The organism is Mesorhizobium sp. B3-1-6, assembly GCF_006439555.1.
In the GTDB taxonomy this organism is placed as follows: Bacteria; Pseudomonadota; Alphaproteobacteria; order Rhizobiales; family Rhizobiaceae; genus Mesorhizobium.
Genome location: NZ_VFTM01000031.1, coordinates 1 through 81,178, shown reverse-complemented (window position 1 = coordinate 81,178; position 81,178 = coordinate 1). Strand labels below are relative to the sequence as shown.

The following is an 81,178-nucleotide window of genomic DNA, read 5'->3' as shown; positions in this document are numbered from 1 at the left end:
CGGATGCCGACGATCTCCAGTTCCTCGCCGACCTTGACGATGCCGCGCTCGACGCGGCCGGTCACCACCGTGCCGCGGCCCGAGATCGAGAACACGTCCTCGATCGGCATCAGGAACGGCTTGTCAAGCGGACGAACCGGTGTCGGGATGTAGGCGTCGACCTGGGCCATCAGCTCGCGGATGGCGTCCTCGCCGATGGTCTTGTTGGAGTCTTCCAACGCAGCCAGCGCCGAGCCCTTGACGATCGGAATGTCGTCGCCGGGGAACTCGTTCTTCGACAGAAGCTCGCGAACCTCGAGCTCGACCAATTCCAGAAGCTCGGCGTCGTCGACCTGGTCGACCTTGTTCAGGAACACCACGATCGAGGGAACGCCGACCTGGCGGGCAAGCAGGATGTGCTCGCGGGTCTGCGGCATCGGGCCGTCGGCCGCCGACACGACCAGGATCGCGCCGTCCATCTGCGCGGCACCGGTGATCATGTTCTTCACATAGTCGGCGTGGCCGGGGCAGTCGACATGGGCATAGTGACGGTTGGCCGTCTCATACTCGACATGCGCCGTCGAAATCGTGATGCCGCGCGCCTTCTCTTCCGGGGCCGCGTCGATCTGGTCATAGCGCTTGTATTCGCCAAAATACTTCGTGATCGCCGCCGTCAGCGACGTCTTGCCATGATCGACGTGGCCGATCGTGCCAATGTTCACATGCGGCTTGGTGCGCTCGAATTTACCTTTTGCCATGTGATCTCTCCATTCCTGCCTGCCCGTGCGGGCCTTGAATTAAGGTCTCGTGCAACCCGCTCGAGTTACGCGTATTTCTTCTGAACTTCCTGGGCGACCGCGGTCGGAACCGGCTCGTAGTGGTCGAACTGCATCGTGTACTGGGCGCGGCCCTGCGACATCGAACGCAGATTGTCGACGTACTTGAACATGTTCGCGAGCGGCACCATCGCGTTGATGACGACGGCAACGCCGCGCGCTTCCTGACCCTGGATCTGACCACGACGGCCGTTGAGATCGCCGATGACGCCGCCGACGTAATCTTCCGGCGTCACGACCTCGACCTTCATGATCGGCTCGAGCAACTGCACGCCGAGGCGCGGAGCGGCTTCCTTGAAGCAGGCGCGGGAGGCGATTTCGAACGCCAGCACCGAGGAGTCGACGTCGTGGAAGGCGCCGTCGATCAGCGTGGCCTTGACACCGATCATCGGGAAGCCGGCGAACGGGCCGGAACCCATGACGCTGTTGATGCCCTTCTCGACGCCCGGGATGTATTCTTTCGGAACCGCGCCGCCGACGATCTTGGACTCGAACACGAACTCTTCGCTCTCGGTGTTCGGCTCGAATATGATCTTGACGCGAGCGAACTGGCCGGTACCGCCGGTCTGCTTCTTGTGCGTGTAGTCCTGTTCGTGGGTGCGGGTGATCGTCTCGCGATAAGCCACCTGCGGCGCGCCGACATTGGCTTCGACCTTGAACTCGCGGCGCATGCGGTCGACGATGATGTCAAGATGCAGCTCGCCCATGCCGGCGATGATGGTCTGGCCGCTTTCCTCGTCGGTCTTGACGCGGAAGGACGGATCCTCGGCCGCCAGACGATGCAGCGCGAGGCCCATCTTTTCCTGGTCGTTCTTGGTCTTCGGCTCGATAGCGATCTGGATGACCGGATCGGGGAATTCCATGCGCTCGAGGATGACCGGGTGCAGCGGATCGCAGAGCGTGTCGCCGGTGGTCGTGTCCTTGAGGCCAGCCAGGGCGACGATGTCGCCTGCGTAAGCTTCTTCGACGTCGGCGCGCGAATTCGCATGCATCTGCAGCATGCGGCCGATGCGCTCCTTCTTGCCCTTCACGGTGTTGTCGACCGAGGTGCCCTTGGCGAGCTTGCCCGAATAGATGCGGGCAAAGGTCAGCGAACCGACAAACGGGTCGTTCATGATCTTGAACGCCAGCATCGACAGCGGCTCGTTGTCATCGGCATGACGCTCGATCTCGGCGTCGGTCTTGGCGTCGACACCCTTGATGGCCGGCACGTCGATCGGCGACGGCAGGTATTCGACAACGGCGTCGAGCAGCGGCTGCACACCCTTGTTCTTGAAGGCCGAGCCACAGAACATCGGGTAGAACTTGACCGCGATGGTGCCCTTGCGAATCAGCGCGCGGATCTCGTCGTTCGACGGCATCTTGCCTTCGAGGTAATTCTCGAGCGCGGTCTCGTCCATCTCGACGGCGGCTTCGATCATCTTCTCGCGGTACTGCTCGGCCTTTTCCTTGAGATCGGCCGGGATCTCGACGACGTCCCAGGCAGCGCCAAGGGTCTCGTCGCGCCAGACGAGCGCGTTCATCTCGACGAGGTCGACAACGCCCTTGAACTCGGTCTCGGCACCGATCGGCAGCTGCATGACGACAGCCTGCGCGCCGAGGCGCGAGGCGATCATTTCCTCGGAGCGGTAGAAGTCGGCGCCGATCTTGTCCATCTTGTTGCAGAAGATCATGCGCGGCACGTGGTACTTATCAGCCTGGCGCCAGACGGTCTCGGTCTGCGGCTCCACGCCGGCGTTGGCGTCGAGCAGCGCGATGGCGCCGTCGAGCACGCGCAGCGAACGCTCGACTTCGATGGTGAAGTCGACGTGTCCGGGGGTGTCGATGATGTTGAAGCGGCGCATCTTGCCGTCACGACCCTTCCAGAAGGTCGTGGTCGCGGCAGAGGTGATGGTGATGCCGCGTTCCTGCTCCTGCTCCATCCAGTCCATGGTGGCAGCGCCGTCATGGACTTCGCCGATCTTGTGCGACTTGCCCGTGTAGTAGAGGACGCGCTCGGTCGTCGTCGTCTTGCCGGCGTCGATATGCGCCATGATACCGAAATTGCGGTAGTCTTCGATTTTGTATTCGCGGGCCATGGGAGGTGCCTCTCAGTCTCTTTCGCGTTACCAGCGGTAATGCGCGAAGGCGCGGTTGGCTTCCGCCATCTTGTGGGTGTCTTCACGCTTCTTGACGGCCGTGCCGCGGTTGTTGGCCGCGTCCATCAGCTCGCCCGAGAGGCGGTCGACCATGGTGGTCTCGTTGCGGTTGCGCGCCGCGGCGATCAGCCAGCGGATGGCCAGCGCCTGACGGCGCTCGGGGCGCACGTCGACCGGAACCTGGTAGGTGGCGCCGCCGACGCGACGCGAGCGCACTTCCACATGCGGCGCGACATTGTCGAGCGCCTGATGGAAGACGGTGACCGGCTCCTGCTTGGTCTTGGCCTGGACCTGGTCCAGCGCGCCATAGACGATGGTCTCGGCAACCGACTTCTTGCCGTCATACATGACGGCGTTCATGAACTTGGTGACAATCAGATCGCCGAACTTGGGGTCCGGATTGATCTCACGCTTTTCTGCACTGTGACGACGGGACATGGGAAACCCTTACTTCGGACGCTTGGCGCCGTATTTCGAACGACGCTGCTTGCGGTTCTTCACACCCTGCGTGTCGAGCACGCCGCGGATGATGTGGTAGCGGACGCCCGGCAGATCCTTGACGCGACCGCCGCGGATCATGACCACCGAGTGCTCCTGAAGGTTGTGGCCTTCGCCGGGGATGTAGCCGATCACTTCAAAGCCGTTGGTCAGGCGAATCTTGGCCACCTTGCGCAGCGCCGAGTTCGGCTTCTTCGGCGTCGTGGTGTAGACGCGCGTGCAGACGCCCCGCTTCTGCGGGTTCTGCTGCATGGCCGGGACCTTGTTACGCTTCACCGGCGCCAGGCGCGGCTTGCGGATCAGCTGGTTGACGGTAGGCATTAAACCCTCTTGTCTCTCAATTCCGTGTCTGCCCTGTCAGGGCCGCTCAAAGCGTCATTCCCATACGCAAATTCGGGCAACACACCGCGCCTCGCGGTCCTGCCCGAACAAATTGCAGAGGAAGCGGAAGCCGCTTCATGCGCGCCGGAAATGTCTTTTCGCTCGTAAAACGAACCCTGTTTGAGGCAAACTCCAAAGCGTGTCGCTTCGGACAGGAGAGCCTCACATCGGTTCTGACGTCGCGGCTTCTACTCGCAACCCCAGGGTCCGTCAACCCCGGCGCGGCAAATATTGCGTCCAACCCAAAGCTGAGCAGCCATGCGAAAAACGCATGTAATTTTCTTGCGTCTTTTTTCAAGAGCGAGGAAGAAAGTGACCGGCTTTGCGCTGTCCTGTGCCCTTGCTTCGTGCCAAAAGGCGGCTTGCACCGGACAATCTCCGGGAAAACGAGGAATCAGCCGTGAACGACAATGAAGAACGGCCGGTCACGATCATCACCGGGCGGGTCTGGAAGAAGAAAGGCGGCAAGCCGGAGGGCGTGCATGTGATGCTGGTGGCGCCCGACGATGATTCTGCCGTGCGCCGCGCGCTCGAATCGCTCGCCGCGGAAGGTTACGCCGAGGCCGAGCTCGACCAGATCGGTGACATGGAGGGCGAGCCCGACGAGGAGCCGCATCTGTCGGCCTATCAGGGCGCACTGGAGGGCGAAGTTTCGATCGTCACCTTTGAAGAGCCGATCTGAAAAGCGCGGCCAGCCGTCATATTTCCCAGAACCCGCCGGACAAACCTGCCCCGCCTAGGCACCCTTTCATTCCTTGGAGTTTCCATGACCAGCAGTCCCATCAAGCTCGGCATCGTCGGTGTGGGCAAGATCGTGCGCGACCAGCATTTGCCGGCGGTCGCCAAGGATGGGGACTTTCAGCTCGCCGCCGCGGCCAGCCGCCACGGCAAAGTCGACGGGATCCCGAACTATCCAACGATCGAAGCCATGCTTGCGGCCGAACCCGGCCTCGAGGCGGTCTCGCTCTGCATGCCGCCGCAGTTCCGTTACGACGCCGCGCGCACCGCACTGGAGGCGAAAAAGCATGTGTTCCTCGAGAAGCCGCCGGGCGCCACGGTCAGCGAAGTCGAACACCTCAAGGCGCTTGCCGAAGAGAACGGCGTTTCACTCTTCGCCAGTTGGCATTCGCGCTATGCGCCGGCGGTGGAGGCCGCGCGCGCATTCCTTGCCTCGGCCAGACTGACTTCGGCCGCCATCAATTGGAAGGAAGACGTGCGCCGCTGGCACCCGAACCAGGAATGGATCTGGGAACCCGGCGGCTTCGGCGTGTTCGATCCGGGCATCAACGCGCTGTCGATCGCCACCCACATCCTGCCTGCTATGTTCATCACCTCGGCCGTGCTCGATTTTCCGGAGAACCGCGCGGCACCGGTCGCGGCCCATGTCGCCTTCCGCACGTCGACCGGCTTGCCGGTGACGATGGAGCTCGACTGGCTTCAGACCGGCCCGCAGAGCTGGGACATCGTCGCCGAGACCGACAAGGGCAAGATGGTGCTGTCGGGCGGCGGCGCTAAGCTCGCCGTCGACGGCAAGGTCGTCCACGACGAGCCCGAGGCCGAATATCCGATGCTTTACAAGCGCTTCGCCGAGATCGTTCGCGCCGGCACTTCGGATGTCGACCTCGCGCCGCTGCAGCACGTCGCCGACGCCTTCATGCTCGGCAAGCGCAACGTGGTCGAGGTGTTCTTCGACTGAGGCGGCGGCAAAGCGCCGAGGCCAACGGCAACCTCACTCGACGATCGCAATGGCGAAGCCATCATAGCCCTTGGCGCCTACGGTCTGGATAGCGGTGCCGTCCAGCCGCTTCTCGCCGCCGATGAACGAAAACGCGGCGCGAGCGCCTTCGACATTGGCGTCGCCGCTGTTCTTTTTCACGACCGCGCCGTCGCGGATGACGTTGTCGCAGACGATGACGGTGCCTGGGCGCGACAGCTTCATGGCCCGGGTCAGATAGTTCGGGTTGTTCGGCTTGTCGGCATCGATGAAGATGAGGTCGAACGGTCCGGCACCTTCGTCCGCCAGCTTGCCAAGCGACTGCAGCGCAGGCCCCACGCGCAGGTCGACACTGTCGGAAACCCCTGCCCGCTCGAAATTCGAGCGCGCGACCTTGGCGTGGTGCGGATCGAGCTCCAGCGTCACGACCTTGCCGTCCGCCGGCAATCCCCTCGCCATCCAGATGGTCGAGTAGCCGCCGAGCGTGCCTATTTCCAGCACCTTCTTCGCGCCGCGGATGCGCACCAGCAGCGACAGCAGTTTGCCCTGCGCGGCCGACACGTCGATCGCGGGCAGGCCCTGATCGCGGTTGGCCTCAAGCACCGCATCCAGGATGGGATCCGCTTCGAAAAGAGAGGAAACGATGTAGTCGTCGACAGCCGTCCAAGTCTTGCTGCTCATAGTTCTTCCTCGTTCGTGAAGCCAGATCAGGATGACGGCTAATAGAACCGTCATACTGATCTGGTCTCTTTATTCGATTATGATCTCTTCCGAAAACCGGTGTCCACGCTCTTGAAATACAAGAAGGGGCCACGTGGGCCCCTTCTCATCGTTTCTCATGTCAAGCCGCTCACTGCGCGGCGTTGACCATGTCGGTCAGCATCGGGTCGGCGACCTCGACACCGGAGGCCTTGCGGCGCTCGTCGATGATGAGCTCGTCGCGCGAAGTTGCGATGCGCCGGATTTGGCTCATCGTACCGCCCGTTCCGGCCGGGATCAGGCGGCCGACGATGACGTTTTCCTTGAGGCCCTGCAGCATGTCGGTCTTGCCGGCAACCGCGGCCTCGGTGAGCACCCTGGTCGTCTCCTGGAAGGAAGCGGCCGAGATGAAGGACGGCGTCTGCAGCGAGGCCTTGGTGATGCCGAGCAGCACCGGCTGACCTTCGGCCGGCTTCTTGCCGTCCTCGATCAGGCGCTCGTTGACCTCTTCCAGTTCGATCACGTCGACGTGGTCGCCCGGAATGTAGGTCGAGTCGCCCTGCGTGGTGATCTCGACCTTCTGCAGCATCTGGCGAACGATCACCTCGATGTGCTTGTCGTTGATCGACACGCCCTGCAGACGGTAGACCTCCTGGATCTCGTTGACGAGGTAGGAGGCAAGCGCCTCCACGCCCTTGATCGCCAGGATGTCGTGCGGCGCCGGGTTGCCGTCGAGGATGTAGTCGCCCTTCTCGATGACGTCGCCGTCCTGGAGATGGAACGGCTTGCCCTTCGGGATCAGGTACTCCACCGGCTCGAGCGTCGAGTCATGCGGCTCGATGATGATGCGGCGCTTGTTCTTGTAGTCGCGGCCGAAGCGGATCGTGCCATCGATCTCGGCGATGATGGCGTGATCCTTCGGACGGCGGGCCTCGAACAATTCCGCAACACGCGGCAGACCGCCGGTGATGTCCTTGGTCTTGGCGCTTTCCATCGGGATACGCGCAAGCACGTCGCCCGGACGGACATGCGCGCCCGGCTCGACCGAGAGGATGGCCTCGACCGAGAGCAGGAAGCGTGCATCGCCGCCCTTCGACAGCTTGCCGACCTTGCCCTTGGCGTCCTGGATGACGATCGCGGGCTTCAGGTCGCTGCCGCGCGGCGTCGAACGCCAGTCGATGACCTCACGCTTGGTGATGCCGGTCGACTCGTCGGCCGTTTCCTGCACGGAGATGCCGTCGACCAGGTCCTCGAACGCCACCCTGCCCTCGATTTCGGTGAGGATCGGGCGGGTATAGGGATCCCACTCGGCGATACGCTGGCCGCGCTTCACCTTGTCGCCATCGTCCACGAAGATACGCGAACCATAGGCGACGCGGTGCGTGGCGCGCTCCTTGCCGGTCTCATCGAGGATGAGCACCGCCATGTTGCGGCCCATGACCATCTGCTGGCCTTCCGAGTTGCGCACCACGTTGCGGTTGCGGATCTGCACCTTGCCCTCATAGGAGGCTTCAAGGAACGAGCTATCCACCACCTGCGCCGTACCGCCCATGTGGAAGGTACGCATGGTGAGCTGGGTGCCCGGCTCGCCGATCGACTGCGCCGCGATGACGCCGACGGCCTCGCCCTGGTTGACAGGGGTACCGCGGGCAAGGTCGCGACCGTAGCAGACAGCGCACACGCCGGTCCTGACCTCGCAGGTCAGCGCCGAACGGATGCGGATCGACTGCACGCCGGCCTTTTCGATCTGCTCGACATCGCGCTCATCCATTAGCGTTCCGGCCTTGACCAGCAATTCGCCGGAGACCGGATGGTTGATGTCGTCGAGCGCGGTGCGGCCCAGCACGCGCTGGCCGACCGAAGCGACGACCTGACCGGCATCGACGATCGGCTGCATGGTGAGGCCCTTGTCGGTACCGCAATCCACGGAGTTGACGATGCAGTCCTGCGCCACGTCGACGAGACGGCGGGTGAGATAACCCGAATTCGCCGTCTTCAAGGCGGTGTCGGCCAGACCCTTGCGGGCGCCGTGGGTCGAGTTGAAATACTCGAGCACGGTAAGGCCTTCCTTGAAGTTCGAGATGATCGGCGTCTCGATGATTTCACCCGAGGGCTTGGCCATCAGGCCACGCATGCCGGCGAGCTGACGCATCTGGGTGGGCGAACCGCGCGCACCCGAATGCGACATCATGTAGATCGAGTTCATCGGCTTCTGACGGCCATTGTCCTCGAACTCCACCGCCTTGATGCGGGCCATCATCTCGTCGGCGACCTTTTCCGAGCACTTGGCCCAGGCGTCGACGACCTTGTTGTACTTCTCGCCCTGGGTGATCAGGCCGTCATTGTACTGTTGCTCGTATTCCTTGGCCAAAGCCTCGGTCTCGGAGACCAGCTTGATCTTGGAATCCGGGATCAGCATGTCGTCCTTGCCGAACGAGATGCCGGCGCGGCAGGCATGCGCGAAGCCGAGCGCCATGATGCGATCGCAGAAAATGACCGTCTCCTTCTGACCGCAGTGGCGGTAGACGGTGTCGATCATCTTGGAGATGTTCTTCTTGGTCATCTCCTGGTTGGCGGTCTCATACGGCACGTTGACGTTCTTCGGCAGCAGTTCGCCGATGATCATGCGGCCAGGCGTGGTGTCGTAGATCTTCGACACCGTCTTGCCTTCGGCGTCGACGGTGCGGAAGCGACCCTTGATCTTGGCGTGCAGCGTCACGGCCTTGGTCTCCAGCGCATGCTGGAGCTCGCCCATGTCGGCAAACACCATGCCTTCGCCCGGCTCGTTCTGGTTGACGATCGAGAGATAGTAGAGACCGAGAACCATGTCCTGCGACGGCACGATGATCGGCGCGCCAGAGGCCGGGTGCAGGATGTTGTTGGTCGACATCATCAGCACGCGGGCTTCCAACTGCGCTTCCAAGGACAGCGGCACGTGGACCGCCATCTGGTCGCCGTCGAAGTCGGCGTTGAAGGCGGTGCAGACCAGCGGATGCAGCTGGATCGCCTTGCCTTCAATCAGGATCGGCTCGAACGCCTGGATGCCGAGGCGGTGCAGCGTCGGCGCGCGGTTCAACAGCACCGGATGCTCGCGGATGACCTCGTCGAGGATATCCCAGACCTCCGGACGTTCCTTCTCGACCAGCTTCTTCGCCTGCTTGACGGTCGAGGAGAAACCCTTGGCGTCGAGACGGGCGTAGATGAAGGGCTTGAAGAGCTCGAGCGCCATCTTCTTCGGCAGGCCGCACTGATGCAGCTTCAGCTCCGGACCGGTCACGATGACCGAGCGGCCGGAATAGTCGACGCGCTTGCCGAGCAGGTTCTGACGGAACCGGCCCTGCTTGCCTTTGAGCATATCGGACAGCGACTTCAGCGGACGCTTGTTGGCGCCAGTGATGACGCGGCCGCGACGGCCGTTGTCGAACAACGCGTCGACGGCTTCCTGCAGCATGCGCTTTTCATTGCGCACGATGATGCCGGGCGCGCGCAACTCGATCAGCCGCTTCAGGCGGTTGTTGCGGTTGATGACGCGGCGATAGAGATCGTTGAGGTCGGACGTGGCGAAGCGACCGCCGTCCAGCGGGACGAGCGGACGCAGGTCCGGCGGGATCACCGGAACAACCTTCATGATCATCCATTCCGGACGGTTGCCGGATTCCATGAAGTTTTCCACAACCTTGAGCCGCTTCAGATACTTCTTCTGCTTGAGCTCGGAGGTGGTCGACGCCAGCTCCGAACGCAGGTCGCCGGCGATCTTCTCCAGGTCCATGCCGGCCAGAAGGTCATGGATGGCCTCGGCGCCGATCATGGCGGTGAAAGAGTCCTCGCCATACTCGTCGACGGCAAGCATGTACTCTTCCTCGCTGAGGAGCTGATTCTCCTTCAGCGCGGTGAGGCCGGGCTCGGTGACGATGTAGTTCTCGAAGTAGAGCACGCGCTCGATATCCTTGAGCGTCATGTCGAGCAGCGTGCCGATGCGCGAGGGCAGCGACTTCAGGAACCAGATATGGGCGACGGGCGCGGCGAGCTCGATATGGCCCATCCGCTCGCGGCGAACACGCGACAACGTGACTTCGACGCCGCACTTTTCGCAGATGACGCCCTTGTACTTCATGCGCTTGTACTTGCCGCACAGGCACTCATAGTCCTTGATCGGGCCAAAAATGCGCGCGCAGAACAGGCCGTCACGCTCCGGCTTGAAGGTGCGGTAGTTGATGGTCTCCGGCTTCTTGATCTCGCCGAACGACCAGGACAGAATCTTCTCTGGGCTGGCAAGCGAGATCCGGATGGAATCGAACACCTGCGCAGGCGCCTGCGGGTTGAAGAGATTCATGACCTCTTGGTTCATGCCGTTCTCCTTTTCAGGGTCCTCGATAACCCCTTGCATCGATCGCGGACGAAATGTCCGCAGACTGGCCGGTTGCCCGACCGAAAAATTTGAAGGGCGCGCCGCATCCTAAAGCGGCGCGCCGTAGGCTTTACTCGGCTGCGTCGGGCAGACGCGTCGGGGTCTCTTCGACCTGGGTGTTCTCCAGCTCGACATTGAGGCCCAGCGAGCGCATTTCCTTGACGAGAACGTTGAAGCTCTCCGGAATGCCCGCCTCGAACGTGTCGTCGCCGCGCACGATCGCCTCGTAGACCTTGGTGCGGCCGGCGACGTCGTCCGACTTCACCGTCAGCATTTCCTGCAGCGTGTAGGCGGCGCCGTAGGCTTCGAGCGCCCAGACCTCCATTTCGCCGAAGCGCTGGCCGCCGAACTGCGCCTTGCCGCCCAGCGGCTGCTGGGTGACGAGCGAGTACGGACCGATCGAACGCGCGTGGATCTTGTCGTCCACCAGGTGATGCAGCTTGAGCATATAGATATAGCCCATCGTCACCTTGCGATCGAACGGCTCGCCGGTGCGGCCGTCATAGAGCTGCGACTGACCGCTGGTGTGCAGGCCTGCCTGCTCCAGCATGGTGTTGATGTCGGCCTCATGCGCGCCGTCGAACACCGGTGTCGCGATGGAGACGCCGCGGCGCATCTGCTCGCTCAGGCGAACGATGCTCTCGTCGTCATACTCGCGGATCGGCTCGTTGCGGTCGTTGGCCGGCATGAAGCTTTCCAGCGTCTTGCGCAGCGGCTTGATATCGCCGCCACCCTTATACGCGTCGATCAGCTCGCCGATCTTCCTGCCCATGCCTGCGCAAGCCCAGCCCAGATGCGTTTCCAGGATCTGGCCGACATTCATGCGGCTCGGCACACCCAGCGGGTTGAGCACGATATCGGCATGCGTGCCGTCCTCGAGGAAAGGCATGTCCTCGACCGGAACGATGCGCGACACGACACCCTTATTGCCGTGACGGCCGGCCATCTTGTCGCCCGGCTGCATCTTGCGCTTCACCGCCACGAAGACCTTGACCATCTTCATGACGCCCGGAGGCATTTCGTCGCCGCGTTGCACCTTCTCGACCTTGTCCATGAAACGCTGCTCGAGCGCCTTCTTGGACTCGTCATACTGGCCGCGCAGAGCCTCGAGTTCGCCCTGGAGCTTCTCGTTCTCCACTGCGAACTGCCACCACTGCGAACGCGGATACTCGTCGAGCGTGTCCTTCGACAGCTTCGAGCCCTTCTTGAAGCCCTTCGGTCCGGCGATCGCTTCCTTCCCGACCAGCACGTCGGAAAGACGCGCATAGACGTTGCGGTCGAGGATCGCCTGTTCGTCGTCGCGGTCCTTGGCCAGACGCTCGATCTCCTCGCGCTCGATCGCCATCGCGCGCTCGTCCTTCTCCACGCCGTGGCGGTTGAAGACGCGCACTTCGACGACCGTGCCGAAGGTGCCCGGAGGCATGCGCATGGAGGTGTCGCGGACGTCCGAGGCCTTTTCGCCGAAGATGGCGCGGAGCAACTTTTCTTCCGGCGTCATCGGGCTTTCGCCCTTCGGCGTGATCTTGCCGACCAGGATGTCGCCCGGCTGCACCTCGGCACCGATATAGACGATGCCGGCCTCGTCGAGGTTCTTCAGCGCCTCTTCCGAAACGTTCGGAATGTCGCGCGTGATTTCCTCCGGCCCGAGCTTGGTGTCGCGCGCCATGACCTCGAACTCCTCGATGTGGATCGAGGTGAAGACGTCGTCGGCCACGATGCGCTCGGAGAGCAGGATCGAGTCCTCGTAGTTGTAGCCGTTCCACGGCATGAACGCGACCAGCACGTTGCGGCCGAGCGCCAGATCGCCGAGCTCCGTCGAGGGACCGTCGGCAATGATGTCGCCCTTGTTGACGCGGTCGCCCATGCGCACCAGCGGACGCTGGTTGATGCAGGTGTTCTGGTTCGAACGCTGGAACTTCATCAGCCGGTAGATGTCGACGCCGGACTTGCCGGGATCGAGGTCTTCCGTGGCGCGGATGACGATACGGGTCGCGTCGACCTGGTCGACCACGCCGCCGCGGCGGGCGCCGATGGCCGCGCCCGAATCCCGGGCGACGACCGGCTCCATGCCGGTGCCGACGAACGGCGCCTCGGCGCGCACCAGCGGCACGGCCTGACGCTGCATGTTCGAGCCCATCAGCGCGCGGTTGGCGTCGTCGTTCTCGAGGAACGGGATGAGCGCTGCCGCGACCGACACCATCTGCTTCGGCGAGACGTCCATCAGGTCGACGTTTTCGCGCGGCGCCATCATCACTTCGCCGGCGTTACGGCAAATGACGAACTCGTCGACGAAGCTGCCGCTCTTGTCGAGCTCGGCATTGGCCTGCGCGACATAGTGCTTGGCCTCTTCCATCGCCGACAGATAGACAACCTCGTTGGTCAGCTTGCCGCCCACGATCTTGCGGTACGGGCTTTCGATGAAGCCGTACTTGTTGACGCGCGCGAAGGTGGCCAGCGAGTTGATCAGACCGATATTCGGGCCTTCCGGCGTTTCGATCGGGCAGATGCGGCCGTAATGCGTCGGGTGCACGTCGCGCACCTCGAAGCCGGCGCGCTCGCGGGTCAGACCGCCCGGTCCAAGCGCCGACAGGCGGCGCTTGTGGGTGATCTCCGACAGCGGGTTGGTCTGGTCCATGAACTGCGACAGCTGCGAGGAACCGAAGAACTCGCGCACGGCGGCGGCCGCCGGCTTGGCGTTGATTAGGTCCTGCGGCATGACCGTGTCGATCTCGATCGAGGACATGCGCTCCTTGATCGCGCGCTCCATGCGCAGCAGGCCGACGCGGTACTGGTTCTCCATCAACTCGCCGACCGAACGCACGCGGCGGTTGCCGAGATTGTCGATGTCGTCGATCTCGCCCTTACCGTCGCGGAGTTCGACCAGCGTCTTGACCACGGCCAGGATATCGTCCTTGCGCAGCACGCGCACGGTGTCCTCGGCCTTGAGCTCGAGGCGCATGTTCATCTTGACGCGGCCGACGGCCGACAGGTCGTAGCGCTCGCTGTCGAAGAACAGCGAGTTGAACATGGCTTCGGCGGTCTCGAGCGTCGGCGGCTCGCCCGGGCGCATGACGCGGTAGATGTCGAACAGCGCGTCCTGGCGGCTCTCGTTCTTGTCGACGTTGAGCGTGTTGCGGATGTAGGCGCCGACGTTGACGTGGTCGATGTCCAGTATCTGGATCTCGTCCTCGCCGGTGCCGAGCAGCACCTTCAGCGTCTTGTCGTCGATCTCGTCGCCGGCTTCGAGGAAGATCTCGCCGGTGGCGTAGTTGACGATGTCCTCGGCAAGGTAGTTGCCGAGCAGGTCCTCGTCGGTCGCCTTGATGGCTTTGAGACCCTTCTCGCCGAGCTGGCGAGCCTGGCGGGCGGTGATCTTCTTGCCTTGTTCGACCACGATCTCGCCGGTGTCGGCGTCGACCAGGTCGCCGACGGCCTTGAGGCCGCGGAAACGCTCGACGTTGAACGGAATGCGCCAGTGGTCGCCGGCACGCTTGTAGGTGATCTTGTTGTAGAAGGTCGACAGGATCTCCTCGCCGTCCATGCCGAGCGCCATCAAGAGCGACGTCACCGGAATCTTGCGGCGGCGGTCGATGCGGGCGTGCACGACGTCCTTGCTATCGAACTCGATGTCGAGCCACGAACCGCGATAGGGAATGACGCGCGCGGCAAACAGAAGCTTGCCCGACGAGTGCGACTTGCCCTTGTCATGGTCGAAGAAGACGCCCGGCGAACGGTGCATCTGCGAGACGATGACGCGCTCGGTGCCGTTGACGATGAAGGTGCCGTTCGACGTCATGAGCGGCATGTCGCCCATGTAGACGTCCTGCTCCTTGATGTCCTTGATCGACTTGGCGCCGGTATCCTCGTCGATATCGAACACGATGAGGCGCAGCGTCACCTTCAGCGGGGCAGCATAGGTCAGGTCGCGCTGACGGCACTCGTCAACGTCGAATTTCGGTGCCTCGAACTCGTACTTCACGAACTCCAGCATCGAGGAGCCGGAAAAGTCGGAGATCGGGAAGACCGACTTGAAAACGGCCTGCAGCCCTTCGTCCGGACGGCCGCCCTTGGGCTCGTCCACCATCAGGAACTGGTCATAGGATGCCTTCTGAACCTCGATGAGGTTCGGCATCTCCGCAACTTCCGGGATCTTTCCGAAGAACTTGCGTACGCGTCTGCGGCCATTGAAAGTCTGGGTCTGGGCCATCGTCGCTCCTTAGCTATAAACTCGGGACGAACCTCGCCGCGGCTCGCCTTGCACCAACGGGCGGCCTTGGCGGCTGCCCCTATCTGTTTTTCCGGCCGCCCTGCCGATGGTTTGGCGGCTACCGGCTAAAACGGGAGAAAACCCGTTTCCGGAAGGCCGCTTTTCGGCCCTCAGGAAAGAGGTTTTCAAACGCCTCGCGCAACAGAACCCTCCCTTCGTCAAGGGAGGGGGCGGACGGCGCGAGACCGCCCGCCCTCGCCTAACAGGCTTACTTCAGCTCGACCTTGGCGCCAGCTGCTTCCAGCTGAGCCTTGAACTTGTCGGCGTCGGCCTTGGAAACGCCTTCCTTGACCGGCTTCGGAGCCGCTTCGACCAGGTCCTTGGCTTCCTTGAGGCCAAGGCCCGTGATGGCGCGGACTTCCTTGATGACGTTGATCTTCTGGGCGCCGGCATCGGCGAGAACGACGTCGAATTCCGTCTTCTCTTCAGCCGGAGCAGCGGCAGCGGCACCAGCGCCGCCAGCAGCGGCAACCGCCACCGGAGCGGCAGCCGAAACGCCCCACTTCTCTTCCAGGAGCTTCGACAGCTCGGCCGCCTCGAGGACGGTCAGCTTCGAAAGGTCGTCTACGATCTTTGCGAGATCAGCCATTTTTGTATTCCTTCACTAGGTTCGAACGTGTGTTGTTGACAGCGAGGAACGGCCTCATGCCGCCTCGTCCTTCCGGGCGTAAGCGCCGATGACACGCGCGACCGAAGCCGCGGGCGCATTGACGATCTGGGCGATCCGGGTAGCCGGCGTGGCGATCATGCCAACCAGCCTGGCGCGCAGCTCGTCGAGCGACGGTAGTGTGGCGAGTGCCTTCACACCGTCGGCATCGAGCGAGGTCGTACCCATCGCGCCACCGAGAATGATCAACTTGTCATTCCCCTTGGCGAAATCGGACGCGACCTTCGGCGCCGCAATCGGATCCTCCGAATAAGCGACCAGCGTCTGTCCCTTGAACAGATCGATGATCGATGCGGAGTCCGTGCCCTGAAGAGCGATCTTGGCGAGACGGTTCTTCGCGACTTTGACGGTGCCACCGGCGGCGCGCATCTTCGACCGAAGGTCGTTCATTTGCGCGACGGTGATACCGGCGTAGTGGGCCACGACGACTGAACCAGCGCTTGAAAACGCATCATTCAGGCCCGTGACGAGTTCGCGTTTTTCCGCTCTGTCCACTGCCTATCTCCAGTTGACCCCTGCCCCATTAACGAGGTCAGGCGTCGGGTTGCCTTTTGCCGGCCGGGCCATCCAGTACGGATCTCCCGAACGACGCTCGAGGATCCTGCCCCCTTTCGCCACACCAGCCGGCACGCCGGATAGTGCGCAGACAAAAGGCAAACACGGTTCGAACCTTTCATTGGAGCTTGGCTCCTTTGTCGGGTCTTCACCCGTCTCATGCAGGCCCAAGTGAATTAAGGCTTTTGGGCCGCCTGCAATCTCGGACAGGATATCCGGAAACCTTTCGGCTTCCGGGGTACCGGGCCGCCGACGGATCGGCGGTCCGGGATTCTTTTGCGATCGGCCTAGCCGATCAGATGACACTTACGACGCGGCGAGCGTCGCGATGTCGAGCTTGAGGCCGGGGCCCATCGTCGAGGTGACCGACACCTTCTTGACGTAGTTGCCCTTGGCGCCCGCGGGCTTGGCCCTGGTCACCGCATCGGCGAAGGCGCGGACATTTTCTTCCAGCGCCTTGACGTCGAACGAGACCTTGCCGACGCCGGCCTGGACGATGCCGGCCTTCTCGACGCGGAACTCGACGGCGCCGCCCTTCGAAGCCTTGACGGCCGCGGCCACATCGGTGGTCACGGTGCCGACCTTCGGGTTCGGCATCATGCCGCGCGGGCCGAGAACCTTGCCCAGACGACCGACCAGCGGCATCATGTCCGGCGTGGCGATGCAGCGATCGAAATCGATCGTGCCCTTCTGGACGATGTCGACAAGATCCTCGGCGCCAACGATATCGGCGCCGGCGGCCTTGGCTTCCTCGGCCTTGTCGCCACGGGCAAACACCGCGACGCGCACCGAGCGGCCGGTGCCGTTCGGCAGGTTGACCACGCCGCGGACCATCTGGTCGGCATGGCGCGGATCGACGCCGAGGTTCATCGATATCTCGACGGTCTCGTCGAACTTCACCTTGGACCGGTCCTTGAGCAGCTGCAGCGCCTCGGAGAGGGCGTAAGCCTTGTTCGGATCGATGCCTTCGCGGCTCTTGGCAATACGCTTTGCAATCTTTGCCATGATCTTAGCCCACCACTTCCAGGCCCATCGAGCGGGCGGAACCCTCGACCATGCGCATGGCCGCCTCGACGTCGTTTGCGTTCAGGTCCTTCATCTTCTGCTCTGCGATCGCGCGCACCTTGTCGCGGCTGATCGTGCCGGCCTTGACCTTGCCCGGCTCCTTGGAGCCCGACTTCAGGTTGGCTGCCTTCTTCAGGAAGTAGCTCACCGGCGGCGTCTTCATGACGAAGGTGAACGACTTGTCCTGGTAGTAGGTGATGACGACCGGGATCGGCGATCCCTTCTCGAGCTCCTGGGTCTGCGCGTTGAACGCCTTGCAGAATTCCATGATGTTGATGCCGCGCTGACCAAGCGCCGGGCCGATCGGGGGCGACGGCGTGGCCGAGCCCGCGGCAACCTGGAGCTTGAGCTGGCCTGCAACTTTCTTAGCCATCTCTATTCCTGCCTTTTCTCATGCCGGCCCCGTTACCAGGGAAACGCCGGCGGTTGCAGTCTGGTGGTGCGGTTCCGACGGCCGGCTGTGCCGCCTTCGCCTCCCACCCGTTCATGCGGCGTCTACCGCCGCTCCCGACGCCTCGCGGCGCGGGTGTACCAACGCCTTCCGGCGCGGGTGTACGGATCAGCCCTTTTCGACCTGTCCGAATTCCAGATCGACGGGCACGGCGCGCCCGAAGATCGAAACTTCCACCTTGAGGCGGGCACGCTCCTCGTCCACTTCCTGGACGACGCCGTTGAACGACGCGAACGGACCGTCCGAAACGCGGATCGCCTCGCCGATCTCGAAGGTGACCGAAGGCTTCGGCCGCTCGACGCCCTCCTGAACCTGGTTCAGGATGCGCTGCGCCTCGGTCTCGGTGATCGGCACGGGCTTGGAGTCGCCCAGGAAACCGGTGACCTTCGGCGTGTTCTTGACCAGCGAGAACACGGCATCGGTCAGATTGGCCTTCAACAGCACATAGCCCGGGAAGAACTTGCGCTCGGCATCGACCTTGCGGCCACGGCGGATCTCGACGACCTTCTCGGTCGGCACGACGATCTGCTCGATATCGCCGGACAGGCCCTTCTGCTTGGCCTTGTTCTCGATATCCTCGGCGACCTTCTTCTCGAAGTTCGAATAGGCGTGGACGATATACCACCGTGCAGTCATTTCACGACCTCTCCGTAAACCGCCGAATTAATGCCCGAGACCCAGGATCCACTCGATCGCATAGCCCATCAGAATATCGGCAGCGAAGAAGAACAGCATCGCGATCACCGCGAACACCAGGACCATCACGGTCGAGATCATGGTTTCGCGCCGCGAAGGCCATGTCACCTTGGCCGTCTCCGCGCGAACCTGCTGGAGAAAGGTGAAGGGATTAGTGGTTTTCGAAGCCATGTGCCGCCTGTTTCAAGACCCGTTGGCCGGGCCTCCTGGATGATCCCGCTGACCGGGACGTGCCGCCTGGGCTCTATACGGCGCGAATCAGCGCCGCTATTTCACCCACGCAAATCAGACGCGTAAAGCCGGCTTCCCAGCTCCACGCGTCGCGTGTCTGTCTTGTCTACATAAAACCGATTCTTAATCCACGCAAGTGGCAAGGGTCCGCTTTATGTCCTAACGCCGCCTCGGAACCATCCAGTCGTCCCGTCCCGGCTATACGGGGCTTATGCCCCAATTCCTGCCATATGGCAAGCCGTCCGCCGATTTTCAACCGCGGAGCGGCCGCTCATCGGCTTGCGACCCAGGAAAATGACACGGGCAGCAGGGCTCGAACCTACGACCTACGGTTTTCCGCTGCTTTCGCGCAGAAATGAGGTGAGTATCAGGCTGTGTTCACTAATGCAGCGTTTCCATGGTGTGGGGCTTTGCCTTTTTCCTCGCAGTGGCGGTAGACTTCCTGTGTGATAGACCGAAATTGCCCCTCTCAGGCTGAAGCTCTGGCGATTGCCGAACTGCATTTCGCACGCGCTACGAGGGGGCATCCTTCGCGTACGCCGCAGGATCGATCATGCGCGGCAAAGGCACTTACTTTTCTGATATTGATCTTGTCGTGATCTACGACCACCTCGAAGCAGCCCGTCGGGAGTCCTTCGTCGTCGAGGGAATTCCGATCGAAGTGTTCGTTCACGACCGGGAGACGTTGGCTTGGTTCATAGATGAAGATGTGTCGCGAGGTCGCCCCAGCATCCTAAACATGATTGGTGAGGGCGTGATCATCGGCGCGGAGCAGGGCCAGGCCGAAGCGCTGCGCAGTGCGATATCAACTCTTCTGCAGAAGGGGCCACCTCCACTGTCGCCAACTGCTTTGAACGCACTGCGCTACGAAATTACAGATGCGATTGATGACCTATGCGGCGATCGACCTTTTGAAGAGGTGATGGCGATCGGCGCCATCCTCTATTCGAAACTCGTGGATATTGCCCTGCTAGGACGAGCGCATTGGACCGGCGCCGGAAAGTGGGCCCCACGCCTCCTCCGCGAAGTCGATGCCCACTTGGCGGACAGATTCGACAGCGCCTTTCGAACGCTGCTCAGTACTGGCGATACTGGCCCCGTGATTGCGGTAGCCGAAGCTGAGTTGGCCCCCCACGGCGGTAGGCTCTTTGACGGGGATTGCCGCGTCGCGCCTGCGTCATGGCGCGTGCGTTAATAGCTACCTGGGACGGCATCTCCCCGAGCGATGGATTCCCTCAGACGGAAGTGAAACACCTGTTAGTCATGTCGTCTGCGATCTTGGGCAGAGACCGAAAAAAAGGTTCAAACTCGAAGCCAGTTTCCCACCAGCAGAGCGATGACTAGCAAGGCCACCAGTCGCACAAGGCTTACAAACTGGCAACTGCGTCTCAGCGCCTCGGAAATGTCTTTCAGGTCCGCTTGCATGGGATCCGAGGGATAGTTCATCCCCTGCGACCCAAACCAATAATGACACAGGAAGATGAGGCGGTAGGGCTTATAGAGTGGCCGGTGCAGCACGAACTCAAGGATCTTGGCCCCGTAGCTCAAGCTTGGATATGCAAAGCGGATGTAGTGGGTCTCGAAGACTTCGAACGCCGAAGGCTGCTTGTGCAACTCTCGAACGCTGACGATGTAGCGGCGAGACTGTTCGAAAACGTTCATCGTCAAGCTGCGTTGGGAGACATACAGGTATCTCTCCGAAACAAGCCCATGCATGATGTCCGCTGCCGCGAACTCAAAATAGACCAGCGCTTCCCGGATATCCTTTTGCAAAGCCTGCTGGGCTGGGTCTGCCTGAAGCTCGCCATAGGTCGGAAATGGCGTCCGGCTCTGCAAGTAGGGATTTGAGAGCCTTCTCAGGATCGGATAGACCGGATGGGAATCGGCAAGCAGGTACTTGTTGGCCTTTTCCCGGCGAAACGCGTTGGTGGCTTGACGGGCCGAGATGTACCAGCCGAGGATCACTAGAATGCCGGTCAGGAGGACGGCATATCCATCCGGAATGTCGATGATCGATTTGTGCGGCCCAAGTCCAATCAGATGGCCGAGAAACTCGCCCATAACAAAAAGCCCCCAGGAAAAACCCCGGGGGCCTTTTAACGCGTTTGCACGCAGAATTAAATAATGATGATGTCTCTCATGTGGAGAATCCTCCGAACACGTCCTTGGTTACCTATGTAAGGTATCATATGCGCGCGGACCAGTGAACAAAAAATGAACAACATCTAAATTCGCATCCCGACAAGGCGTTCTTACCGTTGCCGCCATCTTTCGCAGCCACGGGCTCGTGATGGGCATGAACTGCACAGGTCTGCCAGATCGGGCTGCCGTTGCGCCGATAGACGTGAATTTTGCCTTCCAGAATCGTGTGTTTTTCCGCCACCGCCAGACACTCCCTGCGTGCGTGCAAGTTTGTGTAAGAGATGTGTAAGGCTAGTTTCGGCTTCTTCACGCCGCAAGGGCGATTTTTAAGTGCTTGATTTTCTTAGATGAAATGGCACGGGCAGCAGGGCTCGAACCTACGACCTGCGGTTTTGGAGACCGCCGCTCTACCAACTGAGCTATGCCCGTGCATGCGCTTGTTCGGCGCAGGCGCTTCCTAAAAGCTTCCGTGCGCTCTGTAAAGAGCACTCTGCAGTGGTTTTGAAACCCTTTGCCGGAAATCTGGATTCCATTACCGCCGGCGACCGATCGCGTTCGCCAAACAACCCCCGCGCCTACGACTTGCCGGCCGGCGGCTTGTAAGGTCCGCCCGGCACGCCCCAGCCCCAGGCCGGCATCGGCTCGGTCTCGGGATCGCAGGTTTCACCCAGATTCGAGTTCATCTTCGCCAGCCGCGATCCCCATTCGACATAGCCCATGAAGGCGGAGCGGAATTCGGGGTCGTCCGGCAGGCCGACCTCGTCCGCCGCGTCGGCAAGGAGATTGATCCAGCGGCGGCGCTGTTCCTCGGTCAGGTGCTTGCCAAGGTGATGCATCACCATTTCGCGATGGCCGCCATGCTTCTCGCTGTAGGTCTTCGGCCCGCCAAAGACTTCGCCGATGAAGACGGCGACATGCGCCGGGTGATCCGGCGACATGTGCCTGAATACCGGCCCGACGACCGGGTCCGCAGCCACCTTGTCATAAAAGGTCCGGGTCAGCCGGCTCAGCGCCTCGCCGCCACCGGCCCACGCATATAAAGTCGGGATGTCCTCGCTCATCGCCGCTCCTCCACTGTGTATAAAAGCACGAGCAGGATAGTGGCAGCGCCCTGCCCCGCTCAACCTGCCTCGATGGCCAGTACGCGCTATCTCCATTGTTTACGCAATTCCGGACGCAAAACCGTAAACACTTTTCCTGGAATTGCTCTACAGCTTCGCCGGCGCCTTCGCCTCGGCATCGGCAGCCGGAAGAACGCGGCAATTGTCCGGCCTGGGCGCGGATCTGCAAATGGTGGCGCCCGTCAGCGCGTCGACCGACTGCGGCCCGGTTATCAGCCCGAATGTCTTCAGTTCGTCCCGGCTGAGTTCCCTGTGCTTCGCATATTCGGCCGACTGCATGGCGACGAAAAAGCCCGAGCCGACCGCCATCTCGTCGAGGTAGGCCCTGACCTTGTCTTCCATGCCCATGGAATGCACAAGGAAATGCGCACCGGCGCCAACCAGGCGCCGGACGCCGCCGGCGATCATCACCGCGCAAGCCGAGTCGCATTCGGCGCCGGCGTCGATGGTGAGGCCGGCATGGAGATCGTCGGTTGCGACGCACCCCACTGCGCCCGGATCGCAATCGAGAAAATCCGTTCGGGCGACTGCGACATCCAACCCGCGCTCGCGGATCAGCCGGCCCGCGGCAAGCGCAGCCTGCACATCTCCACCCGGTGAATCGACAATGATGGGCAACCGGCGCTCCCGGATCGTATCGAGCAGTTGGCGGAGCTTGTCGGCGGTGCCTGCCCCGATCGTGCCTTCCGCCGAAATCCATTCCGGACAATCGGGATTGCAAAGTGGATTGCTGCCGCGAACAAGAACGAAGCGCATCTCCTGTTCGCGGGCCTGCGGCGCCGGCGCGGGAACCGGCGCAATGGGTGAAGGCCCGGCTTCGACGGCCGCGACCGCGGCGGGCACGCCGTTCGCGGGAACCTCGCGACAATTCGCCGGCGCCGGATTGCGCTGGCAGATGGTTCTCTCGGTCAGCAGGTCGAGCGAATCGAGACTGGTGACGAGTTTCATCTCCAGCATGTCTTCGGGCTCGATTTGCCTGATGTCGCTGGCAGGCGTCGCCTTCATCACGCCCAGCACGCCCTGCTCGACGCCCATTTCCTTCAGATAAGCCGACAGCCGCTTCTCGACCGTCCTGCTCATCTCGTAGGTCTTGTAGCTGCCGGCGTTCTTGCGGCTGACGATCCTGGTGCTGACGATCTTCTTCTTGCCGTTCACGATCCGATAGGTCGTGCGGTAGAGCAGCTTCTCGCGCTGGTAGGTGGTGGTGATCTGATGCACACCGAGATAGGCCCATTCGCCGACCACGCGGCGGATGCCGCCGGCAAACATCAGCGGACAGGCCGAATTGCACATCGCGCCGCTGTCATAGGCGACGCCGGAATAGGGCTGGCCCTTGCCGCCATTGTCCAGGCAGTTCTTCATCCCCGGCGAGCAGCCGGAAAACTCCGTGATGCCGACCGCGATATCGAGCTTGTTCTTGCGGACCATACGGCCAAGCTGCAGCGCGGCATCGACATTGCCGCCGGGAGAATTGACGACGATCGGCAGTGGCCTTCCGCCGAGCGTCTTCAGCAGGCGTCTCAGCTGCGCCGGCGTGCCGGCCTCGATCGTGCCTTCGGCGGAAATCCATTCCGGGCAGTTCGGCTCGCAGCCCGGCGCGCTGCTGCGCACGACGACGAAGCGCATCGCCGGACCGTAGTCCGCGGGCGTTTCCTTTGCGGCGGCGCCGAGCGCGGCCAGCCCTGCGGCAGCGGCCAATCCCAGCCGAAGCAGCCCGCGCCAACACCGCATGGTCTTTGAACGGAATGTTGAAACCACGTCTGGCAAGCCCCTCGGGTACAACCCATACTAGTTGCGGGGACGGTGCTTGCAACAGAATTGAAAAGGGCCGCGCGATGCCACTCCAAAACAAAGGGCGGCCCGAAGACCGCCCTTTCTTTGTCGAACCGGCAAGTGCCGGATCGATTATTCCTTGATGGTGACGACGATGCCGGCACCGACGGTGCGGCCGCCTTCACGGATGGCGAAGCGCAGCTTCTCTTCCATGGCGATCGGCACGATCAGCTCGACGTCGACGGTGATGTTGTCGCCGGGCATCACCATCTCGGTGCCCGCCGGCAGCGTCACGATGCCCGTCACGTCCGTCGTGCGGAAGTAGAACTGCGGACGGTAGTTGGTGAAGAACGGCGTGTGACGGCCGCCCTCGTCCTTGGTCAGGATGTAGGCTTCGGCAACGAACTTCTTGTGCGGCTTCACCGTGCCGGGCTTGGCCAGAACCTGGCCGCGCTCCACACCTTCACGGTCGACGCCGCGCAAGAGCGCGCCGATGTTGTCGCCGGCCTGGCCCTGGTCGAGCAGCTTGCGGAACATTTCCACGCCCGTGCAGGTCGTCTTGGTGGTCGGGCGGATGCCGACGATCTCCAGTTCCTCGCCGACCTTGACGATGCCGCGCTCGACGCGGCCGGTCACCACCGTGCCGCGGCCCGAGATCGAGAACACGTCCTCGATCGGCATCAGGAACGGCTTGTCCAGCGGACGCACCGGCGTCGGGATGTAGGCGTCGACCTGGGCCATCAGCTCGCGGATGGCGTCCTCGCCGATGGTCTTGTTGGAATCTTCCAACGCAGCCAGCGCCGAGCCCTTGACGATCGGAATGTCGTCGCCGGGGAACTCGTTCTTCGACAGAAGCTCGCGAACCTCGAGCTCGACCAGTTCCAGAAGCTCGGCGTCATCGACCTGGTCGACCTTGTTCAGGAACACAACGATCGAGGGAACGCCGACCTGGCGGGCAAGCAGGATGTGCTCGCGGGTCTGCGGCATCGGGCCGTCGGCGGCCGAAACGACCAGGATCGCGCCGTCCATCTGCGCCGCACCGGTGATCATGTTCTTCACATAGTCGGCGTGGCCGGGGCAGTCGACATGGGCATAGTGACGGTTGGCTGTCTCATACTCGACATGCGCCGTCGAGATCGTGATGCCGCGCGCCTTCTCTTCCGGCGCCGCGTCGATCTGGTCATAGCGCTTGTATTCGCCAAAATACTTCGTGATCGCCGCCGTCAGCGACGTCTTGCCATGATCGACGTGGCCGATCGTGCCAATGTTCACATGCGGCTTGGTGCGCTCGAATTTACCTTTTGCCATAGTCTCTTTCCTTGGACGGCCTTGACCTTCAGTTCAGTCGAATGCGGGGCGATTAGCGACAACGGCCGAAAAACACAAGTGCCTTGTGGCTGAGCGGATTCCCGCTCGACCCGAACCAACGGTCGATTTCAGTGGGATATGGCGCGGATATAGGGGCGCCACGCGTAAAATCAAAGGCTCCGGGCTGGCCCATTGCCGCCGCCGCGCCGCTCTGATCTTCTTCGCCGGATGCAGTTCATTCCATCCAATATCCGCGGTCCGCTGTTCATGACCGTCTCGACGGGGTCCTACCTCGTCAACGACACGATGATGAAGCTCGCGACCGCCGGACTGCCGCCCTATGAAGTGCTCCTTCTGCGTGGCGCGGCCGCCACGCTGTGGGGCGTGCCGCTGCTTCTGATGCTTGGCTACGCAAGGCAGATCCCGCTGCTCTTCGAGCGCAAGGTGCTGCGCCGCAACCTGTTCGAGCTTCTGGCGATCCTGTGCTATGTCGTCGCCTTGGCCAACATGCAGATCGCGGATTCCACCGCGCTCGGGCAGGTCACGCCGCTCATCGTGCTAGTCGGCTCCTCGATGCTATTCGGCGAAAAGATCGGCGCCACGCGCATGGCGCTGATCGGCCTTGGCTTTGTCGGAGCGCTCATGGTGGCGCAGCCGACCATGCAGGGCATTTCGGTCTATGCGCTGCTCGCGCTCGGCAACGCCGCCTTCGCGGCGGTGCGCGACCTTGCCGGGCGCAAGGTGGGCGCCGAGGTGCCGGGCATGATCGTCGCCATCTCGGCTGTCGTGGTGGTGCTGGTCGGCTCAGGCGCGGCGCATGTCGTCTCCGAGCAATGGGTGATGCCGGAAGGACATCATCTGCTGCTGATCGCCGGCGCCGGCCTGTTCCTGATCTTCGGCCATTTCTTCATCTTCATGGCCTACCGGGTCGGACCGACAAGCGCGGTCGCACCCTTCTATTACTGCTTTACCGTCTGGGCGGTTATTTCGGGACTGCTGGTGTTCGGCCAGTTTCCCAACGCGCTCGCCGTCTGCGGCATCCTGCTGGTGATGGCCAGCGGCCTCGCCATCGTCTCGCTCGACGAAAGAAAACGCCGGCTGGCGATGGTCGCCTGACGACACGAGTCCAACCAAGGTCGACCCGGAATGGGTCGACCTTCAGCAGCCGATCAAATGCGGCTTTGCTTGCCTCTACAGCGTGCGCTTGCCGGAAATCTGGTGATAGGCCCACAGCACGACGACCGAGCCGATCACGGCCACGATCAGGCTCCAGATGTTGAGGCCGGTGACGCCCGACGCGCCGAACGCGCTGAAGATAACGCCGCCGACAATGGCGCCGACGATGCCGAGCACGATATCCATGATCATGCCCTGACCGGTCTTGTTGACGATCTTGCTGCCGATGAAGCCGGCAACGATGCCCAGAATGATCCAGCTGATAATGCCCATAATTTCCCTCCAAATTTCCCCGCCGCGCCATCATGGTCATATGATTGTCAAAAGCTCAAGACAGCTTGAAATTCCGTCCGTTTGCGCCATTGTGGGGCCGGGCGGACTTGGCTGGACAAGGAGATCCACTATGGGCCTTTTCGACAACGCCGTTCCGGGCGGCAATATCACCAAACCCCTGATGATCGCGCTCGGCGCGCTTTTGGTCGGCAAGATGCTGAGCGGCAGAAGCGAAGAGGCGGCCACGCCGCAAGCGCCGGCGCCGACGCCCGCGGGAACCGACGCGTCCGCCGATGGCGGCCTGCTCGGCGGTCTCGGCGGCCTGCTCGACAAGCTGAAGAATGCCGGCCATGGCAACGTCGCCGACTCGTGGGTCGGCACCGGCCAGAACCAGTCGATCAACCCGGGCGATCTCGGCTCGGCGCTCGGCCCGGCGGTGATCCGCGAAATCGCGCAGCGCACCGGTATGAACGAGCAGGAACTGCTGCAGCAGCTCTCAACGGCGCTGCCCGGCATCGTCGACAAGCTGACGCCGAACGGCCAGGTGCCGCAGAACCATCAGGTCGCCTCGGCCTTCAACAGCTAAACGGCTGGATAAGATGGAAACGCTGCGTGCCATGGCGCGCGGCGTTTTCTTTGGGGGATGCGAGGAGGAAATCTGGAGCGGGTAGCGGGAATCGAACCCGCATATTCAGCTTGGAAGGCTGCTGCTCTACCACTGAGCTATACCCGCGCCCTGCACTGAGGTACCGGATTCACCCGAAAAGCGCCATGCACTTTCGGTCCGAGACTTTTCGTTTCAGGGCTTCCGGGCCGGCAGTGGTGGAGAGGGTTGGATTCGAACCAACGTAGGCTAAGCCAACGGATTTACAGTCCGTCCCCTTTAACCACTCGGGCACCTCTCCAGTCTGCCGCCGGAGCCATGCAACGACGCATTTTCGCCGATCCGAAGCCCGAGTAAGATCTTCTCCGAAATCAGCGAAGCGCCTTATGGCGGCAAGGCCGGTGGGTGTCAACCGGCGCGGCGAGGGTTTTTCGAGGATGTCGGGCATTCATGTCTTCAGCCCATATCCTTAGCCGGACGGGACGGCTATAGAAGCCGCCATGAGCGACGATAAAAGCAACAAGCCCGGCACGCGCAAGGACACCCACTACGCCAAGCTGAGGCGCGCGCACCGCGACCAGAAAGCGGGCGGGCCGCCGGCATTCCGGCCGCGCCAGCCGATGCAGCCGGGCGACGCGCCCGCCGACGGACTGGTGCGGCTTTACGGCCTGCACACGGTGCGGGCCGCGCTCGACAATCCGCGCCGCAGGATCAGCAAGATGCTGGTGACCCGCAACGCAGCCGAGCGGCTTTCGATCGGCGACCTTGCCGTCCTGCCCTTCAAGGCCGAACTGGTCGAACCGAAGGACATCGACAGGATCACCGGGTCGGACGCCGTGCACCAGGGCGTGCTGATCGAGGCGGAGCCGCTCAAGGCCAAGCGCCTCGACGCCCTCGGCGACACAAAGCTTGTGCTGGTGCTGGACCAGGTGACGGACCCGCACAATGTCGGCGCGATCCTGCGCTCCGCCGTCGCCTTCGGCGCCGGCGCGCTGATCACAACCGCCCGCCATAGCCCGCAGGAATCCGGCGTGCTGGCCAAATCCGCCTCCGGCGCGCTGGATCATATCGACCAGATCGAGGTGAAGAACCTCGCCGATGCGCTGGGTCAGTTGCACGAGGCCGGCTTCCAGACCATCGGACTCGATTCCGAGGGGCCGGCAGAGCTCGAGAAGACCTTCGACGGCGAGAAAATCGCGTTGGTGCTGGGCGCCGAAGGCAAGGGCCTGCGCCAGAAGACCCGCGAGACGGTCGCCGCGCTCGCTCGCCTCGACATGCCGGGCGCCATCCATTCGCTCAACGTATCGAACGCGGCGGCGATCAGCCTCTACGCGGCGAACGCATTCCTGAGGCGCTGAACCCGGATCGGTTCCCTGGCATCGAAGCGAAAACGGGTCCCAACGACGACGCAGGAACCCGTTCTCTGACAGGAAAAGAGCAGGCGGCGTGGGAACGTTGAGCCGCCCGCTCCTGACCTAAGCCGCCTTGCCCTTGGCTTGCGTTGCTTCCGCGCCAACCTCATGCGCCGCCATCCGCTCCAGCGCCCTGACCAGCGCCGAGTGATCTTCGCTGGACCCGCCATTGGCGGCGCAGGAATTGAACAGCTGCTGTGTCGTTGAAGTGTTGGGCAGCGACACGCCCAGCGCCTTGGCGCCTTCCAACGCCAGATTGAGGTCCTTCTGGTGCAGTTCGATGCGGAAGCCGGGCGCGAAGGTGCGCTTGATCATGCGCTCGCCATGCACTTCGAGGATGCGCGAAGCGGCGAGCCCGCCCATCAGCGCCTGCCTGACCTTGGCCGGATCGGCGCCGGCTTTGGAGGCGAAGACAAGAGCCTCGCCGACGGCTTCGATGGTGAGCGCCACGACGATCTGGTTGGCGACCTTGGTGGTCTGGCCGACACCGTTCGGGCCGACCAGCGTGATGTTCTTGCCCATCCTCTCGAAGATCGGCCTGGCGCGTTCGAATGACTTTTCCTCGCCGCCGACCATGATGGTCAGCGACGCCGCCTTGGCGCCGACCTCGCCGCCAGATACCGGCGCGTCGAGGTAATCGCAGCCGAGCTGGTTGATCTTTTTCGCGAATTCCTTGGTCGCGATCGGCGAGATCGAGCTCATGTCGATGACGAGCTTGCCCTTCGACAGACCGGAGGCAACGCCGTTCTCGCTAAACAGCACGTCCGCGACCTGCGGGGTGTCAGGCACCATGGTAACGATGATGTCGGCGGCCTTGGCCACCGCATTGTGGCCGGAAACGGTCTTCAGGCCCTTGGCCAAGAGATCGGCCGGCGGCTTGGAGCGGTGATCGCTGGCAATGACCCTGTAGCCGGCGTCGAGAAGATGTCCCGCCATCGGCGCGCCCATGATGCCGAGACCGATGAAACCGATGGTTTCCATGAAAGTTCTCCGTCGTGTTTGTCAAGGTCGCGTTCCTTCGCGCCCCTCTCTGGCCTGCCGGCCACCTCCCCCACGAGGGGGGAGATCAGCTGTTTCATCGCCGGCTCTTAAGCCGCGGCGCTTCCCTGCCCGGCGAATTCGCGGAACCAGCCGAGCCCGGCTTCCGTGCCGGCCTTCGGCTTGTACTCGGCGCCGATCCAGCCGGAATAGCCGAGGCGGTCGATGTGGTCGTAGAGGAAAGGATAGTTGATCTCGCCCGTCCCCGGCTCGTGACGGCCGGGATTGTCCGCAAGCTGGATATGCGCGATGCGACCGAGGTTCGCCTCGATGGTACGGGCGAGATCCCCCTCCATGATCTGCATGTGATAGATGTCGTATTGCAGGAAGATATTCGTCGAGCCGATGCGGTCGATCAGCGCCAGCGCCTGATCGCTGAAGTTGAGGAAGAAGCCCGGTATGTCGCGGGTGTTGATCGGCTCGATCAGCAGCCTGATCCCGGCCTGCTCCAGCTTCTCGGCCGCGAAGGCGAGATTGTCGGCAAAGACATTCTCCAACACCGTGCGGTCAGCCCCCTGCGGCGCGATGCCGGCCAGGCAGTTGATCTGCTCGCAGCCCAGCGCATGGGCGTAGCTGATCGCCTTGGCGACGCCCTGGCGGAATTCCGGCACGCGGTCCGGCAGCACGGCAATGCCGCGCTCGCCCTTCGCCCAGTCGCCGGCCGGTAGGTTGAAGAGAACCTGGCTGAGGCCGTTCTTCTTCAGGCGAGCCGCGACGACGTCCGGCGCATGATCATAGGGGCCGATATATTCGACGCCCTTGAAGCCGGCGCGGGCCGCGGCGTCGAAGCGATCGAGGAACTCATGCTCGCCGAAGAGCATCGAAAGATTGGCTGAAAAACGCGGCATGCTTTTTCTCCTTCGCCCGCCTGAACTCAATCCAACATCATGATGGCCGTCGGCGCATCCTCGTTGCGTTCGGCAAGTTCCTCGAATTCGGTGATCTTGTCGATTTCCGTGCCCATGGAAATGTTGGTGACGCGCTCGAGGATGAATTCGAGGACGACCGGAACCTGGTGCTCCTTGATCAGCCGCTGCGCTTCCTTGAAGGCGCCGGCGAATTCCTCGGGCTTCTTCACGCGGACCGCCTTGCAGCCCATCGCCTCGGCGACCGCGACATGGTCGACGCCGTAGCCCGCCTCCGGATCGCCTGCACGGTTGACGTTCTCGAAGGCGAGGCTCACCTCGTAATCCATCGAAAAACCCCGCTGCGCCTGGCGGATCAGGCCGAGATAGGCGTTGTTCACGACGACATGGATGTAGGGCAGCTTGTGCTGCGCGCCGACGGCCAACTCCTCGATCATGAACTGGAAGTCGTAGTCGCCGGAGAGCGCGACGATATCTCGGTCCGGATCGGCGGCGCGCACGCCAAGCGCCGCCGGCAGCGTCCAGCCGAGCGGGCCGGCCTGGCCGCAATTGATCCAGTTGCGCGGCTTGTAGACGTGCAGGAACTGCGCGCCGGCGATCTGCGACAGGCCGATCGTGGTGACATAAGTGGTGTCGCGGGCGAATGCCTTGTTCATCTCCTCATAGACGCGCTGCGGCTTCAGCGGCACCTGCTCGAAATGCGTCTTGCGCTTCATCGTCTTCTTGCGCTGCTGGCATTCCTTTGCCCAGCCCGACCAGTCGCGCAGCTTGCCGGCGGTGCGCCATTCGGTGGCGACGTCGAGCAGGATCTTCAGCGCGGCGCCCGCATCCGAGACGAGGCCGAGATCCGGCGCGAAGACGCGGCCGATCTGGGTGGGTTCGATGTCGACATGGATGAATTTTTTCCCCTTCGTGTACACATCGACCGAGCCGGTGTGGCGGTTGGCCCAGCGGTTGCCGATGCCGAAGACGAAGTCGGATGCCAGCATCGTCGCGTTGCCGTAGCGGTGCGAGGTCTGCAGGCCGCACATGCCGGCCATCAGCCGATGGTCGTCGGGGATCGCGCCCCAGCCCATCAGCGTCGGGATGACCGGCACGCCGGTGACTTCGGCGAACTCGATCAAAAGATCGGAAGCGTCAGCGTTGATGATGCCGCCGCCAGCGACGATCAGCGGCTTTTCCGCTTCGTTGAGCATCGAAAGCGCCTTTTCGGCCTGGGCGCGCGTCATCGCCGGCTTGAACGGAGCGAGCGGCTCATAGGCGTCGATGTCGAATTCGATTTCGGCAAGCTGCACGTCGACCGGCAGGTCGACCAGCACCGGCCCGGGCCGCGACGAGCGCATCAGGTGGAACGCCTTTTGCAGCGCCATCGGCACCAGATAGGGCTCCATGACGGTGACCGCCCATTTGGCGACGGGTGCGGCGATCGAAGCGATGTCGACGGCCTGGAAATCCTCCTTGTTGAGACGGGCGCGCGGCGCCTGGCCGGTGATGCAGAGGATCGGGATCGAATCCGCCGAGGCCGAATAGAGGCCGGTGATCATGTCGGTGCCGGCCGGACCGGAGGTGCCGATGCACAGCCCGATATTGCCGGCCTTGGCGCGCGTATAGCCTTCGGCCATATGCGAGGCGCCCTCGACATGGCGGGCAAGCACGTGGCGTATGGTGCCGCGCGCCTTCAGTGCCGAGTAAAGCGGATTGATCGCTGCGCCCGGCACGCCGAAGGCATTGGTGATGCCTTCCTTTTCGAGAACGAGAACCGCTGCGTCGACAGCACGCATCCTGGCCATGGCAAGCCTCCATTTCATTGGTTGGCTCGACAATGCCAGCGCGCCGTTGATTTTTCAATTTTTTCAGAATATTTTTTCATTTCTAGAAAAACTCTCTTGTTGCCTGATATTATTTTGTTTTTCGTTTTCCAGAAAATCCACCGCCACGATCACTGAAAAACTTTTTCATTGCATCCGGCGTCAAATCGGCGAGAATGCCGGGCATGGAAACGACGGAAAAACGCCAGCGCGGCCGGCCGCGCGCCTTCAACGGCCCGTCCGAAGCAGCATCGGTGCAGTCGCTCGACCGGGCGCTGCGGATCCTCGCGATCGTCGCCGAGGCCAGCGGGCTGTCGCTCAGCGAGATCGCGGCGCAAAGCGGCATTGCCGCCTCCACCGCCTATCGCATGCTGACGACGCTGGAAAACCACGGCATGGTCGAGTTCGATACGACCGACCAGCTCTGGTCGGTCGGCGTTGAGACCTACCGCATGGGCGCGGCCTTCCTGCGCCGGCGCAAGCTCGTCGACCGCGCCCGCATCGTCATGCAGGAACTCATGGAAAAGACCGGCGAAACGGCCAATCTCGGCGTCGCCGAGGACGATTGCGTCGTCTTCGTCAGCCAGGTCGAGACGCACCAGGCGATCCGCGCCTTCTTCCGGCCGGGCACGCGCAGCCCCTTCCATGCTTCCGGAATCGGCAAGGCGGTGCTGGCGCATCTCGAGCCCGAACGGGTCGCGGCCATCCTGCGCAAGGCAGGCCTGCAGCGCTATACCGACAAGACGCTGTCCGACATTTCGGCGCTGGCGCATGACCTCGCGACCATCAAGCGTCGCGGCTGGTCGGTCGACGACGAGGAACGCCATCCCGGCATGCGCTGCGTGGCCGCCGCCATCTTCAACGAATATGGCGAGCCGATCGGCGGCGTTTCGGTGTCCGGGCCAACGGTGCGGGTCACGCCCGAGCGACTGGCCGAGATCGGTCCGCTGGTGCGCGACGCCGCGGTCGAAGTGACGAAGATGATCGGCGGCGGCAAAGCGTTCTGACTAGGAAGCGCCCGGCAAAGCGCTCTTGGCCGATATGTCGAAGAAATCGAGCAGGATGGCCAGGCCTACGCCACAGGCCGCCAAGATGAGGCCGGCGATGAATATGCGACTGGCGCGGTCATGAATGCTTCGCTGCAGGGATTTGATGTCGAGCAGAATGGCCAGCGCCCGGATCTGCAGCGCAATGCCGACCAGGATCGGCAGGACGGCAATCAGATGGTAGGTCTGCCATGGGATCGGGTTGGCCGCCCAATGGGTGATGAAGCCTAGCGAGAACGCCAGCAGAATGCCGACGATGGTTATGGTGCCGTTGCGGAAAACCGGTTCGACCCGTTCTTCCTTGGGATCCTGATTGTCCAAGCCACCCTCCCCTCGATTGGCGTCAAAGCCAGACTAGACGCTTGCAAAATCGCTGTACATCGGTGGTTGCTGCGCAGGAGCCGGCCGGTCACTGCCGGGCCGGACGCAGGGCTGTCTTGCCGCGGCGTTTGAATGCATGCGAAAGGGCATGGATGCGGAAAACAGCTTATCTCCTATCCGCCGCCTCGCTTTGCGGATGCGTGGCGACGACACCGCCGCCGACAGCACCCGTCGGCGGCCCCAGCGGCAAACCACAGGTCGATCCTATTCCGATTTCACTGGCCCTGGAGGAGATCATCACCGCCGGCGTCCGCCAGCACCTGAAAAACCCTCTCGCCGCAAAGTTCGGAACGATGCTTGCCGGAGAGCGCACGCTGAACGGCCGCGACGAGACCGTGGTGTGCGGCTATGTCGACGACAAGGGCTCTCCCGGCGGCAGCGAACCGTTCATCGGCAAGATTTATCCCGATGCCGGAAACAGTTTTGAACTCGTCGCGATAAACGACGCTTCAGTCAGCGGCGCCTGCCGCATGGCGGGATTGGCGTTGCCCGAGCAGAAACCCAATTCCTAAGAACGCTGTCCGCCTCAAACCAATCGGGCGGATGCGTAGTGCTCGAACGCAAGAAAAGGGGCGCGTACAGCCCCTTTTCCTGTCGTTGATTTGGCTCCCCTTAGAGCCTGCAATAACGCGGGCCGTCGTAGCTCATATAGGTGTCGGAGCGCTCGTCGTAGCTGGCGTAGCGGGCGTAGCAGCGGCGGACGTGGATCGAGTCGTAGCCGTCATCTTCGACATAGACCGTACGGGGCTGCTGGGCGAGCAGGCTGCCGAGCACGAAACCGCCTACGCCGGCGGCGATGCCGATGCCGAGCTCGCGGCGGTGATGATGGTCGTGGGCGGCCGAAGGCTGGACGGTGCCGACGAGCGAGCCGGCGGCGACGGTGGTGGCGATGAGGCCGGAAACGATGGTGCGCTTGAACATGACGATCTCCTGGGTTTCGGTGGAGAGGCGAACCATCCGCCTCTTGATCATGGGTCGCAGCAAGCCGAAAAAAGGTTCGAAGATTTTTCGAGATTTTTTCGCCGACGATTTTCGCGGCCTTTCTCCTGCCTCCGACTGCTGATCGCCCGAAATGCAAAAAAGGGCGGCCCGAGGCCGCCCTTCGAAGACAAATGGTCTTCTCGTCAAAGGAAGATGATCACCTTGCCGTGGTGGTGGTGATGATTGTGGTGCCACCACCACCAGGGCTTGCCGTGATGATTGTGGGGATGATGGTTATGGTGGTGATGATGATGATTGCCATGGGCCGAGGACGTTTCGACCGTGGCGGCGAGCGCGCCGGTGGCAACGAAAACGGCGACGAGGCCGGACGTAAGGGTACGCTTCAACATGATGATCTCCTGGATCCTTGATCGAGGCGACCATTCGCCTCTCGGGAGATCAGTCGTGGCGAAGCGGCAAAAGGTTCGAAGGATCGAGTGAGTAGTCAGTAGTCGGTAGTCGGTAGGAGCCTGCAGGGCTGGCGACAAATACTCACTACTCACTATCGACTACTGACTACTCACTCTATCCCATCCCCGTGACATGCCTCAGCCAGAAGGCCAGCACGATAAAGCCGACGAAGGTGGCGACGCCGGTCCAGTCGATATTGGCCTTCTTCAGATCGCTGACGACCTTCACCAGCAGAAGCCAGGTCACGACGATGAGCGGCAGGATGATGACGAATCTGATCATGCGGCACCCCGTTCGATGCGATTGCACCTGAGCAAGATGTAGGAAGCGGCGCGACGCTTTTCAGCATGCCGGCTTAGCGCTGGATCCATTAGCAAGCCGAAACGGAGTTTTGTCTTTACTGGCGCACGAAATATGCTACCGGAGCGCCATGCCCTTGTAGCTCAGCTGGTAGAGCAGCGGTTTTGTAAACCGAAGGTCGCGGGTTCGATCCCTGCCGGGGGCACCAGAAAGTCAGTCTTCCAGTCTTCCCCCCAAAACTAAACGCGGCACTTGAGCTGGCGGGCTCGTTCAATCGCCTAACACTTTGCAAAGCCGCTATCTTTTTCAACGCCGGGGGTTAAGGGGTATACGCAGGGGTAACGTGCCACCCTAGCCAAGGCTTGTGACACTCGCGCAAATCATCAAGCGAAACGATGCGAAATCCGGCATGCAAAGTTTGGCATGCAAGCGAGCGTCGTTGCTAATCGGCCGTCCGAAGCCTATGCTTTCGATATCGGCCGCCAGGCACGTACGGATGCAGCCGACAGTGAGAGGAAAGTGCTCTTGCCCGCAACGGGAGAAGAGCCATGCCTCAATCCATTTTTCGCAACCACGTACTGAAATCCCTCGCCCGTGACGATTTCGCCCTCTTGCAGCCGTCAATGCATCACGTCGAACTGGGCATCAGAGAACAGCTAGAGGTCGCCTATCAGCCGATAGAGCAGGTGTATTTTCCCGAGACGGGGATCGCTTCGGTAGTCGCTACCATGACCAGAGGGCGCCAAAGCGAAGTCGGCATCATCGGCCACGATGGTATGACGGGTGTTACGGTCATTCTCGGCCAGGAGAGCTCTCCCAACGAGACCTATATTCAGATCGCTGGCCAGGGCTGGTGCCTGCCGGTTGAAAATCTTCGCGCGGCCCTCGCAAAAAGCCCGACCCTTGGCCGATCGTTGCTTCGCTATGCCAACGCCTTCCTCATCCAGGCCTCCCGGACCGCGCTGGTCAACGGCCACTCGAAGATCGAGGAGCGACTGGCTCGGTGGCTGCTCATGGTCCACGATCGCTCTTCAGGAAGCAAGATTTACCTGACGCACGAATTTCTGGCGACCATGCTTGGCGCCCGGCGCCCAGGGGTCACAACGGCCCTGCAAATGCTTGAATATCGGGGGCTGGTCCAAGCCAGACGCGGCGAGATCACGATCGTCGATCGCAGCGGACTGATTAAGCTCACACACGGTGCCTATGGCGAGGAAGAGCAACGCCATTTCGACGTTGTCTCCGGCTGATTGTCCGGAAGCGTACATATGCTTGATGGCCTCTGAAAATAGGGCGTAAATCACGTTGGTTTGGGCTCAGGGAGGAATTCGCAATGACCAACGCTTTTCACAGCGTCACGGTTGAAAAGGCGACCGAGGCCTATGTCCTTTCCAGGGGTCGAGCCCAGTTCCTTTCCATCTCACAGGCAATCCGCGCCATCCGGACACTTATGCCTGCCTGCAGAACCAGCGACCACGAGCTGGAGGGTATGTTGGCGGCGGCCTGCATCGTTCACGGCATTCCCGTGGCCTTCGACGCAACGATGGCCGAGGGCGAGGAAATGCGGCTCCATTCGTAGGGTCGGAGATGCTCACGGTCGCCCAGACAGGCATTTCGTCGGACGTTCGGCAGGCGATTGTCCGTTATCTGATCGATAAGGTCGACGACCCCAGCATTTCGATCGCCGACTCTGTCCATGCTGTGAGAGAGATGTTCCCACTCTGCGAGCTGACGGATTGGCAACTTGGCGATCACATCGCACGAGCCGCGATCGACGCAGGATTTGCGGTTGAATTCGACGCCGAGGTTCCCTGAATGAAGACAATGGCGGGCGCATATCTGGATCACCTTTTGGAGTGCCCCTTTTGCGGGACGATCCGCCTCCAGATCCCGGCCGACGCCCAGCCTTCAACGCCAATCAGATGCGCTGATTGCGGGCAATATCTCGGCACATGGGACGATTTGCAGACCGATTTTGAGTCCCAGGGGGGCAATGACGGAATATTCCGTCTCGACAAGGGGCGCATCCTGAAACTCGATTAGCGCCCGCTCATCAGGCGAACCTTGCATGCCGGGACCTTTCCTGAGGGCTCACACCGCAATCGCCGACACCAAAATCCGGTTCTGCCTTCGTACCGCCGCTCGCAGCTCCGGTATCCTCGCTTCGTCGCGCTTGACGAACTCGATGAACATCATGTTCATGTTGTTGAAGATCAGCTCTCCCACCGCCGGCCCGTCGATGTCCGGCCGCACGAGGCCGATCTCCTGCAGCCGCGCCATCAGGGCGCTTATTTGTTCGGTTAGCGCGCGGTCGAGCGCGGTGTAGGCCTGGCCGAAGGGGCTGTCGGGCAATTGGGTCGAGATCGCCATCGCCTGACGCCACATCTCCTTGCTCAGATAATTCAGCGAGTGCTCGATATAGATGCCGATCAGCGTGTCCAGCGCGTCGCCGACATTGGCCGGGGGGCTGGCGACCACCCCTCGCCCCGCATTCAGCACCTCGTTGACTTCCATTGAAACGATGGCGCCGAGGATGTCGCCCTTGTTCTGGTAGTAGTTGTAGATGGTGCCGATCGAGACCTCGGCCTGTGCGGCGATCGCTTCGATCTTGGCGCCTTCATAGCCGGCCTCGCGGAAAAGCGCCGTCGCCGCATCGATGATGCGGCGGTGCCGGTCCGCCTTCTGCCGTTCGCGCAATCCGCTCATACCAGCCTCTCTGCTACAAATCATAATTGACTCAATTTTAGAATTGGTTCAACTTTTCTCCAACAAGCCAGCAAAGGCAGGGAGAACACTCGATGACCGTCAATGCCCGGAATCCGCTTTCCATTCTGAAATCTCATCTTTCAGCCGCCTGCGCGACAGCCGCATTGCTGCTCGCGGCCGGCAGTGCCCAGGCCGCCGACCTCAATGCGCTGATCTGGTGCGACCATTCCGATCCGGCGCTGCTGCAGCCCTTCGAGGAGGCCAACAACGTCAAGGTCAACGTCAAGGAGTTCGAGGGCACCGGTGCAGGTCTCGCAATCGTCGAGCAGTCGCAGCCGGGCGACTGGGATGTGATGGTGATCGATAGCATCGACGTGCCGCGTGGCGTCGAAAAGGGCCTGTTCGAGCCTCTGCCTGAGGACAAATTGCCCTTCGCCGACCTCTTCCCGGAAGTGAAGATGGACAAGTCCACCGTCGTCGGCGGCAAGCGCTACGGCATCACCGAAAAGTTCGGCTACAACACGATCGGCTTCAACAAGACCAAGGTCGATCCGGCCGACATGCAGTCGCTGGCCTCGCTCACCAGCGACAAATACAAGGGCAAGATCGCGATATACGACTATTACCTGCCGGTAATCGGCATGGCCGCTTTGGCCATCGGCAAGAAGACCGCCGAACTCACCGAAGCCGACCTGCCGGCGCTGAAGGCCGAGCTTCTCAAAATGAAGGCCAATGCCAAGCTCGTCGGCGAAGTCACCGCCAGCCAGACCGCGTTAGCCACCGGCGAAGTCGACATTCTGGTCGGCGGCGGCGAGTGGGTCACTGCCGGCCTTGCCAAGGAGAACCCGGCGCTCGACTTCTCTATCCCGAAAGAGGGTGCTGTGCTGTGGTCGCAGTCGCTCGCCATGTTCAAGGATTCCAAGAACAAGGACATGGCGCTGAAATTCATCCAGTACATTATGAGCCCGGAGGGCCAGGCGCGGCTTGCGACCTCATCCTGCTACTGGGGCATGCCGTCCAACAAGAAGGCGGCGCTGAGCGACGATCAGAAGAAGATCCTGCGCTTCGACGAGCAGCCCGGCTTCCTCGCCCGCGCCCAGGCCTATCCGGCGCCGAACGCCGATCTCGATAAGAAGATGCAGGACATGTGGACCGAGATGCTGCAGGCGCAGTAAATCGGCCGATGGCATCCGCGGGAAACAATTCGCGTGCCCTGCCCTGGGCGCTGGTCACGCCGGCGCTGGCATGGACGTGTGCATTCTTCGTGCTGCCCTTCATCGCCATGGGGTTTTCCAGCCTCACGGCGCATGAAGGCGGCGGCTTCACTTTAGCCAATTACAGCCAGTTCTTCACCGACCCGTCCTACTGGCGGGCGATGGTCAACTCGCTGGAGGTCACGGCAATCGTCACCGTGATCTCGATCCTGCTCGCCTATCCCTTTGCCTGGATCCTTGCCGAGATGGTGCCGGAACGGTGGCAGCGGCTGGCGCTGATGCTGGCCGTGCTGCCGTTCTGGACCTCCTATGTCGTGCGCTCCTATTCCTGGCTGCTGGTGCTGGCGCAGAACGGCGTCATCAACCGGGCGCTGACCGGCATCGGCCTGATCGGCGAACCGCTGCAGCTCGCCAACACGCGCTTCGCCACCGTCACCGGCTTCGTGCATTTCTTCGTCATGCTTCTGACGCTGACGATCTTCGCCAATCTCAAGCAGCTCAGCCCGAGTTACCGCAAGGCGGCCGCCGATCTCGGCGCGGGACCGGTGCGCACCTTCCTGCATGTCGTGCTGCCGCTCACCTTGCCGGGCATCATGGTCGGCGCGTTCCTGACTTTCGTGCTCTGCATCGGCGACTACATCACGCCGCAGATACTCGGCGGCAACAACGAGCTGCTCATGCCGCAGCTCGTCATGATGCAGATCGGCCGCCGCGGCGATTTTCCGCTGGCCTCCGCGCTGTCGATCATCCTGATGGCCGTCGTCACCATCGCCTATCTCGCCTGCGCGCGCTGGTTGAAGATCGAGCGGGCCTGATCATGCGCGCTGCCGTCCGCTTCGCCGCCTGGGGCTACGCCATCGCCGTCTACGGCTTCATCTTCCTGCCGGTGGTCGTGCTGGTGCTGTTTTCGCTGCAGGCGACCTCCTTCCCCATCCCGCCCTTCACCGGCCCGTCACTGCGCTGGTACCAGGCGGTGCTGTCCGATGCGCGGCTCACCTCGGCATTGGTCAATTCGCTGCTGGTGGCGGTGCTCTCCTCGCTTGCTTCGGTCACGCTCGGCTTTCTGTCGGCCTGGGGTTTTGCCCGTTTCGTGCTGCCGGGCTCGGCCATCCTGCGCGGGTTGATCACGCTGCCGCTTACCGTCAGCTACCTCATCATCGGCATGGGCCTGCTGGTGCTGTTCAACTGGGCCGGCGTGCCGAAATCGCTGCTTGCGGCCGGCATCGGCCATGTCGTGATCAACCTGCCGCTCTGCTTCGCCATCATCTACAGCCAGATGGGCGATCACCAGATCAACATCGAGCGCGCCGCGCGCGACCTCGGCGCCGCCGAGTGGAAGGTGCTGGTCATGATCACCGTGCCGGTCATGGCGCCGGCAATCTTCGCCGGCTTCTTCCTGTCGATGACCTTCTCCTGGGACGAGTTCGTCATCTCCTTCCTGCTCACCCGTTTCGAGACGACGCTGCCCGTGGAAATCTGGAACCTCCTGCGCTCCGGCCTCAATCCCAAGACCAATGCCGTCGGCTCGCTGGTCTTTGCCGTCTCCATCGTCCTGGTGGTGTTTTTCGAACTGACGCTGTTGCGGAGAAAGCCGGCATGAGCGCGCCCTTGGTCGACATTCGCAACGTCTCGCACCGCTTCGGCCAGCTCCCGGTGCTGAAGAACGTCTCGCTGGCGATCGAGCCCGGCAGCTATACGATCCTGCTCGGCCCGTCCGGTTCCGGCAAGACGACGCTGCTTTCGATCCTCGGCGGCTTCGTCAATCCAAGCGAGGGCAAGGTCTTCATTCGTGGCCAGGATTGCACCGCGGTGCCGCCGGCCAAGCGCCCGACGACCACCGTGTTCCAGGACTATGCGCTGTTTCCGCATATGAGCGTCGGCGGCAATGTCGGCTTCGGGCTGCGCATGCAAGGCGTCGACGGCGCGACGAGGGTGGCGAAGGCGCGCGAGGCACTTGCGCTTGTCGGGCTGGCGGCCGCCTTCGACGAGAAGCCGCATCAGCTTTCCGGTGGCCAGCGCCAGCGCGTGGCGCTCGCCCGCGCGCTGGTCATCGAGCCTGCGGTGCTTCTGCTCGACGAGCCGCTCGGCGCGCTGGACCTGAAGCTGCGCCGGCAGATGCAGGACGAGTTGAAGGCGATCCAGAAGCGCGTCGGCACCGCCTTCATCCATGTCACCCACGACCAGGAAGAAGCGATGGCGCTGGCCGACCATTGCGTGGTGATGAATGACGGACGCATCGAGGACGAAGGCCCGCCCGAGCGGGTCTATGCGCGGCCGGCGACGCGTTTTTCCGCTACCTTCATGGGCGAGAGCACGATCCTTGCCGGCACAGTTACCGAGGCGAGGAACGGGATCGTCAGGGCCTCGACGGCGGTGGGGCCGATTTCACTGCCCGGCGCGTCGTCTGCCGGCGCCCCGGTCGCGCTCGCCATTCGGCCCGAGCACCTGGTTCTCGGCGAAGTAAAGAGCGATGTCACGCTGGGCACAGCCAAGGTCGGCGATGTCGTCTTCCAGGGCAGCTTCAAGCGCGTGCTGGCCACCTCGATGCTGGACCCGGCATTGCAGTTCATCGCCAAGGCTCCCGCTTCCGCCACCGTTCAGGCAGGCGACACGATCCCGGTTTCATGCAACGCTCAAGACATCATCCTGCTGGCGGACTGATCCATGGGTATGCTTCCGGTCATCGAGGCTCCGGACTGGTACGAAACCATCCGCATGGGCGACAGCGTCACGCTCATACATGAGCCGTGGATAAAGCCGTTCTTCCGCTGCAACATCTGGCATGTGCGCGGGCGCGACCGCGACCTGCTGTTCGATACCGGCCTCGGCCATTTCAGCCTACGGCGCCATGTTCCGCTGGTGAGCGAGCGCAAGCTGACCTGCGTCGCCAGCCACACGCATTTCGACCACATCGGCTGCCATCACGAATTCTCCGATCGCTGCGTGCATTCGGCCGAAGCCCAAATCCTTGCCGATCCGCGCAATGAATGGACGGTCGCCGACCGTTACGCCAATGAGGAGATGTTCGACGGCGCGCCGGAAGGCTGGGATACGGCGCGCTACCTGATCCTGCCGGCACCGGCGGGCCGGCTGCTCGAGCACGGCGATGTCGTCGATCTCGGTGACCGCGCCTTCGAGGTCATCCACACGCCTGGACATTCGCCCGGCGGCATCGCGCTTTACGAGAGAAGGACCGGCATCCTGCTGTCGGGCGACATCGTCTATGACGGGCCGCTGATCGACGACGTCTATCACTCCGATATTCAGGATTATGTCGGGACGCTGCTTGCTATCCGCGACCTCGACGTCTCGGTCGTGCATGGCGGCCATTTTCCGAGTTTCGGCAAGGTGCGCTACCGGCAGCTCATCGACGAGTATGTTGCGGGCAAGCGCAAGGCCGGCTGCCACCTGCGGAGGTGAAGGAGACCGACGGCGGACGATACGGTCCGGCGCTTCCGAATGGCGAAACCAGCGGCTTTCGATGCTGCCATCCTACCGCATTGGATCCGCCCGATCTTTCGAGAGCGTGATCGTATATTTCGGCGGAGTTCCATTGCGGTTTTTCTTCCAGGGTCTCAACCGGTCCTTCAGCCGAACCACAGTCTTCTTGTAGACAGGCGCCGGCAGTCCGGCCAGATCATAATAATCTTCGAGGATCGTGGTGCCCAAAAGCGCCTTCTCTTGCGTGTAGAAGGAAAAGTGCGCCGCAATCAGATCGCCGAAAACCTTGCCCGGCCGCCCAAGCTTTACGGGCAGCACAGCCGACAGCCACTCTTCTTCGTCTCCCTGAGGATGAAAAATGTCTCCCAGCTCAACTATTTCCGATCCGAAAAAGCCGATCGCGTTGATGGAGAACCGCGAAGCCCTGACTTCGCGGTCGGGCACCCGGAAATCGCCCAGGCGGCCGGTGCGCACCGCTTCGATCAGAACCGGATGCATCGCAAGCGGGAAAGTCGGATGGGACCAAGAGAACGGGCACATCGCCTGGCAGGTCAGCGGCCCTTCGATCTGAACCGCAGAGAGGTATTTAATGAATGTGTTGCAGATGGCGTTGTTGATGATAAGCGGCGCATACCACAGGGCCGAGCCCCGTTCTGGCAACACCCGTTCCATGTACTTTTCAAAAAAACCATCCTCAAGGAACACAATGTCATCGTCCAGCCTCAGATAGAAAGCATCGGGATCGTCGCAGAAACGGAAAAAGCGTCCGATGACGTCGAAACTTCCATTGGCCTGGGGCAACGTCTTGATTTTGATCCGCGAATCGGCGCTCGCTAATTGCCTAAGATAGGCGCGATCCTGCTCGTTGCGGCAGTTGTCCCACAGATGCCATTCGTGGACACGAGAGCTCTTCAGAACATGATGGCTGAGCACGCCAAGGTATTTCTCGCGCCCGGCCGGGGTAACAACGATCAGCTTCATGGATAGTCATCCTGACACGGGGCATTTTGGCGAATGTCGAATTAGCCCTCAGTCGATAACCGGCCGCCGGTCTTGCGGCAAGCGCTCCTAACGTTCAACCTACTTAACCGAGCAACGTTGGCGTAAGCGCAGCCAAGCAGCAAGGCAGCCCATCGCAGCATGAACACCGTCAGCAAATCTCAGATGCCGGCCGGCCACCGCGATCTCGTGATCGTCAGAGCCGGCGACAGGTCCCTGCACCGTGGCTGGGGCGCGGACGAGCCTGAATGTAATTTCGACCTGATTGTTAGTTATTACGGGTCCGATCCTTCGGCCTTCGGCTTGCCTTACGAAAGACGGGCGGATCAGAAAGGCGGCAAGTGGGACGGCCTTTTCGCACTGTTCCGTCAGCAGCCTGACCTGCTTCAGCGCTATCAGTATTTCTGGCTTCCGGATGACGATCTCGAGGCCGACCGAAAGACCATCGAGGCCATATTTGCGAATATGCGCCGGCTCGACCTCGATGTCGGCCAGCCCTCCCTGACGCTCGACAGCTACTTTTCGCATTTGTCGTTCATGCGCTGCGACAGTTTCGAGTTCCGCTTCGTGGACAAGATCGAGATTATGGCTCCCTGCCTCCGGGCCGACATACTGCTCAAGGTGTTGCCGCTCTTCGAACGTTCAATGAGTGGCTTCGGCCTGGATTCGCTTTGGACGCGGCTGCGCGCCGACAATCGACGCAAGTCCGCCGTGTTCGATAATTTGTCGATCCGTCACACACGCCCTGTCGGAACCGCACTTGCCCAAGTGATGTTGGAAAACGGCCTTACGCGCGAAGCGGAATACGCGCAGTTGCAGGCCAGATTTGGCCTGGATGAATTTTATCCGATCTCCTATGAGGCTGTGGACCGAAAGGGTCGCCGTTGGCGATCAAAGACCGCCATCGGCCTGCGCATGATGCTGGATTACGCCCTCCGGCTGAAGACATTCAGACAGGTGTATCGATTGAAGAAAACGCTGTGGCGGCATGTCCGCCGACAACACTTCAAGGCAACCGAACTTTCGACCGTCGCGCTCGACTTGCGTCCGGTTCACGCCGCCGACCAGGCAAAGGCATGTTGAACGGCGTCGATCTTCTTGTCGTAGGGGCCGGGTTCTACGGCGCAACACTTGCCGAGCGTATTGCGACGAAGCTGGGGCGTCGCGTGCTGGTGATCGACCGGCGCGCCCACGTCGGCGGCAACGCCTACACCGAGATCGACCCGGCAACGGGTGCCGAAATCCATCGCTATGGGCCTCACCTCTTCCACACGCCGAACAAAGAGGTCTGGGAATACCTGCACGCCTTCACGCGATTCAGCTCCTATAGGCACCGGGCGTACTCGTCATATCGCGACCAGGTCTATTCCCTGCCGATCAATCTGGCGACGATCTGCCAGTTCTTCGGCAAACGGCTCAGCCCCGATCAAGCGCGGGCGCTGATTGCCGAGCAATCATCCGAACTCGGCGACCGGCAGCCGACCAATCTCGAGGAGAAAGCCATCTCCCTTATCGGGCGCCCGCTCTACGAAGCGTTCATCAAAGGCTACACCGCCAAGCAGTGGCAGACCGATCCCCGCGAACTCCCGCCGCAGACCATCGCGCGTTTGCCGGTGCGCTATACATTCGAGGACGGTTATTTCAACGACCGATACCAGGGACAGCCGCTCGACGGCTACACCGCGATCTTCAAGAAGATGCTTGCGCATCCGCAGATCGAGACCAGGCTAGGCGTCGACTTCTTCGAGATCAAAGGATCGCTACCCAAAAATATTCCAGTTGCCTATACAGGCGCCATCGACCGGTATTTCGACTACGCCGAAGGGGACCTCGGATGGCGAACGATCGACATTGAATTCGAACATATGGATACGCCGGACTATCAGGGCACCGCCATCATGAACTTCGCCGACGAAGCCGTGCCTTACACGCGCATCGTTGAGTTCAGGCATTTCAACCCTGAGCGGGAATTCAACAGCGACAGAACGTTGATCGGTCGCGAATTCTCACATTTCGCTCGTCGCGGCGACGAACCCTACTATCCAATCGATACCCGCGCCGACCAACAGATCTACGAGCGCTACCAGGCGCGCGCGCACCGGGAAGAAAACACTCATTTCGGCGGCCGGCTCGGGACATACCGCTATCTCGACATGCACCAGGCAATCGGCGCGGCGCTCAAGGCATTCGAGACGGTCTTCATGCCGTATTTCGAAGGTCGATTGGAAACGGTATCGATGAGAAGCCGGCCTTCCTGACGGATGCCGGCGACACTTTAGGCAATCTTAGGCCTGGGCCGCGGCAGGAGCGGCGAGCTGGCTCCGGAACCACTCAAGGGTCTGTCGAATGCCTTCCCGATAGCCTGTAGCAGCTTCCCAACCTGGAAGAATACGTTTGGCTAAGGTCAGGTCCGGGCAACGATTCGTCGGATCTTGAGGAACCGGTTCATGATGAACGATTGAGCTGCCCGGAACCAGGGAGCAGATGAATTTTGCGATCTCAAGGACCGGAACCTCGTAGTCGTTACCGATGTTGAGCGGGCCGCGATACGAAATGTTATCGCGCCAGAAGAAACGCTCCAATCCATCGACAATGTCATCGACATAACCCCAACTGCGCGATTGCAGACCGTCGCCGTAGACGGTCAGCACTCCAGTCGTGAGCGCTTGGCTTATGAAGTTCGAAATCGCGCGCCCGTCATCTATACGCGTGCGCGGCCCATATACGTTGAAGAGCCTCACCACTCTCACGTCGAGTCCCTGCGTGCGTTGGGTCTCAAACAACAGCGCTTCCGTGCAACGCTTGCTTTCGTCATAGGAGGATCTGGGGCCCGTGCAGTCCACTGAACCTCGATAACTCTCCGGTTGCGGAGAAACCAGCGGATCGCCGTACACCTCTGAGGTAGATGAAAAACAGAAGCGGCCGCCGGGTTTGAGCAAACCCAGAAGGTTGAAAGCTCCACTGATATTGGCACGAATAGTGCGAGCCGGATCGCTCATGTACCAGCGCGGCGAAGCGGGCGATGCCAAGTGAATGATTTCATCGAACCGCTGTGAGGTGGCAAATATCTCCGCACTCTCCACCTCGAGGCTCAATCGTGGATCGTCAAAGTGTGCAAGATTCCGGCGGGAGCCGGTCCATAGGTTGTCAACCACAACCAGGCGTTCGAGATCCGTGCGCTGCAAGAGACGATCGACCAGATGCGAACCGATGAAGCCGCTGCCACCGGCGACCAGCACGGCGCGACGATCTTTCCGGGTTATTCCATGCATTATCGCGCCGATTTGTTTTCGAAGCGCGCACGCTCCAAGATTCTGTCGAAAAGACACATAGAACCTTGCGAATTACAGGGCAATGTAGCGAGCGTCGTTTTCGCGACCTGCTGGATCCGGCATATGCGCGCAGAACCGAGACTGATGGAAAATCCCACGAGATCTCACCGAAGATCGACTAACCGCGGTCATCGCGACCGCGCGGCGTTCATGCGCGCATTCGGCGAATATCATCCCGGGCGGGCTACAGCGCCCTTTGCGGACAAGGTGTCCCGGTGGCGTCACCGCAGCGGGAGGCCGTCGGCTGTGGCCGCTGGCTCATCTCTTCGGAATGGCGCACCAGTTCAGCGAACATGAGCGCGAAACTTCCCATCATCAGGAAGACTATGATCAGACGCGTTACCGGCAATAGACAGGTCTCTCGACTGGCCAGCCCCCGCCAACCCATCCACTGTCGGCTAACATGATCGATCCGGCTTTACGAGTGTTTAAGCTTCGCCTTAACCATAGCGGCCATCACATTCGTGTCGCGGCTGTCACGAAGCGCGATTGTCGGGTGTGACCCGCCTGCCAGCGCAGCGCCCTTCACAGATACGGGCGGCGCATGCTACGCCGTCGCCGGCGCGGCCCCGCAGACGGTCGCCCTCCGGGAGCCATGAGCAAAGCCGCCAGCCGTTTCGCCTTCGTCTCTTCCGACACCGACGACGCCCGCGCGGCGCTGGAAAGCCTGTCGGCGCGCTATGGGCAGGTGCCTGTCGCGGAGGCCGAGATCATCATTGCGCTCGGCGGCGACGGCTTTCTCCTGCAGACGTTGCGCGACACAATGAGCACGGGCAAGAAGGTCTACGGCATGAACCGTGGCACCATTGGCTTCCTGATGAACGAATATCGCGCCGGCGGCCTCGAGGAACGCATCGCCGCCGCGGTCGCCGAGACGATCCGGCCGCTCGAAATGGTCGCGGTGACGCATGACGGCGAAACCGTTTCGGCGCCGGCCATCAACGAGGTGGCGCTGTGGCGCCAGTCCTACCAGACGGCGAAGATCCGCATCACCGTCGATGGCCAGGTGCGGCTGGAGGAGCTCAACTGCGACGGCGTGATGATCGCGACGCCCGCCGGCTCCACCGCCTACAATCTGTCGGCGCATGGGCCGATCCTGCCGCTCGATGCGCCGCTTCTGGCGCTGACGCCAGTGAGTCCTTTCCGACCGCGCCGCTGGCGTGGGGCGCTGCTGTCCAACAAGGCGACCATACGCTTCGACATCCTGGAAGCCGAAAAGCGCCCGGTGAATGCCGCGGCCGATCATACCGAGGTCAAGGCGGTGGCCTCCATCACCGTGCGGGAATCGCCGACGGCGACGGCAACTTTGCTGTTCGATCCGAACCATTCGTGGAACGAACGCATCCTTGCCGAGCAGTTCCGCTACTGAGCCGGCGCAACGATACTGTTTCGATTAAGCGTCGCGATTAAGGTTACGTCTTCACAATCGCTGTATTTCGGTCCGTTTCTGTTGACAAATCGAGGACTTGCGCCTAACTGCAACACCGATCTTGCAGGCGCGCGGCGCCTGCCGCGGCTACTGTGTCGCGATTTTCCCAACCAACAAAGACAACAAACACTTGTCCTCAGACACCACGATCGCTCAAGAAGCGTTGACATTCTCAGACCTCGGCCTGTCGCCGAAGGTGCTCTCCGCAGTCACCGATGCCGGCTACACCAAGCCGACGCCGATCCAGGCCGGCGCCATCCCGCATGCGCTGCTCGGCAAGGACGTGCTGGGTATCGCCCAAACCGGCACCGGCAAGACCGCTTCCTTCGTGCTGCCGATGCTGACGCGCCTGGAAAAGGGCCGGGCGCGAGCCCGCATGCCGCGCACGCTGATCCTCGAACCGACCCGTGAGCTGGCCGCGCAGGTCGAGGAAAACTTCATCAAATACGGCAAGAACCACAAGCTCAACATCGCGCTTCTGATCGGCGGCGTCTCATTCGACGAGCAGGACAAGAAGCTCGAGCGCGGCGCCGACGTGCTGATAGCTACGCCCGGCCGCCTGCTCGACCACCGTGAGCGCGGCAAGCTCCTTCTCAACGGCGTCGAGATTCTCGTCATCGACGAGGCCGACCGGATGCTCGACATGGGCTTCATTCCCGACATCGAGCGCATCTGCGAGATGATCCCGTTCACGCGCCAGACGCTGTTCTTCTCGGCGACGATGCCGCCGGAGATCACCAAGCTCACCGAGAAATTCCTGCATGCGCCGGTCCGCGTCGAGGTTTCCAAGGCGGCCTCCACCGCAACCAGCATCACGCAGCGGCTGGTGAAATCCGGCGCGAAGCCATGGGACAAGCGCGAGACCCTGCGCAACCTGATCAAGGCCGAAGACGCGGAACTGAAGAACGCGATCATCTTCTGCAACCGCAAGATCGAAGTATCGGAGCTGTTCCGCTCGCTGCTGAAGCATGATTTCGATGCCGGCGCGCTGCATGGCGACATGGACCAGCGCGCCCGCATGCAGATGCTCGCCAATTTCCGCGACGGCAAGCTGCGCTACCTCGTAGCCTCGGACGTCGCCGCGCGCGGTCTCGACATTCCCGACGTCAGCCACGTCTTCAACTACGATGTGCCGATCCATGCCGAGGACTATGTCCATCGCATCGGCCGCACCGGCCGCGCCGGCCGCGCCGGCAAGTCCTTCACCATCGCCACCCGCTCCGACACCAAGTATGTCGACGCGATCGAGAGGCTGATCGGCACCAAGATCGAGTGGCATGACGGCGACCTGTCGACCGTGACCGAGAGCGAGGGCGAGGAGCAGCCGCGCCGCGGCCGCGGCGCCCCGCGTCGCGCCGGCCGCAAGGACGAGGACCGCAAGGACGATCGCAAAGAACGCGGCGAGCGCAAGAAGGACCGTCACGCCAAGCGCGACGAGACGCCCGATACCGCGCGCGAGGAACAGCCCGTCGCCGAAGTGGCCGATATCGCCGAACGCCGCGCCCGCAAGGACGCGATCCGTTCCGAGAACGAGCGCAAGGGCCCGGGCAACCGTCACGAGCAGCGCGGCGACGCCCGCCCGCAGCGCGACCGCCCCGGCCGCCACCGTCAGGAAGAAGACGACGCAACCGTCGGCTTCGGCGACGACGTGCCGGCCTTCATGCGGATCGTCGCGAAGGTCTGAAGTCGATCCCAGCATAGCCTGGAATGAAAGCGGCCCCCTAAACGGGGCCGCATTTCTTTTTCTGCTTCGCCCGAAGCAAGCCGGCCAAAGGCGATGCTACATCGGTCCCGGCATCATCTTGGTCGGCTTCTCAAGCATCGGGAACTCGGCCTTGCTGCATTTCACGTTCGGGTTCGTTGGACTGAACATGCCGTTCGGATTGTCTTTGAACAGCCATGCATGCAGGTCGTAGTGGACGAACTCCCTCGGAATGAGCGGATAGTGGCCTTCCATCGGCCCCATGAATTTTTGGCCGAATAATGTCGGGGCCGTCTTGGTGTCCGGTGTCAGCGGCACCAGCCATTCCACGCCGACCAGCTTCAAGCCCTTCTTCGTCGGCTCGTAGATCAGGACGTTGGGCTTCATCGGGTCGAGCGGCTTGCCGACGCTCGGGACGTTGACGAAATGGATGCCCATCGCGCCCTTCGGATAGTACATCGCGCCGTCTATCTTCTCGCCGCTATAGTGGACGCAGCCGACGGTCGACAAATAGAGGTCGCGGACAGCGGCCGTGTAATCTTCATACTTGGCCAGCGATTTCTTCAAGGCTTCGATGTCGGCCTTGTTGGCGTCCTCGGCGCGGGCCGTCGCGACCCCGAACGATGTGCCGAAAAGATACGCCAAAGCGAGGACGCCGCAGCGCCCCAAGCGAGCTGTTCTTGTCATGCATTCCTCCCAGATTCCTTGATCTGGCCGTGCAAGACCGGGGCGGCAGGTGTTGATTGCGCGGCCAATTCACCGCCCCATCCCCTCTGGAACAGCAGGATGGTAGTCCTTTCACGGGTTCCAGAAAAGCATCAATTAGAACAAGCTAATGCCATAAGACCTCCGATCCCATCTTTGGACCATTTCAAACAAAAACGGCCCCGTACGGGGGCCGTTTGCCTTGATGGTGTTTTGCGCCTCTAGGCGCCGTTTTCTCTCAGGTGAGCGGCGACAGCTGGATTTCGACGCGGCGGTTCTGCTCACGGCCGGCGGCGGTCGCATTGGATGCGATCGGGCGGGTCTTGCCGAAGCCGGTGACGGCGAAGCGGCGCTGATCGACGCCCTGGCCGGACAGGTAATTTGCGACGGCAAGCGCGCGACGCTGCGAAAGATCGAAATTGTGCTGGTCGCCGCCGGTCGAATCGGTGTGGCCGAAAACGTCCACCGTGGTCTGGCGGAATTTCTTCAGCACCAGCGCGACCGAATTCAGCACCGGATAGAAGCCCGGCTTCACCGCATCCTGGTCGACATTGAAGGTGATGTCGGACGGCATGTTGAGGATGATCTGGTCGCCGCTGCGGGTGACGCTGACGCCGGTGCCCTGCAGCTGACGGCGAAGCTCCGCCTCGTTCTGGTCCATCGTCGCGCCGATCGCGCCGCCGGCGAGCGCGCCGATGCCGGCACCGATCAGGGCGTTGCGGCGGTCATTGCCGCCGGCCAGCAGACCGAGGCTGGCACCAGCCAGCGCGCCGAGGCCGGCGCCGGCTGCCGTATTGGAGATCTTCTGGTCGCCGGTATACGGATCGGTGGTGGTGCAGGCGCTCACCAATAGAGCCGTCGCCACGGCGACGAGCACAGTCTTCTTCATGAGATTGGTCCCTCTCCAATTCGCGGCCTTTGCGGCCGCGCCAAATCAGCCCTTCCGCAGCCTTGTAGCATGAAATGCGGCGAAAAACGGAACGGGAATGCGGCCGGCAAGTCCGGCGGTCGTTCCCGCTTCGCGTCTACCACAAATTCTTGCCGTCGATGACCACCACCTCGACCTTATCCAGGTCGAAATCGTCGAACAGGCGCGAATTGACGCTGATCTTCGGGTTGTCGAAGTCCGGCTTTCCGGTCGACCAATCAGGGGTTTCGGTGAAGGTGCCGCAGCCGCAGGTGGCGCAGAACCCGTGCTTTACGGTCTTCGAGCCCCAGCGGTAGAAGGAGACGTTCTGCGGCGGGCTCGTGAGCTTGAATTGCGACGGCACATAATACGCCCATAGCGACCCGCGCTTCGAGCAGAACGAGCATGTGCATTGCGTCACCGTCCGCGGCGCCTCGGCAACCTCGAAGGTTGTCGCCTTGCAATGGCAGCTTCCCTTGATGGTCATGAACTCACCTCTCCCATTGTCCGCCACGCGCTTTCTTTCACGCAATTCCGAACGGAAACCTGGAATTGCTCCGTGGCAAGGCAACATAAAGAAGCCGCCCTGACAACCGTCTGTCAGCAGGGTATGCAGCCTTCTGCTGCCGTGGATCGAGGCCCGCGTCTTGCCTCCCGCGGCAGGTCCAAAGCCCTAGTAAGAGGGTGGCGGCACGAACAGGCAGATCGTCTTGCCGGCGTCGAGCCCGGCCTGATGCGCGCACCAGTGATATTCGCCGTCGGGCGAATTCTTGACCCGCTTGTCGCTATAGGCCACCACCTCGCCCGTGCCTTTTATGACATAGCCTTCGGGCCGCTCGCTGATCGATGACTGCGGCACCTCCTTGCAATCGAAGTTGGCACAACAGGCAAAGGGGTATTTCCAGCCTTGCGGCATAACCGCCGTAGGCTGGGCGTCGTGCGCGATGGCCGGCGGCGCCAGCACCGAGATGGCTCCAACAGCGAACAGGGAGAACAAAAGTCGGCCAGCCGGTCGAACGGCTTGGGCCGATCTTGATATGGCAGCAGACATCGAAACGTTCCTTTCGAGCATCAAGCGTTTTCGCTTGCCCGTTCCCGGAACGTATCTTCCCAGTGGCCGGATCGTCGGTCGCAGATATGCCGCACCCGGCCATAAATGCTTTTACTCCCAGCGCAAAGGCTGGGCTGATTCCTCGGTTGGCGCAAGCATCCGCTTGCATCGGTAAAGCCGCGCTTCACGCCAACCCCTGCTATCCAGAATCGTGTGCCGGCTTGGTTAACGACCGGTTAGCCGCACGGAACTGGTGCCGGACAACGGGATTCGGCTCAAGCTGGTTCCAAGCGTTCAGCCGGGAACATGCCCATCATATTGCGGCAGGTCGTCGGCGATTGTGAACCACTTCGCCTTGGACCCGACAAAGATGTGGGCGGTCGGCCGTATGGTCGGATCGTCGACCAGCGTCCCCATGGCGATATGCACATAGGCGCCGTCGCGGACTAGCGAATAGATGAGCGAGCCGCATCGCCCGCAATGCGCGTCGTGGCCAGTTTCGTCACCGTAGATCAGCAGCGGGTCATCGCCGGCGGTCAGGCGAAACTTTTCGCGCTCGATGCCGGCGAAGGGTTTGAACGCCGACCCCGTGGTGCGCCGGCAATTCGAGCAATGGCAGTTGGCGGCATAAACGAATTCGTCCGCAACCTCATAGTGGACTGCGCCGCAGAAGCATTTTCCGGTAAGTTTGCGCGTCACCGGCTCCTCCCTCGTGCGACGCGGGGACGCCTAGTCGAGGTCCGCCACTGCTTCGCCCGCGCCGCCCTCGATGCGATGCGAGAGCGAGGCTTCCATGAACTCGTCGAGATCGCCGTCGAGCACGCTCGACGGCGAAGTGCTTTCGACGCCGGTGCGCAGATCCTTCACGAGCTGATAGGGCTGCAGCACGTAGGAGCGGATCTGGTGGCCCCAGCCGATGTCGCTCTTCGACGCCTCGGTGGCATTGGCGACCGCCTCGCGCTTCTTCAGCTCTTCCTCGTAAAGCCGCGAGCGCAGCATTTCCCAGGCCTTGGCGCGGTTCTTGTGCTGCGAGCGCTCGGCCTGGCAGGCGACCGCGATGCCGGTCGCCAAATGGGTGATGCGCACCGCCGAGTCGGTTGTGTTGACGTGCTGGCCGCCCGAACCCGAGGAACGATAGGTGTCGATGCGCACATCGGATTCGGAAACATTGATCTCGATCGAGTCATCTATGACCGGATAGACCCAGACGCTGGCGAAGGAGGTGTGGCGCCGCGCGTTGCTGTCGTAAGGCGAAATGCGCACCAGGCGATGGACGCCGGACTCGGTCTTCAGCCAGCCATAGGCGTTGTGGCCCTTGATCAGCACGGTGGCGGACTTGATGCCCGCCTCTTCGCCGTCATGGATTTCCAGAATCTCGACCTTGAAGCGGCGGCGCTCGGCCCAGCGCGTGTACATGCGCAGGAGCATCGAGGCCCAGTCCTGGCTCTCGGTGCCGCCAGCGCCGGCATGGATTTCGAGATAGCTGTCGTTGGCGTCGGCCTCGCCCGAGAGCAGCGTCTCGACCTGGCGGGCCTTCGCCTCGCCCTGCATCGAACGCAGCGCCGCCTCCGCTTCCGCGATAATGCCGTCGTCGCCCTCTTCCTCGCCGAGTTCGATCAGGCCGATATTGTCTTCCAGCGCCTGCGTCATCCCCTTGACGGCGGCGATGCCGTCCTCGAGCTCCTGGCGCTCCCGCATCAGCTTCTGCGCTTCGATCGGATCATTCCAGAGGCTGGAATCCTCGGCGCGCGAATTCAGGTATTCAAGCCGCTTTACAGCCTGGTCCCAGTCAAAGATGCCTCCTCAGCAGGGTTATCGCCTGCCTGATCTCGTCGACAATGTTGAGCGTTTCCGCGCGCATGGCTCTTCGTTCGGTCCTGTTCTTTTCGGTCTTTTCGGAATAGGCGCGATACATAGGCACGGCATCGCCGCCTGTAAAGCGAAATGGGCCGGCACCAACCTGCCGGCCCATTGCGAAATCCGGCAACGTCAGTAGAGGCCGCCGCCGCCGTCCTGGATGGCCTGGTTGGCCTGCGGCGACAGCCCCGCGCCGGAACCGTTGGAGCCATCGGCGCCCATGCCGATCACCCAGTAGCTGTCGGCCGGACCGGTGCCGGGCTTGAAAGCCTCGATGATGGTGTTCGGATCGCCTTCGGCAGCACGCATGCCGGTCTTGCGGTTGATTGCGATCAGCTTCATGCCATCGGGAACCTGGAAGTCGGTGTTCGGCTTGCCGTCGAGCGCAACGCGCATGAAGTCCTTGAAGATCGGGGCTGCCAAGCCGCCGCCAGTGGCGCCATGGCCAAGGCCGCGCGGCGTGTCGTAGCCCATATAGAGGCCGACGACGAGGTTCGGGGTGAAGCCGATGAACCAGGCGTCCTTCTCGTCATTGGTCGTGCCGGTCTTGCCGGCGATGTGGCGGCCGAGCTCGCCGACGGTTGCGCCGGTGCCGCGCTGCACGACGCCCTCCATCATCGAGGTGATCTGGTAGGCGGTCATCGGGTCGAGCACCTGCTCGGAATTGTCGACCAGCTCCGGCTCCGGCTGGTTCTTCCATTCGGTGGCGTTGCAGCCTTCGCAGCCGCGCTCGTCCTGCTTGAACACCGTCTTGCCGTAACGGTCCTGGATGCGGTCGATCAGCGACGGTTTGATCGATTTGCCGCCATTGGCCATGATCGAATAGGCCGAGACCATGCGCATGACGGTCGTCTCGCCGGAGCCCAGCGCCATCGGCAGATAGGGCGCCAGATGATCGTAGACGCCAAAGCGCTCGGCATATTCCACGACCAGCTTCATGCCCATGTCGTTGGCGAGCCGCACGGTCATCAGATTGCGCGACTTCTCGATGCCGGAGCGCAAGGTGGCCGGGCCGGCGACCGTGCCGTCGTAGTTCTTCGGCGTCCAGGTGGTGTTGCCGCTCTGGATGGTGATCGGGCCGTCCATGATCACCGAAGCCGGCGTGTAGCCATTGTCGAGCGCCGCCGAATAAACGATCGGCTTGAACGAGGAACCGGGCTGACGCATCGCCTGGGTGGCGCGGTTGAATTCCGACTGCGCGTAGGAGAAGCCGCCGACCATGGCAAGCACGCGGCCGGTGTGCGGATCCATGGCGACGAGGCCGCCCTCGACCTCCGGCACCTGGCGCAGCATGTAGGTGTTGTCGGAGCCGTCATTCTTCTGCACGAAGACCACATCGCCGGGCTCCAGCACTTCCGCCGGAGACTTCGCCCTGACGGACTTGCCGTTGACGAAGTGGCGCATGGCGAAGCCCATGTCCTCCTTGCTGACGGTGCCCTGGACGCGTTCCTTGACCAGATCGCCGGAAATCTGCCGCGTCGGCTGGATGCCGATGGTCAGGCCGGTTGCCGAGCTGTCGAGCACGACGGCCAGCGTCCATTCCGGCACATCCTCGAGGCCCTTCACATTGCCGAGCGGCACGCCCCAGTCGCCGGAAACGTCGATATGCGTCACCGGACCGCGATAGCCGCGCAGCATGTCGTATTTGAGCAGGCCGTTCTGCATCGCCTTGCGAGCGATAAGCTGGATTTTGGGATCGAGCGTGGTGCGCACCGACAGGCCGCCCTCGTAAAGCGCATTCTCGCCGTAGCGCGCGATGATCTGGCGGCGGACTTCCTCGGTGAAGTACTCGCCGGCAAACAGATAGGAGCCGTTGCGGCGCGGCGTTACGCCGAGCGGTTCGGCCTTGGCCTTGTCGCCCTCCTCGCGGGTGACGTAGCCGTTCTCGACCATCTGGTCGATGACCCAGTTGCGGCGCTCCAGGGCACGGTCGGCGTGCTTGAAGGGGTGATAGTTGTTCGGGCCCTTCGGCAACGAGGCGAGATAAGCCGCCTCGGCGACCGTCAGCTCGTTGACCGATTTGTCGAAATAGGTGAGCGCGGCGCCCGCGACGCCATAGGCGCCGAAGCCGAAGAAGATTTCGTTGAGATAGAGCTCGAGGATGCGGTCCTTCGAATAGGCCTGCTCGATGCGGAAGGCCAGGATCATCTCCTTGATCTTGCGCTCATAGGTCTGATCGGAAGAGAGCAGGAAGTTCTTGGCCACCTGCTGGGTGATCGTCGAGGCGCCGACCTGCCGCCGGCCGGAACCGAAATTCTGCAGATTGACGATGATGGCGCGGCCAAGACCGGTGATGTCGATGCCCGGATGGTTGTAGAAGTTCTTGTCCTCGGCCGACATGAAGGCGGCCTTGACGCGGTCCGGGATGGCCTGGATCGGCAGATAGAGACGCCGCTCGCGCGCATATTCAGCCATCAGCGCGCCGTCGGAGGCGTGGATGCGCGTCGTCACCGGCGGTTCGTATTTGGCCAGAACCTCGTAGTCGGGCAGGTCCTTCGTCAGATGGCTGATGTAGATGGCAAGACCGGCCGCCACCAGCAGCGCCAGCGTCGTGCCGATGCCAAAGAAATAGCCGATGAGACGAATCATGCCCGCTCCAGTCCGAGGTTCGGGAATTTCCTAGACGAAGCCGACAGTCGCGCAAGCTTCCAGGGGCGGTCCCAATCCGCAATCGAAAAACCCATGTCGCGACCATGTGGACAAAATACGGCAGCGCGAAATTTGAGGACTCGGTTGGCGAATAATAACGCCGGGTGTTGTCGTCATGCAACGCTGCTTGTGGTTGTAGACGTCCGGCGGTCGTGGGCGGCGGGGTCAGCCACCCGTCGCGGTTCCGGTCTTGGCGGCGGCAAACAGGGCAACCGCGTTGGTTATGCTTTGCGCCGCCTTGCCGCGCCAGTCAGCGTTCAGCAGCTGCGCCTCGTCCTTGACGTTGGAGAGGTAGCCGAGCTCGACCAGGACGGACGGCACGTCCGGGGCCCTGAGCACCCTGAAGCCGGCCGAGCGCTGCGGATTGTTGATCAGGCCGACGCTGGTCGACAGCTGACCGACCAGCGTATGGGCGAAGCTCATCGAGAAACCATGCGTTTCACGGCGGATCAGGTCGATCAGGATGTCGGTGACTTCCTTGTTGTCGTCCTCGATCTTCATTCCGGCGAACTGGTCGGACAGGTTCTCGCGATCCGCGAGCGCCTGGGCCTCCGGATCGGAAGCCTTGTCCGAGAGCGTGTAGACCGTGGCGCCGCGAAGGCCTTTGACGGCGATCGTATCGGCATGGATGGAGATCAGGAGGTCGGCCTCGTGCTGGCGCGCGATGCGCACGCGCTCGTCCAGCGCCAGGTACACGTCGTTGTCGCGTGTCATGTAGACATCGTATTTGCCGACCGCGGCCAGCTTGTCGCGCAGTTCCTTGGCAAAAGCGAGCGTGACATCCTTCTCGACCGTGCCGGCGGAGCTTTCGGCGCCGCCATCGACGCCGCCATGGCCGGGATCGATAACCACCGTGAAGCGATGGCCGGGCGCCGAGACCGGTCCGGTGCCGACCCGCTCGCCCTTTTCGGTCGAAACCGTCGAACCGGTCGTCAGCGACTGGTTGGCGAGAGCTTCGTCGAACTCCCGCTCGGAGGCAGCCGACATATCGATGGCGATGCGATAGCCGCTGCCGTCGTCGTTCTTGAGCACGTCGAGCTTGTCGACGGCGAAAGGGCCCTTGCCGGTGAGGATCAGGCGCGAGCCATGTCCCTGATCGCCGTAGCGAACGGCCCGTACAAGGCCGCGCGGCTTCACATCCTTGGCGTCGAGCGCGAATCGCGTGCGCGGCAGATCGACGACGAGGCGATTGGGGCCGCGCAGCAGGAACCATTTGACGTCCGGCTCGCGGTCGAAATTCACGACGATGCGCATCTTTGTGGCGTCGCCGGCCATCTTGTAGCCGGTCGCGCCAAGCAGGGTGTCGGCACGCGCGGCGGCTGTAAGGCAGAACAACAGTGCCAGCAGCAAGGCAGTCCAGGCCACGCGCAGGAAATGCCCAGCGGCCCCACCCCTCTTGTCTGCGGCGCCCGCCGGTCCCATCTCTTATCCGTCGCTCCCCGTTTGACGCATTGCGCCCGGTTTTCTCGCAGAGTGCCTGTCAGGCTGCCAACTCGATTAACGATTGGTATTCAGAGAAGGTTAACCAAGCCTTTCATGGAGCGGGAAGAAGGCACGTTCCCCGGGGGAAGCGCTTTTTGCCGGCATCCGAAATCGGGGTTGCCTTCCATCCCGCCAAATCATAAAAGCGACGTTGGATCACTGCAATCCTGGAACCGCTCGCCTCAGCAGTTTCCTGCCAAAGGTTGGATGCAAAGGCGGCTCCTTTACCCTTCCAGGCTCGGGTGGTCGCGACGATTTTCGCAGGTGTGCCCTCGTGGCGGGGAATCGCTTGCGTGAGGAAAACGGCCGGGTTGGTCCCGTGCCGGCTCTTTATGAGCAAACAAGCTGGTCCGGCTCAGCCCGGGCTTTGGTTCAAAAGGTTCTGCTGGGTGTCGATGGCTTCAAGCGCAATCATGGAAAGGTCCGCATCGAACCGCGCCATAATGGCTGCGGGCGGCACCGCCATTGCGCTCAAGCGGCGGCCGGCGGACGTTCAATTATCCGGCATGCACACAGATACAGGCGCACAGCGGCGGGCATTGCCACGCCAGCTGCGGCTGTCGGCTGCCGGCAGGAAACAAAATAATGCCCAACAAGATGCTGATAGACGCCTCCCACCCGGAGGAAACACGCGTTGTTGTCGTTCGCGGTAACCGCATCGAAGAATTCGACTTTGAATCCCAGGACAAAAAGCAGCTCAAAGGAAACATCTACCTCGCCCGCGTAACCCGCGTCGAACCTTCCCTCCAGGCAGCTTTTGTCGAATATGGCGGCAACCGTCACGGTTTTCTCGCCTTCAGTGAAATTCATCCCGATTATTACCAGATCCCGGTCGCCGACCGTCAGGCCCTGCTGCGCGCCGAAGCGCAGGAGGCCGAAGACGAAGACGACGAGGAGGCCGAGAACGGCGAAGAGCAGCAGGCGCGCGATCGCGGCGGCCGGCGCAACCGCCGGCGCGGCGGCAAGAACCGCGACCGCGGCGAGCACAAGCACGCTTCCTCGGAGAACGAGGAAAGCACGGTCGAGGCTATAGCTGACGAAACCGCCGCTGAGGTTGCCGGGGGCGAGGAAGCCGGCGGCGAGACCGCCGATACCCCGGCAGAAAATGCGGGAGCAGTCTCCGCGGCCGTCGAGGCCGTATCGGAAGCGGCTGAAGAACCCGCCGGCGAAGCTGGCGGAGATGACGCCACGGACGATGAGGATGGCAAGCCATCCGAAGGTGGCCCGACCTCGATTGCCGCCAGCATCGAAGCAGATGTGATTTCCGAGGCGGTCCCGCAGGCGGATCAGCCCGAGCAAAGCGGCGAAGCCGCCGCCAGCGACAATGATCGCGGCATGCTGGAAGACGTCTCGGTCTCGCACTCGGACGAGCACGAGGTTGAATCGGTCGGCGCCGAGGACGCGCTCGAGGAAATCCGCAACCGCCGCAAGCCGGTGCGTCGCCAGTACAAGATCCAGGAAGTCATCAAGCGCCGCCAGATCCTTTTGGTGCAGGTGGTCAAGGAAGAGCGCGGCAACAAGGGCGCGGCGCTCACCACCTATCTGTCGCTTGCCGGCCGCTATTCGGTGCTGATGCCGAACACGGCGCGCGGCGGCGGCATCTCGCGCAAGATCACCAACGCCCAGGACCGCAAGCGGCTGAAGGAGGTCGTGACCGACCTCGACGTGCCGCAGGGCATGGGCGTCATCCTGCGCACCGCCGGCGAAAGCCGCACCAAGGCGGAGATCAAGCGCGACTACGAATATCTGATGCGGCTTTGGGAAAACGTCCGCAACCTGACGCTGCAGTCCTCGGCCCCTGCCCTGGTCTATGAGGAAGGCAGCCTGATCAAGCGTTCGGTGCGCGACCTCTACAACAAGGACATCGACGAGATCCTTGTCTCCGGCGAAGACGGCTACCGCGAGGCCAAGGATTTCATGCGCATGCTGATGCCGAGCCACGCCAAGGTGGTTCAGCCATTCCGCGACACCACGCCGATCTTCGTGCGCAACGGCATCGAGGCGCAGCTCGATCGCATGCTGCAGCCGCAGGTGACGCTGAAGAGCGGTGGCTACATCATCATCAACCAGACCGAGGCGCTGGTTTCGATCGACGTCAACTCCGGCCGCTCCACCAAGGAACATTCGATCGAGGAGACCGCGCTCCACACCAATCTGGAAGCGGCAGAGGAAGTCGCGCGGCAGTTGCGATTGCGCGACCTTGCCGGCCTGATCGTCATCGACTTCATCGACATGGAGGAGAACCGCAACAACCGCTCCGTCGAGAAGCGGCTGAAGGATCACCTCAAGAATGACCGCGCCCGTATACAGGTCGGCCGCATCTCACACTTCGGCCTGATGGAAATGTCGCGCCAGCGCATTCGCGCCAGCGTGCTGGAATCGACCATGAAGCCTTGCCCGCATTGCGGCGGCACGGGCCATGTGCGCTCCGATTCCTCCGTGGCGCTGATGGTCGTGCGGGCGATCGAGGAATTCCTGCTCAAGGATTCGCGCAGCCACATCATCGTGCGCACACCGGCGGCGACCGCGCTCTATGTGCTCAACCACAAGCGCGCCAACCTGCTGGAGCTCGAAGCCCGCTTCGGCCTGACGATCACGATCGAGGCCGACGAGACGCTCGGCACTCAGCACTATGCGATCTTCCGCGGCGCTGTTGCCGAGAAGCCGGAAGGCTTTGTCGAGGTGCGTAGCCTGCCGGCCTATGTCGAGCCGGAAGAGCCCGAGGACGAGATCGTCGTCGAGGAAGATGAAGAGGAAGTCTCGGTCCAGGCTGAACAGCCGCGCCACGCGCAGCAGGGCCAGCATCAGCAGCGATCCGAGGATGGCGAAGGCCGTGATCGCAAGCGTCGCAAGCGTCGGCGGCGGCGCGGCGGCAGGGATCGCGACCGCGAGCACAACGGGGACGTCGCGGCGGCGCCGATGGAAGCCGGCGAAGCCGATGATGATGCAACGGAAGAGACCACCGAGGAGGTGACCGCCGGCGACGAGGCCGTGGCGGCCGCTGCCGACGACAGTTCCGGAAAGAAGCGCCGGCGCGGGAAGCGCGGTGGCAAGCGCAACCGCCGTGAGGACGAAGCTTCAGACGCAGTTGCCGGCGAAACTGTCGGCGATATCGAGCGTGAGTCGGTTGAAGGCCAGGACGCCGTAAGCGAGCCGGCAATAGCCGCTCCCGCGGAAGAATCTGCCGGTCCGGCGGCGGCTAATGACGATGCCGAGGCGATCGAAAAGCCGAAGAAGCCCCGCCGTTCGAGGGCTAAGAAGGTGACCGAGGAAGCCGCGGCCGAGACGGTGTCCGAACCTGTGGCCGAGGCCCAGGTCGCGCCCGTGGCTGCCGAGCCGGAGCCCGTGGCAGCTGCGGCATCCGAGGCGGAGCCTGCCGCCGGCGCCCACCCGACGCGGCGCAAGCCACAGTCAGTCGACGCGCCGGTTGTTCCCGTTGTGTCGTCGAATGTAAGCGACGAAGCCAAGGCCGAGGACAAGCCGAAGCGCGGCGGCTGGTGGCAGCGCAAAGGCTTTTTCTAAGCCTTTCAGGTTGTTAGGCTGATCTTTCGAAAGAATCCCGCGCCGCACCCGGCGCGGGATTTTTCATTTCGCCACAGCCCTTTTAGCGCAGTTCCGGGTGGAAAACCGCCAGCACTTTGCTGCTTTACGGCGCGAAGATCGACCAGTTCATCATCCGGGCGAGCTTCTCCATGGCGATTGAGCCGAGCTTGGAGTTGCCGTTCTCGTTGAGTCCGGGCGACCACACCGCCAGCGAAGCAACCCCTGGCACGATGCCGAGAATGCCACCACCGACACCGCTTTTGCCGGGGATACCGACGCGGAAGGCAAAGTCGCCGGAGCCGTCATAGTGGCCGCAGGTCAGCATCAGCGCGCCAATGCGGCGTGCCCGTTCGGCCGAGACGACCGAATGCCCGGTCGCCGGGTTCCTGCCGCCATTGGCGAGGAAGCGGCCGGCCATGGCAAGCTGGCGGCAGCTCACGGCAATCGCGCAATGGTGGAAATAGACACCTAGCGCCAGCTCCGGTTCGTGATGGAGATTGCCGAAGGATTTCATGTAGTTGGCCAGGGCGAAGTTGCGGTAGCCGGTGGCGCGCTCGGATGCCGCGACCTCGCGGTCGATGATGATCGTCTCGTCATCGGCGAGGAACTGGATGAAGCGCAGGATTTCGCCTATCGCCTCGCGCGGCTGATGGCCGGCGAGCAGGACGTCGGAGACGACGATGGCGCCGGCATTGATGAACGGATTGCGCGGTATGCCGTTCTCGTGTTCGAGCTGGACGATCGAGTTGAACGGATTGCCGGACGGCTCGCGGCCGACGCGATGCCATAGCGCATCGCCGACTTTGCCAAGCGCCAGCGTGAGCGTGAAGACTTTCGAGACGCTCTGGATCGAAAAGGGCTGATCGGCATCGCCGGCAAGCATGACGCGGCCGTCATTGGTCACGGCGGCGATGCCGAATTTCTTCGGGTCGACCTTGCCGAGCTGCGGGATGTAGGTCGCCACCTCGCCGCGATCGGTACGCTGCGCCATTTCGGCGGCCACTTCGGCCAGTGCCTGCTCGAGTTCCGGCATGGTTTCTATTTCAGCCAGCGTTCGATGCGCGCCAGCGCCTCGACCATCTCGTCATGGCTGCCGGCATAGGAAAAGCGCATGGTGCGGTGGCCCTGCTGCGGGTCGAAATCACGGCCGGGCGTCGCCGCGACATGCGCCTCGGCCAGCATCTTGCGCGCAAAAGCCATGCTGTCGTTGGTGTGGCGGGTGACATCGCAGAACGCATAGAAGGCGCCGTCCATCGGCGCGGCGAGCGCGAAGCCGAGTTCCGGCAGGCGCTTCATCAGAAGGTCCCGGTTCCAGGCATAGCGCGCCTTGACCTTTTCCAGCTCTTCGGTCGCCTTGAAGGCTTCGATCGCCGCGACCTGCGACAGTTCAGGCGGCGAGATGTAGAGGCTCTGGGCGACACGCTCGACCGGCCGCACCAGCTCTTCCGGCAGCACCATCCAGCCGATGCGCCAGCCGGTCATGCAATAATATTTCGAGAAGGAATTGATCACGGTGACACCGGCGCCGTGCGCCAGCGCGGTGACATCTGGCGCCGCGTAGGCCAGCCGGTGATAGATTTCGTCCGAGATCACGGCGATGCCGAGCTCCTCGGCCGTCTTCATCAGCGCCCCAAGTTCATCCGCCGGAATGACCGCGCCGGTCGGATTGGCGGGGCTGGCGAATAGCACGCCCTTCAGCGGCTTGTCGCGATGCGCTGCCTTGAGGTGCTCGGCATGCAGATAGGCATCCGCGCCGAGCTCGATTTCGACGATCTCGATGCCGAGCGCGGCCATGATGTTGCGGTAGGCCGGATAGCCGGGCGCGGCGATGGCGACGCGGTCGCCCGGATCGAACATGGCCAGGAAAGCGAGGTTGAAGGCGGCGGACGAGCCGGTCGTGACGGCAATGCGCGACGGCGCGACGTCGATCCCATAGTGCTCGCCATAATGCGCCGCGATCACCTTGCGCAGATCGGCGAGACCCAAGGCGTCGGTGTAGCCGATGCGGCCATGCCGCAGGGCCGCGGCCGCCGCCTCGCGGACGCCGACCGGCGCGGGATCCGATGGCTGGCCGACGGCCATCGACACCACGGGCACTCCGGTGGCCTTCAGCCGGTTGGCTTCAGCCAGGATGTCCATGGCGTGGAAGGGCTCGACTTCCCCTCGGCGTGAAAGCGAAACGACCATTTGACCTCTTCCAACTGCCATTATCCGGCGAAATTCCTGGGCGGAAGCCGTCCTGGATCGCCCTTGAACTGCCCCGGTTCGAGGGCAGCGCCGCACAAATGCCCGATTGATGTGGGGATCACAAGCGCGCAGGAAGTTACCGGCGCCGACTTTTCATCTTTCGCCCGCTCGTCTACCAGTGGACCTTATGTTGAGCCGACCCCGACCATCGCTTGGCGAATCGATCTCCCTCAGCCGAACCGCGCGCGACTTCGCGACGCTTCTGCTTGCCGCCGCGGTCGCCGTGTCGAGCTCGGTCAGCGCCTTTGCGCAAGGCGTGCCGGTGGTGCGCGACGCCGAGATCGAGGCCTTGGTGCGCGACTATGCCCGGCCGATCTTCGAGGCTGCGGGGCTTGCCAATGACGGCATCGACATCGTTCTGGTCAACGACCAGAGCTTCAACGCCTTCGTCACCGGGCGGCGACTGTTCATCAACACCGGCGCGCTGGTGACCGCCGAAACGCCGAACGAGATCATTGGCGTCATCGCGCACGAGGCCGGCCATATCGCTGGCGGCCACCAGCAGAAATTGCGCGACCAGCTCGACCGCGCCAAGACCATGGCCATCATGGCCACGCTGCTTGGTGCCGGCGCCATGGTGGCCGGCGCCACCACCAACAGCCGCGGCCTTGCCGGCGCCGGCATGGGGGTCGCCGCCGGCGGCGGCGAGATGGCGCAACGCTCGATCCTCGCCTATCGGCGCACCGAAGAGATCACCGCCGATCGTTCGGCGATCACCTATCTCAACGCCACCGGCCAATCCGGCATGGGCATGCTGAAGACCTTCGGCCGCTTCCAGAGCGCGCTCTCGCTCGCCGGCACCCATGTCGACCCCTATCGGATCAGCCATCCGATGCCGCAGGAGCGCATCGCCAACCTGGAAGTGCTCGTCAAGCAGAGCCCGTTCGTCAACGTTGTCGACCCGCCGTCGCTGCAGCAGCGGCACGACATGATGCGCATCAAGATCGCCGCCTATATGCAGGGCCAGGCAGCCGTCGCGCGGCTGATGCGCAAGAACCCGGCCAGCCTTGCCTCGCGCTATGGCGATGCGCAGCAGACCTATCTCTTCGGCAGTCCGGGCGCGGCGCTCACCAAGACGGCGGCGCTGATCAAGGAACAACCGAAGAACCCCTATTTCCATGAATTGCGCGGCGATATCCTGATGAAGGCCAACAAGTCGAAGGATGCGGCGGACGCCTATGCCAAGGCGGTCAGCCTCGATCCAGCGCGCTCCGGCCTGCTGCTGGTCTCGCTCGGCCAGGCGCTGATGGCGGTGGGAACGCCCGATTCGACCCAGAAGGCAGTGGTCCAGCTCAACAATGGCGTTGGGCGGGACAAGGAAAATGCCGACGCTTATCGCTTTCTGGCGCAGGCATATGGCGAACTCGGCGAGATTCCGGCTGCCGATCTCGCCACCGCCGAGGGCCACTATTATGCGGGCGACTACAAAAACGCTAAGATCTTCGCCATGCGCGCTCAACAGAAATTGAAGCGCGGCGAACCCCGCTGGGTCCGCGCGCAGGATATTATAAACTACACGCCATCGAACAAACTCAAATGAACCTCCCGGACGTTGGCGGCGACCAAGGCGGACCGGAAAAGGCAAAAGGATCGACAATCATGAACAAGGCAATCCTGCTTGGCAGCGCTGGCGGTCTGGCTGTGGCGCTCGGGATGTTGGCCTTCGGCTTCGTGGCGGGAAACCCGCAGGCGGCGAGGGCCGACACCGTGCAACTGGCTCAGGTCACGTCCTCGACCGACACCAAGGCTTCCGCCGACACCAAGGTCGATCGCAAGGAGGTCGAGGGCATCATCCGCGACTACCTCCTGAAGAACCCGGAAGTTCTGCTCGAGGTGCAGGACGCGCTCGAGGCCAAGCAGAAGGAAGAGCAGCGGCTCGCAGCACTTGGCGTGATCAAGGACTCCAAGGACGAGATCTTCAACTCCACCTTCGACGGCGTCGTCGGCAATCCGAAGGGCAAGGTCACGATCGTCGAGTTCTACGATTACAATTGCGGCTTCTGCAAACGCGCCATCGAGGACATGCAGGCGCTGACCAAGTCCGACCCGGACCTGCGCTTCGTGCTCAAGGAATTCCCGATCCTCAGCCCGGATTCGCAGAAGGCCAGCGTCGTCTCCATGGCGTTCCACCTGATGCACCCGGAAAAATACGGCGAATTCCACACCGCGCTGCTCGGCGGCCAGGGCCGCGCCACCGAAGCGACCGCCATCAAGGTTGCGCTTTCGCTCGGCGCCGACGAGGCAGCGCTGCGCGAGAAGATGAAGGATCCGCGCATCGCCGAAACGCTTTCGCGCACCTATGACCTTGCGACGAAACTGTCGATCACCGGCACGCCGTCCTATGTGGTCGGCAACGAGGTGATCTTCGGAGCGCTCGGCCAGCAGGTTCTGGCGGAAAAGATCGAAGAGGCAAAGAGCGCGCTCTAGACGCGCGCGGTGCAAAAGCCGGCCGCTGTGGACAGCGAAAGAACGCACTTGCGCTCTTTTCGCGGGCGGCTATGCCCATTATAGAGGCGCAGTGCGCCGGCTTGGGGTCGGCGTAGAACAAGGTCGGCATATTGAAAACGATTTTCGTCCTCAACGGTCCCAATCTCAATGCGCTCGGCAAGCGCGAACCGGGGATCTATGGCGGCAAGACGCTTGCGGCCATCGCCGAGGACTGCAAGGCGGCCGGCGCCGCGCTCGGGCTCGAGATCGATTTTCGCCAATCCAACCATGAAGGCGATCTGGTCGACTGGATCCAGGAAGCCAGCGAGAAGGCGGCAGGCATCGTCATCAATCCCGGCGCCTACAGCCACACATCGATCGCCATTCACGACGCCATCCGCGCCGCAGCACCGCTGCCCGTCGCGGAAGTCCATCTTTCCAACATCCACGCGCGGGAGCCCTTCCGCCACGTCTCCATGGTCGCGCCGGTCGCTGTCGGCATGATCTGCGGGTTCGGGCCGCTCGGCTACACCCTCGCGCTGCAGGCACTGGCGGCTCGCCTGTGACCGGCTCCCAAACAGAAGGCTCGAAAATGTCGATAAAAAAGACCGGTGTTGACCAGCAGCTGATCCGCGATCTGGCGGGCATTCTGAACGACACCAATCTGACCGAGATCGAGGTCGAACTCGGCGACCTCAAGGTGCGCGTCTCGCGCCAAACGCAGGCCGTCCACGCCGTCGCCGCGCCGCTTGCCGCGGTTGCTCCTGTTGCCGCGGCAGCGGCTCAGCCCGCAACGGCAGCCGCAGCCGCCGATGTGTCCAAGAACGCAGTGCCCTCGCCGATGGTCGGCACCGCCTATCTGGCACCCTCGCCCGACGCCAAGGCGTTCATCGAAGTCGGCCAGAAGGTCAAGGAAGGCCAGACGCTGCTCATCATCGAAGCGATGAAGACGATGAACCAGATCCCCTCGCCGCGCGCCGGCACGGTGACGGCGATCCTCATCGAGGATGCCCAGCCGGTCGAATACGGCATGCCGCTGGTGGTCCTTGAGTAGAGCTGGGAACAACCAAGAGATGTTCCAGAAGATCCTCATCGCCAATCGCGGCGAAATCGCGCTCCGCGTGCTGCGCGCCTGCAAGGAGCTCGGCATCCAGACGGTGGTGGTCCACTCGACCGCGGATTCCGACGCCATGCATGTTCGGCTTGCCGACGAGAGCGTCTGCATCGGCCCGCCGCCCTCGCGCGAAAGCTATCTCAACATCCACCAGATCGTCGCCGCCTGCGAGATCACCGGCGCCGACGCCGTGCATCCGGGCTACGGCTTCCTGTCGGAGAATGCCAAGTTCGCCGACATCCTGGCGGCCCACAACATCACCTTCATCGGCCCGTCGGGCGACCATATCCGCATCATGGGCGACAAGATCGAGGCCAAGCGCACGGCAAAGCGTCTCGGCATCCCGGTCGTGCCTGGATCCGACGGCGCGATCAGCGACGAGAAGGAAGCCAAGCGCGTCGCCGCCGAGATCGGCTATCCGGTGATCATCAAGGCCTCCGCCGGCGGCGGCGGCCGCGGCATGAAGGTGGCGCATAGCGAAGCCGACCTCGAAGTCGCGCTGCAGACGGCCAAGTCGGAAGCGGGTGCCGCCTTCGGCGACGACGCCGTCTATATCGAGAAATACCTGGAGAAGCCGCGCCATATCGAGGTGCAGGTGTTCGGCGACGGCGCCGGCCGCGGCGTGCATTTCGGCGAGCGCGACTGCTCGCTGCAGCGGCGCCACCAGAAAGTCTGGGAGGAAGCCAATTCGCCGGCGCTCAATGCCGAGGAGCGTTCGCGCATCGGCGGCATCTGCGCCAAGGCGATTGCCGATCTCGGCTATTCGGGCGCCGGCACGATCGAGTTCCTCTACGAAAATGGCGAGTTCTATTTCATCGAGATGAACACGCGTCTTCAGGTCGAGCATCCGGTCACCGAAGCGATCACCGGCATCGACCTCGTGCACGAGCAGATCCGCGTCGCCTCGGGTGGCGGGCTGTCGGTCAGGCAGGAAGACATCAAGTTCAACGGCCATGCCATCGAGTGCCGCATCAACGCCGAGGATCCGCGCACCTTCACGCCCTCGCCCGGCACGATCACGCATTTCCATACGCCCGGCGGCCTCGGCATCCGCGTCGATTCCGGCGTTTATTCCGGCTACAAAATCCCGCCCTATTACGATAGTCTGATCGGCAAGCTGATCGTGCATGGCCGCAACCGCGTCGAATGCATGATGCGGCTGCGCCGAGCGCTCGACGAATTCGTCGTCGACGGCATCAAGACGACGCTGCCGCTGTTCCGCGACCTTGTCGGCAATCCCGACATCGCCAATGGCGACTACGACATCCACTGGCTGGAAAAATACCTGGCCAAGGGTGAATAGCACGGGGATGCGATGACCCGCCCCTACGCGCCAGGCTATCGCATTCCGACCGACCTGCTGCTCAGGGCCTATGCCTCTGGTGTCTTCCCGATGGCCGAGAGCGCCAACGACCCCGAAGTGTTCTGGGTGCGGCCGGAAACGCGCGGCATCATTCCGCTGGACCGGTTCCACACGCCGCGCAGCCTGAAGAAGACGATCCGCAAGCATCCGTTCGAGATCCGCTACGACTTCGATTTCGAGGCGACGATCGACGGCTGCGCCGAAAGGCGCGAGGAGCGCCGCTCGACCTGGATCAATGCGCCGATCCGCGAAGCCTATGTCGATCTCTATCGATTGGGCCACTGCCATTCGGTCGAGGCGTGGCGCGAGGACCGCCTGGTCGGCGGCCTCTACGGTGTCTCGCTCGGACGCGTGTTCTTCGGCGAAAGCATGTTCGCCAGGGAGACCGACGCTTCAAAGACTTGCCTCTACCATCTCGTCGAGCGGCTGAAGGCGCGCGGCTTCGCGCTGCTCGACACGCAGTTCACCACCGAGCATTTGAAGCGCTTCGGCGCCGTCGACGTGCCGCGCGGCCAGTATGAGAAGCTGCTCGCCGAAGCGCTGAAGGGCGAGGCCGTCTTTTATCCTTGAGTTCGCTCTGCCGCCTCGATCGGCGTCTGCGCATGGAACATCATCTTCCAGCCGTCGGCGCGATGGACATAGCCGGTGCTGACCAAAGCAACATAGGGTTCGCCGTTCTCGCGCGTCGCGCGCGCCTCGTAGGTCAGCATGACGATGTCGCTGCCAGGCTCGACCATGCCCTTCAACTTGATGTCCAGGTCGCGCCATTTATTGGGCTGGGTGGCGGTCTTTGCGAGATCGGCATTGGTCATCGCCTGCGCCATCTGCGGGAACGCCACCAGGCACTCCACATCGGCATTGGCTTCATAGTAGGCGGAATCGCCTGACCAAAAGCCCTTCTCGATGTCGAGAAGCTCCTGCTTGTTGGCGGTGATTGTTTTCGTGACAGTCATCGCGGAATCCTCCTCGCCTTGCCGATTTGAACGGCCAAAGGGCAGGCAGGTTCCGAGATCAGTTCGTGTCGGTGGTATCGTCCGGAGCCGGCGCCGCGTCAGCCGGCTCGGATGCGGCGTCGGCCGGTTGCGCCGGAGCCTTGGGCTTGGCGGCTTCGGTCTTCGGCTTGGCCGTGTCGGCCTTGGCCGCGGTCGGCGGCGGCACGTCCGACTTCTGCTTGCAACCCTTGAGCCAGACGTCATAGACGGCGTGCTCGACGGCGTTGAGGCCCGGGCTTTCGGCAAACATCCAGCCGGTGAAGATGCGGCGGATCTTGCGGTCGAGCGTGATCTCGTCGACCTCGACGAAGGAATCGGTCTTCGGCTGCTCCGTATCCGGCCGCGAATAGCAGACGCGCGGCGTCACCTGCAAAGCGCCGAACTGCACGGTTTCGTCGATATAGACGTCGAAGGTGATGATGCGGCCGGTGATCTTGTCGATGCCGGCGAACTCGGCCACCGCATTGGTGACGCGGTCGGAGGCCGCGGGTGCCGCGGCCGGCGCCTGCGCGGCGGCGAAGGCCGCCGTCGAGGCAACCAGAATGGACGCCGCCGCGATCAGCGCCTTTGAGGTATGGCCGAAAGAGCTCATGCAAAATACCGGTGGTTGCGCCCGGGTGATTCTCTCAACGCCCAAGGCTAGTCATGGCTGCGCAGTCAGCAAGCAGCTAAATGCCAATTGTGGCGATAAAGGACCGAAGCGGCGTCTTGGATTACGATCCGAGGGATTACGACCCCGGCGTCCAGGCGTCGTAGTCGCCAGTCACCTGCGGGCGATGCTGGTTGGTCAGGATGGAACCCTGCGGACGATAGGCGCCAGGCGTTCCGGTCAGGTTCGGCCGATGCTCCTTCTGCCAGTCGCGAGCCTTGTAGCTCTCGCTCGGTGGAGGTGTATCGACGCGATGATGGATCCAGCCATGCCAGCCCGGCGGGATCTTCGAGGCTTCCGAATAATCGCGATAAATGACCCAGCGGCGGGTGCGACCTTCCGAATCGATGCCGCCCTCATAGTAGACGTTACCGGCTTCGTCCTCGCCGACCCTCTTGCCGAAGCGCCAGGTGTGGAAGCGCGTGCCGAGCGTCTGGCTGTTCCACCAAGTGAAAAACTGCAGCAGGAAAGTTTTCATCCACATCCTCACGGCGGCAGCGGCTGCGCCTTTTCCCTGCTTATGGCGTCACGCCACCGCGAAGGCAAGGGTTTTGCCATGTCCCGGCGTAAATGCTTCGTGCGTCCTTGTTTTGAAGCATGTCGTGTCCCAGAACCGCTCCGCACCTCTGGGCGACATGCATTAAATCGATCCAGTTGTGCCGCCGGCGGCAACGCGGCTTGCCAAGCGCCGCCTGTCTTTCTAAAGCTCGGCCCGCCCGTTTCGGGCGCGCCTTGAGGGAGGTGACGATTGACCCGGGATCCGTCCGCCGACAGCCGGATCAGCGCCGAAGACATTCGCCGCCGCAAGGGCGGCGTGCCGATCGTCTGCCTTACCGCCTACACCTATCCCGTCGCCCGCCTGCTCGATCCCCATGTCGATCTGCTGCTGGTCGGCGACAGCGTCGCCATGGTCCTGCATGGCCACACCACAACGCTCGGCGCCACGCTGGAGATGATGATCGCGCACGGCCAGGCCGTGATGCGCGGCTCGGCCAAGGCCTGCGTCGTGGTCGACATGCCGGCGGGCAGCTATGAGGCCTCGCCGGCGCAGGCCGCGGCGTCGGCAAGGCGGATCGTCGGGGAGACAGCCTGCCAGGCCGTGAAGCTCGAAGGCGGCGTCGACATGGCCTCCCGGATCGCCGCGATCGCCGCCGAGGGAATACCGGTCATGGGCCACATCGGCCTGCAACCGCAATCGGTGGAGAAGGACGGCGGCTACAAGATCAAGGGCCGGACGGAGGACAACATCGCCGCGCTGCTCAGCGATGCCGAGGCGGTGGAACAGGCCGGCGCCTTTTCGGTCGTCATCGAAGGCACGATGGAGGCCGTGGCCGCGAAGCTTACCCATCATATTTCGATACCGACCATCGGCATCGGCGCCAGCGCCGACTGCGACGGCCAGATCCTGGTGATCGACGACATGGTCGGCCTGACCGTCGACCGCGTGCCGAAATTCGTCAAGGAATACGCCGACTTGCGCAGCGCGATAGCGGATGCGGCGGCGCGCTACGCAGCCGAGGTGCGGAGCCGCGCCTTCCCCGGCCCCGACCACGTCTTCACGACGGCATCCGGCAAGGACAAGACATGAACGCGCCGATCGTCGTCGACAGCGTCACCGCCCTTCGCGCGCAAGTCCGGGACTGGCGGCAGGCCGGCCTCAAGGTGGCCATGGTGCCGACCATGGGCGCGCTGCACGACGGTCATATCTCGCTGGTCAGGATCGCGCTCGAACGGGCCGAGCGCTGCGTTGTCTCGATCTTCATCAATCCGACGCAGTTCGCGCCGACGGAAGATCTCGACAAATACCCGCGCCAGCTGGCGCGGGATCTCGACCGATTGCGGGATGCGGGCGCGCATCTCGCCTTCACGCCAAACGTGAGCGAGATGTACCCCTCCGGCTTCGCCACGAAAATCTCGGTCGGCGGCCCCTCCCGCGGTCTGGAGACCGACTTCAGGCCGAGTTTCTTCGACGGCGTCGCGACCGTGGTGGCCAAGCTCTTCCTGCAGGCGGCGCCCGATTGCGCCGTGTTCGGCGAGAAGGACTACCAGCAGCTCTGCGTCGTCAGGCAGCTCTGCCGCGATCTCGACTTGCCCGTCGAGATCGTCGGCGCACCGACCGTGCGCGATGCTCATGGCCTCGCCATGTCGTCGCGCAACGCCTATCTGAGCGAAGCCGAGCTCGACATCGCGCGCAAGCTCAATTTGATCCTGCGCCGCACGGCGGCGGCGCTTTCAACCGGCGCGGATGAAGCCGGCGCTATTGATGCCGCCGCGAAGGCCCTGGTCTCCGCGGGTTTCCAAAAGGTCGACTACGTCGCCGCCCGCGCGAGTGTCACGCTCGAGCCCTGGCAGCGGGATCGTGACGGCCGCCTGCTGGCGGCGGCCTGGCTCGGCACGACGCGGCTGATCGACAATGTGGAAATTCCCTCCGCCTGATCGGACGTTCGTTCGACCAGGCTCGGCGCCTACTCTTCCGACGGCATGTGCAGATACATCGACTGGATGCCGACGCGCCCAGGACCGGTGAAGCGGTTGACGACGAAATTCATGGCGGCGCCGAAGAAGCCGCTGGAAAGACGGTCGATCCTTGTATCCATCTTGACCGAAGCGTCCTTGAACAGCCAGCCGCCTGGCTCGATGTCTATGGTCTCGCCGGGCGCCAGCACCTTCTCGAAGACATTGCCGTAGCCGTGCAGCCAGACGATGCCGTCGCCTGTCTCGCCGCGGAAACGGTCGATGAAGAAGCCGCTCTGGCCGAACAGCATCGTTCCAAGGCCGCGGACGCGCTCGAACGTGTAGTCGACGCTGGCGGTCGCGGCCAGGAACTGATGCTCGCGCACCTGTATCTCCTCGCCGCGCCGAAGATGGATCGGCACGATATGGCCCGGCCCGTCGCGGCTGAAGGCGATGACGCCCGGCCCGGACGCCTCGGTGACGAAGATCTGCATGCCCGCGATCATGCGCTTCAGCGCGCCCTTCAACGATTTCAGGCCGATGGTGATCGTGGTGTTTTTCCACAAAAGGATGTGGTGTTCGAAATAGACCGGCATGTTGGTCACATCGACCGACAGCACGGGCACCAGTTCGCCCGCGACGTGATAGGTCACGCCGCCAAACGTCTCGTCCGACACCTCGGTCGGCATCAGTTCCGGCAAGCTCGGCATGGCAGTCCCCCTCATCACCGTGCTGCCGGTCGACCGGACTGTCGCCGGCGCGTCGGCTGCCGCAGCATTGCCGCCGGGCCTTCGGCCGTCAAATGAAAGCTGGCACTGGGCGCGCCGCTCGCAACAACGTGAAGCAATTGCGACGTCGAGCGATCAGGCGATCAGCGGCCGCTCAAGGAGCAGCGACGCGATGCCGGACTCCGCAGGCCCGCGATTGTCGGCGCGGCCGACCTGGACGAAACCGTTCGCCATATAGAAGGCGACGGCGCGCTTGTTCGCTTCCGCCACCTCGACGCGTACCGCGCGCGCTTCGGGGAAGCTCTCCATCACTTCGTCCAGCAGCATGCCGCCAATCCCCCGGCCCTGCAGGTCCGGTGCAACATGAAGCTGCTCCAGATCGATCGAAGCGCCCTGGTCAGCGCTCTCCGCATAGGCGACGCCGCCGATGCGCTTGCCATCGTCGGCGACCAGGAACTCCGCATCCGGCCGCTCGATGCGCGCTTTCAACTTTTCCGGCGAACACCAAAGCGCGATGGTTCGATCGATCCGCTCGGCGCCATAGATGGCGTCGCAGGCCGCGTGCCAGGTCTCGGCCAGCAGTGCCCGGATAGCCGCAATGTCACGGTCGCTGGCGGTGCGGACAAACACCGCTATTCGATGCCGAGCTTGGCCTTGACGAGGTCGTTGACCGCCTGCGGGTTGGCCTTGCCGCCGGTCGCCTTCATCACCTGGCCGACGAACCAGCCAGCCATGGTCGGCTTGGCGCGCGCCTGCTCGGCCTTGTCCGGATTGGCGGCGATCACCTCGTCGACCGCCTTCTCGATGGCGCCGGTGTCGGTGACCTGCTTCATGCCGCGGCTCTCGACGAGCTGGCGCGGATCGCCGCCTTCGTTCCAGACGATCTCGAACAGGTCCTTGGCGATCTTGCCGGAGATCGTGCCTTCCTTGATCAGGTCGAGAACAGCGCCGAGCTGCTCGGGCGAAACCGGAGCATTTTCAATGCCCTTGCCAGCTTTGTTCAGTTGGCCAAGGAGATCGTTGATGACCCAGTTGGCGGCGAGCTTGCCGTCGCGCCCTGCCGCCACCTTCTCGAAATAATCGGCGATCGGCTTTTCCGATACCAGGACCGAGGCGTCATAAGCCGAAAGGCCGAGCGCATCGACCAACCGCGCCTTCTTGTCGTCGGGCAGCTCCGGCAGGTTCCTGGCGAGCGCATCGACATAGGCCTGGTCGAACTCCAGCGGCAAAAGGTCGGGATCCGGGAAATAGCGGTAGTCATGCGCTTCTTCCTTGGAGCGCATCGAACGAGTCTCGCCCTTGACCGGATCGAACAGGCGTGTCTCCTGGTCGATCTTGCCGCCGTCCTCCAGAATGGCGATCTGGCGACGCGCCTCATATTCGATGGCCTGGCCGATGAAGCGGATCGAGTTCATGTTCTTGATCTCGCAACGCGTGCCGAAGGCGCCGCCCGGTCGGCGCACCGAGACGTTGACGTCGGCTCGCAGCGAGCCTTCGTCCATGTTGCCGTCGCAGGTGCCGAGATAGCGCATGATCGAGCGCAGCTTCGTCACATAGGCCTTGGCTTCGTCGGCCGAGCGGATATCGGGCTTGGAGACGATCTCCATCAACGCCACGCCGGAGCGGTTGAGATCGACATAGGACATGGTCGCATGCTGGTCATGCATCGACTTGCCGGCATCCTGTTCCAGATGCAGGCGCTCGATGCCGACCTCGATATCCTCGAACTCGCCCTGGCGGTCGGGCCCGACGGAGACGATCACCTTGCCCTCGCCGACGATCGGCTGCTTGAACTGCGAGATCTGGTAGCCCTGCGGCAGGTCCGGATAGAAATAGTTCTTCCGATCGAAGACCGACTTATGATTGATCGCGGCCTTCAGGCCGAGCCCCGTGCGGATCGCCTGCTTGACGCATTCCTCGTTGATGACCGGCAGCATGCCCGGCATCGCCGCATCGACAAGGCTAACATTGGCGTTGGGCGCCGCGCCGAACGACGTCGAGGCGCCGGAGAAGAGTTTCGCTTCCGAGATCACTTGCGCATGCACTTCTAGCCCGATGATGATCTCCCAGTCGCCGGTGGCGCCGGGGATCAGACGTTTTGCGTCGGGGGTGCGGGTATCGATGATGCTCATGGAGGCCTGCTAACTCGCTAAACGTGACTTTCACGTCAGACGTGAAAGTCATTCGCTAGTGCAAACCGCTCTGCGAGACAAGCCTGTGAGACAAGCGCAAAGCCGCTCTCTGGCCTTTCGGCGGCTTCCGCCTATAGGGCGCCCATCCCAATGGAGAGTGGATGTCCACAAACGCTCAGTCCCGGTGAAGCCTGACCTCCCAGGCGAGGCGGGGCAGAAAAACCTGGAAGGACGCGCGGCGCTGTGGGAACAGCGCATCCTGCACCTGCTCGCGCAGGGCGGGCGTATCAAAATCGAAAAGAACGAGGGCAGGAAGATCGCCTCGGTCCAGTGCCCGACCCGCGACGGCTGGCGCTATCCAGGCTTCGACCTGGAGCTCTTCCGAAAGCTGGGGCGGAAGAAGGCGGTTTCCTCAACGATCGGCGGTCTTTACCGCATCACCCGACGCGGGCCTGAGCTCGTGCGCGCCCAACTCGACAACCATTAGTGCCTTTGTTTTACGCAATTCCGGACGGAAAACCGCGCACACTTTTCCTGGAATTGCTCTAGCGCCCAATGCCGCCGGCCGAAACGCCGGCGGCACCTTTCCGTTTGCTTCAGGCCGTGGCGATGTAGGCTTTCATCTCTTCGGCTTCGCGCTCGACATCCTCGATGCGGCGCTTGACCACGTCGCCGATGGAGACGATGCCATCAAGCTGGCCGCCCTTTTCCACCGGCAGATGACGGAAGCGGCCACGCGTCATGATCTCCATGACCTCGTTGACCGTGTGGTTTTCGTTGCAGATCTTGACTTTCGGCGTCATCGCCGAGCGCACGGCGATGTCGAGCGCGGCGGCGCCCTCCTTGGCTACCACCCTGACGATATCGCGTTCCGAGAGAATGCCGACGATCTTGCGATCGCCATTGGTGATGACGAGCGCGCCGATCCTGTGCTCGGCCAGCATGCGAATGGCCTCGCTGAGTTTTTCATTGGGCCCGAGCGTGAACACGTCATGGCCCTTGCTTTCAAGAATTGCCTTAACCGTCATGGCGTCCTCCACTGCCTTTGACGCCGGCTCCCGCCCTGGCCGGCTTTTGAGCCCCGGCGCCCTTAGGAAGACACTGGGTGCTTGGGCAACATCGTGCGCCGTGATTGATTGCATTTCAAGTGCGCCTGAGGACTAGATCAGGATGGCGTTTCGTTGAATCGCCATCCTGATCTATCTCTTGTTGGAGCATGATCTTCTCCGAAAACCGGTTCCCACTTTTCGGGATCATGCTCTAGGCGGCAGCCATCGGACGGTCGAAAAAACGCAACCCGAAAAAGCCGGCGACGAAGCCGCCGATATGGGCTTCCCAGGCGATCTGACCGTCGATGCCCGGCGCGAAGCCAAGCAGGCCCGTGGCCAGATTGATCACCATCCAAACGCCAAGAAAGGTCATGACGCCGCGCGAGCGCAACACGGATGCGATCGGCAGCGGCTCGCCGGCGAAGGCCGCGCTGCCTGAAGAGCGGTCGACGCGGAACCCATAGCGCGCAGCCGCGCCCATCATGCCGGAGATCGCACCCGAGGCACCGACGAGCGGCGCCTCGCCATAGGGATGCAGCGCCCAGAACAGAACAACCGAAGCCAGCCCTGTCACGGCGTAGAATATCGCGAAACGCAGCGCGCCGAGACGATTGGCGAGCGGCGAACCGAAGGCTGCAAGCCAGATCATGTTGATGGCGATATGGGCAATGCCCCCATGCATGAACGCATAGGTGAACGGACGCGTGAACAGGAACCAGTCGAAGCCGTACTGGCCGGTGTACAGCACCGGAATGAAGGCACCGTCGTAGAGCAGCGTCATTTGCTGCGCTTCGTTCAGCACATATTGCTGCAGCAGATAGACGACCACGCATATGCCGATCACGGCGAGCACCACCGGCGGCAGGTTGAACACGGGTTCGCGGCGGCGCGGCTCGGAAGCCTCGTCCGGCGTCGGTTCGGTTTCGGTGGGGCTTACAGGCTCGCTCATGCGCCTTTGCGGGTTTGGGGCTTAGGGCTTTCGGCGAGCATGTAGATCACGCCCTTTCGAATCACAAACGGCTAATCGCCACAGCCCAGATCAGAAAAAGGAGCGAATCAGAACGGAGCGAATCAAAAAGAAGGCCGTCCAGGATTTCCCTGAACGGCCGGTCGAGTCCCCTGCTCCCCATAAACTCGTGACTGAAGTGCTGCCGATCGCTGCAGGAACGACCGTTTTGGAGTGGTTTTGATGTGCCACAGGCTTCGGTGGCACGCAATGTAAACCACTTGTTAACCTTAACGACCCCGAGGCGTGAACAAACGTTAACGATACTGGCACGCATCCTGCTCAGCACCGCATGAAGGTCATCGGAGGGCGCCCTGTCTGTTCGCCGATGGGACATCAAAAGACAGATTGTGCGGAGCGGAATGGACATGAATGAAAAAGGATCAATCGCGCTGTTCCAATATTGGAACCAGCTGCGTGATGGTCGCCTCGCCCCGAAACGATCGGAGGTGGAGCCGGCCGACATCAAGTCGCTTCTGGCCGACACCTTCATCCTGGAGCGCGACACGCGCGGCGAGGCGGTGTTCCGGCTCGCCGGCACGCGGCTCTGCGCCTATTATGGCCGGGAGCTCAAGGGATTCTCCTTCCCTTCGCTCTGGCGCGAGAAGGATCAGCGGCTTGTGTCGCGGCTCATGCAGGGCGTTTTCGACCAGAAATCGGTTCTGCTCATGACCTATGAGGGGTTCAGCCGCAACGGCCGTTCCAACAAATTCGAGCTCATGGCGCTGCCGCTGGACGGGGGCGCCCAGAACCCGCGCTGCCTCGGCATCGTCAGCGCCGCCGACAAGCCGTTCTGGCTTGGCGCCGATCCGCTCGCCGACGCGCTCATCGATACGATCCGGGTGATAGATCCCGACAAGGAGCCGATGTTCCTGAAGAACCGTCCGGCGATCGACGTCCCCTCGCTCGTTCCGGCCGAATTCGATCCTCCGGAGACCATTTCGGCGCTCGGCCGCGTGCGCCGCATCCGCCATCTCGTCGTCCTCGACGGCGGGCGTCACGAGTGAGCCCGGCCGTGTAAGGTTTCCCGTCGCTCCCGGTAAATTTTTCCGCGTCGCGCGAGCCCCCAGACCCAGGCTTTTGCGGCCGACTTTCCCGTTTGTTAACCTGCTTTGCTGTAGTTTTTCGGGTGAAATTCCTCGCATCGTCGCGCGGAATGCCAACGGGGTGTAGGCAGTCATGAGGTCAGCGGCGGTAGAATATGCGCCGTCACGAGCTGAGAGGCGCAACTTTCAGCGTGTCCGCGTCAAGATTTACGGGCGCTTCATGCTGGAAGACCGCACCGAGCATCCTTGCCAGGTGATCGATATGTCGCCCGGCAATGTTGCGTTGCGTACGGACCGGATCGGCATGCCGGGCGAGAAGGTCATCGCCTATATCGACCATATCGGCCGTGTCGAAGGCATCGTGACGCGCACGTCGCAGGACGGCTTCGCCATGACCGTCATCGCCTCGGACCGCAAGAAGGACAAGCTTGCCGCGCAGCTCACCTGGCTTGCCAACAAGCATGAGCTCGACCTGCCCGAGGACCGCCGCCACGAGCGCGTGGCGCCGCGCAATCCGATGAGCGTCCTGCAGCTCACCGACGGGCGCCAGTATCAGTGCCGCATCATCGACCTGTCGCTCTCGGGTGCTGCCGTCGAGATCGACGTCAAGCCGGCGATCGGCGTCCAGGTCACGTTAGGCACGATGCGCGGCCAGGTGGTGCGCCATTTCGAGGACGGCGTCGCCATCGAGTTCGCGGTTATCCAGCGGCCGGAAACGCTCGATCAGGAATTCAACGCGCCGCGCTCCTGAGACGCGCGACGCGCTTCTGAGACGAGCTGAAGCCCGCTCCTGAGACGAGCTGACACAAGCAAAGCAAACCGGCCCTTGGCGGCCGGTTTTTTGTTGTCCGGTCTTGGGAGATCGGACGCGGGCCGCCAGCGGCATCAGGACTTGCGCGGGCGGGATGAAAATCTGAACAATCCGAAATCCCGATAGTTCCAATTTTATGTTTATTCTACTGGCGTTTTACTCAATGTCTACTTCGGGTTTTTGCGTCAAATAAATCCCAACGTGGGACAGTCTCCTCAAACGGGGAGACTACAACAATGAAAATGACGAGGGGCAAGCTGTTGCTCTTGGCAATGGCGATGCAGCTTTCCGCGTGGGGCACGGCAAGCGCAGGACCGGCTTTCATGCATACGGGTGGCCGCACCACCCAGCCGGTCGGCCACTACGATTTCTGCCAGCGCATTCCGGTCGAATGCAACCAACGGACGCCGAAGGGTCCGCCGGTCGAGCTGACGCGCAAGCTGTGGGCGACGATCGTCAACGTCAACAATTCGGTCAACGTCCGGGTCAAGCCGCGCACCGACATGGAGATCTACGGCGTCGAGGAATACTGGGCTTATCCCGACAAAGGCTATGGCGACTGCGAGGACTACGCACTGGAGAAGCGCCGCGAGTTGATGGCCGTCGGCGTGCCGGCAGGCAATCTGCTGATGACGGTGGTGCGCCAGCCGAATGGCGACGGCCATGCGGTGCTCACGGTGCGCACCAGCCTCGGCGAATTCATCCTCGACAATCTCGAGCCGAAAGTGCTCGCCTGGAACGACACGGTCTACACCTATCTCAAACGTCAATCGACGGAGAACTCGGGCGCTTGGGTAACGATCAACGACGGCCGCGAGGACGCGGTCGCCAGCGTCCGCTAGGGCGCCAAAGCGATCGGGTACGCTGCCCAAGATGCGGCGGCGTGCCCAAGGAGAAAGCCCGGTCGAGTCCCCACCC

Annotated in this window: 80 protein-coding genes, 4 tRNA genes and 1 pseudogene; 35 read left to right on the top strand and 50 right to left on the bottom strand. The window is 62.5% G+C overall.

Translation table 11 applies throughout. From position 1 onward, the window contains the following. From FJ414_RS24695 to rpsL, 4 genes are all read right to left on the bottom strand, one after another. Nucleotides 1-737, bottom strand: a 737-nt coding sequence (locus FJ414_RS24695) for an elongation factor Tu (RefSeq protein WP_140646985.1), incomplete at its 3' end; no start/stop codon positions are given. A 65-nt stretch (nt 738-802) separates the two neighbouring features. Next, on the bottom strand, nt 803-2,893 hold the full coding sequence (fusA, locus tag FJ414_RS24690) for an elongation factor G (RefSeq protein ID WP_140646984.1): 2,091 nt from the start codon (nt 2,891-2,893) through the stop codon (nt 803-805). 27 nt (nt 2,894-2,920) lie between these two features. Then, nucleotides 2,921-3,391 (bottom strand): 30S ribosomal protein S7, encoded by a 471-nt coding sequence (rpsG, locus tag FJ414_RS24685; protein WP_027170372.1) that lies wholly within the window; start codon nt 3,389-3,391, stop codon nt 2,921-2,923. Between the two features lie 9 nt (nt 3,392-3,400). Beyond that, nucleotides 3,401-3,772: a 30S ribosomal protein S12 gene (gene rpsL, locus FJ414_RS24680; protein ID WP_006202128.1), complete on the bottom strand. Its 372-nt coding sequence runs from the start codon at nt 3,770-3,772 to the stop codon at nt 3,401-3,403. Between the two features lie 460 nt (nt 3,773-4,232). On the opposite strand from rpsL, the gene FJ414_RS24675 reads away from it, so the two are divergent. Together FJ414_RS24675 and FJ414_RS24670 are read left to right on the top strand one after the other, a co-directional pair. Next, the gene (locus FJ414_RS24675; protein WP_140646983.1) at nt 4,233-4,514 is read left to right on the top strand and encodes a transcriptional regulator; all 282 of its coding nucleotides are present in this window, start codon (nt 4,233-4,235) and stop codon (nt 4,512-4,514) included. 84 nt (nt 4,515-4,598) lie between these two features. Beyond that, nucleotides 4,599-5,528, top strand: coding sequence for a Gfo/Idh/MocA family oxidoreductase (locus tag FJ414_RS24670; protein WP_140646982.1), 930 nt, complete (start codon nt 4,599-4,601; stop codon nt 5,526-5,528). Nucleotides 5,529-5,561: 33 nt separating this feature from the next. Here FJ414_RS24670 and FJ414_RS24665 read toward each other — a convergent pair whose 3' ends face one another. The 9 genes from FJ414_RS24665 to secE form a co-directional block, all read right to left on the bottom strand. Beyond that, nucleotides 5,562-6,227, bottom strand: a complete 666-nt coding sequence (locus FJ414_RS24665) for an O-methyltransferase (RefSeq protein ID WP_140646981.1) — start codon at nt 6,225-6,227, stop codon at nt 5,562-5,564. A gap of 169 nt (nt 6,228-6,396) precedes the next feature. Beyond that, the gene (gene rpoC, locus FJ414_RS24660) at nt 6,397-10,593 is read right to left on the bottom strand and encodes a DNA-directed RNA polymerase subunit beta' (RefSeq protein WP_140646980.1); all 4,197 of its coding nucleotides are present in this window, start codon (nt 10,591-10,593) and stop codon (nt 6,397-6,399) included. Between the two features lie 130 nt (nt 10,594-10,723). Further along, nucleotides 10,724-14,860 carry a DNA-directed RNA polymerase subunit beta gene (gene rpoB, locus FJ414_RS24655; RefSeq protein WP_140646979.1) on the bottom strand — a complete coding sequence of 1,379 codons (4,137 nt, stop codon included), beginning with the start codon at nt 14,858-14,860 and terminating at the stop codon, nt 10,724-10,726. A gap of 268 nt (nt 14,861-15,128) precedes the next feature. Then, nucleotides 15,129-15,509: a 50S ribosomal protein L7/L12 gene (gene rplL / locus FJ414_RS24650; protein WP_059189560.1), complete on the bottom strand. Its 381-nt coding sequence runs from the start codon at nt 15,507-15,509 to the stop codon at nt 15,129-15,131. 54 nt (nt 15,510-15,563) lie between these two features. Then, nucleotides 15,564-16,082 (bottom strand): 50S ribosomal protein L10, encoded by a 519-nt coding sequence (rplJ, locus tag FJ414_RS24645; RefSeq protein WP_140545996.1) that lies wholly within the window; start codon nt 16,080-16,082, stop codon nt 15,564-15,566. Nucleotides 16,083-16,448: 366 nt separating this feature from the next. Further along, nucleotides 16,449-17,147 carry a 50S ribosomal protein L1 gene (gene rplA / locus FJ414_RS24640; protein ID WP_140646978.1) on the bottom strand — a complete coding sequence of 233 codons (699 nt, stop codon included), beginning with the start codon at nt 17,145-17,147 and terminating at the stop codon, nt 16,449-16,451. A gap of 4 nt (nt 17,148-17,151) precedes the next feature. Then, nucleotides 17,152-17,580 (bottom strand): 50S ribosomal protein L11, encoded by a 429-nt coding sequence (rplK, locus tag FJ414_RS24635; RefSeq protein ID WP_095765524.1) that lies wholly within the window; start codon nt 17,578-17,580, stop codon nt 17,152-17,154. 186 nt (nt 17,581-17,766) lie between these two features. Continuing rightward, complete coding sequence (nusG, locus tag FJ414_RS24630; RefSeq protein ID WP_140545994.1) at nt 17,767-18,294, bottom strand: transcription termination/antitermination protein NusG; 528 nt, start codon at nt 18,292-18,294, stop codon at nt 17,767-17,769. Nucleotides 18,295-18,321: 27 nt separating this feature from the next. Then, nucleotides 18,322-18,525, bottom strand: coding sequence for a preprotein translocase subunit SecE (gene secE / locus FJ414_RS24625; protein ID WP_027170383.1), 204 nt, complete (start codon nt 18,523-18,525; stop codon nt 18,322-18,324). A gap of 565 nt (nt 18,526-19,090) precedes the next feature. Between secE and FJ414_RS24620 the strand changes: the two are divergent. Further along, a pseudogene (locus FJ414_RS24620) lies at nt 19,091-19,780 on the top strand (nucleotidyltransferase domain-containing protein); the annotation flags it as partial. A 107-nt stretch (nt 19,781-19,887) separates the two neighbouring features. Here FJ414_RS24620 and FJ414_RS24615 read toward each other — a convergent pair. From FJ414_RS24615 to tuf, 5 genes are all read right to left on the bottom strand, one after another. After that, nucleotides 19,888-20,646: a hypothetical protein gene (locus FJ414_RS24615; RefSeq protein WP_140646977.1), complete on the bottom strand. Its 759-nt coding sequence runs from the start codon at nt 20,644-20,646 to the stop codon at nt 19,888-19,890. 434 nt (nt 20,647-21,080) lie between these two features. After that, nucleotides 21,081-21,156: transfer RNA gene (locus tag FJ414_RS24610), tRNA-Trp, on the bottom strand. A gap of 146 nt (nt 21,157-21,302) precedes the next feature. Further along, nucleotides 21,303-21,788 (bottom strand): group II truncated hemoglobin, encoded by a 486-nt coding sequence (locus tag FJ414_RS24605; RefSeq protein ID WP_140646976.1) that lies wholly within the window; start codon nt 21,786-21,788, stop codon nt 21,303-21,305. Nucleotides 21,789-21,935: 147 nt separating this feature from the next. Continuing rightward, entirely contained in the window at nt 21,936-23,474 is a 1,539-nt protein-coding gene (locus tag FJ414_RS24600; protein ID WP_140646988.1) for a hypothetical protein, read from the bottom strand. Nucleotides 23,475-23,753: 279 nt separating this feature from the next. After that, a complete protein-coding gene (gene tuf / locus FJ414_RS24595; RefSeq protein ID WP_140646975.1) occupies nt 23,754-24,929 on the bottom strand; it encodes an elongation factor Tu in 1,176 nt (391 codons plus the stop codon). Nucleotides 24,930-25,157: 228 nt separating this feature from the next. Between tuf and FJ414_RS24590 the strand changes: the two genes are divergently transcribed. After that, entirely contained in the window at nt 25,158-26,045 is an 888-nt protein-coding gene (locus FJ414_RS24590; protein ID WP_140646974.1) for a DMT family transporter, read from the top strand. Nucleotides 26,046-26,120: 75 nt separating this feature from the next. Here FJ414_RS24590 and FJ414_RS24585 read toward each other — a convergent pair whose 3' ends face one another. After that, nucleotides 26,121-26,378, bottom strand: a complete 258-nt coding sequence (locus tag FJ414_RS24585) for a GlsB/YeaQ/YmgE family stress response membrane protein (protein WP_027170387.1) — start codon at nt 26,376-26,378, stop codon at nt 26,121-26,123. A gap of 130 nt (nt 26,379-26,508) precedes the next feature. Here FJ414_RS24585 and FJ414_RS24580 point away from each other — a divergent pair, with 130 nt between their 5' ends. Then, nucleotides 26,509-26,964, top strand: coding sequence for a YidB family protein (locus FJ414_RS24580; protein ID WP_140646973.1), 456 nt, complete (start codon nt 26,509-26,511; stop codon nt 26,962-26,964). 73 nt (nt 26,965-27,037) lie between these two features. Here FJ414_RS24580 and FJ414_RS24575 read toward each other — a convergent pair. Then, nucleotides 27,038-27,111: transfer RNA gene (locus FJ414_RS24575), tRNA-Gly, on the bottom strand. Between the two features lie 87 nt (nt 27,112-27,198). Next, nucleotides 27,199-27,283: transfer RNA gene (locus FJ414_RS24570), tRNA-Tyr, on the bottom strand. Between the two features lie 199 nt (nt 27,284-27,482). Between FJ414_RS24570 and FJ414_RS24565 the strand changes: the two genes are divergently transcribed. Continuing rightward, nucleotides 27,483-28,340 (top strand): RNA methyltransferase, encoded by an 858-nt coding sequence (locus FJ414_RS24565; RefSeq protein WP_140646972.1) that lies wholly within the window; start codon nt 27,483-27,485, stop codon nt 28,338-28,340. A 117-nt stretch (nt 28,341-28,457) separates the two neighbouring features. Here the strand turns inward: FJ414_RS24565 and FJ414_RS24560 are convergent, their stop codons facing one another. The 3 genes from FJ414_RS24560 to gcl all read right to left on the bottom strand — a co-directional run bounded on the left by FJ414_RS24560 (nt 28,458) and on the right by gcl (nt 32,088). Then, entirely contained in the window at nt 28,458-29,375 is a 918-nt protein-coding gene (locus FJ414_RS24560; protein WP_140646971.1) for a 2-hydroxy-3-oxopropionate reductase, read from the bottom strand. Nucleotides 29,376-29,482: 107 nt separating this feature from the next. Next, the gene (gene otnI / locus FJ414_RS24555) at nt 29,483-30,280 is read right to left on the bottom strand and encodes a 2-oxo-tetronate isomerase (RefSeq protein ID WP_140646970.1); all 798 of its coding nucleotides are present in this window, start codon (nt 30,278-30,280) and stop codon (nt 29,483-29,485) included. 26 nt (nt 30,281-30,306) lie between these two features. After that, nucleotides 30,307-32,088, bottom strand: a complete 1,782-nt coding sequence (gene gcl, locus FJ414_RS24550; protein WP_140646969.1) for a glyoxylate carboligase — start codon at nt 32,086-32,088, stop codon at nt 30,307-30,309. 203 nt (nt 32,089-32,291) lie between these two features. Between gcl and bhcR the strand changes: the two genes are divergently transcribed. Next, on the top strand, nt 32,292-33,113 hold the full coding sequence (gene bhcR, locus FJ414_RS24545; RefSeq protein ID WP_140646968.1) for an HTH-type transcriptional regulator BhcR: 822 nt from the start codon (nt 32,292-32,294) through the stop codon (nt 33,111-33,113). Here bhcR and FJ414_RS24540 read toward each other — a convergent pair whose 3' ends face one another. Next, on the bottom strand, nt 33,114-33,473 hold the full coding sequence (locus FJ414_RS24540; RefSeq protein ID WP_140646967.1) for a hypothetical protein: 360 nt from the start codon (nt 33,471-33,473) through the stop codon (nt 33,114-33,116). It abuts the gene before it with no gap. 200 nt (nt 33,474-33,673) lie between these two features. Between FJ414_RS24540 and FJ414_RS24535 the strand changes: the two genes are divergently transcribed. Next, nucleotides 33,674-34,045, top strand: a complete 372-nt coding sequence (locus FJ414_RS24535) for a hypothetical protein (RefSeq protein WP_246672496.1) — start codon at nt 33,674-33,676, stop codon at nt 34,043-34,045. A 100-nt stretch (nt 34,046-34,145) separates the two neighbouring features. Here FJ414_RS24535 and FJ414_RS24530 read toward each other — a convergent pair whose 3' ends face one another. The 3 genes from FJ414_RS24530 to FJ414_RS24520 all read right to left on the bottom strand — a co-directional run bounded on the left by FJ414_RS24530 (nt 34,146) and on the right by FJ414_RS24520 (nt 35,207). Beyond that, a complete protein-coding gene (locus tag FJ414_RS24530) occupies nt 34,146-34,454 on the bottom strand; it encodes a BA14K family protein (RefSeq protein ID WP_140646966.1) in 309 nt (102 codons plus the stop codon). 203 nt (nt 34,455-34,657) lie between these two features. Next, nucleotides 34,658-34,864 (bottom strand): hypothetical protein, encoded by a 207-nt coding sequence (locus FJ414_RS24525; protein WP_140646965.1) that lies wholly within the window; start codon nt 34,862-34,864, stop codon nt 34,658-34,660. A 175-nt stretch (nt 34,865-35,039) separates the two neighbouring features. Beyond that, nucleotides 35,040-35,207 (bottom strand): hypothetical protein, encoded by a 168-nt coding sequence (locus FJ414_RS24520; protein WP_095767587.1) that lies wholly within the window; start codon nt 35,205-35,207, stop codon nt 35,040-35,042. A gap of 150 nt (nt 35,208-35,357) precedes the next feature. Between FJ414_RS24520 and FJ414_RS24515 the strand changes: the two genes are divergently transcribed. The 5 genes from FJ414_RS24515 (at nt 35,358) to FJ414_RS24495 (ending at nt 37,268) form a co-directional block, all read left to right on the top strand. Continuing rightward, nucleotides 35,358-35,433 (top strand) — tRNA-Thr (locus FJ414_RS24515). Between the two features lie 340 nt (nt 35,434-35,773). Beyond that, complete coding sequence (locus FJ414_RS24510) at nt 35,774-36,475, top strand: Crp/Fnr family transcriptional regulator (RefSeq protein WP_140646964.1); 702 nt, start codon at nt 35,774-35,776, stop codon at nt 36,473-36,475. Nucleotides 36,476-36,558: 83 nt separating this feature from the next. Further along, entirely contained in the window at nt 36,559-36,804 is a 246-nt protein-coding gene (locus FJ414_RS24505) for a hypothetical protein (protein WP_140646963.1), read from the top strand. 8 nt (nt 36,805-36,812) lie between these two features. Next, complete coding sequence (locus FJ414_RS24500; protein ID WP_140646962.1) at nt 36,813-37,040, top strand: hypothetical protein; 228 nt, start codon at nt 36,813-36,815, stop codon at nt 37,038-37,040. Next, nucleotides 37,041-37,268, top strand: coding sequence for a hypothetical protein (locus tag FJ414_RS24495; protein WP_246672495.1), 228 nt, complete (start codon nt 37,041-37,043; stop codon nt 37,266-37,268). 48 nt (nt 37,269-37,316) lie between these two features. On the opposite strand, the gene FJ414_RS24490 is transcribed toward FJ414_RS24495, so the two are convergent. Further along, the gene (locus FJ414_RS24490) at nt 37,317-37,931 is read right to left on the bottom strand and encodes a TetR/AcrR family transcriptional regulator (RefSeq protein WP_140646961.1); all 615 of its coding nucleotides are present in this window, start codon (nt 37,929-37,931) and stop codon (nt 37,317-37,319) included. A 92-nt stretch (nt 37,932-38,023) separates the two neighbouring features. Here FJ414_RS24490 and FJ414_RS24485 point away from each other — a divergent pair, with 92 nt between their 5' ends. From FJ414_RS24485 to FJ414_RS24465, 5 genes are read left to right on the top strand one after another with little or no spacing between them, the layout of a single operon-like run. Beyond that, nucleotides 38,024-39,106, top strand: coding sequence for a spermidine/putrescine ABC transporter substrate-binding protein (locus FJ414_RS24485; protein WP_140646960.1), 1,083 nt, complete (start codon nt 38,024-38,026; stop codon nt 39,104-39,106). 8 nt (nt 39,107-39,114) lie between these two features. Continuing rightward, nucleotides 39,115-39,960, top strand: coding sequence for an ABC transporter permease (locus tag FJ414_RS24480; protein ID WP_140646959.1), 846 nt, complete (start codon nt 39,115-39,117; stop codon nt 39,958-39,960). A gap of 2 nt (nt 39,961-39,962) precedes the next feature. Then, nucleotides 39,963-40,745 (top strand): ABC transporter permease, encoded by a 783-nt coding sequence (locus tag FJ414_RS24475; RefSeq protein ID WP_140646958.1) that lies wholly within the window; start codon nt 39,963-39,965, stop codon nt 40,743-40,745. After that, nucleotides 40,742-41,806 carry an ABC transporter ATP-binding protein gene (locus FJ414_RS24470; protein WP_140646957.1) on the top strand — a complete coding sequence of 355 codons (1,065 nt, stop codon included), beginning with the start codon at nt 40,742-40,744 and terminating at the stop codon, nt 41,804-41,806. Before FJ414_RS24475 ends, FJ414_RS24470 begins: the two co-directional genes overlap by 4 nt. A gap of 3 nt (nt 41,807-41,809) precedes the next feature. After that, nucleotides 41,810-42,565, top strand: coding sequence for an MBL fold metallo-hydrolase (locus FJ414_RS24465; protein ID WP_140646956.1), 756 nt, complete (start codon nt 41,810-41,812; stop codon nt 42,563-42,565). Between the two features lie 72 nt (nt 42,566-42,637). Here FJ414_RS24465 and FJ414_RS24460 read toward each other — a convergent pair whose 3' ends face one another. Next, nucleotides 42,638-43,567: a hypothetical protein gene (locus FJ414_RS24460; RefSeq protein ID WP_140646955.1), complete on the bottom strand. Its 930-nt coding sequence runs from the start codon at nt 43,565-43,567 to the stop codon at nt 42,638-42,640. 159 nt (nt 43,568-43,726) lie between these two features. Here FJ414_RS24460 and FJ414_RS24455 point away from each other — a divergent pair, with 159 nt between their 5' ends. Continuing rightward, nucleotides 43,727-44,668, top strand: a complete 942-nt coding sequence (locus FJ414_RS24455) for a hypothetical protein (protein ID WP_140646954.1) — start codon at nt 43,727-43,729, stop codon at nt 44,666-44,668. Further along, nucleotides 44,662-45,843, top strand: coding sequence for a UDP-galactopyranose mutase (glf, locus tag FJ414_RS24450; RefSeq protein WP_140646953.1), 1,182 nt, complete (start codon nt 44,662-44,664; stop codon nt 45,841-45,843). The genes FJ414_RS24455 and glf overlap by 7 nt, the downstream gene beginning before the upstream one ends. A 27-nt stretch (nt 45,844-45,870) precedes the next feature. Here the strand turns inward: glf and FJ414_RS24445 are convergent, their stop codons facing one another. Further along, a complete protein-coding gene (locus FJ414_RS24445) occupies nt 45,871-46,857 on the bottom strand; it encodes an NAD-dependent epimerase/dehydratase family protein (RefSeq protein ID WP_140646952.1) in 987 nt (328 codons plus the stop codon). 655 nt (nt 46,858-47,512) lie between these two features. Here FJ414_RS24445 and FJ414_RS24435 point away from each other — a divergent pair. Together FJ414_RS24435 and FJ414_RS24430 are read left to right on the top strand one after the other, a co-directional pair. After that, on the top strand, nt 47,513-48,286 hold the full coding sequence (locus FJ414_RS24435) for an NAD kinase (RefSeq protein ID WP_140646950.1): 774 nt from the start codon (nt 47,513-47,515) through the stop codon (nt 48,284-48,286). 190 nt (nt 48,287-48,476) lie between these two features. Then, the gene (locus FJ414_RS24430) at nt 48,477-50,030 is read left to right on the top strand and encodes a DEAD/DEAH box helicase (RefSeq protein WP_181181703.1); all 1,554 of its coding nucleotides are present in this window, start codon (nt 48,477-48,479) and stop codon (nt 50,028-50,030) included. Between the two features lie 96 nt (nt 50,031-50,126). On the opposite strand, the gene FJ414_RS24425 is transcribed toward FJ414_RS24430, so the two are convergent. From FJ414_RS24425 to FJ414_RS24390, 9 genes are all read right to left on the bottom strand, one after another. Further along, nucleotides 50,127-50,735 (bottom strand): hypothetical protein, encoded by a 609-nt coding sequence (locus FJ414_RS24425; protein ID WP_140646948.1) that lies wholly within the window; start codon nt 50,733-50,735, stop codon nt 50,127-50,129. A 256-nt stretch (nt 50,736-50,991) separates the two neighbouring features. Further along, nucleotides 50,992-51,642, bottom strand: a complete 651-nt coding sequence (locus tag FJ414_RS24420; RefSeq protein WP_112099652.1) for an OmpA family protein — start codon at nt 51,640-51,642, stop codon at nt 50,992-50,994. 136 nt (nt 51,643-51,778) lie between these two features. Further along, nucleotides 51,779-52,147 carry a GFA family protein gene (locus FJ414_RS24415; protein WP_140646947.1) on the bottom strand — a complete coding sequence of 123 codons (369 nt, stop codon included), beginning with the start codon at nt 52,145-52,147 and terminating at the stop codon, nt 51,779-51,781. A gap of 186 nt (nt 52,148-52,333) precedes the next feature. Then, a complete protein-coding gene (locus tag FJ414_RS24410; protein ID WP_140646946.1) occupies nt 52,334-52,711 on the bottom strand; it encodes a hypothetical protein in 378 nt (125 codons plus the stop codon). A gap of 294 nt (nt 52,712-53,005) precedes the next feature. Then, on the bottom strand, nt 53,006-53,410 hold the full coding sequence (locus tag FJ414_RS24405) for a GFA family protein (RefSeq protein ID WP_140646945.1): 405 nt from the start codon (nt 53,408-53,410) through the stop codon (nt 53,006-53,008). A gap of 30 nt (nt 53,411-53,440) precedes the next feature. Next, a protein-coding gene (gene prfB / locus FJ414_RS24400; protein ID WP_140646944.1) for a peptide chain release factor 2 occupies nt 53,441-54,572 on the bottom strand; the annotation gives its coding sequence in 2 pieces (ribosomal slippage) (nt 53,441-54,505 and nt 54,507-54,572; 1,131 coding nt in all). Beyond that, entirely contained in the window at nt 54,501-54,683 is a 183-nt protein-coding gene (locus FJ414_RS31585) for a hypothetical protein (protein ID WP_181175487.1), read from the bottom strand. Before FJ414_RS31585 ends, prfB begins: the two co-directional genes overlap by 72 nt. A 17-nt stretch (nt 54,684-54,700) precedes the next feature. Continuing rightward, on the bottom strand, nt 54,701-57,157 hold the full coding sequence (locus FJ414_RS24395) for a penicillin-binding protein 1A (protein WP_140646943.1): 2,457 nt from the start codon (nt 57,155-57,157) through the stop codon (nt 54,701-54,703). Nucleotides 57,158-57,382: 225 nt separating this feature from the next. Beyond that, entirely contained in the window at nt 57,383-58,582 is a 1,200-nt protein-coding gene (locus tag FJ414_RS24390) for an N-acetylmuramoyl-L-alanine amidase (protein WP_226891822.1), read from the bottom strand. Nucleotides 58,583-59,284: 702 nt separating this feature from the next. Between FJ414_RS24390 and FJ414_RS24385 the strand changes: the two genes are divergently transcribed. Beyond that, on the top strand, nt 59,285-62,221 hold the full coding sequence (locus tag FJ414_RS24385) for a ribonuclease E/G (protein WP_140646941.1): 2,937 nt from the start codon (nt 59,285-59,287) through the stop codon (nt 62,219-62,221). Nucleotides 62,222-62,345: 124 nt separating this feature from the next. Here FJ414_RS24385 and FJ414_RS24380 read toward each other — a convergent pair whose 3' ends face one another. Together FJ414_RS24380 and FJ414_RS24375 are read right to left on the bottom strand one after the other, a co-directional pair. Then, the gene (locus tag FJ414_RS24380; protein ID WP_181167086.1) at nt 62,346-63,275 is read right to left on the bottom strand and encodes a glutaminase; all 930 of its coding nucleotides are present in this window, start codon (nt 63,273-63,275) and stop codon (nt 62,346-62,348) included. 5 nt (nt 63,276-63,280) lie between these two features. Then, nucleotides 63,281-64,429 carry an aminotransferase class I/II-fold pyridoxal phosphate-dependent enzyme gene (locus FJ414_RS24375; RefSeq protein WP_140646939.1) on the bottom strand — a complete coding sequence of 383 codons (1,149 nt, stop codon included), beginning with the start codon at nt 64,427-64,429 and terminating at the stop codon, nt 63,281-63,283. 187 nt (nt 64,430-64,616) lie between these two features. Between FJ414_RS24375 and FJ414_RS24370 the strand changes: the two genes are divergently transcribed. The 6 genes from FJ414_RS24370 to aat all read left to right on the top strand — a co-directional run bounded on the left by FJ414_RS24370 (nt 64,617) and on the right by aat (nt 69,963). After that, the gene (locus tag FJ414_RS24370) at nt 64,617-66,029 is read left to right on the top strand and encodes a M48 family metalloprotease (protein ID WP_140646938.1); all 1,413 of its coding nucleotides are present in this window, start codon (nt 64,617-64,619) and stop codon (nt 66,027-66,029) included. A gap of 59 nt (nt 66,030-66,088) precedes the next feature. Further along, the gene (locus FJ414_RS24365; RefSeq protein WP_140646937.1) at nt 66,089-66,916 is read left to right on the top strand and encodes a DsbA family protein; all 828 of its coding nucleotides are present in this window, start codon (nt 66,089-66,091) and stop codon (nt 66,914-66,916) included. Between the two features lie 131 nt (nt 66,917-67,047). After that, a complete protein-coding gene (gene aroQ, locus FJ414_RS24360; RefSeq protein WP_095767887.1) occupies nt 67,048-67,482 on the top strand; it encodes a type II 3-dehydroquinate dehydratase in 435 nt (144 codons plus the stop codon). Between the two features lie 26 nt (nt 67,483-67,508). Next, complete coding sequence (gene accB, locus FJ414_RS24355; protein ID WP_140646936.1) at nt 67,509-67,970, top strand: acetyl-CoA carboxylase biotin carboxyl carrier protein; 462 nt, start codon at nt 67,509-67,511, stop codon at nt 67,968-67,970. Between the two features lie 19 nt (nt 67,971-67,989). Then, on the top strand, nt 67,990-69,333 hold the full coding sequence (accC, locus tag FJ414_RS24350; protein ID WP_140646935.1) for an acetyl-CoA carboxylase biotin carboxylase subunit: 1,344 nt from the start codon (nt 67,990-67,992) through the stop codon (nt 69,331-69,333). A 12-nt stretch (nt 69,334-69,345) separates the two neighbouring features. Then, nucleotides 69,346-69,963, top strand: coding sequence for a leucyl/phenylalanyl-tRNA--protein transferase (aat, locus tag FJ414_RS24345; protein ID WP_140646934.1), 618 nt, complete (start codon nt 69,346-69,348; stop codon nt 69,961-69,963). On the opposite strand, the gene FJ414_RS24340 is transcribed toward aat, so the two are convergent. The 3 genes from FJ414_RS24340 to FJ414_RS24330 all read right to left on the bottom strand — a co-directional run bounded on the left by FJ414_RS24340 (nt 69,954) and on the right by FJ414_RS24330 (nt 71,512). Then, on the bottom strand, nt 69,954-70,346 hold the full coding sequence (locus FJ414_RS24340; protein ID WP_140646933.1) for a hypothetical protein: 393 nt from the start codon (nt 70,344-70,346) through the stop codon (nt 69,954-69,956). The two genes, aat and FJ414_RS24340, sit on opposite strands and share 10 nt — an antisense overlap. A 58-nt stretch (nt 70,347-70,404) precedes the next feature. Continuing rightward, a complete protein-coding gene (locus tag FJ414_RS24335; RefSeq protein ID WP_140646932.1) occupies nt 70,405-70,977 on the bottom strand; it encodes a DUF2155 domain-containing protein in 573 nt (190 codons plus the stop codon). Between the two features lie 136 nt (nt 70,978-71,113). Further along, the gene (locus tag FJ414_RS24330; RefSeq protein ID WP_140646931.1) at nt 71,114-71,512 is read right to left on the bottom strand and encodes an NADH:ubiquinone oxidoreductase subunit NDUFA12; all 399 of its coding nucleotides are present in this window, start codon (nt 71,510-71,512) and stop codon (nt 71,114-71,116) included. Nucleotides 71,513-71,782: 270 nt separating this feature from the next. Here FJ414_RS24330 and panB point away from each other — a divergent pair, with 270 nt between their 5' ends. Beyond that, nucleotides 71,783-72,622: a 3-methyl-2-oxobutanoate hydroxymethyltransferase gene (gene panB / locus FJ414_RS24325; RefSeq protein ID WP_140646930.1), complete on the top strand. Its 840-nt coding sequence runs from the start codon at nt 71,783-71,785 to the stop codon at nt 72,620-72,622. Further along, nucleotides 72,619-73,470, top strand: coding sequence for a pantoate--beta-alanine ligase (panC, locus tag FJ414_RS24320; RefSeq protein WP_140646929.1), 852 nt, complete (start codon nt 72,619-72,621; stop codon nt 73,468-73,470). Before panB ends, panC begins: the two co-directional genes overlap by 4 nt. A 29-nt stretch (nt 73,471-73,499) precedes the next feature. On the opposite strand, the gene FJ414_RS24315 is transcribed toward panC, so the two are convergent. The 3 genes from FJ414_RS24315 to gatB all read right to left on the bottom strand — a co-directional run bounded on the left by FJ414_RS24315 (nt 73,500) and on the right by gatB (nt 76,348). Next, nucleotides 73,500-74,198, bottom strand: coding sequence for an AIM24 family protein (locus FJ414_RS24315; protein ID WP_140646928.1), 699 nt, complete (start codon nt 74,196-74,198; stop codon nt 73,500-73,502). A 153-nt stretch (nt 74,199-74,351) separates the two neighbouring features. Then, a complete protein-coding gene (locus FJ414_RS24310; protein WP_140646927.1) occupies nt 74,352-74,846 on the bottom strand; it encodes a GNAT family N-acetyltransferase in 495 nt (164 codons plus the stop codon). Between the two features lie 2 nt (nt 74,847-74,848). Next, nucleotides 74,849-76,348, bottom strand: coding sequence for an Asp-tRNA(Asn)/Glu-tRNA(Gln) amidotransferase subunit GatB (gatB, locus tag FJ414_RS24305; protein WP_140646926.1), 1,500 nt, complete (start codon nt 76,346-76,348; stop codon nt 74,849-74,851). Between the two features lie 241 nt (nt 76,349-76,589). Here gatB and FJ414_RS24300 point away from each other — a divergent pair, with 241 nt between their 5' ends. Then, nucleotides 76,590-76,835 carry a YjhX family toxin gene (locus FJ414_RS24300; protein WP_181181704.1) on the top strand — a complete coding sequence of 82 codons (246 nt, stop codon included), beginning with the start codon at nt 76,590-76,592 and terminating at the stop codon, nt 76,833-76,835. A 109-nt stretch (nt 76,836-76,944) separates the two neighbouring features. Here the strand turns inward: FJ414_RS24300 and FJ414_RS24295 are convergent, their stop codons facing one another. Both FJ414_RS24295 and FJ414_RS24290 read right to left on the bottom strand, forming a co-directional pair. Continuing rightward, on the bottom strand, nt 76,945-77,376 hold the full coding sequence (locus tag FJ414_RS24295; protein WP_140646924.1) for a CBS domain-containing protein: 432 nt from the start codon (nt 77,374-77,376) through the stop codon (nt 76,945-76,947). Between the two features lie 232 nt (nt 77,377-77,608). Then, the gene (locus tag FJ414_RS24290) at nt 77,609-78,346 is read right to left on the bottom strand and encodes a rhomboid family intramembrane serine protease (RefSeq protein ID WP_140646923.1); all 738 of its coding nucleotides are present in this window, start codon (nt 78,344-78,346) and stop codon (nt 77,609-77,611) included. Between the two features lie 425 nt (nt 78,347-78,771). On the opposite strand from FJ414_RS24290, the gene FJ414_RS24285 reads away from it, so the two are divergent. From FJ414_RS24285 to FJ414_RS24275, 3 genes are all read left to right on the top strand, one after another. Then, a complete protein-coding gene (locus FJ414_RS24285; protein WP_140646922.1) occupies nt 78,772-79,410 on the top strand; it encodes a PAS domain-containing protein in 639 nt (212 codons plus the stop codon). A 172-nt stretch (nt 79,411-79,582) separates the two neighbouring features. Then, on the top strand, nt 79,583-80,200 hold the full coding sequence (locus FJ414_RS24280; protein ID WP_140646921.1) for a PilZ domain-containing protein: 618 nt from the start codon (nt 79,583-79,585) through the stop codon (nt 80,198-80,200). Between the two features lie 296 nt (nt 80,201-80,496). Further along, complete coding sequence (locus FJ414_RS24275; RefSeq protein ID WP_140646920.1) at nt 80,497-81,102, top strand: transglutaminase-like cysteine peptidase; 606 nt, start codon at nt 80,497-80,499, stop codon at nt 81,100-81,102. Nucleotides 81,103-81,178 lie beyond the last annotated feature (76 nt).

Bases quoted from the DNA above. Each gene is read 5' to 3' on its own strand.
- fusA (WP_140646984.1), bottom strand. From the start codon at position 2,893: ATGGCCCGCGAATACAAAATCGAAGACTACCGCAATTTCGGTATCATG.
- rpsG (WP_027170372.1), bottom strand. From the start codon at position 3,391: ATGTCCCGTCGTCACAGTGCAGAAAAGCGTGAGATCAATCCGGACCCC.
- rpsL (WP_006202128.1), bottom strand. From the start codon at position 3,772: ATGCCTACCGTCAACCAGCTGATCCGCAAGCCGCGCCTGGCGCCGGTG.
- FJ414_RS24670 (WP_140646982.1), top strand. From the start codon at position 4,599: ATGACCAGCAGTCCCATCAAGCTCGGCATCGTCGGTGTGGGCAAGATC.
- FJ414_RS24665 (WP_140646981.1), bottom strand. From the start codon at position 6,227: ATGAGCAGCAAGACTTGGACGGCTGTCGACGACTACATCGTTTCCTCT.
- rpoC (WP_140646980.1), bottom strand. From the start codon at position 10,593: ATGAACCAAGAGGTCATGAATCTCTTCAACCCGCAGGCGCCTGCGCAG.
- rpoB (WP_140646979.1), bottom strand. From the start codon at position 14,860: ATGGCCCAGACCCAGACTTTCAATGGCCGCAGACGCGTACGCAAGTTC.
- rplL (WP_059189560.1), bottom strand. From the start codon at position 15,509: ATGGCTGATCTCGCAAAGATCGTAGACGACCTTTCGAAGCTGACCGTC.
- rplA (WP_140646978.1), bottom strand. From the start codon at position 17,147: ATGGCAAAGATTGCAAAGCGTATTGCCAAGAGCCGCGAAGGCATCGAT.
- rplK (WP_095765524.1), bottom strand. From the start codon at position 17,580: ATGGCTAAGAAAGTTGCAGGCCAGCTCAAGCTCCAGGTTGCCGCGGGC.
- nusG (WP_140545994.1), bottom strand. From the start codon at position 18,294: ATGACTGCACGGTGGTATATCGTCCACGCCTATTCGAACTTCGAGAAG.
- secE (WP_027170383.1), bottom strand. From the start codon at position 18,525: ATGGCTTCGAAAACCACTAATCCCTTCACCTTTCTCCAGCAGGTTCGC.
- FJ414_RS24615 (WP_140646977.1), bottom strand. From the start codon at position 20,646: ATGGGCGAGTTTCTCGGCCATCTGATTGGACTTGGGCCGCACAAATCG.
- FJ414_RS24605 (WP_140646976.1), bottom strand. From the start codon at position 21,788: ATGAGCGAGGACATCCCGACTTTATATGCGTGGGCCGGTGGCGGCGAG.
- FJ414_RS24600 (WP_140646988.1), bottom strand. From the start codon at position 23,474: ATGCGCTTCGTCGTCGTGCGCAGCAGCGCGCCGGGCTGCGAGCCGAAC.
- tuf (WP_140646975.1), bottom strand. From the start codon at position 24,929: ATGGCAAAAGGTAAATTCGAGCGCACCAAGCCGCATGTGAACATTGGC.
- FJ414_RS24590 (WP_140646974.1), top strand. From the start codon at position 25,158: ATGCAGTTCATTCCATCCAATATCCGCGGTCCGCTGTTCATGACCGTC.
- FJ414_RS24585 (WP_027170387.1), bottom strand. From the start codon at position 26,378: ATGGGCATTATCAGCTGGATCATTCTGGGCATCGTTGCCGGCTTCATC.
- FJ414_RS24580 (WP_140646973.1), top strand. From the start codon at position 26,509: ATGGGCCTTTTCGACAACGCCGTTCCGGGCGGCAATATCACCAAACCC.
- FJ414_RS24565 (WP_140646972.1), top strand. From the start codon at position 27,483: ATGAGCGACGATAAAAGCAACAAGCCCGGCACGCGCAAGGACACCCAC.
- FJ414_RS24560 (WP_140646971.1), bottom strand. From the start codon at position 29,375: ATGGAAACCATCGGTTTCATCGGTCTCGGCATCATGGGCGCGCCGATG.
- otnI (WP_140646970.1), bottom strand. From the start codon at position 30,280: ATGCCGCGTTTTTCAGCCAATCTTTCGATGCTCTTCGGCGAGCATGAG.
- gcl (WP_140646969.1), bottom strand. From the start codon at position 32,088: ATGGCCAGGATGCGTGCTGTCGACGCAGCGGTTCTCGTTCTCGAAAAG.
- bhcR (WP_140646968.1), top strand. From the start codon at position 32,292: ATGGAAACGACGGAAAAACGCCAGCGCGGCCGGCCGCGCGCCTTCAAC.
- FJ414_RS24530 (WP_140646966.1), bottom strand. From the start codon at position 34,454: ATGTTCAAGCGCACCATCGTTTCCGGCCTCATCGCCACCACCGTCGCC.
- FJ414_RS24525 (WP_140646965.1), bottom strand. From the start codon at position 34,864: ATGTTGAAGCGTACCCTTACGTCCGGCCTCGTCGCCGTTTTCGTTGCC.
- FJ414_RS24520 (WP_095767587.1), bottom strand. From the start codon at position 35,207: ATGATCAGATTCGTCATCATCCTGCCGCTCATCGTCGTGACCTGGCTT.
- FJ414_RS24510 (WP_140646964.1), top strand. From the start codon at position 35,774: ATGCCTCAATCCATTTTTCGCAACCACGTACTGAAATCCCTCGCCCGT.
- FJ414_RS24505 (WP_140646963.1), top strand. From the start codon at position 36,559: ATGACCAACGCTTTTCACAGCGTCACGGTTGAAAAGGCGACCGAGGCC.
- FJ414_RS24500 (WP_140646962.1), top strand. From the start codon at position 36,813: ATGCTCACGGTCGCCCAGACAGGCATTTCGTCGGACGTTCGGCAGGCG.
- FJ414_RS24495 (WP_246672495.1), top strand. From the start codon at position 37,041: ATGAAGACAATGGCGGGCGCATATCTGGATCACCTTTTGGAGTGCCCC.
- FJ414_RS24490 (WP_140646961.1), bottom strand. From the start codon at position 37,931: ATGAGCGGATTGCGCGAACGGCAGAAGGCGGACCGGCACCGCCGCATC.
- FJ414_RS24485 (WP_140646960.1), top strand. From the start codon at position 38,024: ATGACCGTCAATGCCCGGAATCCGCTTTCCATTCTGAAATCTCATCTT.
- FJ414_RS24480 (WP_140646959.1), top strand. From the start codon at position 39,115: ATGGCATCCGCGGGAAACAATTCGCGTGCCCTGCCCTGGGCGCTGGTC.
- FJ414_RS24475 (WP_140646958.1), top strand. From the start codon at position 39,963: ATGCGCGCTGCCGTCCGCTTCGCCGCCTGGGGCTACGCCATCGCCGTC.
- FJ414_RS24470 (WP_140646957.1), top strand. From the start codon at position 40,742: ATGAGCGCGCCCTTGGTCGACATTCGCAACGTCTCGCACCGCTTCGGC.
- FJ414_RS24465 (WP_140646956.1), top strand. From the start codon at position 41,810: ATGGGTATGCTTCCGGTCATCGAGGCTCCGGACTGGTACGAAACCATC.
- FJ414_RS24460 (WP_140646955.1), bottom strand. From the start codon at position 43,567: ATGAAGCTGATCGTTGTTACCCCGGCCGGGCGCGAGAAATACCTTGGC.
- FJ414_RS24455 (WP_140646954.1), top strand. From the start codon at position 43,727: ATGAACACCGTCAGCAAATCTCAGATGCCGGCCGGCCACCGCGATCTC.
- glf (WP_140646953.1), top strand. From the start codon at position 44,662: ATGTTGAACGGCGTCGATCTTCTTGTCGTAGGGGCCGGGTTCTACGGC.
- FJ414_RS24445 (WP_140646952.1), bottom strand. From the start codon at position 46,857: ATGCATGGAATAACCCGGAAAGATCGTCGCGCCGTGCTGGTCGCCGGT.
- FJ414_RS24435 (WP_140646950.1), top strand. From the start codon at position 47,513: ATGAGCAAAGCCGCCAGCCGTTTCGCCTTCGTCTCTTCCGACACCGAC.
- FJ414_RS24425 (WP_140646948.1), bottom strand. From the start codon at position 50,735: ATGACAAGAACAGCTCGCTTGGGGCGCTGCGGCGTCCTCGCTTTGGCG.
- FJ414_RS24420 (WP_112099652.1), bottom strand. From the start codon at position 51,642: ATGAAGAAGACTGTGCTCGTCGCCGTGGCGACGGCTCTATTGGTGAGC.
- FJ414_RS24415 (WP_140646947.1), bottom strand. From the start codon at position 52,147: ATGACCATCAAGGGAAGCTGCCATTGCAAGGCGACAACCTTCGAGGTT.
- FJ414_RS24410 (WP_140646946.1), bottom strand. From the start codon at position 52,711: ATGTCTGCTGCCATATCAAGATCGGCCCAAGCCGTTCGACCGGCTGGC.
- FJ414_RS31585 (WP_181175487.1), bottom strand. From the start codon at position 54,683: ATGGGCCGGCAGGTTGGTGCCGGCCCATTTCGCTTTACAGGCGGCGAT.
- FJ414_RS24395 (WP_140646943.1), bottom strand. From the start codon at position 57,157: ATGATTCGTCTCATCGGCTATTTCTTTGGCATCGGCACGACGCTGGCG.
- FJ414_RS24385 (WP_140646941.1), top strand. From the start codon at position 59,285: ATGCCCAACAAGATGCTGATAGACGCCTCCCACCCGGAGGAAACACGC.
- FJ414_RS24380 (WP_181167086.1), bottom strand. From the start codon at position 63,275: ATGCCGGAACTCGAGCAGGCACTGGCCGAAGTGGCCGCCGAAATGGCG.
- FJ414_RS24375 (WP_140646939.1), bottom strand. From the start codon at position 64,429: ATGGTCGTTTCGCTTTCACGCCGAGGGGAAGTCGAGCCCTTCCACGCC.
- FJ414_RS24370 (WP_140646938.1), top strand. From the start codon at position 64,617: ATGTTGAGCCGACCCCGACCATCGCTTGGCGAATCGATCTCCCTCAGC.
- FJ414_RS24365 (WP_140646937.1), top strand. From the start codon at position 66,089: ATGAACAAGGCAATCCTGCTTGGCAGCGCTGGCGGTCTGGCTGTGGCG.
- accB (WP_140646936.1), top strand. From the start codon at position 67,509: ATGTCGATAAAAAAGACCGGTGTTGACCAGCAGCTGATCCGCGATCTG.
- accC (WP_140646935.1), top strand. From the start codon at position 67,990: ATGTTCCAGAAGATCCTCATCGCCAATCGCGGCGAAATCGCGCTCCGC.
- aat (WP_140646934.1), top strand. From the start codon at position 69,346: ATGACCCGCCCCTACGCGCCAGGCTATCGCATTCCGACCGACCTGCTG.
- FJ414_RS24340 (WP_140646933.1), bottom strand. From the start codon at position 70,346: ATGACTGTCACGAAAACAATCACCGCCAACAAGCAGGAGCTTCTCGAC.
- FJ414_RS24335 (WP_140646932.1), bottom strand. From the start codon at position 70,977: ATGAGCTCTTTCGGCCATACCTCAAAGGCGCTGATCGCGGCGGCGTCC.
- FJ414_RS24330 (WP_140646931.1), bottom strand. From the start codon at position 71,512: ATGAAAACTTTCCTGCTGCAGTTTTTCACTTGGTGGAACAGCCAGACG.
- panC (WP_140646929.1), top strand. From the start codon at position 72,619: ATGAACGCGCCGATCGTCGTCGACAGCGTCACCGCCCTTCGCGCGCAA.
- FJ414_RS24315 (WP_140646928.1), bottom strand. From the start codon at position 74,198: ATGCCGAGCTTGCCGGAACTGATGCCGACCGAGGTGTCGGACGAGACG.
- gatB (WP_140646926.1), bottom strand. From the start codon at position 76,348: ATGAGCATCATCGATACCCGCACCCCCGACGCAAAACGTCTGATCCCC.
- FJ414_RS24295 (WP_140646924.1), bottom strand. From the start codon at position 77,376: ATGACGGTTAAGGCAATTCTTGAAAGCAAGGGCCATGACGTGTTCACG.
- FJ414_RS24290 (WP_140646923.1), bottom strand. From the start codon at position 78,346: ATGAGCGAGCCTGTAAGCCCCACCGAAACCGAACCGACGCCGGACGAG.
- FJ414_RS24285 (WP_140646922.1), top strand. From the start codon at position 78,772: ATGAATGAAAAAGGATCAATCGCGCTGTTCCAATATTGGAACCAGCTG.
- FJ414_RS24280 (WP_140646921.1), top strand. From the start codon at position 79,583: ATGAGGTCAGCGGCGGTAGAATATGCGCCGTCACGAGCTGAGAGGCGC.
- FJ414_RS24275 (WP_140646920.1), top strand. From the start codon at position 80,497: ATGAAAATGACGAGGGGCAAGCTGTTGCTCTTGGCAATGGCGATGCAG.